108 protein-coding genes and 2 tRNA genes (2 of these 110 only partly in view) are annotated in these 115,343 nt (G+C 36.6%); 51 read left to right on the top strand and 59 right to left on the bottom strand.

Annotated elements, in window-relative coordinates; all coding sequences use genetic code 11:
- Positions 1-1,109: the 5' portion of a molecular chaperone HtpG gene (gene htpG / locus PQG54_RS03540; protein WP_271788852.1), read on the bottom strand. The gene continues 742 nt to the left of window position 1, outside the view; the window shows 1,109 of its 1,851 coding nt (coding positions 1-1,109); it begins with the start codon at positions 1,107-1,109; its stop codon lies beyond the left edge, outside the window.
- Between the two features lie 101 nt (positions 1,110-1,210).
- Here htpG and PQG54_RS03545 point away from each other — a divergent pair, with 101 nt between their 5' ends.
- Positions 1,211-1,636 (top strand): CoA-binding protein, encoded by a 426-nt coding sequence (locus tag PQG54_RS03545; protein ID WP_271788851.1) that lies wholly within the window; start codon positions 1,211-1,213, stop codon positions 1,634-1,636.
- A 109-nt stretch (positions 1,637-1,745) separates the two neighbouring features.
- The gene (locus PQG54_RS03550; protein WP_271788850.1) at positions 1,746-2,351 is read left to right on the top strand and encodes a hypothetical protein; all 606 of its coding nucleotides are present in this window, start codon (positions 1,746-1,748) and stop codon (positions 2,349-2,351) included.
- A 7-nt stretch (positions 2,352-2,358) separates the two neighbouring features.
- On the opposite strand, the gene PQG54_RS03555 is transcribed toward PQG54_RS03550, so the two are convergent.
- A complete protein-coding gene (locus PQG54_RS03555) occupies positions 2,359-3,243 on the bottom strand; it encodes an N-formylglutamate amidohydrolase (RefSeq protein ID WP_271788849.1) in 885 nt (294 codons plus the stop codon).
- A gap of 116 nt (positions 3,244-3,359) precedes the next feature.
- Here PQG54_RS03555 and PQG54_RS03560 point away from each other — a divergent pair.
- A tRNA-Val gene (locus tag PQG54_RS03560) sits at positions 3,360-3,434 on the top strand.
- Positions 3,435-3,463: 29 nt separating this feature from the next.
- Here PQG54_RS03560 and PQG54_RS03565 read toward each other — a convergent pair.
- The gene (locus tag PQG54_RS03565) at positions 3,464-4,000 is read right to left on the bottom strand and encodes a cytochrome b (RefSeq protein ID WP_271788848.1); all 537 of its coding nucleotides are present in this window, start codon (positions 3,998-4,000) and stop codon (positions 3,464-3,466) included.
- A 97-nt stretch (positions 4,001-4,097) separates the two neighbouring features.
- Between PQG54_RS03565 and PQG54_RS03570 the strand changes: the two genes are divergently transcribed.
- From PQG54_RS03570 to PQG54_RS03630, 13 genes are all read left to right on the top strand, one after another.
- Positions 4,098-4,706: a fumarylacetoacetate hydrolase family protein gene (locus PQG54_RS03570; protein ID WP_271788847.1), complete on the top strand. Its 609-nt coding sequence runs from the start codon at positions 4,098-4,100 to the stop codon at positions 4,704-4,706.
- A 372-nt stretch (positions 4,707-5,078) separates the two neighbouring features.
- On the top strand, positions 5,079-6,074 hold the full coding sequence (locus PQG54_RS03575) for a lytic murein transglycosylase (RefSeq protein ID WP_271788846.1): 996 nt from the start codon (positions 5,079-5,081) through the stop codon (positions 6,072-6,074).
- An 87-nt stretch (positions 6,075-6,161) separates the two neighbouring features.
- Positions 6,162-7,040 (top strand): SPOR domain-containing protein, encoded by an 879-nt coding sequence (locus PQG54_RS03580; protein ID WP_271788845.1) that lies wholly within the window; start codon positions 6,162-6,164, stop codon positions 7,038-7,040.
- A 13-nt stretch (positions 7,041-7,053) separates the two neighbouring features.
- Positions 7,054-8,280 (top strand): D-alanyl-D-alanine carboxypeptidase family protein, encoded by a 1,227-nt coding sequence (locus tag PQG54_RS03585; RefSeq protein ID WP_271788844.1) that lies wholly within the window; start codon positions 7,054-7,056, stop codon positions 8,278-8,280.
- Between the two features lie 87 nt (positions 8,281-8,367).
- Entirely contained in the window at positions 8,368-9,006 is a 639-nt protein-coding gene (gene tmk / locus PQG54_RS03590) for a dTMP kinase (protein WP_271788843.1), read from the top strand.
- A 23-nt stretch (positions 9,007-9,029) separates the two neighbouring features.
- A complete protein-coding gene (locus tag PQG54_RS03595) occupies positions 9,030-9,956 on the top strand; it encodes an AAA family ATPase (protein ID WP_271788842.1) in 927 nt (308 codons plus the stop codon).
- Positions 9,953-11,488 carry a methionine--tRNA ligase gene (gene metG / locus PQG54_RS03600; RefSeq protein WP_271788841.1) on the top strand — a complete coding sequence of 512 codons (1,536 nt, stop codon included), beginning with the start codon at positions 9,953-9,955 and terminating at the stop codon, positions 11,486-11,488. The genes PQG54_RS03595 and metG overlap by 4 nt, the downstream gene beginning before the upstream one ends.
- Before the next feature lie 5 nt (positions 11,489-11,493).
- Positions 11,494-12,282 carry a TatD family hydrolase gene (locus PQG54_RS03605; RefSeq protein WP_271788840.1) on the top strand — a complete coding sequence of 263 codons (789 nt, stop codon included), beginning with the start codon at positions 11,494-11,496 and terminating at the stop codon, positions 12,280-12,282.
- A 2-nt stretch (positions 12,283-12,284) separates the two neighbouring features.
- Positions 12,285-13,076, top strand: a complete 792-nt coding sequence (locus PQG54_RS03610; RefSeq protein ID WP_271788839.1) for an MBL fold metallo-hydrolase — start codon at positions 12,285-12,287, stop codon at positions 13,074-13,076.
- A gap of 235 nt (positions 13,077-13,311) precedes the next feature.
- Positions 13,312-15,516, top strand: a complete 2,205-nt coding sequence (gene parC / locus PQG54_RS03615; protein ID WP_271788838.1) for a DNA topoisomerase IV subunit A — start codon at positions 13,312-13,314, stop codon at positions 15,514-15,516.
- 93 nt (positions 15,517-15,609) lie between these two features.
- Positions 15,610-16,443: an SDR family NAD(P)-dependent oxidoreductase gene (locus PQG54_RS03620; protein ID WP_271788837.1), complete on the top strand. Its 834-nt coding sequence runs from the start codon at positions 15,610-15,612 to the stop codon at positions 16,441-16,443.
- Positions 16,437-17,954 (top strand): class I adenylate-forming enzyme family protein, encoded by a 1,518-nt coding sequence (locus PQG54_RS03625; RefSeq protein WP_271788836.1) that lies wholly within the window; start codon positions 16,437-16,439, stop codon positions 17,952-17,954. Before PQG54_RS03620 ends, PQG54_RS03625 begins: the two co-directional genes overlap by 7 nt.
- Before the next feature lie 141 nt (positions 17,955-18,095).
- Positions 18,096-18,821 carry a pirin family protein gene (locus PQG54_RS03630; RefSeq protein WP_271788835.1) on the top strand — a complete coding sequence of 242 codons (726 nt, stop codon included), beginning with the start codon at positions 18,096-18,098 and terminating at the stop codon, positions 18,819-18,821.
- Positions 18,822-18,964: 143 nt separating this feature from the next.
- Here PQG54_RS03630 and PQG54_RS03635 read toward each other — a convergent pair whose 3' ends face one another.
- The 3 genes from PQG54_RS03635 to PQG54_RS03645 are packed head-to-tail and all read right to left on the bottom strand — an operon-like array spanning position 18,965 to position 21,778.
- Complete coding sequence (locus PQG54_RS03635) at positions 18,965-19,264, bottom strand: hypothetical protein (protein WP_271788834.1); 300 nt, start codon at positions 19,262-19,264, stop codon at positions 18,965-18,967.
- Positions 19,265-19,319: 55 nt separating this feature from the next.
- Positions 19,320-20,309 carry a porphobilinogen synthase gene (gene hemB, locus PQG54_RS03640; protein ID WP_271788833.1) on the bottom strand — a complete coding sequence of 330 codons (990 nt, stop codon included), beginning with the start codon at positions 20,307-20,309 and terminating at the stop codon, positions 19,320-19,322.
- Positions 20,306-21,778 carry an amino acid permease gene (locus tag PQG54_RS03645; protein WP_271788832.1) on the bottom strand — a complete coding sequence of 491 codons (1,473 nt, stop codon included), beginning with the start codon at positions 21,776-21,778 and terminating at the stop codon, positions 20,306-20,308. Before PQG54_RS03645 ends, hemB begins: the two co-directional genes overlap by 4 nt.
- 181 nt (positions 21,779-21,959) lie before the next feature.
- On the opposite strand from PQG54_RS03645, the gene glyA reads away from it, so the two are divergent.
- From glyA to PQG54_RS03675, 6 genes are all read left to right on the top strand, one after another.
- The gene (gene glyA / locus PQG54_RS03650; protein ID WP_271788831.1) at positions 21,960-23,249 is read left to right on the top strand and encodes a serine hydroxymethyltransferase; all 1,290 of its coding nucleotides are present in this window, start codon (positions 21,960-21,962) and stop codon (positions 23,247-23,249) included.
- 24 nt (positions 23,250-23,273) lie between these two features.
- The gene (locus PQG54_RS03655; protein ID WP_271788830.1) at positions 23,274-24,509 is read left to right on the top strand and encodes a glycosyltransferase family 4 protein; all 1,236 of its coding nucleotides are present in this window, start codon (positions 23,274-23,276) and stop codon (positions 24,507-24,509) included.
- Positions 24,506-25,603, top strand: a complete 1,098-nt coding sequence (locus PQG54_RS03660) for a glycosyltransferase family 4 protein (protein ID WP_271788829.1) — start codon at positions 24,506-24,508, stop codon at positions 25,601-25,603. Before PQG54_RS03655 ends, PQG54_RS03660 begins: the two co-directional genes overlap by 4 nt.
- A gap of 16 nt (positions 25,604-25,619) precedes the next feature.
- Positions 25,620-26,546: a mitochondrial fission ELM1 family protein gene (locus PQG54_RS03665; RefSeq protein WP_271788828.1), complete on the top strand. Its 927-nt coding sequence runs from the start codon at positions 25,620-25,622 to the stop codon at positions 26,544-26,546.
- Positions 26,547-26,710: 164 nt separating this feature from the next.
- On the top strand, positions 26,711-27,907 hold the full coding sequence (hmpA, locus tag PQG54_RS03670) for an NO-inducible flavohemoprotein (protein ID WP_271788827.1): 1,197 nt from the start codon (positions 26,711-26,713) through the stop codon (positions 27,905-27,907).
- 143 nt (positions 27,908-28,050) lie between these two features.
- Entirely contained in the window at positions 28,051-28,881 is an 831-nt protein-coding gene (locus PQG54_RS03675; protein WP_271788826.1) for a DUF3108 domain-containing protein, read from the top strand.
- Here the strand turns inward: PQG54_RS03675 and PQG54_RS03680 are convergent, their stop codons facing one another.
- The 4 genes from PQG54_RS03680 to PQG54_RS03695 all read right to left on the bottom strand — a co-directional run bounded on the left by PQG54_RS03680 (position 28,882) and on the right by PQG54_RS03695 (position 32,214).
- Positions 28,882-30,129, bottom strand: a complete 1,248-nt coding sequence (locus tag PQG54_RS03680; protein WP_271788825.1) for a chloride channel protein — start codon at positions 30,127-30,129, stop codon at positions 28,882-28,884. It abuts the gene before it with no gap.
- 64 nt (positions 30,130-30,193) lie between these two features.
- On the bottom strand, positions 30,194-30,571 hold the full coding sequence (locus PQG54_RS03685) for a hypothetical protein (RefSeq protein WP_271788824.1): 378 nt from the start codon (positions 30,569-30,571) through the stop codon (positions 30,194-30,196).
- A gap of 172 nt (positions 30,572-30,743) precedes the next feature.
- Positions 30,744-31,499, bottom strand: coding sequence for a hypothetical protein (locus tag PQG54_RS03690; protein ID WP_271788823.1), 756 nt, complete (start codon positions 31,497-31,499; stop codon positions 30,744-30,746).
- Between the two features lie 34 nt (positions 31,500-31,533).
- Positions 31,534-32,214 carry an HAD family hydrolase gene (locus PQG54_RS03695; protein WP_271788822.1) on the bottom strand — a complete coding sequence of 227 codons (681 nt, stop codon included), beginning with the start codon at positions 32,212-32,214 and terminating at the stop codon, positions 31,534-31,536.
- A 78-nt stretch (positions 32,215-32,292) separates the two neighbouring features.
- Between PQG54_RS03695 and glmU the strand changes: the two genes are divergently transcribed.
- The 4 genes from glmU to cynS all read left to right on the top strand — a co-directional run bounded on the left by glmU (position 32,293) and on the right by cynS (position 37,545).
- On the top strand, positions 32,293-33,603 hold the full coding sequence (gene glmU, locus PQG54_RS03700) for a bifunctional UDP-N-acetylglucosamine diphosphorylase/glucosamine-1-phosphate N-acetyltransferase GlmU (protein ID WP_271788821.1): 1,311 nt from the start codon (positions 32,293-32,295) through the stop codon (positions 33,601-33,603).
- 29 nt (positions 33,604-33,632) lie between these two features.
- The gene (glmS, locus tag PQG54_RS03705; protein ID WP_271788820.1) at positions 33,633-35,456 is read left to right on the top strand and encodes a glutamine--fructose-6-phosphate transaminase (isomerizing); all 1,824 of its coding nucleotides are present in this window, start codon (positions 33,633-33,635) and stop codon (positions 35,454-35,456) included.
- Positions 35,457-35,647: 191 nt separating this feature from the next.
- The gene (locus PQG54_RS03710) at positions 35,648-36,925 is read left to right on the top strand and encodes a serine/threonine transporter (RefSeq protein ID WP_271788819.1); all 1,278 of its coding nucleotides are present in this window, start codon (positions 35,648-35,650) and stop codon (positions 36,923-36,925) included.
- Between the two features lie 176 nt (positions 36,926-37,101).
- Positions 37,102-37,545, top strand: coding sequence for a cyanase (gene cynS / locus PQG54_RS03715; RefSeq protein WP_271788818.1), 444 nt, complete (start codon positions 37,102-37,104; stop codon positions 37,543-37,545).
- 79 nt (positions 37,546-37,624) lie between these two features.
- Here cynS and PQG54_RS03720 read toward each other — a convergent pair whose 3' ends face one another.
- Positions 37,625-38,614 (bottom strand): aldo/keto reductase, encoded by a 990-nt coding sequence (locus PQG54_RS03720; protein WP_271788817.1) that lies wholly within the window; start codon positions 38,612-38,614, stop codon positions 37,625-37,627.
- A gap of 214 nt (positions 38,615-38,828) precedes the next feature.
- On the opposite strand from PQG54_RS03720, the gene PQG54_RS03725 reads away from it, so the two are divergent.
- From PQG54_RS03725 to PQG54_RS03750, 6 genes are all read left to right on the top strand, one after another.
- Positions 38,829-40,745, top strand: a complete 1,917-nt coding sequence (locus tag PQG54_RS03725; protein WP_271788816.1) for an NACHT domain-containing protein — start codon at positions 38,829-38,831, stop codon at positions 40,743-40,745.
- Positions 40,746-40,849: 104 nt separating this feature from the next.
- Positions 40,850-41,881 (top strand): hemin-degrading factor, encoded by a 1,032-nt coding sequence (locus PQG54_RS03730; RefSeq protein WP_271788815.1) that lies wholly within the window; start codon positions 40,850-40,852, stop codon positions 41,879-41,881.
- Positions 41,878-42,714 (top strand): heme/hemin ABC transporter substrate-binding protein, encoded by an 837-nt coding sequence (locus PQG54_RS03735; protein ID WP_271788814.1) that lies wholly within the window; start codon positions 41,878-41,880, stop codon positions 42,712-42,714. Before PQG54_RS03730 ends, PQG54_RS03735 begins: the two co-directional genes overlap by 4 nt.
- On the top strand, positions 42,707-43,705 hold the full coding sequence (locus tag PQG54_RS03740; RefSeq protein ID WP_271788813.1) for a FecCD family ABC transporter permease: 999 nt from the start codon (positions 42,707-42,709) through the stop codon (positions 43,703-43,705). The genes PQG54_RS03735 and PQG54_RS03740 overlap by 8 nt, the downstream gene beginning before the upstream one ends.
- The gene (locus PQG54_RS03745) at positions 43,702-44,493 is read left to right on the top strand and encodes a heme ABC transporter ATP-binding protein (protein ID WP_271788812.1); all 792 of its coding nucleotides are present in this window, start codon (positions 43,702-43,704) and stop codon (positions 44,491-44,493) included. Before PQG54_RS03740 ends, PQG54_RS03745 begins: the two co-directional genes overlap by 4 nt.
- A gap of 139 nt (positions 44,494-44,632) precedes the next feature.
- Positions 44,633-45,907 (top strand): aromatic amino acid transport family protein, encoded by a 1,275-nt coding sequence (locus PQG54_RS03750; RefSeq protein WP_271788811.1) that lies wholly within the window; start codon positions 44,633-44,635, stop codon positions 45,905-45,907.
- A 56-nt stretch (positions 45,908-45,963) separates the two neighbouring features.
- On the opposite strand, the gene PQG54_RS03755 is transcribed toward PQG54_RS03750, so the two are convergent.
- The 4 genes from PQG54_RS03755 to PQG54_RS03770 form a co-directional block, all read right to left on the bottom strand.
- Positions 45,964-47,115: a phytanoyl-CoA dioxygenase family protein gene (locus PQG54_RS03755; RefSeq protein WP_271788810.1), complete on the bottom strand. Its 1,152-nt coding sequence runs from the start codon at positions 47,113-47,115 to the stop codon at positions 45,964-45,966.
- 22 nt (positions 47,116-47,137) lie between these two features.
- Complete coding sequence (locus tag PQG54_RS03760) at positions 47,138-47,971, bottom strand: SDR family oxidoreductase (protein WP_271788809.1); 834 nt, start codon at positions 47,969-47,971, stop codon at positions 47,138-47,140.
- A gap of 320 nt (positions 47,972-48,291) precedes the next feature.
- A complete protein-coding gene (locus PQG54_RS03765; protein ID WP_271788808.1) occupies positions 48,292-49,695 on the bottom strand; it encodes a sugar porter family MFS transporter in 1,404 nt (467 codons plus the stop codon).
- A gap of 139 nt (positions 49,696-49,834) precedes the next feature.
- Positions 49,835-50,677: an undecaprenyl-diphosphate phosphatase gene (locus tag PQG54_RS03770; RefSeq protein WP_271788807.1), complete on the bottom strand. Its 843-nt coding sequence runs from the start codon at positions 50,675-50,677 to the stop codon at positions 49,835-49,837.
- 160 nt (positions 50,678-50,837) lie between these two features.
- Here PQG54_RS03770 and PQG54_RS03775 point away from each other — a divergent pair, with 160 nt between their 5' ends.
- Complete coding sequence (locus PQG54_RS03775) at positions 50,838-51,296, top strand: MlaD family protein (RefSeq protein WP_271788806.1); 459 nt, start codon at positions 50,838-50,840, stop codon at positions 51,294-51,296.
- Complete coding sequence (locus tag PQG54_RS03780) at positions 51,296-51,673, top strand: hypothetical protein (protein ID WP_271788805.1); 378 nt, start codon at positions 51,296-51,298, stop codon at positions 51,671-51,673. The genes PQG54_RS03775 and PQG54_RS03780 overlap by 1 nt, the downstream gene beginning before the upstream one ends.
- A 44-nt stretch (positions 51,674-51,717) precedes the next feature.
- Here PQG54_RS03780 and surE read toward each other — a convergent pair whose 3' ends face one another.
- From surE to mutM, 10 genes are all read right to left on the bottom strand, one after another.
- Positions 51,718-52,479, bottom strand: coding sequence for a 5'/3'-nucleotidase SurE (surE, locus tag PQG54_RS03785; protein WP_271788804.1), 762 nt, complete (start codon positions 52,477-52,479; stop codon positions 51,718-51,720).
- A gap of 161 nt (positions 52,480-52,640) precedes the next feature.
- Complete coding sequence (thiL, locus tag PQG54_RS03790) at positions 52,641-53,600, bottom strand: thiamine-phosphate kinase (RefSeq protein WP_271788803.1); 960 nt, start codon at positions 53,598-53,600, stop codon at positions 52,641-52,643.
- Between the two features lie 15 nt (positions 53,601-53,615).
- Positions 53,616-54,110, bottom strand: a complete 495-nt coding sequence (gene nusB / locus PQG54_RS03795; protein WP_271788802.1) for a transcription antitermination factor NusB — start codon at positions 54,108-54,110, stop codon at positions 53,616-53,618.
- Between the two features lie 44 nt (positions 54,111-54,154).
- Positions 54,155-54,613 carry a transcriptional regulator NrdR gene (gene nrdR / locus PQG54_RS03800; protein ID WP_271788801.1) on the bottom strand — a complete coding sequence of 153 codons (459 nt, stop codon included), beginning with the start codon at positions 54,611-54,613 and terminating at the stop codon, positions 54,155-54,157.
- A gap of 416 nt (positions 54,614-55,029) precedes the next feature.
- Positions 55,030-57,483, bottom strand: a complete 2,454-nt coding sequence (gyrB, locus tag PQG54_RS03805) for a DNA topoisomerase (ATP-hydrolyzing) subunit B (RefSeq protein ID WP_271788800.1) — start codon at positions 57,481-57,483, stop codon at positions 55,030-55,032.
- Between the two features lie 107 nt (positions 57,484-57,590).
- Positions 57,591-58,697 carry a DNA replication/repair protein RecF gene (gene recF / locus PQG54_RS03810; RefSeq protein WP_271788799.1) on the bottom strand — a complete coding sequence of 369 codons (1,107 nt, stop codon included), beginning with the start codon at positions 58,695-58,697 and terminating at the stop codon, positions 57,591-57,593.
- A 34-nt stretch (positions 58,698-58,731) separates the two neighbouring features.
- Positions 58,732-59,859, bottom strand: coding sequence for a DNA polymerase III subunit beta (gene dnaN / locus PQG54_RS03815; protein WP_271788798.1), 1,128 nt, complete (start codon positions 59,857-59,859; stop codon positions 58,732-58,734).
- 96 nt (positions 59,860-59,955) lie between these two features.
- The gene (dnaA, locus tag PQG54_RS03820) at positions 59,956-61,473 is read right to left on the bottom strand and encodes a chromosomal replication initiator protein DnaA (RefSeq protein ID WP_271788797.1); all 1,518 of its coding nucleotides are present in this window, start codon (positions 61,471-61,473) and stop codon (positions 59,956-59,958) included.
- 237 nt (positions 61,474-61,710) lie between these two features.
- Positions 61,711-61,980 carry a 30S ribosomal protein S20 gene (gene rpsT / locus PQG54_RS03825; RefSeq protein ID WP_271788796.1) on the bottom strand — a complete coding sequence of 90 codons (270 nt, stop codon included), beginning with the start codon at positions 61,978-61,980 and terminating at the stop codon, positions 61,711-61,713.
- Between the two features lie 114 nt (positions 61,981-62,094).
- Positions 62,095-62,943 (bottom strand): bifunctional DNA-formamidopyrimidine glycosylase/DNA-(apurinic or apyrimidinic site) lyase, encoded by an 849-nt coding sequence (gene mutM / locus PQG54_RS03830; RefSeq protein WP_271788795.1) that lies wholly within the window; start codon positions 62,941-62,943, stop codon positions 62,095-62,097.
- 29 nt (positions 62,944-62,972) lie between these two features.
- On the opposite strand from mutM, the gene PQG54_RS03835 reads away from it, so the two are divergent.
- The 5 genes from PQG54_RS03835 to PQG54_RS03855 all read left to right on the top strand — a co-directional run bounded on the left by PQG54_RS03835 (position 62,973) and on the right by PQG54_RS03855 (position 69,021).
- A complete protein-coding gene (locus tag PQG54_RS03835; RefSeq protein WP_271788794.1) occupies positions 62,973-63,743 on the top strand; it encodes a class I SAM-dependent methyltransferase in 771 nt (256 codons plus the stop codon).
- Between the two features lie 407 nt (positions 63,744-64,150).
- A complete protein-coding gene (gene coaBC, locus PQG54_RS03840; RefSeq protein WP_271788793.1) occupies positions 64,151-65,353 on the top strand; it encodes a bifunctional phosphopantothenoylcysteine decarboxylase/phosphopantothenate--cysteine ligase CoaBC in 1,203 nt (400 codons plus the stop codon).
- A gap of 18 nt (positions 65,354-65,371) precedes the next feature.
- Positions 65,372-65,830 (top strand): dUTP diphosphatase, encoded by a 459-nt coding sequence (gene dut / locus PQG54_RS03845; RefSeq protein WP_271788792.1) that lies wholly within the window; start codon positions 65,372-65,374, stop codon positions 65,828-65,830.
- A gap of 109 nt (positions 65,831-65,939) precedes the next feature.
- A complete protein-coding gene (locus tag PQG54_RS03850; protein WP_271788791.1) occupies positions 65,940-67,673 on the top strand; it encodes an ABC transporter permease in 1,734 nt (577 codons plus the stop codon).
- Positions 67,674-67,686: 13 nt separating this feature from the next.
- Positions 67,687-69,021, top strand: coding sequence for an ABC transporter ATP-binding protein (locus PQG54_RS03855; protein ID WP_271788790.1), 1,335 nt, complete (start codon positions 67,687-67,689; stop codon positions 69,019-69,021).
- A 4-nt stretch (positions 69,022-69,025) separates the two neighbouring features.
- Here the strand turns inward: PQG54_RS03855 and msrA are convergent, their stop codons facing one another.
- The 4 genes from msrA to PQG54_RS03875 form a co-directional block, all read right to left on the bottom strand.
- Positions 69,026-69,577: a peptide-methionine (S)-S-oxide reductase MsrA gene (gene msrA / locus PQG54_RS03860; protein WP_271788789.1), complete on the bottom strand. Its 552-nt coding sequence runs from the start codon at positions 69,575-69,577 to the stop codon at positions 69,026-69,028.
- Positions 69,578-69,678: 101 nt separating this feature from the next.
- On the bottom strand, positions 69,679-72,357 hold the full coding sequence (locus PQG54_RS03865) for a valine--tRNA ligase (protein ID WP_271788788.1): 2,679 nt from the start codon (positions 72,355-72,357) through the stop codon (positions 69,679-69,681).
- 41 nt (positions 72,358-72,398) lie between these two features.
- Positions 72,399-73,859: a TolC family outer membrane protein gene (locus PQG54_RS03870; protein WP_271788787.1), complete on the bottom strand. Its 1,461-nt coding sequence runs from the start codon at positions 73,857-73,859 to the stop codon at positions 72,399-72,401.
- A 32-nt stretch (positions 73,860-73,891) separates the two neighbouring features.
- Positions 73,892-74,539, bottom strand: coding sequence for a protein-L-isoaspartate O-methyltransferase family protein (locus PQG54_RS03875; protein ID WP_271788786.1), 648 nt, complete (start codon positions 74,537-74,539; stop codon positions 73,892-73,894).
- 135 nt (positions 74,540-74,674) lie between these two features.
- Here PQG54_RS03875 and PQG54_RS03880 point away from each other — a divergent pair.
- Positions 74,675-74,749: transfer RNA gene (locus PQG54_RS03880), tRNA-Cys, on the top strand.
- Positions 74,750-74,763: 14 nt separating this feature from the next.
- Here the strand turns inward: PQG54_RS03880 and PQG54_RS03885 are convergent.
- Positions 74,764-75,540 (bottom strand): SDR family NAD(P)-dependent oxidoreductase, encoded by a 777-nt coding sequence (locus PQG54_RS03885; protein WP_271788785.1) that lies wholly within the window; start codon positions 75,538-75,540, stop codon positions 74,764-74,766.
- A gap of 166 nt (positions 75,541-75,706) precedes the next feature.
- Between PQG54_RS03885 and PQG54_RS03890 the strand changes: the two genes are divergently transcribed.
- Positions 75,707-76,879, top strand: coding sequence for a hypothetical protein (locus PQG54_RS03890; protein ID WP_271788784.1), 1,173 nt, complete (start codon positions 75,707-75,709; stop codon positions 76,877-76,879).
- On the opposite strand, the gene hflX is transcribed toward PQG54_RS03890, so the two are convergent.
- From hflX to dusB, 8 genes are all read right to left on the bottom strand, one after another.
- Positions 76,876-78,168, bottom strand: coding sequence for a GTPase HflX (hflX, locus tag PQG54_RS03895; protein ID WP_271788783.1), 1,293 nt, complete (start codon positions 78,166-78,168; stop codon positions 76,876-76,878). The genes PQG54_RS03890 and hflX overlap by 4 nt on opposite strands.
- Positions 78,169-78,182: 14 nt before the next feature.
- Positions 78,183-78,428: an RNA chaperone Hfq gene (gene hfq / locus PQG54_RS03900; RefSeq protein WP_271788782.1), complete on the bottom strand. Its 246-nt coding sequence runs from the start codon at positions 78,426-78,428 to the stop codon at positions 78,183-78,185.
- 16 nt (positions 78,429-78,444) lie between these two features.
- Positions 78,445-79,866 carry a nitrogen assimilation response regulator NtrX gene (gene ntrX / locus PQG54_RS03905; RefSeq protein WP_271788781.1) on the bottom strand — a complete coding sequence of 474 codons (1,422 nt, stop codon included), beginning with the start codon at positions 79,864-79,866 and terminating at the stop codon, positions 78,445-78,447.
- Positions 79,867-79,873: 7 nt separating this feature from the next.
- Positions 79,874-82,087: a sensor histidine kinase NtrY-like gene (locus PQG54_RS03910; protein ID WP_271788780.1), complete on the bottom strand. Its 2,214-nt coding sequence runs from the start codon at positions 82,085-82,087 to the stop codon at positions 79,874-79,876.
- Positions 82,088-82,103: 16 nt separating this feature from the next.
- The gene (locus tag PQG54_RS03915) at positions 82,104-83,483 is read right to left on the bottom strand and encodes a sigma 54-interacting transcriptional regulator (RefSeq protein ID WP_306421357.1); all 1,380 of its coding nucleotides are present in this window, start codon (positions 83,481-83,483) and stop codon (positions 82,104-82,106) included.
- A 20-nt stretch (positions 83,484-83,503) separates the two neighbouring features.
- Positions 83,504-84,592 carry a two-component system sensor histidine kinase NtrB gene (locus tag PQG54_RS03920; RefSeq protein ID WP_271788779.1) on the bottom strand — a complete coding sequence of 363 codons (1,089 nt, stop codon included), beginning with the start codon at positions 84,590-84,592 and terminating at the stop codon, positions 83,504-83,506.
- Positions 84,593-84,709: 117 nt separating this feature from the next.
- The gene (gene imm9 / locus PQG54_RS03925) at positions 84,710-85,090 is read right to left on the bottom strand and encodes an Imm9 family immunity protein (protein ID WP_271788778.1); all 381 of its coding nucleotides are present in this window, start codon (positions 85,088-85,090) and stop codon (positions 84,710-84,712) included.
- Positions 85,091-85,202: 112 nt separating this feature from the next.
- Positions 85,203-86,237, bottom strand: a complete 1,035-nt coding sequence (dusB, locus tag PQG54_RS03930; RefSeq protein WP_271788777.1) for a tRNA dihydrouridine synthase DusB — start codon at positions 86,235-86,237, stop codon at positions 85,203-85,205.
- 131 nt (positions 86,238-86,368) lie between these two features.
- Here dusB and PQG54_RS03935 point away from each other — a divergent pair, with 131 nt between their 5' ends.
- Complete coding sequence (locus PQG54_RS03935) at positions 86,369-87,529, top strand: bifunctional 2-C-methyl-D-erythritol 4-phosphate cytidylyltransferase/2-C-methyl-D-erythritol 2,4-cyclodiphosphate synthase (protein WP_271788776.1); 1,161 nt, start codon at positions 86,369-86,371, stop codon at positions 87,527-87,529.
- A 55-nt stretch (positions 87,530-87,584) separates the two neighbouring features.
- Here PQG54_RS03935 and PQG54_RS03940 read toward each other — a convergent pair whose 3' ends face one another.
- The 6 genes from PQG54_RS03940 to PQG54_RS03965 all read right to left on the bottom strand — a co-directional run bounded on the left by PQG54_RS03940 (position 87,585) and on the right by PQG54_RS03965 (position 94,006).
- Entirely contained in the window at positions 87,585-88,373 is a 789-nt protein-coding gene (locus PQG54_RS03940) for a DUF3050 domain-containing protein (protein ID WP_340163379.1), read from the bottom strand.
- An 88-nt stretch (positions 88,374-88,461) separates the two neighbouring features.
- Positions 88,462-89,190: an ATP12 family protein gene (locus PQG54_RS03945; RefSeq protein ID WP_271788774.1), complete on the bottom strand. Its 729-nt coding sequence runs from the start codon at positions 89,188-89,190 to the stop codon at positions 88,462-88,464.
- A gap of 23 nt (positions 89,191-89,213) precedes the next feature.
- Positions 89,214-91,388, bottom strand: coding sequence for an AsmA family protein (locus PQG54_RS03950; RefSeq protein ID WP_271788773.1), 2,175 nt, complete (start codon positions 91,386-91,388; stop codon positions 89,214-89,216).
- On the bottom strand, positions 91,385-92,362 hold the full coding sequence (locus PQG54_RS03955) for an RluA family pseudouridine synthase (protein WP_271788772.1): 978 nt from the start codon (positions 92,360-92,362) through the stop codon (positions 91,385-91,387). Before PQG54_RS03955 ends, PQG54_RS03950 begins: the two co-directional genes overlap by 4 nt.
- Positions 92,359-93,693 (bottom strand): replication-associated recombination protein A, encoded by a 1,335-nt coding sequence (locus PQG54_RS03960; RefSeq protein ID WP_271789523.1) that lies wholly within the window; start codon positions 93,691-93,693, stop codon positions 92,359-92,361. The genes PQG54_RS03955 and PQG54_RS03960 overlap by 4 nt, the downstream gene beginning before the upstream one ends.
- 58 nt (positions 93,694-93,751) lie before the next feature.
- Positions 93,752-94,006 (bottom strand): hypothetical protein, encoded by a 255-nt coding sequence (locus PQG54_RS03965; RefSeq protein WP_271788771.1) that lies wholly within the window; start codon positions 94,004-94,006, stop codon positions 93,752-93,754.
- A gap of 344 nt (positions 94,007-94,350) precedes the next feature.
- Between PQG54_RS03965 and PQG54_RS03970 the strand changes: the two genes are divergently transcribed.
- Positions 94,351-94,728, top strand: coding sequence for a hypothetical protein (locus PQG54_RS03970; protein WP_271788770.1), 378 nt, complete (start codon positions 94,351-94,353; stop codon positions 94,726-94,728).
- 255 nt (positions 94,729-94,983) lie between these two features.
- On the opposite strand, the gene PQG54_RS03975 is transcribed toward PQG54_RS03970, so the two are convergent.
- The 5 genes from PQG54_RS03975 to PQG54_RS03995 all read right to left on the bottom strand — a co-directional run bounded on the left by PQG54_RS03975 (position 94,984) and on the right by PQG54_RS03995 (position 99,396).
- A complete protein-coding gene (locus PQG54_RS03975) occupies positions 94,984-96,195 on the bottom strand; it encodes an acetate/propionate family kinase (protein ID WP_271788769.1) in 1,212 nt (403 codons plus the stop codon).
- A 187-nt stretch (positions 96,196-96,382) separates the two neighbouring features.
- Positions 96,383-96,865, bottom strand: coding sequence for an SsrA-binding protein SmpB (smpB, locus tag PQG54_RS03980; RefSeq protein ID WP_271788768.1), 483 nt, complete (start codon positions 96,863-96,865; stop codon positions 96,383-96,385).
- A gap of 4 nt (positions 96,866-96,869) precedes the next feature.
- Entirely contained in the window at positions 96,870-97,760 is an 891-nt protein-coding gene (dapA, locus tag PQG54_RS03985; protein ID WP_271788767.1) for a 4-hydroxy-tetrahydrodipicolinate synthase, read from the bottom strand.
- Positions 97,761-97,808: 48 nt separating this feature from the next.
- Positions 97,809-98,657, bottom strand: a complete 849-nt coding sequence (locus tag PQG54_RS03990) for a prephenate dehydratase (RefSeq protein WP_271788766.1) — start codon at positions 98,655-98,657, stop codon at positions 97,809-97,811.
- Positions 98,658-98,664: 7 nt separating this feature from the next.
- On the bottom strand, positions 98,665-99,396 hold the full coding sequence (locus tag PQG54_RS03995; RefSeq protein ID WP_271788765.1) for a 3-deoxy-manno-octulosonate cytidylyltransferase: 732 nt from the start codon (positions 99,394-99,396) through the stop codon (positions 98,665-98,667).
- Positions 99,397-99,531: 135 nt separating this feature from the next.
- Between PQG54_RS03995 and PQG54_RS04000 the strand changes: the two genes are divergently transcribed.
- The 5 genes from PQG54_RS04000 (at position 99,532) to PQG54_RS04020 (ending at position 105,137) form a co-directional block, all read left to right on the top strand.
- Complete coding sequence (locus PQG54_RS04000) at positions 99,532-100,410, top strand: c-type cytochrome (protein WP_271788764.1); 879 nt, start codon at positions 99,532-99,534, stop codon at positions 100,408-100,410.
- A 4-nt stretch (positions 100,411-100,414) separates the two neighbouring features.
- On the top strand, positions 100,415-101,209 hold the full coding sequence (hisN, locus tag PQG54_RS04005) for a histidinol-phosphatase (RefSeq protein ID WP_271788763.1): 795 nt from the start codon (positions 100,415-100,417) through the stop codon (positions 101,207-101,209).
- Between the two features lie 34 nt (positions 101,210-101,243).
- Complete coding sequence (gene serA / locus PQG54_RS04010; RefSeq protein ID WP_271788762.1) at positions 101,244-102,503, top strand: phosphoglycerate dehydrogenase; 1,260 nt, start codon at positions 101,244-101,246, stop codon at positions 102,501-102,503.
- A gap of 82 nt (positions 102,504-102,585) precedes the next feature.
- Positions 102,586-103,215: a hypothetical protein gene (locus PQG54_RS04015; protein WP_271788761.1), complete on the top strand. Its 630-nt coding sequence runs from the start codon at positions 102,586-102,588 to the stop codon at positions 103,213-103,215.
- 446 nt (positions 103,216-103,661) lie between these two features.
- Positions 103,662-105,137 carry a YifB family Mg chelatase-like AAA ATPase gene (locus PQG54_RS04020; protein WP_271788760.1) on the top strand — a complete coding sequence of 492 codons (1,476 nt, stop codon included), beginning with the start codon at positions 103,662-103,664 and terminating at the stop codon, positions 105,135-105,137.
- A 5-nt stretch (positions 105,138-105,142) separates the two neighbouring features.
- On the opposite strand, the gene metC is transcribed toward PQG54_RS04020, so the two are convergent.
- Positions 105,143-106,363 (bottom strand): cystathionine beta-lyase, encoded by a 1,221-nt coding sequence (metC, locus tag PQG54_RS04025; protein ID WP_271788759.1) that lies wholly within the window; start codon positions 106,361-106,363, stop codon positions 105,143-105,145.
- Positions 106,364-106,526: 163 nt separating this feature from the next.
- On the opposite strand from metC, the gene PQG54_RS04030 reads away from it, so the two are divergent.
- Positions 106,527-107,561: an AI-2E family transporter gene (locus tag PQG54_RS04030; RefSeq protein WP_271788758.1), complete on the top strand. Its 1,035-nt coding sequence runs from the start codon at positions 106,527-106,529 to the stop codon at positions 107,559-107,561.
- 71 nt (positions 107,562-107,632) lie between these two features.
- Positions 107,633-108,289, top strand: coding sequence for an endonuclease/exonuclease/phosphatase family protein (locus PQG54_RS04035; RefSeq protein ID WP_271788757.1), 657 nt, complete (start codon positions 107,633-107,635; stop codon positions 108,287-108,289).
- A gap of 2 nt (positions 108,290-108,291) precedes the next feature.
- Here PQG54_RS04035 and cls read toward each other — a convergent pair whose 3' ends face one another.
- A complete protein-coding gene (gene cls, locus PQG54_RS04040; protein ID WP_271788756.1) occupies positions 108,292-109,728 on the bottom strand; it encodes a cardiolipin synthase in 1,437 nt (478 codons plus the stop codon).
- 99 nt (positions 109,729-109,827) lie between these two features.
- On the opposite strand from cls, the gene PQG54_RS04045 reads away from it, so the two are divergent.
- Complete coding sequence (locus PQG54_RS04045) at positions 109,828-110,202, top strand: YraN family protein (protein WP_271788755.1); 375 nt, start codon at positions 109,828-109,830, stop codon at positions 110,200-110,202.
- 5 nt (positions 110,203-110,207) lie between these two features.
- On the opposite strand, the gene PQG54_RS04050 is transcribed toward PQG54_RS04045, so the two are convergent.
- The 8 genes from PQG54_RS04050 to purC all read right to left on the bottom strand — a co-directional run.
- Positions 110,208-110,531, bottom strand: a complete 324-nt coding sequence (locus PQG54_RS04050) for a hypothetical protein (protein ID WP_271788754.1) — start codon at positions 110,529-110,531, stop codon at positions 110,208-110,210.
- Positions 110,532-110,686: 155 nt separating this feature from the next.
- Complete coding sequence (grxD, locus tag PQG54_RS04055; RefSeq protein ID WP_271788753.1) at positions 110,687-111,016, bottom strand: Grx4 family monothiol glutaredoxin; 330 nt, start codon at positions 111,014-111,016, stop codon at positions 110,687-110,689.
- A gap of 16 nt (positions 111,017-111,032) precedes the next feature.
- Positions 111,033-111,263 (bottom strand): BolA/IbaG family iron-sulfur metabolism protein, encoded by a 231-nt coding sequence (locus PQG54_RS04060; protein ID WP_271788752.1) that lies wholly within the window; start codon positions 111,261-111,263, stop codon positions 111,033-111,035.
- Positions 111,264-111,267: 4 nt separating this feature from the next.
- Positions 111,268-113,475: a phosphoribosylformylglycinamidine synthase subunit PurL gene (purL, locus tag PQG54_RS04065; protein WP_271788751.1), complete on the bottom strand. Its 2,208-nt coding sequence runs from the start codon at positions 113,473-113,475 to the stop codon at positions 111,268-111,270.
- Positions 113,472-114,173, bottom strand: a complete 702-nt coding sequence (gene purQ / locus PQG54_RS04070) for a phosphoribosylformylglycinamidine synthase subunit PurQ (protein WP_271788750.1) — start codon at positions 114,171-114,173, stop codon at positions 113,472-113,474. The genes purL and purQ overlap by 4 nt, the downstream gene beginning before the upstream one ends.
- A gap of 3 nt (positions 114,174-114,176) precedes the next feature.
- Positions 114,177-114,569: a Rap1a/Tai family immunity protein gene (locus PQG54_RS04075; protein WP_271788749.1), complete on the bottom strand. Its 393-nt coding sequence runs from the start codon at positions 114,567-114,569 to the stop codon at positions 114,177-114,179.
- Complete coding sequence (purS, locus tag PQG54_RS04080) at positions 114,566-114,808, bottom strand: phosphoribosylformylglycinamidine synthase subunit PurS (RefSeq protein ID WP_271788748.1); 243 nt, start codon at positions 114,806-114,808, stop codon at positions 114,566-114,568. Before purS ends, PQG54_RS04075 begins: the two co-directional genes overlap by 4 nt.
- Positions 114,809-115,343: the 3' portion of a phosphoribosylaminoimidazolesuccinocarboxamide synthase gene (gene purC, locus PQG54_RS04085; RefSeq protein WP_271788747.1), read on the bottom strand. 236 nt of this gene lie beyond the right edge of the window; only the last 535 of its 771 coding nucleotides appear in the window; its start codon lies off the right edge, out of view; the stop codon is at positions 114,809-114,811.

Consider the following 115,343-nt stretch of genomic DNA (forward strand, 5'->3'; position numbering starts at 1 on the left):
AATGTTTTGTATTTTTCATCGTCTTCTGAAAGCTTAGTCAATTCTGATATCACACGATTGGTTAATGCTTTGCGGATACGTGCCAATACAGGCGTATTTTGTAACATTTCCCGAGAAACGTTTAATGGTAAATCTTCCGTATCAACGATCCCTTGGATAAAGCGTAACCAAGCAGGAAGCATTTCAGCTTCATCCGTAATGAACATACGACGAACATGCAGGCGAACTTTACTTTTTCTTTCTTGATCCACAGGTTCAAAAGGAGAAATCATCCCTGGGATAAAGAGTAAAGAAGTGAACTCAAAGACACCCTCGGCATGCCATAATAAAGTTGCCAAAGGTTTATCAAATAAATGCGTAATATGGCGATAGAAGTCTTCAAGTTGTTCATCTGTAATTTCACTGCGAGGTTTGCGCCATAAAGCGGTACCTTCATTCGCGTTTCGTTCTTCTTCATCGCCTTGCTTAATCGCAATCGGCCATGCAATATGATCCGCCCATTTACGAATAATATTTCCAAGACGCATGCTTTCTAAATATTCATCAGCATCGCTTTTGATATGAAGAATAATGGTTGTGCCTGCGGTTTCACGCGTTGCTTCAGTAAGCGTATATTGACCTTTGCCTTCAGAAGTCCAGCTCCAAGCTTCATTTGTTCCTGCACGGCGAGAGATCACTTCAACTTTGTCTGCCACCATAAATGCAGAGTAAAAGCCAACGCCAAATTGACCAATTAAGTTGGGACGATCTTCTGGTTTGGTGTCTTTTAATTGTTTTTCAAACGCTCTGGTTCCAGAACGCGCAATCGTTCCTAAATTTTGAATAATTTCTTCTTTGCTCATTCCAACACCATCATCGCTGATGGTCAAAAGATGAGCCTCTTTATCAACGCTTAGGCGAATTTGAGGGGTTACAGGAAGTGCACAAGCTTCGTTTGTTAATGCCTCAAACCGTCTTCTGTCCATTGCGTCGGCAGAGTTAGCGATCAATTCTCTTAAAAATATTTCTCGTTCTGAATAAAGGGCGTGAACCACTAAATCCATTAGACGTTCGACTTCGGCACTAAATTGATGTTGTTCTTCTTTTGGTGCAGATGTTTCTGTACTCATAAAAATAAGTTTCCTTAATGTTGTTAAATAAAAATAGTTTTTTAAATTTTCGAGTAATATTATACAATAAATAGGGGTAAAAAATAAAGAGGGTAAACGTAATGGCAAAGATTTTAACCAGTCGCTTTGATATTCTTAGTGCTTTATCGCAAGTGAAAACAATCGCATTGATCGGCGCGTCCAACAAACCAGATCGTCCAAGCTATGGTGTGATGAAAAGCCTATTGGGCTATGGATTTAACGTTATTCCTGTTAATCCAATCTTAGCTGGAAAAATGATTTTAGGGCAAACAGTATATGCAACTTTATCTGATATTGATGCGTCAATTGATATGGTAGAGATTTTCCGTAATGCAGAAGCCGTGCCTGCGATTGTTGATGAAATATTGGGACTAAAAATGACGCATAAATTAATATGGATGCAATTAAATATCATTCACGAGGTTGCTGCAAAACGTGCTGTGGATGCAGGAATTGACGTGGTGATGGATCGATGTCCTGTGATTGAGTTGGGGTTGCATGGATAATATGTTAAGTTGATATCAATTTAATTACTGATCTAGATATTAACCATAATTTCATAATTTACTTTTAAAAAGATCTTCAATAATGCTTTTACTAATCATGGTCTTGGTGATGGTTGCTATACCAGTGGTTATTATCTTTTTTGTTGCTCGAAAGAAATTTAGAAATTCGGATATTTTGCTTGCTTTTATATTTTTTATAGCTTGCCTTTACCTTGGATTTTCAAGAGACTTTGCTATTTTTATATTGAGCCTTTTTATTTTTATTGGTTTATTCTTATTAGCTTTCGCTGTTACTATTTATAAATACAAGCAAAATAAATCTATTCGAAATCTGTTAACATCCATGGTTCTAATCGTTTTAGCTCCCATAGCTGCAGTAATCTCAACCCAATTTTATCTATACAAAGCGTTTTATCAATGGATTTTGTTTCATCCAGTGCAATTTATGGATGCCAAAGCACAAGAGGGTTTTTTACAAGAGATTGATTCATGGAGTTTTGAAGATATGTATACTCCGCTTATGCTCGCATCTAGTCAGCATTATAATCTGACCGTATTAGATGATCTTAAATTATGGAAAGCAGAGAATGGAATTGTTTGTGATATAGCCCAAGTATATAAAATATATCCAAAATTATATTTGATACAGCCATTTGAGATGATGCCAGCATATACCAATGAAGATTGTTATAAAAAATCAGATCTTAACAAATAGAGATGGGTTATTTTGTTTCTAATTTCAGAATACTTGATTGTTCAGCACAAACCCATTGAACATATTCGTCTAATACAGATTGTAATTTAGAAAAGCTGTTATGTAATTCAAAACTTTCCTCGTCCATATAAAGACTTTTATTAATTTCGATTTGCATAACATGAACATTTTGATGAGGGTTACCGTAATGTCGAGTAATATATCCACCAGCATAAGGAATATTTTTGCTCACTTTGAATCCTTTGTCAGTGAAAAATTTTTGACTATTGTTAATAAGAGTCGGAGAGCATGTTTGTGCAAAGCCATCTCCTAATACAATATCTGCATAATAAGGATTTCGTTTAGGCATAGAAGGCATTGAATGAATATCTAGGATAATACACCCACCGTTTTCCTCACAATTTTTCTGAATAAAATCTTGTATTTGTTGATGATACGAAAACCAATAGGTTTCAATACGTTGTTTAATTTTCGGAAAAGATAAATAATATTTATAAATTTGTTTGCCGTTATTACTGATTTTATGCACAGTCCCCAGTCCTCTTTTAACTTGAGGGCTATTGGTATGGCACCATTCTGGTAATGGTTCTTTGAATAAATCTGGATCGAGTTCCCATGCGTCTCTATTTAAATCACAGAAAATCCTAGGAAGACATGTCTGTAAAAAGGTTACGCCATATTGAGAGACATGTTCCAACAAGAGATTCACATAACTATCTTCGCTTTTACGTAATTCATCTAAAGAAAGTCTGCACAATGAGAGTAAATGAGAATCATATTCCATACCAGAATGTGGCGAACTGACCAAAATAGGATAAGAGGGTGTAGTGTGGGGACGTTGGATAAGAAAAGGTTCAGAAAACGGCGGATTTATCAGGTCAAAAAGAGACATTAAACATTCTCATTAAATAAATAAATAAAATTATCGGATAAAATATTTCATTTTTTTCACTTTGGCTACTTGCACTTTTAAAAGAACATCGCTATTAAACATCTATCAGCTAAGATGGGTGTATAGCTCAGCGGGAGAGCACTACCTTGACATGGTAGGGGTCACAGGTTCAATCCCTGTTACACCCACCATCTAAGCTTTGAATATTTCCCCTTTAAAATTATTTAAACATCATACTTTTAAAGACATTATCCTTGTCGATAAAGTGGTGCTTTAATGCTGCGGCAATATGTCCAACAACCATAATTCCTACAATCCAGGATAAATAAATGTGAGTTGGCTTGATGATTGCTTTTAACTCTGGATTGGTGTGGATTAAAGTGGGTAGGTCAAAAATATATAGAACAGGTGCGGTATAACCAACGCTCCAACTGAGCAAGCATCCTGTAACTGGCATCATAATAAGTACGATATATAAACAGATATGCATGAAATGAGTTAGTTTTTTTAAATGTGGAGACATAGTATCAGGCAGGTCAGGGACTGGATGTGTATAACGCCAAAATAATCGAATACAAAAAAGAAATATAATTGTTGTTGCTATGTTTTTATGTAATCCGATAAGAGTGTGTCTTAGTGTGTCTGTATTGGAAAGGATAAAATGATCGCTATAAAATCCTACACACCAAACAAAAATAAAAAGTGCAGCCATTAGCCAATGTAGTATTTTGGCAGTTAACGTATATGAAGTATTCATTAAATTCTAATCTCGATAAATTGTATGGTTTTCAATTTTATTTGTATAATAAAATGTAAACATATCGACAACAATTTAATATAGTCAGGATTTAATAATGATTAATAATATCTATTGTATTGGCAGAAACTATTCTGAACATGCCAAAGAATTGGGAAATAATGTTGAAGCTGAACCTATTATTTTCAGCAAACCTAATTCTTCATTGATTACAAATGATGTAATTACGTTGCCTATTTTTTCAAATGACGTTCATTATGAAACCGAATTAGTAATTAAAATTGCCAAAGAAGGGTTTCAAATTCAACTTAATGAAGCTGAAACTTACTATAACGAGGTTGCTGTAGGGTTGGATCTAACTGCCAGAGATTTGCAAACAAAGTTAAAAGACAAGAAGCTCCCTTGGTTTTTGTCAAAAGGATTTAAAGATTCTTGTTACGTATCCTCTTTTATTTCTAAAGGCAAATTTGGAAAAGATGTTCGCTTTTCAATGAGTTTAAATGGTGAGAAACGACAGGAAGGAAATACCAAGGATATGATTTTTAATATTCCAGGAATTATTAAGTATCTTAGTCAATACATCGTGTTGAAGCCAAATGATTTGATTTACACAGGTACTCCCAAAGGTGTTGGACAATTAAAGCATGGGGACCAACTTTCTCTTTTTATAGAAAATCAAAAAATGGCTGATTTGCAAGTGAAGTGAGTTTAGATTCCAGTTTTTTATATTGAAGAAATACTGACTTGATTGATGGATTATAAAGTGGGAGTGAGGGCAAATGGTTGGCACTCAACGGGCGATGCAGAGTTTAAATCTACAACAGTTTTTATAAAGAATTTTTTGATAAACGTAATGAGCGTTTCAGCTGTTAAGAAGGAAATACATGCCGTCAATTCATACTTTTTTATCTGATGAAGATTGGGAAAGGAGTTGTTTGTTGTTATCAAGCGATTTGATATATACCAAATAAAATATTTAAATAACGATCTGTTTTTGTTTCTGACCTTGCTATGAATAAGAGATATGATTAATGTTAAATATATAACAATTTAAAGTATCATAATATAAGGATAAAACATGATAGAGCGTCGTAAATTTTTAATTGGGGCAGGAACAGCAGTTACAACTTCTGTAATGTTTTCTGACTCTGTATTAACCAAAGCGGCTGCTCAAAGCATAGCAGGATATCAAGCTTTCCTAAAACAGATTCAACAACAAGCTATTGGTCAAGGGTTCAATGCCTCTATTATGAAGCGTGCATTGGATTGGTCGGTTCCAAATGCAAAAGTTATTCAGTTGGATCGTAAACAACCTGAATTTACGATGACTTGGGCACAATATTACGAAAAAGTCATCTCCCCAACGAAAGTTAGTCAAGGAAAAGCCTCTTATCGTTCCTTATCTGGCATATTATCGAAAATTTGGAAGCAATATCAAGTTGATCCAAGGATTGTATTAGGGATTTGGGGTATTGAATCTGCGTATGGAAAACATACAGGTAAATTCAATGTTATTGATTCTTTGGCAACGCTTGCTTATGAAGGCAGAAGAGCAAAATTCTTTAAATCTGAGCTTATGAAAGCATTAAAGATTTTAGATAACCGCGATATTGCGCCTGAAAAGATGTTAGGCAGCTATGCTGGTGCAATGGGGCAGCCTCAATTTATGCCGAGTGCATATTTGCAATATGCAGTGGATTTTTCAGGCACAGGGCAACGTAATATTTGGACGGACGTGCCTGATGTATTGGCTTCAATTGCGAATTATTTGGCAAAATGTGGTTGGCGTGGTTCCGAGCCTTGGGGTCAAGAGATCACAATTGAAGGTAATTTATTCCAAGGGCAAATCGGACGTAAAAACATCAAAACCCTAGGCCAATGGCAAGCTTTGGGAGTCCGACGTAAAAACGGAACAAAATTTTCAAATGGCTCTGTTCAAGGTGCCGTTATTAGACCCGATGGTGAGGGTGGGCAGGCGTTTATGGTTTATCATAATTTCAACGTTATTCGTCGTTATAATCCATCAGATTACTATGCTTTGGCAGTTGGATTGCTTGGTGATGCAGTTGGTTAATAAATAAAGTTGTTTTTTTAGAAAGAGAAGCGTAAAGCTGAGGATAATTTTATTTTTTGAATGGCTGTAATGACCATGAAATACCCAATGATAAAAACATACAGTTTTGCGTTTGCAGCTTTGTTGCTGGCATCTTGTTCTAAACAAGATGCTTCCACTTTACCTCAAGTAAAACTTCATTATGAGACAGGTCAACCATATCAATTAGGGGAACGGTGGCTATACCCCGAAGAAAATTTTGCATATAGAGGATCAGGTCTTGCTATTGTTTCCTCTAAAAAAGCCAAACAAGCCACAGCTGACGGTGAAATCTATTCCCCTCAGTCTATGACTGGTGCTCATCCTACGTTACAATTACCCGCTATTGTAAATGTCCGTAATTTAGAGAATGGTCGGGAAATTACGATCCGATTAAATGATCGTCCAACCTCTACTTCGGATAGAATATTAGAGCTGACCCCAAAAGCAGCTGAGTTATTGGGGATTGCTAAAAATTCCACTGCTAAAGTTGAAATCATCGAAGATGAAAAACGCAGTCAAGATCTGGCTTTTAAAATGCCGAATGGTCCTCAGACGCAAATGCAGGTCAGCACAGCACCATTGGATACGATCAAGGTTGAAAATTTGGACGGATCTCAATCTTCAAATTCCAATGCACATCCTATTGAACAACCTGCGGAAAACAGTATAAAAGGATTATTGTCTTTAGATGAGCTTCCTGTTGAATACCGTCAAGGTGCTGCAACGGGTGGTCAATTATGGATTGATGGTGGATCTTTTACTTCGAGTGTTTATGCTAATCGTTTAGCCGCAAGAATGGGTGGTCGTTTAGTTAATACTTATACTGGGGGGCGACGTGTTATCAGGGTTCGCTCTGGACCATATAATACTGTCGAACAAGCAGATCAAAACTTGGATTCTTTATTAAAATCTGGCATAAAAGGTGCCAAAATTATTGTTGAATAGGGATAGAATAAGCGTGCAAACTCGTAGATCATTATTAACTGGTGCTAGTGGCCTTGCTTTTTCTTTGGCCGTAATGAGTTCTTCTCCAGCTGAAGCAAAAAAAAACAATCGTAAACAAGCTGCTGCTCCTGCACAGCCACTAGCCCCCAGTGGCCCCCCAGCTAATACGCCTATTGGGCCATTTGCGACTAGTGCACAATATGCATTTATTATGGACTATAACACAGGTGCTGTTTTGTTGGATAAACTGGCAGATCAGCCGATGCATCCATCCTCTTTGACAAAAATCATGACATGTTATGTCGTGTTTGCTATGTTGCGCACGGGACGTATTAAACTGGATCAACTTTTACCCGTCAGTGAAAATGCGTGGAGAATGCAGGGTTCAAAAATGTTTGTGCCCTTGAATGGACAAATCTCTGTACAAGACCTTATCCAAGGTGTGATTATCCAATCTGGGAATGATGCATGTATTGTTTTGGCAGAGGGGATAGCAGGGTCAGAACAACAATTTGTTGCGATTATGAATGATTGGGCACCTAAGTTAGGTTTGAAAAATACGCATTTCTTGAACTGTACAGGCTGGCCTAATGATAATCATTTAATGTCTGCACACGATATTGCATTGATTGCATATCATCTTATTCATGATTACCCTGAATATTATCATTTCTTTTCCGAAAAAGAATTTACATTTAATAATATTACCCAAGGCAACCGCAATGTCTTGGTTGATAAAGGATTAGCGGATGGTTTGAAAACAGGCCATACGGCCGCGGGCGGATATGGACTCTGTGCCAGTTCTGAACGAAATGGTCGTCGTGTGATTATGGTTGCTAATGGCATGTCTTCTATGAATGAACGTGCGCATGAATGTGAACGTTTATTGCAATGGGCATTTAATCAGTTCGAGAATGTTAAATTATTCAACAAAGGTGAGGTTATTGAAACTGCACCTGTATGGATGGGAACTTCTCCAACTGTGCCTTTGGTTGCTGGTGAAGATTTAGTGATGACGTTACCCGTTGGTTGGCGTAATAAAATGCAAGTTACCTTGGATTATAACGCTCCAATTGCAGCGCCTATTACCAAAGGGCAAGCCGTTCAAGCCTCTTTATCTGTTCAAAATGGTGGGCAAGCTATACAGATTCCTGTTATTGCAGGTGAAACTGTTCCAAAGTCTGGCATGATTTCCAGAACCTTTAAAAATATTGGTTATCATTTCGGAAAAAAAATATAGTGCTTTTGTGAATGAAGAATAGAAAATGTAATTGATTACTTCTCTATTTTTCATTTTATAAAATAAGAAGGAGAGTATGATACAGCAATGGCAGGTTATTTGATTACTTTCGAAGGTGGAGAAGGTGCTGGAAAATCAACGCAATCTAAGCGTTTGTATGAAGCATTTGAAAGAGATGGTCGAAAAGTTTTATTGACCAGAGAGCCTGGTGGCACAAAGGGTGCTGAAGCTATTCGAGAGTTGTTGCTGTTTGGTGGTTATTCTTTTTCTTTACGTTCTGAAATCATGGCGCATTTTACGGCACGTTGCGATCATGTAGACCAAATTATTAGACCGGCATTGAGCCAAGGCTATATTGTTATTTGTGATCGTTATATTGATTCTACGTTGGCCTATCAGGGGTATGGTCTAGGTAAAGGGGATCAAGACCTCATTCAATATATTAAACAGCTTTCTCATTTAATTGCTTTACAACCAGATCTGACCTTAGTTTTTGAAGCCCCTTATGACGTTATGAGAGAGCGGTGTCATGCCCGTCAAGGCAGAGTGGATCGTTACGAACAACTCGATGAGAATTTTCATTATCGTGTGTTAAATGGGTTCAAACAAATTATGATTGACCATCCCAATCGGTGCGTCAGAGTAGATGCATATAGAGATGTGGAAATGATTCATCAAGATGTGTATGATATTGTATCTCGTCAACTGTTTGAATCGAAACAATGATACCAAGGCAAAATGATCATTTATTGGGACATAAAAAGGAATATGCTTATTTTCAACAAGCAATTGCGAAAAATAAGTTGCATCATGCTTGGCTGATTAGTGGTGATGAAGGAATAGGAAAGGCAACCTTTGTTTATCATTTAGTTCGATTAATCTTGGGACAAAGTCCAGCGGCAATTAGTCGTATTAAAGCAGGAAGCCATGCTGATTTATTAGTAGTTGGTCGTCGTATCGATGAAAAAAAGAATCGATTACGTTCTGAAATTTTGATGGATGATATCAAAGCCGTTGGAGAATTTTTACGCCTAACCCCAGCAGAGGGTGGGTGGCGTATTGTCGTGATCGAAGATGCGGATTTGATGAATCGTAATGCGGCCAATAGTTTATTAAAATTGTTGGAAGAGCCACCCAAAGGGGCTTTATTATTTTTAATTACAACTCATCCCAGTCGGTTACTCCCAACAATCTTAAGTCGATGCCGGAAAATGATTTTGCATGGATTATCTGTTGAAGAGATGGAGCAGGGCTTATCTGTTTTAAATCCTCAATTATCTAAAATAGATCAAAGTAAAGCGATCCAAATGGCTGATGGTTCTTTGGGCAAAGCGTTACAATTGTTGGAGAGTGGACATTTAAATATAAAGGACATTGTCGAAACACTTTTCAACCAGCCACTCAAGGGTAAAGAAATCTATAAGCAAGCAGATTTGATATTACAAAAAGAAAATGGCTTTTCTATTTTTCTTGATTTAATAACAGAAGCTATTACTGCACGTATTCGCAAAGCCGTGCAAGAACATAAAAATGAATTTGGATATCCTATGCGATCTATTTCACAATGGATAGAAATATGGCAAACACTTTTAAAGTGGCATAAAGAAGCCGAATCTTTTAACCTAGACAAAAAACAAACACTCATTTCTGAATTAAACCTTGTAAGTGAACTATGAAACCTCATTATATGATTACTACCCCGATTTACTATGTGAATGGGGCCCCACATGTTGGTCATGCTTATACGTCGATTGCTGCTGATGTTTTAGCGCGTTTTAAACGCCTAGACGGCTATGATGTGTTTTTTTTAACGGGCACCGATGAGCACGGTCAAAAAGTAGAGCAAGCAGCTCAGGATAAAGGTCAATCAGCGCAAAATTTTGCAACGATGGTATCTGCGCAATTCCGCAATATGGCAGATCAACTGAACATTTCTTATAATGATTTTATCCGCACCACTGAAGAACGACATGTCAAAAGTTGCCAAGCATTATGGCAAAAAATTGCAGATGCAGGTCATATTTATCTTGGAGCTTACGAAGGTTGGTATTCATTGCGTGATGAGTGCTATTATGGTGAAGATGAGCTGACGACCGCTGAAGACGGAAGTAAAATTGCACCAACAGGGGCTGAAGTAAAGTGGTTAAAAGAGCCTTCTTATTTCTTTAAACTTTCTGCATGGCAAGACAAGTTATTAGAATTTTATGAGCAACATCCTCATTTTATTGGCCCAGAAAGTCGTCGTAATGAGCTGCTGAGCTTTATTAAATCTGGATTACGAGATTTATCTGTCAGCCGAACCAGCTTTAAATGGGGCATTCCAGTTCCTGGTGACGATGACCATGTGATGTATGTATGGTTTGATGCGCTGACGAATTATATTTCAGCTCTGGGTTATCCGAATATAGAAAACTCTGACCTATGGCGGTTTTGGCCTGCTGATTTGCATTTAGTTGGTAAAGAAATCTCTCGTTTCCACGCGCTTTATTGGCCAGCATTTCTAATGGCTGCTGGTTTAGAAGTTCCAAAACGTATTTATTCTCATGGCTGGTGGACGGTCGAAGGTGAGAAAATGAGTAAATCAGTTGGGAATGTGATTGAACCGTTGAAACTCGTTGAAGAATTCGGGCTTGATCCTGTTCGCTTCTTTTTACTGCGTGAAGTTCCATTTGGTGGAGATGGGGACTATAGCCGGCAAGCCTTAATCAATCGTATGAATAACGAATTAGCCAATGATTTAGGGAATTTGGCTCAAAGAACTCTTTCTCAAGTCATGCGAAACTGTGAAGGAAAACTGCCTGAAATTGGGCAACGTAACCAGGACGATGAGGCTTTACTTTCCAAAGCAATCTTATTGCCAATTTTGTTGCGTGAACAAATGGATCGTCAAGCGTTGCATGAATCTTTGGAAACGATTTGGAAAATTATTCGTGCTTCCAACGCTTATATCGATCATCAAGCCCCTTGGACATTGAAAAAGACGGATTTGGAACGAATGAATGTTGTGTTAAGGGTTTTGGTTGATACGCTGCGTATTATTGCAACATGTTTACAACCCTTTATGCCAGGGGCAATGGATAAATTATTGACGCAATTGGGTGTTACAGAATCTGAACGTCAGTTATCAGATCTTGAAACTCTTATTCCTGCGGGTCGAGAGCTTCCTGCACCTTCTGGTATTTTCCCAAGATTTATAGAGGCTGAATAATTCTGATGCGTTTAGTTGATTCCCACTGTCACCTTGATTTTTTTTCAGACGAAGAACTTGTAACTCTGTTAGATCATGCAGAAGAAGCAAAGCTAGGAGAGGTCGTAACGATTGGCACACGCATATCCAAAGCGGATATGCAAAAGCGTATTACGACGTTCACCCGACCTGATTTAAAAGTATGGTGTACGGTTGGAACGCATCCTGAATATGTTCAAGATGAAGCCTTTGCGACTGCGGATGAAATAGCTGCCTTAACCGATCATCCGCAGGTGATTGGTATTGGGGAAACGGGGCTTGATTATTTTTATGGTGAGCCGCATGTGTTCATCAAACAGCAAGAATTTTTTAGAGCCCATCTTCAGGCAGCTCAGAAAACACAATTACCCGTTTGCATCCATGCTCGTGAAGCTGATGAAGATATTGCGCGAATTTTACAAGAAGAAACACAGAACGGGGGCAGTTTTCCTTTTTTAATTCATTGTTTCACGTCCAGTCTTGCTTTGGCTCAAGCAGCTATTGATCTTGGGGGATATATCAGTATTTCTGGAATTGCGACCTTTAAGAAAGCACAAGAATTACGGGATGTCATTGTTCAACTGCCAAGAGATCGTTTATTAGTAGAAACAGATTCGCCTTATCTGGCACCTGTTCCTTACAGAGGGAAGCGCAATGAGCCTGCCTTTGTTGCACATACGGCGAAATATGTTGCAGCGTTATTGGATATGGCTGAATCAGAATTTATCGATCAAACGACAAGTAATTTTCATCGTTTATTTACGAAAGCAAAATAAGAATGAAAATAACCTTTTTGGGATGCAGCGGTTCAGGTGGTGTGCCAATGGTTGGTGGTGAAGATGGTAAAGGAGAGTGGGGGGCTTGCGATCCTTTGGAACCTAAAAATCGTCGCACTCGTTCTTCTGTTGTGATTGAAACAAATCTTGGTAAGCGGATTATTATTGATACAGGTCCTGATATTCGCGAACAATTATTACGTGAACAAATTAGCAAGCTCGATGCAGTTATCTATACACATGCACATGCAGATCATATTGCGGGTTTGGATGAATTACGTTCTATTAATCGTATGATTGGGAAACCTATTCCAATTTATGCGACCTCTGAAACACTGCAAGAGCTAGAAAATCGTTTTTCGTATGCGTTTAAACCTTGGACAACTGCGCCTCACTTTTTCCGTCCTGCTTTAGATGTGAATATCGTTGGATATGGTGATGTATTTACTGTTGCAGAAGAAACCATTCAGACGTTTGAACAATGTCATGGGTTTGGTAAAACGCTTGGGATCCGCTGTGGGTCGGTTGCATATTGCACAGATGTGATGGATATTTACCAAGATGGATTGGATATTTTGCAAGGTGTAGAAACTTGGATTATAGGATGTTTTCAACGAGAACCCCATCCTGCCCATGCTTGGGTTGATAAAGTCTTGGAATGGCGTGAAAAGATTATGCCTAGAAGAACGATTTTAACCCATATGGGACCTGATATGGATTGGGAATGGTTAAAAAGTAATCTGCCTGATGGTATAGAGGTTGCTTATGATGGGTTAAAGGCTTATTCTTTGTAATTGTTCTAGAATATATTTTTGTTTTTATAAATAACAGAATGAAAATAAATCGGGAAAGCTAAAAGAGATTTTATTTAACTTTGACGCTACTAAGTGTATTGTTGCTTATTTATATCATAACTTACTATCAAAAATATAAAAATTATAATAAACACATAATTAACTTAAAACCTAATGGTTAAATCCCTAACTATAAATAAAATATATTGTAATTTAAGAATTAAGAGCTTGAAGAATGACGATTGAAAACGAAGGCTTAATCAAAGAAACCCCACTGGCAACTGCATTAAGCGAGCGTTATCTAGCTTATGCATTGTCAACGATTATGTCTCGGTCTTTACCAGATGTGCGGGACGGATTAAAGCCAGTTCATCGTCGTTTAGTATTTGCTATGCGCCAATTAAAGTTAGATCCAAAGTCTGGGTTTAAAAAATGTGCACGGATTGTGGGGGATGTGATTGGTAAATACCATCCTCATGGGGATGCGTCTGTTTATGAGGCATTGGTTCGTTTGGCACAAACCTTTGCGGTTCGGTATCCTTTGGTTGAAGGTCAGGGCAATTTTGGTTCTATTGACGGCGATAACGCAGCAGCGATGCGATATACGGAATCTCGTATGACTATGATTGCTCAGGCTTTGCTCGAAGGAATTGACGAGAATGCAGTCGACTTCCGTGATACGTATGACGGTGAAGAAGAAGAACCGATTGTTCTGCCTGGGGCATTTCCTAATCTATTAGCAAATGGTGCCAGTGGAATTGCGGTGGGGATGGCAACCAATATTCCCCCTCATAATGCAGGTGAGCTTTATGCCGCTGCAATGCACTTAATTAAAAAGCCTGATGCATCAACAAAAGACTTACTACAATTTGTTCAAGGTCCAGACTTTCCCACAGGTGGAGAGATTGTTGAAGATCAGGAGATTATACTAAACACCTACGAAACAGGCCGCGGTTCTTTGCGCCTTAGAGCGCGGTGGGAAGTAGAACAAGGGCGATTTGGTACGTGGCAAGTTGTAATTACTGAAATCCCATATCAAGTTCAAAAATCTAAATTGATTGAGCAAATTGCTTCGTTGATGGAGCAAAAAAAACTTAATTTACTGGCTGATATTCGTGATGAAAGTACTGATGTTGTCAGACTGGTTCTGGAACCTAAAAATCGTACGATTGAGCCTGAAGTCTTAATGGAATCGCTTTTTAAAGCCACTGCTTTAGAGGGACGTTTTTCCTATAATATGAATGTTTTAGATTCCAAAGCTGTTCCTAAAGTAATGGGATTAAAGGAAATTTTACGTGCTTGGTTGGACCATCGATATGATGTATTGGTTCGTCGTAGCCAACACCGCCTTAGCGCTTTGGAACGTCGTTTAGAGATTTTACAAGGACTACTGGCGGTTTATCTCAACCTAGATGAAGTTATACGAATTATACGTGAGGAAGATGAAGTTAAAACCGTTTTAATGCAGACTTTTAAACTGACAGATTTACAGGCTGAGTCAATTTTAAATATGCGTTTGCGTAGCTTACGTCGTTTGGAAGAAGATGCTATTCGTCATGAATATGATGAGCTTTCTGCTGAAAAAGAAGCATTAAACGCGTTGTTAAATGATGAATCCTTATGTTGGAAAAAAATCTCTCAAGAATTAAAAGAGGGTAATAAACAATTCGGTTCAGGTGTTTTGGGACAACGTCGCACGTTGATTTCTGGTGCACCGAAGGCAGTTGACGTGGTTGAAGTGCTGGAAGAAGTTGAAAGAGAACCGTTAACCATTATTTTGTCTCAAAAAGGATGGATTAAAGCGTTAAAAGGGCATGCTCTGGACTTGACTTCACAAAAATTCAAAGAAGGCGATCAGTTCGAAACGTCCTTAGAATGCCAAAGCAATGATCGCATTTGTGTCTTCGGCAGTGATGGGAAAAGCTTTAATATCAAAGCCTCTGATTTGCCACGTGGTCGCGGGGACGGGCAACCTATTCGTTTACTGGTTGAACTTTCTAATGATGCGACTATTCTGGCTTTGTTTGTGCTAGATGAGAATGGTAAATACTTACTGGTATCGGATAGTGGACGTGGGTTTATTACCGAAGGAAATAATCTATCAACCGATCGTAAAATAGGTAAACAACTTTTAAATCTTAAAGAGGATGAAAAAGCAATTTATTGTTTGCCGATCAATGGCGATTATGTGGCCATTGCAAATACTGCGAGCAAGTTCTTAATTTTCCCAATAGAGCAAATTCCTGAGTTGAAAAAAGGTGCTGGGGTCATTTTACAAAAATTAGGCAAAGGAAAACCAAAACTTGTTGCGATTTTCTCCTCTGAAGAAGGGTTAGTCATTTCTGACAAAAGCCGAAAAAGAAGTTTAGAGGACTTAAAAGACTTTGTAGGTAATCGTGCGGGTGTAGGGAAAAAATCACCCAACTGGTTAAGAGGATAATTTTACTAATGAATAAACATGGAAAATGGATATTATTTTCCATGTTTAAATTTGATTATGTCGTTTTCAATTGCTTGAATAATGGAAAATGAGTTGAAGCGCATTATCAAAAATATCTTATTTCCCAAGGTTAAAATCAACCAAGCTTTATTAGCTGAGAAATTACACAAGAAAACTATTGTGATTACAGGAGGGAGCTTCGGAATTGGGGAGCAGCTCTGTCGTCAATTGTCAGAGATAAATTGTCAGCTTGTCATTGTGGCAAGGACAAAAGAAAAACTCCAACAAATTCAACAAGAGTTACAGAATAAACCAGCAACAATTTATATATTTTCTGCTGATCTATCGGATGAAGTACAACTCGATCAGTTTATACAATATTTACAACAATATTCGGTCGATATTGTGATTAATAATGCTGGGAAATCTATTTGTCGTCCTATTATGCAATCATTAGATCGTTTCCATGATTTCCAACGAACGATGCAATTAAACTATTTTGCGCCTGTGAAATTATGTTTAGCGCTTATCCCGCAATTAGAAAAAAATAAAGGTCATATTATTAATATTTCGGCGATTAATGTATTGTTGGCTCCAACAGCATATTGGGCGGCGTATCAGGCCTCAAAAACGGCTTTTGATCAATGGTTGCGGTGTGCAGAGGCAGAGTTATTGATTGAAGGCATTAAAATCTCTACTGCTTATTTACCTTTGGTTAAAACACGGATGATAGAACCAACAGCAGCATATCAGCATGCGCCAACCATGTCTCGCCAACAAGCAGTGGATCATATTTGCCAGTTAATTATTGAGCAACGCGCTTATTATAAACCTTGGTGGACTTTATTAGGACAAGTATCCTCTGTGTTTTTTGCCAGGAATTGGGTAAAGTTGATGCAATTTTATTTAAAGAAAAAGAAATGTTAAAGGGCATTAAAGCACTTTATCAGATCAAATTACTGAGCTTTAATGGGCTTTGGTATTTAATAAACGCTATTCATGCTGTTGGCATGAATTTAATGGCACTGTTGTACGTGGCACAAAAATTATATCCCAACAGAATAGCTTTTCAGGATGATACCGATCAGATTACATATCGTGATTTATATTTACAATCTCAGCGATTAGCAGATCAACTTTATCAACATTACGATATCCAACCTCGCCAAAAAATAGCAGTTATTGCCTATAATCATTTATCGTTGGTGCATAGTTTATTTGCGCTCTCTGTGTTAGGTGCAGATATTTACCTAATCAATGCAGAAATATCACCCACACAATTTCAGCGTTTAAACGAAAAACATCAATTTAAGTGGATTATTCATGATCCAGAGATCCAATATGTGTCTTTAGATCAAAGCATCTTTATGGATCATCATTTGTCCATATCGATTAATTCTTTATTGAAAGAAAAGAATTACCTGCTACATCAGAAAAGAAAAGTTCGGCATTTCTCTAAAATCATAGTGTTGACGAGCGGTTCAACTGGAAATTTTAAAAGTGCGGAACGATCTTCTAAAGTTGGCAACTTCCTTATTCCATTTTATCAATTACTAGCTCAGCTAAATTTATATCGTTATCAATCAATTTATATCGCCACGCCGATTTATCATGGATTTGGTATGGCAACGTTATGTATGGCGGTCATATTAGGGGCAACAAGTTATCTTCAAAAGAAATTTATCGCTCAAGATGCTTGTGATTTATTGGAAAAGCACCAAATCGAAGTCGTTACTTTGGTTCCCTTAATGTTAAGCAGGATGTTGAGGTGCGACGAACGCAAGTTACGTTCTTTACAATGTATTATTACAGGCGGTGCAGCCATAGCAGAGCCTTTGGTTAATGAAACATTGTCCAAATTGGGAAATATCCTATTTAATTTATATGGTACATCAGAGGCTGGGGTCTGTATGATTGCTACACCGAATGATTTACAAAAATCTCCTAAAACAATAGGAAAACCAATTCCTGGATTACAAGCTAAAATTGTAGAAAATGGTCAAACAATGACTGATGGTGTGGGAGAGTTATATATAAAATGCGCGTGGTCTATCCAGAGTAAAATATGGATAAAAACAGGAGATTTAGCTTTTAAAGATTTGAATGGATATTATTATTTGCAAGGACGAGCAGATGATATGATTGTCTCTGGTGGTGAAAATGTTTATCCATACAGTTTGGAGCAGACTTTGATAAATCATCCTATGGTTGCAGAGGCTTTTGTTCTGGTTATTTTCGATAGTGAATTTGGTCAAAGATTGGTTGCTTTTATTGTCGTGGAAAAGAATCAAAGCATATCAGAAGAGGAATTGTATGCTTGGTTGAAAACTAAAATTGCACGTTATCAAATGCCCAAAAGAATCCTATTGATTGACGAAATTCCAATCACGATCATCGGCAAGCCAGATAAGAAAAAATTATTACAATTATTGACTTAAACAAGTCCTTTAAACATCTGTATGCCTAATTATCGTTCTGTGAGTTAAAACTGTTTTGACCAATTGCTCTCTATTTTGATGTGTTTTCTGTCGATATATATAAGTTATTAAAATGATAATAACGATATGAAAGATAATATCATGATTGAACAAAGATTTGCTAATCAACGTGGGTTTTCAGATCACGGTTGGTTAAAGGCAAGATTCACTTTTTCTTTTGCCAATTATTGGGATCCAAAACAAATTGGCTTTTCTGACCTGTTAGTCATTAATGATGATCAAATCGCGTCAGGCAGGGGGTTTGGCACGCATCCTCATAAAAATATGGAAATCTTTTCTTATGTTCTGGAGGGTGCCTTAGAACACAGAGATTCTATGGGGAATGGGTCGATTATCAAAGCTGGTGACATTCAATTAATGAGTGCTGGCTCTGGGGTAACCCATAGTGAATTTAATCCATCTTCGACTCAAAAAACACATTCTTTGCAAATATGGATTGTTCCGAATGAAGAAAATACCAAGCCAACATACCAACAACATCATATTCCAAATGAATTAAAAAGAGGCAAGTTACAGCTGATTATATCCCCTGATGGAGAAAATAATTCCCTTTATATCCGTCAAGATATCAAAATATATTCAGGTTTATTTGATGGTGAAGAGCAGGAAATATTTAATATCCCTGAAAATCGTTATGTGTATCTTCATGTTGCGAGAGGTAGTTTAAAAATCAATGATTTAATATTTAATGCAGGTGATGGGGCTCGTATCCGTCACGAGCAGCAATTGCACTTCAATCATGGTCAAAATGCCGAAGTTTTATTATTCGATATGCGTCCTATAGAAACAAATTGTCCCTATATGTAATTAATGGGAATGTAAATAATATCGAGCTTGATATTTCTCTAAGAAATCGATCATGATGTCGGCGAATTGTTTGGCGGTTAATGTCGGTCTAGGATCTTCATATTTTATTGTTGGTTGTTTTAATAAACGTAGAATTATATTTTTCAGAATCCTATGAATAGAAACGATGATAAAGGCGAATAAAAAAATGGAACTAGCGGGATTAATAAAGCATTCATTTCAGATTTAAAGTATTTACCATATGGAAAATATTCTGCAAAATAGTCTACGGGCAAACCAATAGCGTTAGCACTATAAGTAATGAGAAACTCTGCATCTATACCATAGAACTCATATTCTCCTTTATTAATAATGAGGTCTGGGGAAAATTCTTTATAGGAAATACCGCCTTCTTTTCGAATAACTCTGTAAATTTTCAAGTAAAGTAGGTCTTGTTCATTCATTATATTTGTATCGTTTATTTATGCTCCTTTGTATACAAAGGAGCATTGCTCGAGTTTATTCTTTTAACAACCTGGCTGCTTCCAACGCAAAATACGTCATAATGGCATTGGCGCCAGCACGTTTGAAACAAAGTAATGTTTCCAAAATAGTTCCTTCTTTTTGTAAGAAGCCGTTTTGGATTGCACCCATCAACATGGCATATTCACCAGAAACTTGATAACTGACGATTGGAATATCGAATTTATCACGCACAGAGCGGATAATATCAAGATAAGGCATTCCTGGTTTAATGATAATAGAATCTGCACCTTCCTTGATGTCTAATTCGACTTCTGCCAATGCCTCACCACGATTGGCAGGATCCATTTGATAGGTCTTTTTATCACCTTTTAATAATCCCCCAGATTCTAACGCATCACGAAATGGTCCATAATAGACACTGGCATATTTAGCAGCATAAGACATTAATTGAGTATCAATAAACCCTGATTGATCCAATCCTTGGCGAATAGAACCGATACGACCATCCATCATATCAGATGGGGCAATAATATCGATACCAGCATTGGCTTGATTAATGGATTGTTTAATCAAAACTTCGACGGTTTCGTCATTCACGACATATCCGTCTTTTATAATTCCATCATGCCCGTGGCTGGTGTATGGGTCTAAAGCAACATCTCCAATCAATAGCATTTCTGGGAATTGTTTCTTTAGTTCTTTGGCTGCACGGCAAATTAAATTGTCAGGATTGTAAGACTCTGTTCCTGTTGGATCACGTTTTTCTTTTGAAGTAACAGGAAATAACGCCAATGCTGGAATATCTAATTTAGCGGCAGGTTCAATATATGCACCAAGACGATCTACAGAAACACGCTTTGCACCAGGCATTGATGCAACTTCTGTTTCTATATTTTGTCCATCTACGATAAAAATTGGCCAGATTAAATCATCAATGCTGAGTTTATTTTCAGCAACCAGTCGACGTGTTGTTTGATTAAGGCGGTTACGACGCATACGTGTCAGTGGAAAATTACCAATCATTTTATAACCTTTAGTTTAGTATTTTGATTTAATTTACTATGTGAATAGCCATAACCGAAATAAATGATTAAACCAAGAGCCATCCAACATAGCATTATAATCCATGTCAAATTATTCAAAGAGTACATTAAAACAAGTGCGGTAGCAGATCCAATTATAGGAATAATCGGGCCGCCTGGAATTTTAAACGTGCGAGGATAATCTGGATAGGTTTTGCGTAATATGACAACAGCCAAACAAACAAAAACAAACGCAAACAAAGCCCCAATAGCACACATATTTCCCAAAACCCCAATAGGGAAAAACGCTGATAATATACATACAAATACCATAAAGAACGTATGTGAATAATGAGGGGTTTTGAATTTGGGATGTGTTTTTGCGAAGAATTTTGGAATTAAACCATCCTTGGCAAGCGAGAAGAAAATACGAGTTTGCCCAATTAATAATAAGAATAAAATGGGAATATATCCAAATAGAATACTAATTTTTACAATCGGTTGTAGCCATTTAAAAGGGGTGTGATCTATGGCTGTTGCAACGGGTGCTGCATCATTTAATAAATCAGTATAATAAACAAGACCAACAATAACAAAAGCGAAACAAAAATAAATAACTGCACAAGTAGAGATAATAATTAAAATTGCTTTTGGAATATTTTTAGAGGGATTTTTTACTTCTTGGGCTGTTGATGAAACACTGTCAAATCCGATATAAGCAAATATAATCATTCCTGCGGCTTGCATAATCCCTGAAAATCCAAAGTGACCGAAAGTACCTGTTGTGTTTTCTGGGATAAAAGGAACGAAGTTAGCGGCTTTGATATAAGGTAAACCAAAAGCGATTAAGGTTAAAATAACACAAATCTTAATCACGACGACGATATTGTTTAAGGTTAATGATTCTTTTAACCCTTTGATTAACAGTAACGATAATATCACAACAATGACAGTAGAAGGAAGATTGATAATTCCATCTACCTTTGACCCGTCAAGTAAAGTCACCGTTTCAAAAGGGGATGCGATGTAACGCGGATCGATGTGAATATGAAACCCTTCTAAGAACGACATCATATATTTAGACCAACTGACTGCGACAGCCCCAGCACCAACAGCATATTCCAGAACAAGGTTCCAACCCACCATCCAAGCAATTATTTCGCCATACGCAATATACGTATAGCTGTAAGAACTGCCTGCAACTGTAATCATTCCAGCCAGCTCACTGTAACATAACCCGATAAATGCGCAGGCAATCGCGCCAATGAAAAAGGAGATGATAACAGCAGGGCCAGCATGTTCAGATGCAGCAACACCCGTGATTGAAAATAAACCCGTTCCGACAATCCCACCGACACCAAAGAAAATAAGAGAGGGCATACCAATAACACGCGCCAAATCTTCTTTATCTGAGGGAGGGGTTTCTATATTTTTTTTTCTTAGTAAAGAAGAAAAGGTGATGTTTCCCATATGTGTATTTTCCTTTAATAAAAAGGCCATGCAAATTTATTGCTTAATTAGAATAAAATGAGTCACTATTAAAATAACTTTTTTACAAAATTAATGTTTAAAAAAACAAGAATATATTTTATTTATATAGATACAAGAAATTTAATTAAAACCCTCAATCTTTAATAGCAGGAATTTGTGAATGTCTGATAATAAAAATTATGATCAGTTTTTCAACTCTGATTTATCTAGTACGGACCCAGAAGTCAGTCAATATATTCATGGCGAACTGGTTCGCCAACAAGATGGCATTGAGCTTATTGCAAGTGAGAACCTTGTTTCTCAAGCTGTTTTAGAAGCACAAGGTAGTGTCTTGACGAATAAATATGCCGAAGGATATTCTGGGCGTCGTTATTATGGTGGCTGTGCCGAAGTTGATAAAGTTGAAACACTTGCTATTGAACGTCTTAAGAAAATTTTTGGTGCTGAATACGCCAACGTGCAGCCTCACTCTGGTGCGAATGCGAATTTGGCAGCCTATATGGCAACCGTGAAGCCTGGTGATAAAGTATTGGGGATGAATTTGGCTTCTGGTGGGCATTTAACTCATGGTGCTGCCCCCAATTTTTCTGGCAAATGGTTTCATGCATTACAATATGGTATTCGTCGTCAAGATGGATATCTAGATTATGATGAAATGGAATCTATTGCACGCGCTGAAAAACCAAAATTGATTATTGCAGGGGGATCAGCCTACCCACGTATCATTGATTTCGAACGTTTTCGTAAGATTGCTGATGAAGTTGGTGCCTATTTAATGGTGGATATGGCTCATTTTGCTGGATTAGTTGCAGCAGGTCTATTCCCTAATCCAGTTCCTTATGCTGACATTGTCACCAGCACAACGCACAAAACATTACGTGGACCACGTGGAGGTTTTCTTTTAACCAATAATCCTGATCTTGCTAAGAAGATTAATTCAGCTGTATTTCCTGGATTACAAGGCGGCCCATTAATGCACGTGATTGCGGCAAAATCTGTTGCTTTTGGTGAGGCTCTACGCCCAGAGTTTAAAGAATATCAAAAATCTGTTGCCAAAAATGCCAAAGTTCTTGCTGAAACTTTAATTGAATGTGGTTTTGATATTGTTACTGAAGGGACAGACTGTCACTTACTATTAGTCGATTTGCGTCCAAAGAAAGTAACAGGAAAACAAGCAGAAGAAAGTTTGGAAAGAGCAGGGATCACGACGAACAAAAATGCTATTCCTTTTGATCCAGAGAAACCAGCAATTACATCTGGTATCCGTTTAGGTAGCCCCGCAGGAACATCTCGTGGATTTGGAGAAGTAGAATTCCGTGAAATTGGATTATTAATTAATGAAGTTCTGACTGCTTTGGCTGATGCTCCTGATGGTGATAACAGCAAAGCAGAACAAGAAGTACATCAAAAGGTAGTTGCACTCTGCAAACGTTTTCCGATATATAAATAGTTTCTATAAATTGACGGAGTAAAATTGCTGATTAAACCGTTACATCGGTTATGGCGTTTGTTTCCCCCTTCAAGCCGACGATATTTTTTGGCTCGATTGGGGGCTTATCTTGCTCCGTCAATAACAATTGATCCACCCACCGATTCAACGGTTATTATTGGGGGTGAAGTCTCACGCGCATCTGGACTTGGTGAAGGTGCCCGCGTAATGCATCAAGCATTGCAAAAAAATAATATTCCTGTTCAGCTGTTGGATATTGTACCTTATTCTTTTTCATGGGACAGATATAAAAAAGCCACCCATCTTTTATCTCAGTATATTCATGCACCTTTGATTCTGCATATAAATTCACCTCAGTTGCCCTTTGCACTTTTAGCTTTGCCAAGAAAACTTGTTAAAAATCGTAAAATTATTGGTTATTGGGCTTGGGAATTAGAAATTTTACCGAAAGACTGGATGGTTGGTTTTCAATTTGTTCATGAAATTTGGGTACCTTCGGAATTTGTTGCTAATGCTATAAAGAAATGGGCGACACAATATAATAAAATCGTAAGGGTTATACCTCATCCTATTGCTGATAGGGTCGCTTATCCTGTGCAACATATCAGCCGTGAATCTTTGGGATTACCTAAAGATAAAATAATTGTTCTTGTTTCGTTTAGTTTATCTTCTAGTTTTGCAAGAAAAAACCCCCTGGGTGCAATTTTAGCATTTCTTAAAGCGAACAAGCATGATAGGGGTGTATGCTTGGTGCTAAAAATTTCTTATACGGAATATTATCGTGTCGATATGGATAAAATTATGAATATTATTCAAGGTCATGACGCGATTATTGTTATTAATAACATTTTATCGTCCGCAGAAAACCAAGCATTATTACATCATGCGGACATTATATTATCTTTGCATCGTAGTGAAGGGTTTGGGTTGGTTCCAGCAGAGGCGATGTTATGTGGCAAACCCGTCATATCGACAAACTGGTCTGCTACTTCTGAATTTATTGACGAAACATGTGGAGTTCCTGTTTCCTATCAGTTAATCCCTGTTAAGGATCCCCGGGCGGTTTATGAGTTTTCGAATACTTATTGGGCTGATCCAGATTGTGATATTGCTGCACAAGCGATTAATAAATTAGCTTCTGATCCAGATTATCGGTTTGCTTTGGGGAGTGCCGCATGTAAAAGAGCTTACAAACAATTTGGTTCACAATCTTTAATAAAGGGATTATCCGCGAACGGCGTGGTAACGGATATGGAATGAAAAAGCCTCTTAATATGTTGATATGGCAATGGGGACGTCGAGGAGCAGGACCTAAAACTGCTGTTGAATTCTCTAAAGCAGTTGTATCAATACCAAATGTTAAGGCGTTTTTATCTTTGTCTTGCCAAGCTGAGATTTTACAAAAAGACCATAATGTTTCTGCTGATTTTCAAATTCAAACTTATACCTCCGTTCTGGGATATTTGTATCGTGTTTTACAAGCACCATTGATGATTTACAAATTACATCAATTTATCAAACATAATAAGATTGATGTTGCTATTTGTACAATGCCCGGTCCGATGGACTTAGTCATGGCCGCAGCACTTAAATTGCGTAAAATTCCGTATATTGTTGTTGTGCACGATGTGCATCCTCATCCAGGGGATGGTTATATTTTTCAGCATTTTTTACAAAAATTACTTATTAAGCGATCAAGATTAACAGTAACATTTTCAAAATATGTTTATAAACAATTGATTGCAGTTAATTATGTTCCAAGTTCTCAAATTATACAAGGGTGGCATCCTCCTTTTTCTTATTGGTCTAAGAACGAACAGCTACAATCTGTTAATCAAGAGATTAAGTTATTAAACTTCGGTCGGCTTTTATTGTATAAAGGGTTCGATTTGCTAGAGGAAGCATTAGATCAAATATCCATACAACAGCCTTATACATTGCGTATTGTGGGACAGGGACCTAAGAGTGCAGTTTTGGATCGCTTGAACAAAAGACAAAATGTTATCGTCGAAAATCGTTGGGTACCCGAGGAAGAAATTGGTGAATTAATGCAATGGGCCGATGTTGTTATTCTCCCTTATAGGGAAGCTAGTCAAAGTGGAATTGCAGCGACGGCTTTAGCTTTTGGAAAACCTATTTTAATCACAAACGTAGGTGGTTTATCAGAGCAATTTGGAGAAGACGATTTAGCATTTATTTGTGAACCTACTGTGGCAGATATTGCTAAAGGGTTGGATGAAATCTTACAATTAAACTTTCCCCTATCACATCGAAAGCATGACGCCGACAAAGAATGGCAAGATCTGGCTGAATACTTAATTAAAGAAATTACTAATAAGCTTCACCTATCGTAATGAGGTTTTCCTAACAATGGTCAAAGCAGTTATATTAACAGAAGATTTTGCTGGAATGAAATCGCAAGCTTTTGGTCTAGCAGAACGGGCAGGATATCAAAAAGAGCTTTGCAACTTGATTCCTAAAAAACCATGGAGCTTTATTTCAGCCCCATATTGGCCTTTCCCACTAAAGGCAGTCGAGGCATTCAACATTGGTGAAAGCCCAATTGTAATTAGTGTTGGAAGTGTAGGTGGGGTGATTAACTCAGCTATTCGAAAATCGGGTCGGGCGGCTATTCATATTCAAAATCCTCGTATATCTCTTGATAAATTTGATTTGGTTATTGTTAATCCTCATGACCAGCTGGGGGGTAGAAACGTGATTGTTTCACGAACGGCCCTTCACCATATTTCCGCACAAATTTTATTAGAAAATCAAAAAAAATGGATATCTTTTTTACGACCCAATTCAAAACCATTGGTTGCAGTACTTATTGGGGGGAATAATGGTCGTTTTACATTGGGGAAAGTAGAAGCTGAGAGCATCGCTTATCAATTAGCAAATTTAATGAAGACAGATAATGTCAGCATTGCACTTACGCCGTCACGCCGGACGGGAAAAGAAGCTATCGCTGTTTTCAAACAAATATTAATACCTTTAGGTGCCTATATCTGGGATGGAGAGGGAGAAAATCCTTATTTAGGATTGTTGGCATGTGCAGATTTTATTCTTGTTACAACCGATAGTGTTTCAATGATCTCAGAGGCGGTGGCAACTTCGGCACCAGTTATGATTTTATCTTTACCTGGAAAATCAAAGCGAATTTCATTTTTTATTCATTCAATGCAGCAAGAAAAACGAGTCAAATTATTTCGTGGTCGTTTAGAAAGTTGGAATGTCTGTCCCCTAGATGATACAGAAGATGTTGTTTTTAAAGTAAAAAATACTTTGGGAATATAAAGCATAAATTAAAGATGTACTGAATAGTTTACTTTTAAATAAAAAGATATATAATTAATATATCTTTAAGATTAAGAAATGCTTCGAAGCTTTCACATTCATAATGTTATCTAAATATATTGAAAAAATATATTGACTTTACAGTTTGTTGAAGGGCTATTTCAATGCTTACGGAAAATCAAAAATCTATAATAAAAGCTACTGTTCCAGTATTAAGTGAGCACGGTGTTGATCTTACGTCTCATTTTTATAAAAGAATGCTTTCGGAAAATCCGGAGTTAAAACAAGTATTTAATCGTGGGCATCAAGAGGCGGGTAAGCAACAACACGCATTGGCAGGTGCAGTCCTTGCGTATGCACAAAATATTGATGATCCAACTATTTTAAAAGATGCTTTAGTTCATATTGCACATAAACATGTCAGCCTTGGTATTCGTGCCGAACATTATCCCATTGTTGGTAAACACTTATTGGCGTCTATTAAAGAAGTTTTGGGAGAGGCTGCAACAGATCAGTTGATTGAGGCATGGGGATTGGCATACCAACAACTTGCTGATTTATTAATTGGTATGGAAACTAAATTATATGGAGATTTGGTAAAAGAGGGTGCTTGGACGGGTTGGAGAAGTTTCAAAATTGTTAAAAAAATTGCTGAAACGGATCAAATTACCTCTTTTTACTTCAAACCAATTGATAATGGTAAATTACCAGCTTTTCATCCAGGTCAATATATATCAGTCAGAGTTTACGTACCAGAATGGGATCTAATACAACCTCGACAATATACATTATCAGATGCTCCTGGCAAAGATACGTACCGTATTTCTGTAAAACGTGAAGACGGAACTGCAAAAACACCCGCTGGACATGTTTCTAATGTATTGCATAAGAATTTTAACGTAGGGGATGTCATTGATATAGCACCACCAAGTGGAGAATTCTGTTTGAATGAACAAAGTGATAAGCCTGTATATTTAATCAGTGCTGGTGTTGGTATTACACCGATGATATCAATGTTGACTCATTTGGCTCAGCAACAAACAAAAAGACCAGTTTCATTTATTCATGGTACGCGTAATATACAAACATATGCTATGCACAGCCAAGTTAATAATATCGTTGAAAAAAACAATAATTTTGAGAAAATTATATTTTATTCTAATCCAGAAGACCAAGATAACCAACTTGATTATCTTGGTAGAGTTAATCTCTTGGCACTTAAAGATAAAATTACGCCTAATGGTGAATATTATTTATGTGGTCCAGTAGATTTTATGCAAGAGCGTATTAAAGATTTAAAGAATCTTGGTGTTCCAGCTGAAAATATTCATGCAGAAGCCTTTGATACAGGTAGTATTTAAGTAACCATATTCTAATAGCTTGATTATAAAGATGTGATATGATCATTAATGATCGAGTTATTAGAATAAAATAATTGTAAATCTATTTAATGCCATAATTGTCTATTATAGTCCCATTATTCGATTAATAACAAAAGATAGTTATGATGAAAAAAAATTTCTTTAGATTAATGGGTATAGCCTGTGGATTGAGTTTCGGGTTTTTAGATATTGTGCATGCACAATCAACTGGTGGTATGCAAACCCAGGAAAATCAATCTATTAAATTGGTTTATGATATTTATAATAAAGGAATGCATGTTATTACAGTCAATGCGAACTACTCGTTGACGCCAACAACTTATAAAGTAAAAGCGAATTTTGCTTCTGCGGGGATGGCAAGTCTTGTATTCAGTTTAAACACTAATGCCACTGTGGATGGTGTTTTTAAAAATGGACATGCTTTGCCAGGAACATATCAATCAATTGGTAAAGATAAAAATGGCAAATTTAAACTGGTTATGAATTCTAACTATGGATCAAAAACTGATATTACAACATTGGAACCAGCACCTGGAAATGATCGTGATGTCTTGACCCCAGACCAAAAAACAAACAGTCTAGATGTATTGAGCGCTATGGCTGATTTGATTTATAAAGTTCGTACAACAGGGAAATGCGATTCTCAGTTTAAATTATCAGACGGATTAAGATCTTTTTCTTTCCAAAGTGAAACCGCAGGGGAAAGTGAAATGCCGTCAACATGGACCAGCCCTTATAAAGGCAAAGCGATATTATGCAAAGCAGTTGCTCAGCAAATTGGTGGATTTAAAACACATTCTCATAATAGAGCTTTATTATCGCAACCACAACCTGGCTCGATATGGTTTAAAAATATCGACGGCATTGGATATCTACCTGCCAGATTTGATTTTAAAAATCCTAAAATGGGTGTCGTGACTGGTGTTTTGAGACAAATTCCCGTTGGTGAGTAATTATAGTGATGGCTTCATCATTTGATTTTGTACAATATAATAAGTGGGCATTGCTGTAGCAAAACATAGGCAGATTGGATAAAAATATGCGGGCGAATAACGAGAAAGTTCCAGCATAAAAATAGCAGACGTTAATGGCATTTTTTGTGCGATTCCTAAAAAAACAGCAGCAGCAATAATGGCTGCGCTGGATAAAGGAATTATTGGAAACATCATATTCCAAAAGCAAGCTGTTATAAATCCCAATGCGCCGCCCAACATCATGCTTGGGGTGATTCGCCCGCCATAAGCTCCTGCAACCATGGCGAATAAAACAGCGCCCCATTTGCTGATGAATAATCCTATAGCATAATTTAAATTGATTTCTGAGGTAAAGGTGAGTTGATTGGCAGCTTTACCATTTCCTAAGATTTCTGGATATTTTATTGATAAAATACCAATGATTCCAAAAGCCAATGTTGAAATTAAAATCATTATTGGTTTGGATTTGGGTAATTTTGGTAAGCGTTGAATGCTTTTATCAAAAAGCCAGACTATGATTCCAATGATTGGTCCAGCGACCATCGCCCAAATAATCAAAACATTATTAAATTTCAAATGTTCTAATGGATATTGAACCAGATCTCCTAATCCTAAACGCATAACAAATACGGCTGTACTGCAACAAATAAAGGCGGCGATTATGGAGGTTATACTCCAGCTGAGTAATAAGGTTTCCAAGATAAAGATCATTGCAGCCAATGGCACGTTATAAACAGCAGCTAAACCAGCACCAGAGGCGCAGGCTAAGAGTATTTTTCGTTCTTCCTCTGAAAAATGACAGAAATTGATCCATTTATTGGCAAAGGCTGCGGTCATTTCTCTGGGAGCGACCTCACGCCCAAGGGGGGAGCCCATCGCAACGGTGATGATTTGTAATAAAGAATGAAAAAAAGTGGTGAGGAAAGGGAGGTTCTTATCTTTATTTTGAACGGCGGTTTTAATATCGACCAGCGGCTTGCCATAACGATGAATACAGAACCAGCCTACACCTCCAATTAAACCACAAATCAGCAATGCTAATACGCGTCTGAAAGGAGAAGCATCCTCGACCATGACTCGGAATGGCATGATTGTATCAAGTGGAGCATTAAAGGTAAGGTGCTGTAAAAAATGCATTAACAACGTTAATCCAACCCCAACACATCCTCCAATAATGCCAATCAGGAGTAAAGAAAAAAGCGTTTTGAGGTTTAAATTATATGCCATGTATATAGGATATGATGCAGAAGACGTTTCGGATAATGATATTTATATAGAATTTTAAAGTCTATTATAAGGGGGTAGATGAGTAAATAATGACTTGTTCAGCAACCAGTTTAATTAATGGGATTTCTTTGCTGAGTTCCTGACTATCTTGATAAGGTTTATAACGTTCGACATTACCTTCTTTACTATGAACCAAGGCGTTACGTGTTCGATAGATACGCTGTGCTAGATGATGATAAAAACCTTCTGTATCTTTAAAAGAAACTGTTGGGGCATGGCTAAAACTAATTTTATTTTTCAAGAAATATTCAATTTGTTCGGAACTTAATCTTTTTTGTAACTCATCTCTATCGATAAATTTCTTTAAAACAAGTTTCAAAGATTCTAATTCATTGCCTTGACCATTTTCTTTGCAATTCCTTGTTTTTTTTAATAAAGTCAATCACTTCATCCAGCTCGTTATTATTTTTATAAGAAAAGTTGGGATGAGTAATTTTGTTTTGAAATTCTTTTCGTAAATTTTCATTAAAAACTTCATCAAAAAAATATTCTAGAACATGATAGTAAGAGAGGTATTGTGCAAAAGGTTCATTTGAAGATAACGCTAGAGAGTACTAGTCTATAATATGATTTCTATAAATACGGTGGGGAGCAGAGGAAAATTTATTTAAATTTTGTCTTTCGTCTTCTACAAAAGTATTTTGCTTGAGAACATCAAACATACTTAGATAATATGCGCAAGATGTATTATTATTTATCATAACCTGGAAAATAAAAGTTTCCGTAAGTTTTTGTAAATCTTGAAGAGACATACTGTCTATAGTGGTTATTTTTATGGTTAAAGTTTGAAAAAGTTGCCTTAACATATAAAAATTAAATTGAAAAAAATCATTTATTTCATACTCATTAAAATATTCACCTAGCATACTATGAATACTTTGCTCGTCTAACTCCATTTGTTTATTATCATATAATATTTTAAAATGATTGAGTGTTAATAAACTATATTCTGTTGATTGAGAGCTAATCTCATATCGAATATTATTGATTTTATCATTTATATAATAGTCATTACCTAAAGAGAAAAATAACTTATTGGGGAAATAAACAGGTATTTCTATATGATGATTAGAAAATAAAACAATTTCTTTTGAAATAGATAAAGTTTTTAATTTATTATAAATTATAGATAAATTTTTAGACAAATTTTTAACTTTGTCTTTATGCTGGTACAGAAAAGCCTCTTCGAAATCTATAATGTTTTTATTATCATACTCTTCGAAAGTTTCTTCAAAATGTTCTTCGAATTGTTCTTTTATAATTCCTTGTATTATAAAGTCTATTAATTCTTTTAATGAATATAATTCCATCACTCCCTCCCACAATCACCCTTGAATAACAAAATTACTTAGTGACTACTTTTTCTGCCAAGTTAGATAGTTCCAATAGTGTATTCGCAACAAGTGTCGCTTGCTCACCAACTTCAGGCTTACTATATCCCCATGCTGCAAAAACACTCCCTGCAACTTTAGCATTCTTGGCAACGAGGATATCGTTAATATGATCCCCAACCATCACGGTTTTCGTTGGATCAGCATTCAGCATTTTCATAATGCCTTCTAAATGGCATGCATGTGGTTTCTTATCTTCAAACAAATCCCCACCGCCAACAGCATCAAAAAAATGATCGATTTTAAGTTGCTCTAAGATTTGTTGCGCAGCACTGGTAATTTTATTCGTGCAAAGCGCTATCTTCCAACCAAGTGTTTGGAACTCTTCCATTACTTGCACGGCACCGTCAAAAGGTTTGGAATAATCAGTGGAGTGCTCAACATAATAGGTAATGAACCGATCGGTAGCTTCTTGAACATTAATTGTATCACCAGAACTTCCTGCATGGGATAATAATCGTTCAACTAAAACTTTGATACCATCTCCAATCATTAGGCGGACATCTTGGTCGGTGACGGTCGGCAATTGGTAAGATTGCATTAAATAACGCGCACTATTGGACAGATCAGGTAAACTATCAATTAATGTTCCATCCATATCAAACACAATCACAGGATTGGCACTATAATTCATCGTTTTTCCCTTTCTAAAGTTACAAAATTGGTTATAAATGGAAATAAGAATATTCCTAATTTATTATTATGGCGAGTTATGAGTAAATCCACAAACACTTTACCAGAATCTGTTGCAGTTATTTTAGCCGCAGGGATGGGAACCCGTATGAGATCAGCCAAACCAAAGGCAATGCATCCTTTGGCTGGAAAACCAATGTTACGTTATCTGTTGGATAATGTTGAAAAAGTCTTTGACAAAGTTGTGGTTGTAGTAGGGCCGAATATGGATGAGGTCGCACAGCTGGCAGCTCCTCATCAAGTTGTGGTTCAAGAACATCGCCTTGGGACTGCTCATGCAGCTATACAGGCAGAAGAGTATTTTGGAAACGGAACCGTTACCATTCTTTATGCTGATAATCCATTAGTAAGCAAAAAAACGTTAAAAAAGATTCTTGAATGCCAGCAACAACGTGATGTTGATATGGTATTAATGGCAATGGAATGCGAAGATCCTAAGTCTTATGGTCGCATCATCGAGAAAAAAGGGTGGGTGCGTCGTATTGTTGAAACTGCAGATGCAACCGAAGAAGAAAAGCAAATCCATCTTTGTAATGCAGGCGTAATTTGTGCCAAGGTCAGTTCGTTTAAATATTGGTTGCGTCAGATAGAAAATAAAAATAGTAAAAAAGAATATTATCTTGTTGATGCGGTTGCTATTGCAGTGAACGAAGGTAAACATATCAAAGCCCTTCGTGCATCAGAGGCTGAGTTAAGTGGGATTAACTCTAAATCAGAATTAGCCGTTGCCGAACAGATTGTTCAACAAAAACTTCGTAAAAAAGCGATGGATAATGGGGTAACAATGCTTGCTCCTGAAACTGTTTTTTTATCTGCTGATACAATATTGGGCGAGGATGTTTTAATTTATCCTCATGTTGTTTTTGGTCCAAAGGTTCATGTTCATGCTGGTGCAGAAATCCGATCTTTCAGCCATCTAGAAGGCTGTGAGGTTAAAGAAGATGCCGTCGTTGGTCCTTATGCACGCTTACGTCCCAATGCAGTTATTGGCAAAGATGCTCATGTTGGAAATTTTGTTGAATTAAAAGCAACGACATTGGGGGAAGGTGCCAAAGTTAATCATCTTACCTATTTAGGAGATGCCGTTGTTGGTCGAAAGACAAATGTGGGTGCGGGAACGATTACGTGCAATTATGATGGTGTCAATAAACATCAAACTATTATCGGAGAAGAAGCCTTTATTGGGTCAGATGCTATTTTAGTGGCTCCTGTAGAAATTGGTAATAAAAGTTTAATTGCAGCAGGCAGTGTTATCACTGAGAATGTTCCCGAGAATGCTTTGGCTTTTGGCAGAGCACGACAAGTAAACAAAAAGAAAACAACGAAATAGAGCGTCAAGAAAATAGGAGATACAAACTTATGTGTGGAATTGTTGGGATTTTAGGAAAGCAATCTGCTGTACCCATTATTATTGAAGCTCTGCGTCGTTTAGAATATCGTGGATATGATTCCGCAGGCGTGGCAACGATTAATAATCACCATATTGATAAAAGACGTGCTTCGGGCAAGTTGGATAACCTTGCCAAAGTGTTAGAGAATAATGCTTTATCAGGAAATACAGGGATTGGTCATACACGGTGGGCAACCCATGGTGCACCAACAGAACATAATGCGCATCCGCATGCAACTGATCGTGTCGCTGTGGTGCATAATGGCATTATTGAAAATCACGAAGAGTTAAAAAAAGAACTGATCGAGCTTGGTCAGGTTTTCAATAGTGAAACAGATAGTGAAACCATCGTTCAGCTTGTTGATTATCATTTAAAGCAAGGAAAAACACCCAAAGAAGCTGCACATGCTACTTTGAAAAGATTAGAGGGTGCTTATGCTATTGCTATGATTTTCGCATGTGATGAAAATATGATGATTGGTGCCAGACATGGTGCCCCTTTGGTTGTCGGATTTGGCGAGGATGAAATGTATCTGGGTTCAGATAGCCTGGCTGTTGCACCAATGACCCGTAAGATTGCTTACATGCCTGATGGGGTTTGGACTGTTCTATCCAGAAAAGGTGCAGAGTTTTTTGATATGGATGGTCAAACAGTTGAATGTCCTGTGCAAACAACTGCGTTAATGGCAGGTGCGATTGGCAAAGATGGATATCGCCATTATATGGAAAAAGAGCTTCATGAACATCCTGTCGTGATTGGGCAAACTTTGCGTCGTTTTGTTAACCCAGTGACGCATAAAATTGAATTGCCTGATATGCCGTTTGATATGAAATCATTAAAGCGCGGCATTATCACAGCTTGTGGCTCTGCATTCTATGCTGGGGTTATTGGGCGTTATTGGTTAGAGGAAATTGCACGCTTACCTATCGACTTGGATGTTGCGAGTGAAATGCGTTATCGCAATCCTCCTTTTGATGAAGGTGGGATGGGATTGTTGGTTTCTCAATCGGGGGAAACAGCGGATACGCTTGCAGCATTACGTTCTTTGAGAAATGCAGGGCAAAATATCATTTCTGTATTAAACAATGAACATAGTTCCATGGCACGGGAAAGCGATGTCGTTCTTGGGATGGATGCTGGAGTTGAAATTGCGGTGGCATCGACGAAAGCATTTACGGCTCAGTTGACTGTATTGGCGTGTTTAACCTTGGTAATGGGACAGGAAAGAGGAACCATTACTTCTGAATATATCGATGAGTGTCTGACAGCGTTAATTGATTTGCCAAGCCGTGTTGCCGAGATTTTGCAAATGCAAGAGCAAATACAAAAAATGGCGCATATCATTTCTCAAGTTCAAAGTGTCATTTATCTAGGACGCGGCATTATGTTCCCTGTGGCAATGGAAGGGGCTTTGAAACTCAAGGAAATTTCTTATATTCACGCCGATGCATATGCTGCTGGGGAAATGAAGCATGGTCCGATTGCCTTAATTGACAACACAGTGCCTGTGATTTCTTTGTTACCTTCTGGACCTTTATTTGAAAAAACTTTGTCAAATTTGCAAGAGGCCAAAGCCAGAGGTGGTCGTATCTTGGTCTTTACAGATGTTAAGGGTGCAGAGCGCGTCAAGGGAATTGCTGAACAAATTGTTGTTCTTCCTACGGTGCATTCTTTTGTAACGCCACCGCTTTATACGGTTCCTGTACAAATGCTGGCTTATGAAGCTGCTTTACTTAAGGGAACAGATGTCGATCAACCGAGAAACTTAGCAAAATCTGTGACAGTTGAGTAATTTTTTAATCAAAGAAGACTTGTTATTTTTATTTAATATATGAATAACAAGTTTTTTTAGTAACGCTTCATAAATTAAATAATATCTAAAGAATATCAATAGATTTTATTTAAATTTTGATTTTTTTTACATAATATCAGTGATAGTAAAGAAAACTCTTAATTTATTTTATCAATGAAGCGATTATAGCGATGGTGCAAAAAGAAATTTCCAATGATATGCCTCAATGGCGTTCTTCTGATACCGTTTGGATGCTCAGCCTTTATGGCACTGCAATTGGAGCAGGAGTATTATTCCTACCGATTAATGCTGCTGCGGGTGGATTAATCCCTTTACTTGTTTTGGCAATTCTTGCTTTTCCGATGACTTTTTTTGCACATCGAGCATTATGTCGATTTGTTCTTTCAGGCAATTCAGCCAATAATGATATTACCGAAGTTGTCGAAGAAAAATTCGGCAAGCAGATGGGATATTTAATTACGTTATTATATTTTTTTGCAATCTATCCAATTTTACTTGTTTATAGTGTCAGCATTACCAATACAGTCATTAGTTTTATTCAAAATCAACTACACATGACTCCACCGTCTAGGATACTTGTTTCTTTTTTATTAATAAGTTTCTTGATTATAATTGTTCAATTTGGGGAGTATTTGATTGTCCGTGTGATGTCAACGTTGGTTTATCCCTTTGTTGCTGTATTGATGCTGATTGCTTTATATTTAATTCCGCATTGGACGGGGGATATATTCCAACATATTGACTTATCTGGCGCCACAAAAAGTGGAGGCAGTGGATTATTAGTAACGTTATGGTTGATTATTCCTGTAGCTGTTTTTTCGTTTAATCATTCTCCGATTATTTCTTCTTTGGCGGTTGCTAAACGTAAAGAATATGGAGAGTGTGCAGAGCAAAAATGCTCAAAAATCATTCAGTATAGTAATATCATGATGGTTATTACTGTGTTATTCTTTGTGTTCAGCTGTGCATTATGTTTAAGCCCTGCTAATTTACAAGAAGCAAAAGCAGAGAATATTTCTATTCTTTCCTATTTGGCTAATCATTTTAAAACACCATTTTTAGATTGGGTTGCGCCTATTGTTGCCTTTATCGCCATTTCAAAATCTTTCTTGGGGCATTACCTTGGGGCAAGAGAAGGATTCAATGGTGTCGTTTTGAAATCAATGCATTATTTTGGGAAGACTGCCGAAGAAAAAACACTGAATAAATGTGCTTTGCTTTTCATGTTTATTACAGCATGGATTGTTGCAGCGTTAAATCCAAGTGTTTTAGGAATGATTGAATCTATTGGCGGTCCGATATTAGCAATGATTTTATTTCTTATGCCGATGTATGCCATCCATACTGTTCCTTCTTTAGAACGCTACAGAGGGAAAATAAGTAATATCTTTATTGTTGTGATGGGATGTATTGCGATATCAGCAGCGGTTTATAAACTATTTATATAGAAATATTTTGTAAAAAGAATGAAATTCTTAATGATATAATATTATGTGATTATTTCATCCTTTTTATGTATATATACCTGTTCTTTATACTTAATTGTAACATGGATTACTGTTTGATAAACTAGCCATATCAACGACCAAGAAATTATTCATTCTTTAAGACTAAGGAAATAACAATGAGCCGTTTAGAAGTAACTGAAAAAATTATTACTGCAAAAGTAACTCAAGGTCTGAAATGGGCAGATGTTGCTAAAAAAGTTGGGCGCAGCAAAGAGTGGGTAACGGCAGCATGTTTAGGGCAAATGACTTGCAACGAAAAACAAGCTTCTGTAATTGCTGAGATTTTTAATTTAACAGAAAATGAAAAAAAATGGCTGATGGTAACGCCTTACAGAGGCAGCTTACCAACAGTTGTTCCCACAGATCCAACAATTTATCGCTTTTATGAATTGGTAAATGTTTATGGCACGACATTCAAAGAGCTTATTCACGAAGAGTTTGGTGATGGCATTATGAGTGCAATTGATTTTAAAATGGATTTAAAACGTGAAAATGATCCCAATGGAGATCGCGTTAATATTGTGATGAGTGGTAAATTTTTACCTTATAAAGAATACTAAATAATTAGCAGCTTTGAATTATTTTATTAAAGTAAAGTTGGCAGTATAAGCCAACTTTATTATGAGATATAAAATATATTTATTTGCCAACCAGTTTCATAAATGGTTCTGGGTATCTTTCTCCCTCAATGGCAACTTCTTTAAGAGCTTTTGCAATTAAGTCCAAATCTTGTTGATTAAGTTCGACTGCATCAGCCCCAATATTTTCTTCAAAACGATGGAGTTTCGTTGTTCCGGGAATTGGAACGATCCATGATTTTTGAGCTAAAATCCAAGCGATTGCAAGCTGTGCAGGGGTAATATGTTTTTCTGAAGCCATTTTTTGCAATAATTGAACAAGCTCAAGATTTTTTTCAAACACATTTTCTTGGAAACGAGGCAATATGCTTCGAAAATCTTTTACATCTAATTTTGTATCTTTCCCCATTGCTCCTGTCAAAAACCCTTTTCCCAAAGGACTGTAGGCAACAAATCCAATCCCAAGTTCTTCACATGCTTCAAAAATTCCATTGGTTTCTGGGTCTCTGACCCACATTGAATATTCGTTTTGTATAGCAGTCACAGGTTGAACGGCGTGGGCACGACGAAGGGTTTTTGCGCTGGGTTCAGAAAGACCGAAATATTTAACTTTCCCTTCTTGGATCAGGTCTTTGACGGTACCAGCTACATCCTCTATGGGAACATCAGGATCAACACGATGTTGGTAAAATAAATCAATTACATCAATGCCTAGTCTTTTTAAAGATGCTTCTGCAACTTGTTTAATATGTTCTGGTCGGCTGTTAAGGCCTTGCATTTGTCCATTAACAATATTGAAACCAAATTTGGTGGCAATGACAACATTATCCCGAACAGGACGCAAAGCCTCACCGACAACTTCTTCGTTAATATAAGGGCCATAAACCTCAGCTGTATCGAAAAAATTTTCTCCACGATCATAGATCTGACGAATTAAAGTAATGGCTTCTTGCTTTCCCATTGAGGTGCCATAACCAAAGTTAATTCCCATACATCCAAAACCAATCCTTGATACTTCTGGACCATGTTGACCAAGGCGAGTTTTTTTCATTTTTAACTTCCTTTATAATGAAATTATTTTAGTATAGAAATACTTATAGCATGCGGTAGTGGGTAGGATTAGTCAGATTATTTTACATATTATAATGAATATATTTCATGAATAAAACTTTGAGTGGTGCGTATATTTATTCAATTTAGATATATAAATATCGTTAACAATTTAATATAATTACCTAATGGATTATAGGTAAAGGGTTTTATGAATGGATATTACGCCAAGTATAGTTGCTGGCTGGGCAGTGCAAGCTGGTATCAGAAAAGTTGTTGATACATCAATAGATAAAGCTATTAAAACAAAGTGGAAAAGTATTTTTTCCAAAGGGAAAACAATTGTAGAACAATTATCTCAACAAGAAACCTATGACATTTACTTAGAAAAACATCTTTATTCTACGATGAAAATGAGGACTATTCATAGTGCTGATAAAGATGTTTTGTTAAATGAAATTTATCACCCATTAGCAATAAAAGATCGAGAGAATAGTCTATTAATTGAAGATGGGTTTGTTTATGAAAATAATGAAATTATCAATATTATTGGATATGCAGGGCAGGGTAAAAGCACAATTTTAAGAAAGATCTTTTTAGAAGCACTGACATACGGCAAGAAAATTCCATTTTTTATGGAGTTACGAAGGATTGAAAGTGATGATATTATTAAGAGTTTAAATTTAATTTTAAATCAATTACGAGTTGAAGCTAAACAAGAAGATATAGAGAATTTATTAGAAAGTGGTAATATATTATTGCTTCTTGATGGTTTTGACGAGGTTAAGACAGAGTATAGAAATCAATTACTAAAAGAAATATTCTATCTGAATAAAAAATATAATACTCAAATTATTATAACCAGCCGACATGACACAGAAATATGTCGAGAGGCGGGAGTTTGTAATTTTTATGTAGAACCTATCAAGAAAACCGATATTATTGCCATTATTGAAAAATTAGATCATTATCAAAATACAGATGTAAAAGACTATTTCAATATATCAGAGATATTAGAAAACAACCAAAGTTTGGTTGAAACGATTAATACACCGTTACTAGCAACATTATTTTATATTTGTTATCCTCATTTAGATAGTATCCCTGAAAATACGATTGATTTTTACGATCGTTTGTTCGTTACTTTATATTTACATCATGATAAATCTAAAAATTATACGAGGGAGAAAAAAGCCAATTTAGATAAAAATCAAGCATATCAATGCTTTTGTGCCTTATGTTTTTTGTCTATTTATGAAAACCAATATGATTTCACGGAAACTTCAATCCTTGAATATATGAAAAACGCTGTTAAATTAATAAATATTTATGATGTTTCTGCTGAAGCAATTATTGAGGATTTTATCGGTATAACTAGTATTATTCAACGGGACGGATATAATTATATTATTTTCTTACATAAATCTGTTCAAGAATATCATGCAGCTCAATTTATAAAATTTTTATCTATAGATATAAAAAAAACCATCTATATTCAAATTCAACGGCATATAAGAAAAAGTAGAACTTTGTATCCTGTAATAAAATATTTATATAATTTTGATAAAAATGATACTTTGAATATGATTTTTATACCTTTATTTAAAAGGGTTGAATTATATAATTATAGAGAAAATAAAAAACAAATTATTGATAAATTTTATACTAATATAATAGGAAATTTATATACTGGTATTGATAGTATTTATATAGAAGATAAAAAAAATATGAATAATGTTTATGGTCTTGATGATTATATGTTTTTTCCAGAAATCTATAAGGAATATAATACATACAATTGTTTATTTAGTTTATTTATATATATTAAAGAAAAAACTAATTTTCATTTTAATTTTTTTATTCTTAATCTAGGAAAATATAATTTTTCAGCTGATGTTATTGAGTTATGTGATGATTTTACAAATGATGTTAATGACATTTTAATACGAGGTACATGTAAAATTATATCTATCAAAGAATTGCTTTACCATCTAGGACAAGATAATTCTTGTAAAGAACAAATAGGTTTAATTATTGATGAAATGTATGCTTTTTACATATCAGGTTTACAAAATTTGAAAAGAAATAATGACAATATTATGAGTGTGTTTAAATTAGAGAATAAAATGTGATATTAAGAATCAATTTCATTTGATATTGATAATCGTTCTTAATTATGCTTATATACCGTTCATTGAATATCAAACTTTAAAAGATAACCTATGGATGGTTTATAATGAACGCATATTATCAACGTTATTTAACCCTTAAATCCGAACATACGGGTAAATTTGCACGTGATTTGGCTGGGATGATTGGCATCAGCGAAGCAGAGCTGTGCCATGCTCGTATTGGAGCCGATGCAAAAGCATTTACCACGGATTTTTCTACTTTGTTAAAAGAACTTCACAAAGTTGGAGAAACCATGAATATTGTTCGTAATGAATATGCTGTTCATGAGCAAGCTGGGCAATATGATAACGTGAAACTGGGCAATCATGGTGGGCTTGTTTTAAACCCTCGTGCGTTGGATCAACGTCTTTTTGTGGGTAAATGGGTAAGCTCTTTTTATATCAAAGAAATGACCAGACGCGGGGAAAAAGAAAGCATTCAGATTTTTGATGCTTATGGCGATGCAATCCTAAAAATCTATATGACTGATGATACCAACCGTCAAGAATGGGATGCTTTGGTCGAAAAGTTCACAGTTGAAGCCAAAGAAGAATTTATTGTTTCTCAGCTTGAACGTGTATCGGAAAATGCATTTTTCGATGCGAAGAAGATCGAAGAAGAATGGCGTGCAATGACAGACGTACATCAATTCTTTAGCCTATTGACACGTCATAATGTAACACGCCAACAAGCATTCTCTTCTGTCAGTGATAATTTGGCATGCAAAGTCGATAATAGCGCGCTTTCGCAAGTTCTAGATATGGCATTCAATGATCAAAATGAAATTATGATTTTCATTGGTAATCGTGGTTGCGTGCAAATCTTTACAGGCGTGGTTGAAAAATTGATGCCTAAAGATAATTGGTTAAATATCTTCAACTCAAAATTCACCATGCATTTAATGGAAGACCACATTGCTGAAACATGGGTTACCCGTAAACCAACCAAAGAAGGATATGTGACCAGCCTTGAACTCTTTGCCAAAGATGGCACGCAAATTGCTCAATTATATGGTCAAAGAACCGAAGGTGACTTGGAACAAGAGGTTTGGCGCAATCAAATTAATGCGATTGCTGTGAAAGAAAAAGTAGCATGAAACTAGCTCATCTTTGTTTTGCCACGTTATCCCTATTGGTTACGACTGTTTCTGCACAAGCCAAAGAAAGAATTATCTCTATTGGTGGGGATGTGACTGAAATCATCTTTGCTTTGGGTGCTCAAGACGAGTTGGTAGGTCGTGATACGACCAGCAATCAACCTGCTGCGGTCAACAAAGTCAAAGATATTGGCTATATGCGTCAATTAAATACCGAGGGTATTTTATCATTAAAACCCACAATGGTCATTACCAGCGATCTTGCTCAACCTTCTGCGGTGCTAGAGCAAATTAAAAAAGTGGGTATTCCAGTTGTGTATGTTTCTGGCAAACATTCTTTACAAGTAATTCCTCAAAAAGTAGAAACGATTGCTAAGGCTTTACATCGTGAAAAAGAAGCAAAGCCTTTACAAGATAAAATGAATAAAACTATTGCTGCTTTATCTTCAAAACAACTGCCTGTTAAGGTGATCTATATTATGGCACATGGTGGCATGAGCAATCTTGTTGCTGGGCGGGATACAGCTGCTGATTCTGCCATCCATGATGCGGGTTTACAAAATGGAATGGGAACTTCGCTTCATTATCAGCCAATGTCTCAAGAAGGGATTATTGCCGCTGCACCAGATATTATCATGACGGACAGCGATGCCATCAAAACCATTGGTGGTGCGGATAATTTATGGAAGTTACCTGGTGTTTCAATGACTCCAGCAGGCAAAAAGCATAATCTAATTGTGATCGATCAAATGGCATTATTAGGGTTCGGAATCAGAACACCTGATGCGATCAAAGATTTACGTGCAAAGGCTGAAGCATTACCTCATGGATAAACGATATCAAGTTTATCTGGCTATCCTATTATTGGTTCTGATCGGATCAATAATAGGGGCTGCTAATATTGGTCCAGTGCATTTACCATGGTCTGCCTTATTGAACGCCGATCCACAAGACATGGATTTTCAAATTTGGACTAATATTCGATTGCCGCGCATTTTGTTGGCTGTCATTATTGGGATTGCTTTGTCAGTATCTGGAACTGTGATGCAGGGGCTTTTTCGTAATCCATTGGCTGATCCTGGCTTATTGGGGATCAGCAGTGGTGCGGGATTAGCTGTGGCAATTGCATTGGTCATTCCTTTGGGGTTACCTGCTTTTTTGTCATTATGGGTGCCTGTTATTGCTGCGTTTATAGGTAGTCTGTTGGTAACGCTTTTGATTTATCAATTAAGTGGTTTAACCAAAGGGAATCTTTCTAGTTTATTACTGATTGGGATTGCGATTAATGCGCTTGGGGGCGCTGCGGTTGGGATTTTGTCTTGGGTTAGTAACGATCAACAATTAAGACAATTATCTTTATGGGGTATGGGGAGTTTAGGTCAGACTCAATGGCCATTAATTATCATCTCTATGTGCTTAATTATTCCAACAATCGTTTTGATACAATGTTATGCAAAACAACTCAATTTGCTGCAATTGGGTGAAGAAGATGCGCATTATCTGGGGATTAATGTGCATAAGACGCAAAGACAATTACTCATCTTGAGTGCTTTACTTGTTGGAACAGCAGTCTCGATCAGTGGGATAATTGGCTTTTTAGGATTGGTTATTCCAAATGCGATGCGCCTAATATTTGGCAATAATCATAAGGTCTTGTTGCCAGCTTCAGCATTGAGCGGAGCAATCTTACTTTTGGTTGCAGATACGATAGCAAGAACAATGGTTCAACCTGCGGAAATGCCTGTTGGATTATTAACCAGCTTGCTGGGTGGACCTTGGTTTTTTTGGTTGATTTTAAAAGAGCAATGGAAGCGTAGATCATGAATAATCAATTGAATAATCGTCTTGAAGGCAAAAATATTCACTTGATTAAAAATAATCAATCCATTTTGTCAGATGTATCCATCACGTTAAATCAAGGTGAGTTTATTACATTAATTGGCCCGAATGGTGCTGGAAAATCGTCTTTGTTTAAAGTGCTGACAGGGTTTTATCATCCAACAAACGGTGAGTGTTATTTAAAAGGTGTAAAATTACAAGATTGGCGAAAAAAGGAGCTTGCAAAAGAACGAGCTGTGATGAAACAGCAAAGTCAGATTACTTTTTCATTGTCTGCGATTGATATTATTAAATTAGGACGTTCTCCTTGGGCAGAGCCAATTAACAAAGCGATGATCGACGAAGTCACAGAAATGACCGAGTGCCAAGAATTAGTCAATAAAGACTATGCTTTCTTATCTGGTGGGGAACAACAGCGAATACAGTTGGCTCGAGTATTGGTACAATTATGGAGAGAGCAGGGGCCATCAGGCTGGTTATTTCTTGATGAGCCGACTTCGGCTTTGGATTTATATCATCAGCAACAAATGCTACGGTTGTTAAAAAAGCTAGTCCAAAATTTTCCTTTGTCAGTCTGTATGGTCTTGCATGATCTAAACCTTGCCTCTTTATGGTCAGATCAAATTTATTTATTAAATAAAGGATCAATTGTTGCCAAAGGAAATGTTCAAGAAGTCTTAACTGAAGAAATTTTAAAAACTTGGTATGGTGCTGACTTGCAAATTATACAGCATCAAGAATATCAAAAACCTTATGTAATGCTTTCATTATAGAATTAAGTTAGTCACAGTGAATATACTTTTTACTATTCTCTTGAGATAAATAGTTTTCATTCTTGTTTATTTGAAATAATATTATCGCGCTTTTAAGAAAAGTATAATTTTATTACAATGAACAAAGTGATTATTTCTGATGGAAAAAAATAGTTCTAGCGTCATTCATAAATGGGGCTCTTCTGATACAATTTGGATGCTAAGTTTGTATGGAACTGCGATTGGTGCAGGGGTTCTGTTTTTGCCAATTAATGCAGCATCAGGTGGATTAATTCCTTTGCTAGTTATGTCTGTATTAGCTTTCCCAATGACCTTTTTTTCCCATAGAGCTTTGTGTCGATTTGTTCTGAGTGGTAAAGGAAATGATATTACCATTGTGGTAGAGCAACAATTTGGTCAATTCCTAGGATATTTAATTACCTTACTTTACAGTTTTGCACTTTATCCGATTTTGCTGATGTATAGTGTCAGTTTAACCAATACAATCGAAAGTTTTATTCAGTATCAACTTCATCTTCTCCCTCCATCAAGGGCTTTAATCGCATTTATACTCGTGGCTTTTTTAATGTTGATTGTTCAATGTGGTAAAATGTTAATTGTCAATATTATGTCTGCATTGGTTTATCCTTTTATTGCGATTTTGATGATTATTTCGTTGTCACTTATTCCTCAGTGGACAGGGGATATTTTCAAAAATGTTAGTCTTTCAGGGGCTGTGCATCAAGGGGGGAATGGGTTATTATTAACGTTATGGTTGTTAATTCCTGTTACTGTTTATGCCTTTAATCATTTTCCAATTATATCCTCTTTGGCTGTGGCAAAAACTGAAGAATACGGCGAGGAGCTTGCTGAACAAAAATGCTCTCAAATCATCAAATATAGTAATATTTTAATGGTTGTAACTGTCTTGTTTTTTGTATTTAGTTGCTCATTATGCTTAACACCAGAAAATTTACACGAAGCAAAAATCCAAAATGTGTCGATACTTTCTTATCTAGCCAATCATTTTCAAACCCCTTTCCTTAGCTGGGTTGCACCTATTGTTGCTTTTGTTGCTATGTGTAAATCTTTCTTAGGGCATTATTTGGGCGCAAAAGAAGGTATTCATGGCGTCGTTATTAAGACAGGTAAATTTGCAAATATCGATATTCAAGAAGGTAAAATATTACATATTTGCACGATTATTTTTATTTTTATCACTGCATGGTTGGTTTCAATCTATAACCCCAATGTTTTGACATTAATTGAATCAATCAGCGGTCCAGTATTTGCAGTTTTTTTATTTTTAATGCCTATGTATGCTGTTCACACAGTGCCAGCATTGGCAAAATATAAAGGGAAACCAAGCAATATATTTGTAACGATTATGGGGCTTATTGCGGTTTCCGTTGCAGTTTATGAAATTTTTGCCTAGGCTTGAATTATACAAATATAGGATATATCTGTAATTCTATATTTGTATAAGTTTCTTTAAGCTTGTCTTTTATGATTAATCTCATTTAGTTTTTGAGTAAAGCGTTGTGCATCCCAACCTTCTGTTAATGCCGTTTTGACTAATTGATGTTGCGTCATTGGAGCCAGTCCATAAACTGGTGGATCCGTATCAAGATTAGTTGGAAAAGAATAACTATCCGCAGCAGCGGTAATAATTTCTTCTAAATGAACAAGTTGATTATTTTGATATTTTTTTAATAAAGATGGATAAATATTACTCAGGATTTTAGTGTGATTAACAGTTTCCATAGGTTTGCAAAAAACTGATGAAATTTGTAGTAGATTGGCAATACGATTAAAATTTTCTAAATGATTATTTCCAGCACCGTGGAACAGGGCAGGGCTAAAGAATAAACCATCTCCTTTTTCAAGCGGAACTTGTATGGCATGTTCATTAAAATATTCAATAAATTCCTTTTTGCGCCATGCAAGATAGCCTTCCTTATATTGTTGAGAAAAAGGTAATAACAAAGTTGGACCTGACTGAATAGGCATATCGGAATGTGCTACAGCACCTTGTAAAGTCATAAATTGTGTCATGACTTGTAGAGGTAGCGGAAATAGAGCGACATCATCTTCTTGTTGGAATCCCAGATGATAATCTCGATGAGGTTGTTGGGCTTTCCCACCTGGTCGAACAATATTAACTTGAGCCGTTACTTGATAATATGGCCCTAACCATGATTGGCAGACTAGAGATAATAAAGGATTACTATAGTAATCAATAAAAGAATCTGCGTCCTTTAATGCAACCTTTTGAAATGAATTCCAAATACGCCCGTTGGCTCCAGCTTTTGCAAAATGATCTGCTGCAATGCCGCTTACCGTTTCTTCTTGAAGAATTTGATTAAATATTTCATTATGTTGGTTTAGTAATTGATGGTCAGACCACATGTTTTTAATTGCAATTATCCCAGAACCGCTTGCCAAAGCTTTATAGATTTCACTTTGTATAGCTTGTTTATGTTCTTTTGACTGCTGGTGTAAATGATCGCCATCATAAATAATTACATTATTAATGATGTCGTGAGCAAAAGGATATTCTTGTTTATTTATATGCTGTTCACATAATTTTTTAAATTGTGAAATATTCGAATTGTTTGCTGTCGAAAAAACTGAATAAGTCATATAATTGGCTCCTTATAGAATATTAAGATAGGGATAATGGATGCAAGGGTTGAGGGGCACCTTGATCTCCACAACCAATAACACCTTGTGCAAAATCAATGACAGATCCAGTCATCATCCCAGATTCTTTCGAAAGCAAAAAAGAAACTGCTCTGGCGACTTCTTGAGGTTTTAATAATCTTCCAAAAGGTTGTTTTTTTTCGATCTCTTCTAACCAATTATCAGAAACATTATGGTATTGTTTTTGGATTTCATGTTCATGTGGGGTATCCATCCAACCAATATTTAGCCCATTTACTCGAATACGATTGCGCATTGCGCTATAGGCTACGTTGTGTGTCAAAGTTGCCAACGCACCCTTGGATGCAGCGTACGGGGCTAGGAAAGATTCACCACCGTGAGAGGTAATGGTAATAATATTAACAATTGATCCTTCTACTTTTTTACGAATCATCAGTTTAATGGCATGTTGAATCAGAAAAAAAGGAGCTCTTATGTTAACCGCAAATATTTTGTCAAAAAGCTCTGGGCTTGTATCCACAATAGTACCACGATCAGACATGCCGGCACAATTAACCAAACCATTTAAGGTTCCAAAATGTTTTTCTGCATAATCAATAACGTGCTTACAACTTTCAACATCGAGAAAATTAGCTTCTACAAAATGAGCATCGCACCCTAATTTTCTTAATTGTTCTTCTTGTTTTTTACCTTTTTCAACAGAGCGCCCACAAATAACAATGCCTTTTGCGCCACGTTCTGCGATTAGGTTTGAAACGCAAGCGCCAAGTCCTTGATTCCCACCAGTCACAACGAAATATTGATTTTTGAAAGTATCTTGATAGTTAGCAGTCATTTTTCTTCTCCTTTTGAAAAAAAGTGCATATCTAACTATATTTACAAATAGAAAAATTATTCTATTCAATCTTTTGTTATAATTATTATAATTTCGTATATTATTAACTATAATTATTATAAATATTGTGATCACTGACGGATTGCTTTAATATTTTAGAATTATTTTTCTATATTTATTAAGCAATGATAATTATAATGAATTTAATGTGATAATATTTTTCTAATGCAAATTTGAAAAATATTTCTAAAATAGGTAGATCTTACTTGATCTAAATCTGAAAAAAAACTAATCTAAAATCTTTAGATTAGCTTTTTTTATTAACGTCCTATTTGACGTAAAGGTTTACCTTCCATCAAGTTTTCTTCAATTTTTTCTAAACTAACTTTAGAAGTTTCTGGAACAAACCAGAAGGTTATACCAATAAAGATAATATTCAATATTGTGTAAAGAAGAAAAGTTTTAGAAGAACCAAGGTTATTATTAAGGGTTAAGAAAGTATAACCTACTACAAAATTGGCTAGCCAATTTGTAACAGTAGAAGCGGAAACCCCAAAATCTCTGCCTTGCAAAGGTTGGATTTCTGAACATAATGTCCAAATTAATGGGCCCGCAGACATTGCAAAACCAACAATAAAGAAAAGAAGCATCGCAACACAGAAAAGTTGCATTGTTGGATCAACAATGTGACCATTTCTCATTAAAAAACTAATAACGCCAAGACCTATCGCCATGACCCCAAAACCTGCATATAATGTTGGCTTACGTCCATATTTATCAACAGTTCCAATAGCAATAAATGTTGCAGCAACATTAACTAAACCAACAAGTGCTGTAAACCACAATGTTGCGCTGCCTGTATACCCCATATCTTGGAAAATACGTGGTGCATAATACATTACGACATTCATACCTGTAAATTGTTGGACAATTTGAAGAGTAACTCCCAAAGCAACAGAACGTCTAAAATTTCGATTTGATAAGAATAAACTAAAGCCTTTTTTAGGACTTTTAATTTGTTCCTCAATTTCTTGAACTTCATTGTGAACGGCTTGCTTATCACCATCTCGTAAGCTTAATAAGATGTTATATGCTTCTTGTTTTCTGTTGCGCATGATTAGCCATCTTGGGCTGTCTGGCAAAGAGAATAATCCAATTAAGAAAAGGATTGCAGGAAATGCAATGATCCCAAGCATCCACCGCCAAGCACCATAATATCCTAGTATAGTATCTGAAATAAAAGCAAGAAAGATCCCCACCGTAACCATTAATTGATACGTTGAAATCATTGACCCTCTTTTTTCTTCGGGTGCAATTTCAGCAATATAAAGAGGAGCCGTAGTACTAGCAATACCAATCGCAATCCCCAAGATAAAACGCCAAGCAACTAAGTCAATAATACCTCTTGCTAGGGAGCAACCAATAGCAGAAATAATAAAGATTAACGCACTGAGAATTAAACAACGGTTTCTTCCGAATTTTGCTGATGCCCAACCACATCCTAATGCACCCAAAGCAGCACCAAACATCATGCTGCTGACTATGGTTTCAATATTACGATCTGTTGCTGAAAATTCTTTCTTAATAAATTCATTGGCTCCCGACATAACACCAATATCAAGACCAAACATTAATCCAGCCAAAGATGCTAGGAAGCCTACCATGATGATGTTATAAGAAGACGATAAATTATTTTGTATATTGTTGGTGGTACTATTTTGCATAATATATTTACCTAAATTGTTACGTAGATAAGTATATTAAAAAATAATAATTGAAGGTTAAAAAAAAAGTATTTTTTTTATTTAGATTTAAAGCGTTGCTTAAGAGCTTCTTTTTGTTTCAAAGAAGCGCTTAATTTAATTAAAAAATTGAAACTATAAGGCTGATACAACCCAGAGCAATACAATAAAAGCTAAAAGGTGTCAGAGCCATCGTTTCATGATTTCGAAAATATTTCATTAAGATCCCAGTACTGATTAAAGCAGTCAGTCCACCAACAATTGTTGCAATAAATATCGTGCCCATATTTTCAATAGCGATATTATGGTGGTATATTTTCCAAGTTTGATGAATAGTTGCTGCAAAAATAACAGGCAATGCAAGTAAGAAAGAGAAGCGAGCTGAATTTTCATAAGATAATCTGCGCATTACTCCGCCAACCATTGTGGCACCAGAACGAGATAAACCAGGGAAAAACGCTAAACATTGAAAGCAACCAATAATCAAAGCATCTTTTGGGGTTAGATCTGCGATTGAATTACTCGATTCTGGTGTTGATCTATTTCTTAGTTTCTCAGTTGAAAAGAGCATAACGCCATTTAAAATCAGAAAAATTGAGACCATTCCTGGGGTGGAAAAAAGCTGACGAATAAAGCTTTCTAATAATGCACCAATAAGAATAGCAGGCAACGTCGCAATAACAAGTAACATTACTATATAAACGCTCTGTTCACGAATAGCTTGTCCGTCTTTTCCTAGGACTCCACGCCCCAAAGCATACCAATCTTTCCAAAAGAATATTAATAATGCGAACATTGTACCAAAATGTAACATGACAATAAAAGGTAAAAATGTAGGATCTTGTGGACTGATAACCCATCCCAAAAGGGCAGGGACAATAACGGCATGACCAAGGCTGCTGACAGGAAACAGCTCTGTAGCACCTTGTAAAATTGCAATAAAAATAGCCTGAAGGAATGACATGGATACCTATTGTTGCTGTATAATTTTTATTTTTGTAATTTAGATATAAATATTCTAAAAGATAAACTAAGGGAACAAATAATTAATCGACTATATCTTATTTGATGAAATATGAATATAATATTAACTATAAAATTGATAGCAAGATAGGAATAATCGAGTGAAAAACAAGGCAATAAGCGCATATATAGCAAGTGGTTTTGTGTTGGTCGTTGCGATTGGGTTTTACTCTTATTCAAGAATGACGATGTTCGGCGTCAAAGGAGACAAATATCCTGTGACGGCACAATTTTATTCTGCAAATACTCTTGAGCCTGGCAGCACTGTTATTCTTTCAGGGGTTCCAGTTGGCGTTGTGCGTTCTATCTCCTTGAATAATAAAACTTTTATGGCTGATGTTAGGCTTGAAATCAACAAAGCTATTCATTTGCCAGAAGATAGTATTTTCAGCGTTGGATCAGTAGGGATGACCGATAGCGGCTCTATTATGGTTCGTCCTGGTAAGTCAAAGGAATATTTAAAACCTAATGCTTTTGTCAGTAATACTCGACCTTATACTAGTATTGAACAACAAATTAGTAATTATATTTTTGGTAGTGGCAATTTATCAACGAAATAATGACCAATCCAATCAGAAGATTATGTAAAGATTTAAATTTACCTTCAGGAGATGCTCATACTCAAGATTGGGCTTATGAGTTACCCAACGAATATCGCACGCAAGAATGGTTAGATCAGTATATAAGCGCTTACTCAGCTATTAAATGTTTTGATATGCGCAGAGATATATTAATGGATCTGATGTTGGATATTGTTAATAACTATTTATTAGAAGGTTTAGATTCAGATATATATATTATTCAACAAGTTTTAGAGTTATTACGTGCCAATAAAATAGAGCATCAAGATACGATTGCATATTGGTCAGTTGTAGGTGAAGATGATCCTGAGGCTTATTTTGAAGTAACCCCATTTGTTCGTGAAATTGCAAAATAAAACCATAAAGTTAAAGGGAATAGAATATTCCCTTTAATAACGTACTATAATTTTAATTTTTGTAAAAGATCTGTATGAGTGCGATCAAAGGAAAGGGGCGTGATAGAAATGGATTTATTATTAATCGCTTGAGTTTCAGTATGTTCTGTATCTTCTTTAATGGGACGATCGAAGTTTAGCCAATAATAAGGTGCTTGACGCATATCTTTTTTAGCAACAATATTGATATCTTCAACGTATCCAATGCCTTGTGTTGTAAACTCGATTGATTTTACCTCGTCATAAGGGCAGTCTGGAAAGTTAATATTTAAACAAGTTCTTGGATGTTGCCAAGATGATTGAGATAACTTTTGAAAAATTTCTGGCCCGTGATGATAAGCTGTTTCCCAATAGATTTCATGACCATCTCTGAAATTTTGACTAAATGCAATGGATGGAATGTTTAATAAACATCCCGTCATTGCAGCACCAACGGTACCAGAAAAAATAGTTTCTAAACCAAGATTGCTACCACGATTTACACCAGACAAGACAAGATCAGGTTTTTGTGGCATAAGCTGCCGTAATCCCATCACTACACAATCTCCTGGTGTACCAGTAACGGCAAAATGACGTTCGCTTTTTTCAATTGCTCGAAGAGGGTGGTGGATCGATATAGATTGAGAGGTTCCACTTTGATCTCTTTCTGGTGCAACAATCCAGACTTCTTTGGCAATTTTTGATGCTATATTTTCAAGGATTTTTAATCCTGGAGCTTCGAAGCCATCATCATTGGTTAAAAGTACACGATCATATAGATAAGTCATAAATTATCCTTTGGAAATAAAATAGTATCAATGTTAAAATAGTAACATAGATTTATAGAAAATGTCATCGAACAAGGCTCATAATTTAACGGCCATAAAAAACGTATAATATATATTATGCCAACTGAACTTAATCAAAAAATGTTAGGAATATATTTCTATCAAATATGGCTCCATCCATTTTGTTTGAAATTCATAATATTTTTATCCTTGTCATAACAAATCAACGAATTACGTTTGTCAGTACAATAACCAATTTTAGTTAATGGAATATTTGTTCTTTGACTTTCGATTAATGCTTGATCTTCTTTTTCCTTTGGGATCGTCAGCATTAATTCATAATCGTCGCCACCAGTTAAACAAGTTTCTAAATATTCAGATCCAAGTTGTTTAGCTTGATTGGATAATGGAACTTGGTTTGCAAATATAATTGCACCCAGTTGGCTTTCTCTTGTAAGATGACCCAGGTCTTGAATTAATCCATCAGAAATATCCATTCCAGCGTTGGCAATATCAGTTAATTGCAATCCCAATCTTGGTTGAGGCAAATGATATCTTTGTGTCAGAAAATCATCAACATCATTGATTTCATTTTGTAAAGCCAACAAACCCAAAGCCGCATCGCCAATCGTTCCGGTAACCCAAATGCCATCACCAACTTTGGCATTATTCCGTCTTAATGCTTTGTTTTTCTTTACTTTTCCAAGTGCTGTGAGTGAAAATACCATATTATGAGGATTATAAGTGGTATCCCCTCCCAATAATGAAATATTAAACATTTTTTGATCTTTTGCCAAACCGTTAGTAAATTGTTCGAACCACTTTGGGTTAAAGCAATGTTTTGGTAAAGATACGGTTAATAGATAACCAACTGGTTCTGCCCCCATTCCTGCAAGATCAGATAAGTTGCAACGAAGTAATTTTTGAGCAATAAAATCAACAGGATCACTGGTGAAGAAATGAACATTCTCTACCATTGCATCAGCCGTTAATACCAATTCATATGCTGGGTCGACGGATAATAATGCAGCATCATCCGTTAAGTCTAATGCCCCCTTTCCTGCTAATCTTTTTATATAGTTACGAATAAATTGGAATTCGGGAGCAAGAGAATTTTCCATATGATTTATATAAGACTATAATGATGATGTCGCGGTTAAAGGACGGACTTGGCGGCTAATATTATCCAAGATACCATTGATTAATGAGGCTTCTTCACCGTCACAAAAAGCACGGGTAACGTCAATATATTCGTTGATAATAACCTTAGTTGGCGGATCATTAACATCATTCAATAATTCTGTGATTGCAGCTCTTGATATAGCTCTGATAATTGGATCTAGACGATGTAATGGCCAATCTTTCGGAAGCGATTTTGTTAAGATAATATCAATTTCAGAGGATTGATGAATAAATTGTTCAATGATATTTTTAAATAAATTAATATTAGGGATATAAGCTTTGCCGTCATTGTAAATTTCTTCGTTACATTGTGGATCAATGCGATAGAGTAAAAATTGTTCAATAATTAAATTAGCAGCCTTGACTGTACCTTGTTCCCACTGAAATAGTGCTTGTACTGCAGCAATTCGGGTTAAAGTTCTAGGGCGTTTTACAGTTTGAGTATTCATTATTAACCTAGTATATAATTTGTTTTATTTCTATATGTAGCATATTATTTGTCGTGATGTTCCATTGTTTGCAAAATTTCAGCAAAATCTTTCACATTTTTAAAGTCCGAATAGACGCTAGCAAACCTTACATAAGCCACTTTATCGATATCCTTAAGAAGTTCCATTGTTGTTTTACCAATGCTTTCTGATGTAATCACATTTTCACCGGAATCAACAAATTGCTTTTCTAATTTATTTGCGATTTGATCAATTTGTTCAGCAGATATGGGACGTTTACGTGTGGCGAGATCAATTGATCTAATTAATTTTTCTTTTTCAAAGGGTACTCTCTGCCCACTGCGTTTTAATACCAATAACTCGCGTGTTTGTACGCGTTCAAGGGTCGTAAATCTTTCATTACATTTTGTACAAACACGTCTTCTGCGGATAGCGGTTCCATCTTCTGTAGAACGGCTATCTTTTACCATGGTATCTTCATTTCCACAAAAGGGACAAAACATTAATAAACCTTTTTTTATTTTGTATGAAATTAAATAATTAATGAATTAAGAAATGAATAATTACAAGCCCTATAACATTTTTTTGTATAATTAAGTTAAAAATAAATAGGATTATATCAGTTTATAAATATGTTTGATTAATGCGCTTCGTAATAACGAATATCTAACACTAGATTGAAATTTACACAAACAGCTCATTTTTTTAAGCAGATTTGAATCTATCTAGGAAAATATTTAATCACTATTTTCCAAAAAAATTAATTTTAAGTAAATTTTACATATTTATCGGTAACATAACTTTATTTTATTATTTGAGGTTGTGTTATAAGGATCAAGCTCTTCGTATATAATTGAGTTTGATCCTTTCTGATTAATACATAAATCGCAGACTGAATTTTATATAGTGATACACAAGTTTATATATCCAAATTAGCAACTTTTAAGGCATTATTGACAATAAACTCTTTCCTAGGTTCAACAACATCACCCATTAAAGTAGTAAAGACTTGATCGGCTTCTTCGCTTTCTCCAACTTTAACCTGTAATAAAGTTCTTGTTGCTGGGTCTAGTGTAGTGCTCCATAACTGGTCATCATTCATCTCACCAAGACCTTTAAAGCGATTGATTGCTAAGCCTTTTTTACCGTAATTGAATAATTTTTCGTAAACACCACTTGGTCCACTAATTTTTTCTTCTTTATTGTCAATGGTCAGAATGGCACTATCATGGAAGTCTCTTGACATTGCATCTTGATGCATATTAATCCATTGAATATTTCTACCTTTTAAGACAGAGGCTGGAATAAAGTAATTTTCACCCACTCCTCTGACTGAACGACTAATTCCAATCCCTGTTTCGTCGTTGGTAATCTTCCAGCCTTGTTCATTAGGTAATGAAAGAGCATTTAATCTATTTTGGAAATCTTCTAAATGAGGTTGGGCCTCAGCAGGATCAGCATGTAAAAATTTGCTGATAACTGCTTGTTCTAAAATCCATAAAGGCGCATGTTTTTCCAAGGATTGTAATTTTTGAGTGATCTTTGCATATTCTAAAACTTCAGCCGTTAAAGTGTCGCCAGAAACACTATTGCCATTCGAAAATGTCAAAGACGCATTTTGAATCGCTTTACTTAATAAATATTCTTCTAACGCAGCATCATTTTTAAGGTAACGTTCATCATTGCCTCTTTTTGCACGATACAAAGGAGGTTGAGCAATATAAACATACCCTTTTTCAATTAATTCTGGCATTTGGCGAAAGAAGAATGTCAAAAGCAATGTTCGAATATGGGATCCATCAACATCAGCATCAGTCATGATAACAATTTTATGATATCGTAATTTATCAATTGAAAATCCACCTTGATCGATTTCCCCGCGACCAATTCCTGTGCCAAGAGCCGTAATTAACGTACCAATTTCAGCAGAGTTAAGCATACGATCAAAGCGCGCACGTTCTACGTTAAGGATTTTACCTTTCAAAGGTAAAATAGCTTGGAAACGACGATCCCTACCCTGTTTGGCAGTTCCTCCAGCAGAATCTCCCTCAACAATAAAGATTTCTGATCTTGATGGATCTCTTTCTTGGCAATCTGCAAGTTTGCCAGGTAAAGAGGATATATCCAATACTCCCTTACGGCGTGTCAGTTCCCTTGCTTTACGTGCTGCTTCACGTGCAGAAGCTGCATCCATTGCTTTTGAAACAATGATTTTCGCTTCTTTGGGATGTGTTTCAAACCAATGCCCCAATGAATCGGCAATACATCCTTGTACTACAGGCTGAACTTCAGAAGATACTAATTTATCTTTGGTTTGAGAGGAAAATTTGGGATCGGGAACTTTAACTGAAAGAATAGCGGTTAACCCTTCCCTCATATCGTCACCAGTCAATGCCAATGTTTCTTTTTTGCTAATCATTCCCTCAGCATATTTGGTAACAACACGTGTTAAAGCCTGTCTGAATCCTGCAAGATGTGTTCCACCATCTTTTTGAGGAATATTATTGGTAAAGCAAACTACATGTTCATTATAGCTGTCATTCCATACCAAAGAACATTCTACTTTGATATTGCTTTTTTCATGGTAAACGTCGCCATTGATTGGTTCAATTAAATTATTTTTTGAACGTGTAAGCCATTTAACGAATTCTTCTAGTCCACCATCGTAGTGAAAATGCTCGGTTGAAGTTTCGTCTTCTCGTGCGTCAGTGACTGTAATTTTCAATCCAGAATTTAGAAACGCAAGCTCACGAAGACGGCGTGTTAATATTCCTAGTTCAAAAGTAACATGTGTAAAAATCTCTTGGCTTGCTTTAAAAGTGACCTCGGTACCTGTGGCCTCATCACTTGGCCCTATTTCTTTTAACGGACAAACAGTATCACCATTTTCAAAGCGGATAAAATGCTCTTTGCCATTCCGCCAAATACGAACCTCCATCCATTCTGATAGTGCATTTACAACAGCAGCACCAACCCCGTGCAACCCACCAGAAACTTTGTATGAATTCTGGTTAAATTTACCCCCTGCATGAAGTTTTGTTAAAACAACTTCAGCAGCACTGATACCTTCTTCTTGGTGAATATCCGTTGGGATACCACGGCCATTATCTCTGACCGTAATACTTCCATCAGCATTCAACGTTAACGTGCATGTATCGGCAAATCCTGCTTGAGCCTCGTCAACAGCATTATCAACAATTTCGAAAACCATGTGATGTAGGCCAGACCCATCATCTGTATCCCCAATATACATACCAGGTCTTTTTCTAACAGCTTCCAAGCCTTTTAAAACAGAAATAGAAGATGCACCATAGTCTTCATTATTGGTTGTATTGTTGGGTAAATCTTGTGAAAAATTTTGAGGGGTGACCATAATCGATAAGGCTCCGATGATAACGCTATAGCTATCTTTACTAAATAAAATAGATAAACTGAAAATTTATAAAAATCATAGCAGATTTTCAATAAAAAAGGAAATATTCACATGATATTTCCATGATTAATTTCTAAGAATTCAGCCTGTCTGGCACATTGTTCAAAAGACGCACGATCTGTGCCCGTTAATATCGTAAAACTATCAAGATTCATTAAAGTGGCAAGCAAAGTTTTACGATGGTTTTCATCTAAATGAACCAAAGGCTCATCAAGTAATAAAATGGGTAAATTAATATTTTGGCTTTTAATTAACTCTGTTAATTTGAGGATAATTCCCACGAGTAATGCTTTTTGTTGGCCTGTACTGGCTAAATTGGCTGGGGTTTGCGTTTTTTTTTCAATGAATAATACATCAGTACGATGCACTCCAAAATTTGTAGATTTATTTTCCGCATCAGACAGGCGATCTTTTTTCCATTTCTGGCGCAAAAAATCCTCGACGGATAAAGCAGGTTCTTTGGATAAATGATCAGCGATCGGACATTGTAGTTTTAATAATGCTTCTGGGAAATTACCCTCAACAATCGTCGTCTCGTTCATTTGTTGTATAAAGAAAATTCGGGTTGCAGTAATCGCTACAGCATGTCTCGCCATTGATTCTTCAATAGCATTCAGCCAGTCAGGATCAAAATTGTTGAGTGCCAATAGTTTATTTCGTTGGCTCATAGATTTTTCATAAGCAAATACTTCTTTGGTATGAAAATGTTCAATCGTGATAATTAAGCGATCTAGAAAGCGCCGACGTCCCCCTGCACTTTCTGAAAATAATCGATCCATTTGTGGGGTTAACCAAACAGCAGATAAATATTGAGATATTTCATGCTGGTTACGTACAGGCATTTCATTTAAACGAAATTGTTTTTTATTGGTATTTGGGGTACATCCAGTAGCAATTTCAAAATCATCCATTACAGGATGAGTAAATTGTCCAACGATCCCCCATCCTTGATGCTGATGACCTATCATGCCAAGATCTTCAACACGGCTTTTCCTTAACCCACGACCTGGAACCAATAAGGATAATGCTTCTAAAAGATTGGTTTTGCCGCTCCCATTCGCTCCGTAAACAATTGTTTTTTGAGCTTTTGGCGACCAAACCAATCGATTATAATTCCGAAAGTTGGTTAAGGTAAGACGAAGAAGAGATGTCATCCTTAACGTTATCTAGCAATAAAAATATTAAACATTAAACTCGCATAGGCATTAAAACGTATAAAGCAGATAGATCATCAACATCTCTAACGATAGTTGGTGCTGAGTTGTCTGCCAACACGAATTCTACTTGACTGTCAATTTGATCGGTAATGTCATTCAGATAGCGTGCTTGAAACCCGATTTCAAGAGGCCCACCATCATATTGAACTTGAGTTTCATCAAGTTCTTCTTTGGCATTTCCTTGATCAACACTGCTGGCGGATAAAATTAATGAATTATTATCCAAAGAAAGTTTGACAGGTTTAGAACGCTCCATACTGATAGCAGCTACACGAGCCACAGCTGTTGCAAAATCTTGTTTACCAACACGTAAAATCTTGGTGTTGTTTTTAGGAATTACACGTTCATATTCTGGGAAAGTACCATCAATTAATTTAGATGTTAATGTAATATCGCCGAATTTAAATTGAATACGTGTGTCAGAAACTGACAATTCAATGATGTCGTTGGCTTCTTCAAGAAGTTTATAGACTTCATAAACTGTTTTGCGAGGAATAATTATGCCTGGGATATTTTCTGATCCTTCTGGCATCATGCTTTCAACTCTTGCTAAACGATGACCATCGGTTGCAACGGCACAAAGTTTCCCCCCCCCCTCGTCTGCTTCCATAATATGTAAATAAATACCATTAAGGTAGTAACGTGTTTCTTCGGTTGAAATAGCAAAGCGAGTTTGTTCAATAAGCTTTTTAAGTGTTTCTGTCGGGATATTAAATTGATGAGGGAAATCGCCAGAAGTCATAGATGGAAATTCATCAACATTTAATACATTCAGACTGGTAGCATATTTACCTGCACGTAAGGACAAAGGCATATCATCATTCGTATGCGTCAATTCAATTTGTGCTGTGTCAGGAAGTTTTCGGACAATTTCATAAAGCACAGATGCTGGCGCGGTAACAGAACCATTTTCTAAAGCTTCCGCAGGAATGCTTTCAACGATTGCAATTTCCATATCAGTTGCGGTTAATGTCATCAGTCCATTTTGTGCTTCGATTAAGACATTGGCAAGAATGGGGATCGTATTGCGTTTTTCTGCAACACTTTGAATATGTGCCAGTGCTTTAAGTAAAATAGTACGCTCAACCTTCAGCTTCATCGACTATGACCTATCTGTAATATGTAAACATTTATAAATATGCTATGAATCTTTACTTAATATCAGGAATTTAGTCAAATTTCTACTAAAAAATGACTAACTTTCTAACATTCGACGTAATAATTCTACATCTTCAGCAAAGGCACTATCTTTTTCAATTAACTCAGAAATTCTGCTGATTGCGTGCATGACGGTCGTATGATCTCTGTTTCCAAATTTGCGACCAATTTCAGGCAAAGAGCGGCTGGTTAATTGCTTGGCCAAATACATAGCAATTTGTCTTGGTCTAGCAACTGCTCTTGCTCTACGTGCAGAAGTCATGTCTGTTTGGCGAATATTACAATGTTCTGCAACTTTTCTTTGTATTTCCTCAATCGTGACACGGCGTTCATGGGATTTCAAGATGTCGTGTAAAACTTCTTGGGTTGCTTCCAGCGTAATTGGACGCCCGAAAAGATTAGCATGGGCAATCAAGCGGTTCAAAGCCCCCTCTAGCTCACGAACATTAGTTGTGATTTTATGAGCTAGAAACTCCATCACTTTGGGGGAGATAACCACATTGGCAGAGGCTGCTTTTGCTTCTAAAATGGAAATACGCAATTCATACGTCGTTGCATGAATATCTGCCACCATCCCACATCCAAGGCGTGTGCGAAGACGATCTTCTAGTCCAGATAGATCAGAGGGTGATTTATCCGCGGAGACAATGATTTGCCTACCTGCGTCAATCAGTGCGTTGAATGTATGAAAGAATTCCTCTTGTGTATTATCTTTACCGATAAGAAATTGCAGATCATCGATCATCAATACATCAACAGACCTCAGTTCCTCTTTGAATTCAATGGTCGACTGAGAACGAATAGACGCAATGAACCGATACATAAATTTTTCCGCAGACATATAGGAAACAGAAATATTTCCAGCTTTTGCGAGTTCAAATCCAATGGCATGCATTAAATGCGTTTTACCTAATCCAACCCCACCATATAAAAATAATGGATTAAATCCTGGGCTGGATGGACGTTCTGCAACGCGTCTTGAACATGCATAGGCAAATTCATTTGGCTTACCAACAATAAAATTATCAAAGGTAAAACGTGGATCTAGCTGCGTTTGTAAAGGAAGTTTACCATCGTCTTCCTTTGCCTCGGCAGTGGGAGATGTAGGTGTAGTAGTCTGTACGGAGGGTTTAACTTGTGCTGGCTTAAGTGTGGTATTACCTTCCGTTTGTGGTTGAGAAGATGTTGTTGTATCCACGCCTATATTCGTTGAAGAATCTGGACTGGTGATATCTGTTTGTGGTGTTAGCGCCAACTCAACGCGACGGATTTGTGACAGTTCACTATTCCAAAGTTGATTAAGTTTACTATTATATTGTGAACGAACCCAGTCCCGTAAAAAACGTGTTGGCAAGTATAATGTTAATTCGTCTTCTTCAATACCACCCAACGTAATCTGTTGCAACCATGTGCGATATTCGACCTCGCCTACTTCTATTTTTAAACGACTACAGATACGCTCCCAATGAATTTCTAAAATAGATTTCAAGGTTGCTGGATCTGCATCTTTTAAAGATAAAGTAAATTCGTTGGAGTCTTCGGTTAAATCAGACATGGGCTACGATGGCTCGGTTCATGGGTTTAAAGTCAGGTGATGAATGAAGTGTATAAGATACACCCGTTCATTTTATTTATAAAGATTCAATTCTTTATTTATTTTTTATTGTGTCATTAGGCAAAAAAAATCCGAAGAATGTTTGACATTCGTCGGCTTCTTTATAAGTTTTATAAACAGATAAATAAAAAGGAAAAACGCTTTTTCTTTATCTGTTATTTTACTTGTAACACAAGATTAAGCGGTTGCGATGCTTTTAATTCTGTGAGATAGGCGAGAAATTTTGCGTGCAACAGTATTTCTGTGTGCAACACCTTTTCCGCATGCTCTTTGCATTTCTGGTTGAGCATTACGAAGAGCAATGACTGCTTCTTCTTTATTACCAGCAGAAATTGCTTGTTCTACTTTTTTAACAAACGTACGAACTCGTGAAATGCGAGCTTTGTTTCTTTCGGTACGTTTTAAAGTTTGACGTATACGCTTACGCGCAGATGCGATATTCGCCATGGATTTCCTGTTTAACTTTTTTCTATAAATACAAACATAACATCAACAAGATGTTATACCAATTAACACCAGATTTTTAATCTCTTATTAGAACTTCGTCAAGGAAAATATCATTTATTTTTGACATAAATCGCAATAAAAACTAGATCTTCCTGTCTGAACCACTCGTTTTATTACGCTTTTCTTTTGTTTTGTCAAACAATTTGAACAGTAACCCCCTTCTTTTCCATAAACCTTCCACTGCATTTGAAAGTATCCTTTTTTACCATTGGCATGAACGTAGTCCCTGATACTAGATCCGCCAGCTTCGATCGCTTGAGTTAAAATAGTTTGGATTGAACCAACAATTTTTTTAATTTCATCCTTATCGAGCGTTTTTGATTCTCTGAGCGGGGAAATCCCAGCAAGAAATAAAGCTTCACAGACATAAATATTACCAAGACCAGCAATGATATGTTGATCGAGCAATGCTACTTTGATTGATTGTTTTTTATGTTGTAAGTGTTTCTGCAAATGGAGAATAAGAAATTCTTGGTGAACTTCATCCCCTAAGGGTTCTGGTCCCATTTTACTTAATAAACGATGCGTTTGTTCACTTTTAAATAGATCAATCATCCCAAATCGTCGAGGATCAATGTAGCTTAGTCTTTGCCCCTCTTTGGTAATCAGGGTCAAATGTTCATGTTTCACGATTGGTTCGCCATCAATATTGGGGCGAACAATCATTTTTCCTGACATTCCCAAATGAATTAAAATAGTTTGTTGGTTATTTAGCCCGATTAAGATATATTTACCTCGTCTGGCGAAATGTATCATTTTTTTACACGTAATCTGTGTGTCTAGTTTTTTAGGAATTGGATGACGCAACGTATCACGATGACATTGCACAGATGATATCGTCTGATTGATTAGATTATTTTCTAATCCACGTTTAATTGTTTCGACTTCGGGTAATTCTGGCATAGGTTTTTCTAAAAAGTAGTTTTATGGATATGAACAATAATAACACTCATTCTTCTGATGAAGAAGATCAAGTCACAGATTTTGGATTTCGTAAAGTTAATGAGAACGAAAAATCATCAATGGTAAAGGCTGTTTTTGACAGCGTTGCTTCCAAATATGATATAATGAACGATCTTATGTCTTTGGGAATTCATCGTGTATGGAAACAAATTTTCATTCAAGAATTAGCTCCAAGACCGAATCTAACCCTGTTAGACTTAGCGGGCGGAACAGGTGATATTACCTTTGGCTGGTTAAAACGTGGGGGTGGTCCAGCTTATTTAACAGATGTTAATTACAGCATGTTAAGCGTTGGCCAAAGTCGTGCTTTTGATAAGGGTTATGTCAAGAACGTTAATCTATTCTGTGTGAATGGCGAAGAAATTTGTTTACCAGATCGTTCAGTGGATCGCGTGACGATTTCTTTTGGCTTAAGAAACTGCACACATAAAGATAGAGTTTTGTCTGAGGCACGCCGCGTTTTAAAACCTGGTGGACGCTTTTTGTGCTTAGAATTCTCAAAATTGATTATTCCAATGCTACGTCCTCTATATGATGCATGGTCTTTTCAAGCGTTGCCTCGTATTGGTGAGATTATTGCCAAGGATGGTGACAGTTATCAATATTTAGCTGAGAGTATTCGCATGTTCCCCGATCAAGAAACGTTAAAGGGAATGATGGAAGATGCTGGATTGGAACGTGTAACTTATCAAAATCTTTCTGGTGGTATTGCTGCAATTCATTCTGGATGGCGTATTTAATCATTAAAGATTAAAGGTGAATGCGTTTAAATTAATGGAATATGATTTTCCAGTTTAAAGAGAATAAAGATACTTGATCTATAAGAGACAGAAAGTATCTTTATGCATTTTTGAAATGATGCAAATATTGCCGTAATTATATGATTGTTTTTAATGGTTTAAAAGTCATTTTAACGCATGAATTATATTTTTTACTGGCAATGTGGTTCAAGTTTATAAAATTAATTTGTTAGATCTGATCGAAAGATTTATAAGAAATCACAATTTAATTATTGCTTTATTTATTGCGCCTGAAAAACCATCCTTATTATGTTGTGGCTATACAAGGTATGACTATGACTGTTTGTCGTGATGACCAAAAATAAATCAGCAGAATGATATAGAGTGGATTGAAAGAGAATTATGGAATGAAGAAAAATATTCTTTTGATTATCAGCGGTGGCATTGCTGCCTATAAAGCTCTTGAACTTATTCGATTGTTTCGCACCAAAGGAATGAATGTAAAATGCGTTTTGACCAAGGGTGGAGAGCAATTCATTACCCCTCTTTCTGTGCAAACGCTTAGCGGGCAAGAAGTCTATCAAGATCTATTTGAACTAACGAAGACTAATGAAATTGAACATATCACGCTTACACGGCAAGCGGATATGGTGGTTCTTTACCCTGCCAGTGCAGATTTAATTGCCAAGATGACAGTTGGGTTGGCTGATGATTTAGCAAGTGCATTGTTGCTTGCAATGCCGCCTTCTATACCAATTTTGGTTGCTCCTGCAATGAATGTTCAAATGTGGGAAAATCCTGCTACAAAAGAAAATATTGAGAAATTAAAGCAGCGAGGGATCATTTTCGTGGGACCAGATCAAGGGGATATGGCTTGTAGGGAATATGGATATGGTCGACTGGTTTCTCCAGAAACGATGCTGCAACAGATAGAAGACCAGTTAAATCCTTATCGACCTTTATTAGGGAAAACAGCACTCGTAACCGCAGGGCCTACTTACGAACCCATTGATCCTGTGCGTTTTTTAGGGAATTATTCTTCTGGCCGTCAAGGATATGCCATTGCAGAGAGTTTACGGGACGCTGGGGCTGATGTGACGCTAGTATCGGGACCCGTTTCTATGATGCCTCCTGAGAATATCCGTGTAATTCATATCCAAACAGCTCAGGAAATGTTGGATACTTGTTTAAAAATCATTCCTGTTGATATCGCTGTGATGGCAGCTGCAGTTGCTGATTGGCGAGCAAAAGAGGTCTCTGATAAAAAAATTAAAAAAACAAGTGATGCAAAAACACCATCTTTTGAATTGACAACCAATCCAGACATTTTAGCAACGATTTCTCAAGAAAATTCTTGTCGCCCCAGGCTTGTCGTTGGCTTTGCAGCGGAAACAAATGATTTGCTAGACAATGCTGATGCTAAAAGAAAGCGTAAAAACTGTGATTGGATTGTTGTGAACGACGTCAACCCAGATACAAAAATTATGGGAGGAGTCGAAAATGAGGTGACAATCTTGTCATCCTCTGGTAAGCAACATTTTAAACGTGCTGACAAAAGAGAGATCGGTCGTTTATTAACTAAAGAAATCATTAAGTTTTTTAATCATTAAATTAAAAGGGGTAACGTTATGACATTACCACCCTTCCCTATTATTTTGGTAAAACGATTGGCTCATGCCAAAGATTTACCATTACCCTCTTATGCAACTGCTGGTGCAGCAGGCATGGATTTATTGGCAGCGGTTGATGAATCTTTAGAGCTTTTGCCTCAAGCAAGATTACTGATCCCAACAGGATTACAAATTGCCTTACCTGCAGGGTATGAATTACAAATTCGTCCTCGTTCAGGATTGGCATTAAAACACGGTATTATGGTTCCTAATTCACCTGGAACGATTGACGAAGATTATCGTGGAGAAGTTAAAGTTATCCTAATTAACACGGATAAAGAATCTTTTGTAATTGAGCGCGGAATGCGTATTGCTCAGGCTGTATTGACCCCCGTTGTGCGCGGCGTATGGCAAGAAACCGACAGTTTGGATGAAACCGAACGATCGAGTGGTGGTTTTGGCAGCACAGGCCATTAAACTGTCATTAAAAATTCATAAGTTTTTGATGATAGAAACCTTGTTTTAAAAAAAAATCATCATTACTTTATTACAAATCAATAATTATATAAGGATAAAGGCGGGTTCAATGGCAAGAGACAATATCCCCGCCAGCGTTGCTGCTCGGGCAAAACCGAATTTATTTGATGTTATTACAATCCTGTGTGTGATCGCACTTGGGGTTGCCATTGCATCAGCAACGCGGCATGTACTACAACCTTTAAATATGCCTAGTGCACAGGCAATTAATCTAGATCCCTCATATCTTCCTGGATATGCGATGCGGACAACATTACGCATGTTTGCTGCATTATTCGCTTCTTTGGTGTTTACGTTTACTTATGCTGTTGTTGCAGCAAAAAGTCGTAGAGCCGAAATGGTGTTGGTTCCTATTCTTGATATTTTACAATCTGTTCCAATCCTTGGGTTCTTAACCTTTACGGTTGTGTTCTTTATGGGATTGTTTCCAGGACAAATTCTTGGGGTTGAATTAGCAGCCATCTTCACGATTTTTACTAGTCAAGCGTGGAATATGGCGTTCAGTATGTATCAATCGCTTAAAACCATTCCAGAAGATATGAATGAAGCTGCTAAATGCTTTGGGTTAACCTCTTGGCAACGTTTTTGGAAACTTGAAGTTCCAGCTGCGATGCCTGGATTGATCTGGAACATGATGATGTCTATGTCTGGCGGTTGGTTTATGATTGTTTATTCAGAAACCATCTCAGTTGGTAATACTGAAATCACGCTTCCTGGTATTGGTTCTTATGTAGGAACAGCAATTGTACATAAAGATTTAGCAGCTATTTTCTATGCAATTGGTGCAATGCTATTTGTTATCTTAGCTTATGATCAGTTATTATTTCGCCCCCTTGTGGCATGGTCTGCTAAATTCAGATTTGAAACAACGAACAGCGACACAGATACAACCCCTTGGTTACTACGTCTTATGCACCGCACCAGTTTTATTCGTTGGATTTCTGATTATATCGAGGGATTTGCGCATAAGATTGCAATTTTACCCATTGGTAAGCGCCCATTTAGACAATCATATTTATCAAAAAATAAGATATCATCTAAAGCAATTGATATGATTTATATCGTAGTCCTATGTTTACTTGGAATTGCAGCAGCTTACTATATTTATCAAGCAGTATACGGACATATCTCTTTCGATGAAGTGTTATATGTGGTTGGGCTTGGCTTTATTACATTATTACGCGTTATTGTGATGATTATCATTGCGACGATTATTTGGGTACCAGCAGGGATTTGGTTGGGTTTGCGTCCAGAGTGGGCGAAAAGAACCCAAGTCGTCGCACAATTTATGGCAGCTTTCCCGGCAAACTTGTTCTTTCCATTCTTTGTTGTTGGAATTGTTCATTATGGTCTCAACAAGGAAATTTGGCTAACGCCTTTGATGATTTTGGGAACCCAATGGTATATTCTTTTCAACGTGGTCGGTGGTGCGTCTACATTTCCTGGTGATCTTAGAGAAGCATCCAAGAGTTTTCATATTAAAGGATGGCTTTGGTGGTCTAAAGTTATGTTACCTGCAATTTTCCCATACTACATTACGGGGGCTTTGACTGCATGTGGTGGCGCATGGAACGCATCGATTGCAGCAGAAGTCGCAAGTTGGGGAGATAAAACTTTAAAAGCTACAGGTCTTGGAGCTTATATTGCCGAGGCTACAAATAATGGAAATGTTTTCCAAGTCGGTCTGGGCATGGTGGTTATGTCTGCTTTTGTTATTTTATTTAATCGTTTAGTTTGGCATCCTCTTTATGATTTTGCTCGACGTCGTCTATCCTTTTCTTAAGAGGAATTAAAGTATGAATATGCTGAATACTCAAGAAACCTTAATCGAGGTCAAGAATTGTAAACAATCTTATCCTAAAGAGAACCATTCTGAATTGGTCGTGTTGGATGATGTTAATGTTACGCTTAAAAGTGGAGAAATCGTTGGACTTTTAGGACGCTCTGGTTCTGGAAAATCGACATTATTGCGTATTGTTGCAGGATTATTAGCACCAACAAAAGGTGAAGTCCGATGGAAGGATCAATTATTGTCTGGCCCCGCTGAGGGGATTGCAATGGTCTTTCAATCCTTTGCGCTTTTCCCTTGGTTAACGGTGCAAGATAATGTGCAGCTTGGTCTAGAAGCCAAAGGTGTTCAAAAGAAAGAACGCGAACAATTAGCAGAAGAAGCTATTGATTTGATCGGATTAGGTGGTTACGAAAAGGCCTATCCGAAAGAATTATCTGGTGGTATGCGCCAACGCGTTGGTTTAGCCAGAGCACTTGTTGTGCATCCTGATTTACTATTAATGGATGAGCCTTTTTCGGCTTTGGATGTGTTGACTGCTGAAAATTTACGTACAGATTTAATCGAGCTATGGGTCGAAAAGAAACTTCCTGTTAAGTCAATTTTAATTGTCACACATAGTATCGAAGAAGCAGTTTTAATGTGTGATCGGTTATTGATCTTTTCTTCAAATCCAGGCAGCGTTGCGCATGAGCTGGAGATTACGTTCCCTCACCCTCGTAATCGTGAAGATCTTGCTTTCCGTCAATTGGTTGATAAGATTTATACTTTAATGACGCACCGTGAGCCTGCGAAGATTAATCCAAATGAGATTGATGTCAAACAAGCGAATAGCACACAATTTGTTGCTATTCCGCCAATGTCCATGAACCTCATGATCGGGATGGTCGAAGCTTTATTTGCGGAACCATATAAAGGACGTGCTGATTTACCTAAACTTGCTCAAAGTTTACAGATGGAATTAGACGATCTATTGCCGATTGGCGAAACGCTTCAAATGCTTGGTTTTGCTGACATGGCAGAGGGTGATATTATTCTGACCGAGCTTGGCAAAGAGTTGGTTCATTCCGAAATCGAAGAACGTAAAGATATTTTCAGACGCAGTGTTGTGAAAAATGTTACTCTTATTCGTGCTATTCGCAGCGTGTTGGATGAGCGTTCTAATCATAAAGCCAGCGCAGAGCGATTTAGAGATGAATTAAAGGACACAATGTCTCCAGAATATGCAAGGCAAACGCTCTCCACCATTATTGGGTGGGCACGTTATGCCGAGATATTCGATTTTGATGAAGAATCAGATCAATTCTTTCTTGATGAAGACGATAAAAACGTAAAAGAATAAGTTGTTATTTTTTTAAATAATCAGTAAATTCTTTACGAACTTTAAGCACCTTGGGGGCAATGACTGCTTGGCAATAAGCAGCCTCGGGGTGCAATTCAAAATAATTTTTATGTTCGATTTCTGCTGGATAAAAATGCTCTAATTTAGTAATTTCAGTAACGATTGGTTTATCCCAAATAGCAGCTTTCTCAATTTCATTCTTAATTAAAATTGCTGCTTTTTCCTGCTCATCATCTGCAGGAAGAATAATTGAACGGTATCGTGTGCCAACATCTGCGCCTTGGGCATTTAGTGTCGTTGGATCATGTGTTAAAAAGAAAACACGAAAAATATCTTCAAGCATGATTAAACGAGTATCAAATGTAATTTTGACCACTTCAGCATGTCCTGTTTGGTCGGTGTATACTTGTTTATAGGTTGGGTTTTCTGTATATCCACCCGCATAACCAGGTAAGATTTCTTTAATTCCCTTAAATTGGCTCAACATTGCTTCAACGCACCAAAAGCATCCTCCGCCAACAACAACAGTTTCTAGATTCTCATCTTTCTGATTCATTGTTCATTCCTTAATCTGAGTAATAAATTGCTTCTTATTAAAAAAATAGCTGTTGAATGATATTTTTCAACAGCTATTTTCAATTATTCAGTTATTTCTTCTTATTTGAAGTGTTTTAATGCTAACTCAACACGTTCTTTATCATGGGTGAGTTGAGTTAACCGTTCCCGACTCTCTTCTATAATTTCAGGTCGGGCTTTCTGTATGAAATTTTCATTTGATAGTTTAGTATTCAATTTTGTCAGCTCATCAGCGATTTTGTCTAATTCTTTATTCAAACGTACCTTTTCAGCATCGATGTCAATAATACCAGCCAAAGGTAAAATAACTGTTGCTTCATTTACGATGGTTTGTGCGGAATCTTTAGGTAAATCACCTTGCAACGGTTCTATTGAATCTACTCGAGCCATCCGTTTTATCGCATCACCCCAAATAGTTGCATAATGTAAGGTATTAATATTTGCATCTTTTAGATAGGCAGAAATAAATTTAGCAGGCGGAACATTCATTTCAGCTCTTAACGTTCTAATGTCGCTAATAAACCGAACCACCCAATCTATTTCTTCTGAAGATTCCTTTGTTTTAACTGTTGCAAATGGGGTTGCATCTGGCCATGAGGACACCATCAATGTTCCTTTTTGACCGAAATTAAATTCATGCCATAATGTTTCTGTAACAAATGGAACCACAGGATGTAAGATTTGTAAAAGAGTTTTTAATACTAGTGCGGCAACGGCTCTAGTTTCTTTAACAATGGTTTGGTCTTCGTTTTGAAAAGCAGCTTTTGCAAATTCCAAGAACCAGTCACAGAATTTATCCCAAGTGAAATGATAACAAACAGAAGCATATTCATCATAACGGAATGCTTCTAAAGCTGAAGTCGCATCCGTAATGGCTTGAGATAACTCACCCAAAATCCAACGGTTTAAAGAAAGTTTAACATCGTTTGTTGAGAAACTAGGATCGTATTTAACCTCATTCATTTCACAGAAACGCGCAGCATTCCATATTTTGGTAATGAATGAACGATATTCTTCAATACGTTTTTTACCAAGTTTAATATCACGTCCTGGACCTGTTAATGCACAGACAGTAAAGCGCATCGCATCGGCACCGAACTCGTCAATAACTTCCAAAGGATCAATACCGTTACCTTTGGTTTTGGACATTTTTTGTCCTTTTTCGTCGCGAACAAGACCATGAAGATATACCGTCTCGAACGGAATATCTTTCATAAAATGTGTGCCCATCATCATCATTCTGGCAACCCAGAAGAAAATAATATCAAATCCAGTTATAAGCACGTTTCCAGGATAATATCTGCTTAATTCAGCGGTGTCATTTGGCCAACCCAAGGTTGAAAAAGGCCATAATGCAGATGAGAACCAAGTATCTAATACATCTTCATCACGGCGTAAAATTTCTTCTTTGCCATAATGTTTGAAGGCTTGCTCTTTGGCTTCATTTTCATCATATGCAACAAAGACATGATTATCAGGACCATACCATGCTGGGATTTGGTGACCCCACCATAATTGACGACTGATACACCAAGGCTGCAAATCGCGCATCCAAGCGAAATACGTATTTTCCCATTGTTTAGGAACAAATTTAATTTTGCCCGTTTGTACGGCTTCTATTGCAGGTTTTGCTAAAGTCGGAGCATCACAATACCATTGTGTTGTTAAGCGTGGCTCAATAATTGCACCACCTCTTTCTGCATGTGGCACTTGATTGCGATGCAGTTCAGCTTTTTCGAGAATCTCTAGTCTCTCAAGCTCTGCAATAATTTGTTTTCTTGCTTTATCCCTTGGTAAGCCTGCCAATGAAAGAACAAACTCTGTTTTCTCGTTTTCCGATAATTCGCTAATATCAATCGCTGCACTTTCATCTAAAATCGTGATCAATTTAAGATCGTGCCTACGTCCAACTTCAAAATCGTTAAAATCATGAGCTGGTGTAATTTTAACTGCACCTGTTCCTTTTTCTGGATCAGAATATTCATCTGCAATGATCGGAATTAAACGCCCCGTTAGTGGTAAAACAATATTTTTACCCACAAGATGTTTGTATTTTGCGTTTTCAGGATGAACAGCAACAGCGACGTCCCCTAACATTGTTTCGGGGCGAGTGGTTGCAATGGTAATAATCTGATCACTATTTTCTATCGGATAATGAATATACCAAAGGTGACCATTAACTTCTTTGCTCTCAACTTCGAGATCAGATACAGCAGAACGAAATACAGGATCCCAATTGACAAGACGTTTGTCTTGGTAAATTAACCCTTCACGATAAAGGGTTACAAAAACTTTCTTAACAGCTTCTGATAAGCCTTCATCCATTGTGAAGCGTTCTCTTTTCCAATCAAGAGATGCCCCTAACCTACGTAATTGTTTGGTTATTTCCCCACCCGATTCGGCCTTCCATTCCCAAACATGCTTGATAAATTTGTCACGTCCTATCGATTTACGATCAATGCCTTTTTCGCTTAGCTTACGATCAACAACAAGTTGCGTAGAAATCCCAGCATGATCGGTGCCTGGTTGCCACAATACATCATAACCTTGCATACGCCGCCAACGGATTAAGGTATCTTGTAAGGTCATGGTCAATGCATGTCCCATATGCAATGTTCCCGTCACGTTAGGTGGTGGAATCATAATTGCAAATGGTTTTTTATCTTTTTGTTCAGGATTAGCCGAGAAAAAACCAGACTCCTCCCAAAGGTGATAAAGATCGTTTTCAACAGCGGAAGGATTAAATTTTTTCTCTAACATTGGATAATATGATGCACTAAAATGAGGTGAAAATTAAGATATTAACGGCCAGGTTGATCTTGGGCATAATCATTCATACCCCACCATCTGTTTTTCACAGCGTTATAATACGCAGTATAATCATAATGGGGAACATTCAATTTCAAGTCTTGAGCTGTTAATCGTCCCATGGCAGCAGCAACGTCATAAGAGGCTGTGACCATCGTGCCAAGATTTTGAATAAGTGTTGTTTGTGAGTTTAATAACGTTTGTTGTTGTTGCAGCATTTCCAAAGTCGTACTTGTTCCAACGACGGCTTGTTTTTCAACGCCAGCCAGCGCGACAATATTGGCTGCAATTGCAGAACGATTACTGCCAATTGAAGCTTTTGCGGCAAGGAATTTTTGCCAATTACTGGAAGCTAATTGCGTAGCCAATCGTCTTTGAGTGCTAACTTGTCTATGTGCAGCTTGTACTTGTTGCTTTGCTTGGCGAATGGCAGAATATTCAGAACCACTTTGATAGATAGGCATGGTCATTTGTAATGTGCCCATTTTGCTATCCATTTGGTTCCGACCTACACCTTGGTCTTTCATCCTTTGATATTGTAAATTCGCGTTAACTTTTGGCATAATCTCGGAAATAGCGACATTTACGGCTGCTTTTTGTGAAGCTTCTGTAAACAAAGCTGTAATAACATCTGGATTATTTGAAGCTGCAATAGCGATTGCTTCTTGTTCTGTTTTGACAGGTAGGATTAAAGGTTGTGGTGGCTTCAAATTTGGAGGGGGTGCAATTCCAACAACTTGAGTATACGTTGCTTCGGCGTCTCTTAGATTACCATCGGCTGTTTGACGTCTAGCGCGCGCATCAGCAAGAGCAGCCTCTGCTTGGGCTGTGTCTGTACGTGTAATCTCGCCTAGGTTGAAGCGTTGTTGTGTCGCTTTGGCCTGTTCAGCAAGTATTTTTTCGTTGTTGATATTAATTTGTAATAATTGTTGAGCTTGAATAACGCCAACATAAGCCTTAACAACCCTTTGAAAAACTTTCTGTTCAGTTGAAAGAAGTTTAGCACGTTCTGACATAACTGCATTAACAGCCTGATGCGTTTTAGCTGTAGTTTTACCGCCTTGATAAATAGGTTGTGATATAGAAACTTGAGCTTGATACCCTAGTTGTCCATCTGCAGATTGAATCGAGTCTGCGCCTTGAACTATTTGTCCATTTTGATTGTAATCAGATGACCCGACCGAGGATCCTTTTGTTATAGATCCACCAAGAGATGTCTGAATTGTAGGTCGCCACCCGGCATGGGCTTGGGAAACCCCTTCATCTGTTGCCCTTAATACTGCACGTTCTTGTTGTAACTCTGGATTGGTTAGATAAGCTGTTGATAATGCCTCTTCCAAGGTATGAGGAACAAAATTTGGAGCGCCAGAACCATCATAATTTTGTGCCCAAGCCGCTGTTGTGCTTAACAAAAAACTGAATAAGCTTATACCAAGATATCGACATTTAATCATCACAGCAACTTTCTATCAAATTCTTTATAATTTTAGTCTTTTAGTTCTTGTAATAAAGGTAGACTTGCATAAAAACAAGAAATTGTTGCAAGACCATTCGTTGTTTTTTCGATTTTCACTGCTTGGCTAGCTTGTTCTTCTTTTCTAAGAACAGTGACAATTCGACCATTTTGTGCGAGTTGATCAACGAGTTTGCTTGGAATTTCAGACACAGCACCATCAATAATAATAATATCAAATGGTTTTGATTCTGGGTATCCTTCGGATAATTTACCTGTATGCCAATGCACACGATCAGCATATTTTTTGCAAAAATCTTGTCCTTGCAAGGAAAGCTCTTCATTTTCTTCAACTGCAAAAATATCAGCTTCTAATAATTGAACAATTGCTGATAGATATCCAGTTGATGCGCCAACAATTAATACTTTTTCATTAGGACGAATATCAGCTAGTTGAACTAAACGTGCAATGACTCTGGGTTCACTTAGAAAGCGATTATGAGACAGGGGTAAGTTGATATCTGCATATGCCATCTCACGTTGTGATGGTTTAACACATTCTTCGCGGGGTAAAGCGCGCATAATTTCGGTAAGTTGTGTATGGTTTACCTCAGCAGGACGAAGTTGATTTTCAACCATATTCTGTCGTGCTTGAGCAAAATCAAAATGAGAGTGATTCATTGTTTCCTAAAATCTTTAATAACGTGCTGCGTTTAAATACCATGAAACCCTTGTGAATGAAAAGTAAAGTTTCATACATTTTTTACTTGACCTTTTTAGTATAGTAGATGATATATGCTGTTATCAAGCGTTCATGGTCCGGTGGCAGAGTGGCTCATGCAGCGGATTGCAAATCCGTTTACGGGGGTTCAATTCCCTCCCGGACCTCCATTAACGCTTGATGATTAATCTTGTTTGACTTTGATCCGAGATAAAATAAAATCCCTTAGAAAACTTGGTGCTATTAGATCGATCCATTTTAAGAGTTTGAAAATTTTTGGAAGAATTAATTCTTTTTTACCTTTGGAAATAGCCTCGGTTATGTGCTGAACAGCTTTGTCAAGAGGCATTAAAAACGGTTTATCACATTCAAGTCGTTGGCTCATTGGAGTATCAATAAATCCTGGAACAACCAACGTAACTTGGATTTTCCACTTTTTTACGGCAAGCCTCAACGAATCGCTGAATCGAGTTAATCCTGCCTTAGAGCTGCTATAAGCAGTTGCGAAAGGTAAAGAGTGAAAACCAGCGACAGAGCTTATAAATATGATTTTACCTTTGATGTTCTTTTGTATCATATGTTGAGCTAACAAATTTCCCATTAAACTTGGGGTAACATAGTTAAGCTGAGCTAAACCATAGAGTGTTTTTTGAGATTCTAATATATCTTGATCTGCTTTAATATCACCTGACCCTGCGGCGAGGATAGCCATATTAATGGTGAATTTTTGTATTACCTCGTGGAGTAATGTTACCGCGGAAACAGGATTCGTTAAATCGATCGGGTAAGTAAGAACAATAGCTCCTTTATCTTTACATCGTTGTGCAGTTTCTTGTAATTTTGTATCAGAACGCCCCCATAAAAAAAGTTTAGTTCCCGGTTTGGCGTAAAAAAGCGCGAGCGCTTGACCAATACCGCTTGTAGCACCTGTTATTAGAATTGAATCTGATGATTGAGGCAATAGAGTTTCCTTTAATTTATGGTTTTTAATTTTTTTTTATAAAATTATATCTATAAGAATAAAAAACCTTTATATAACATGTAACGAGTAATTTTATAATTTTCCTTTTTTCAAATTTAAAAAATATAAAATTCATTTTTGACTTAATTAAAATAATGGTTTTCTAATGTCTGTAATTTCCGTTGAATCGAATAATATTGAAGTTTTTCCTGTGCGTAATGCAAAACAACTGGACATTTTTATTCGTTTACCACGTTTAATATATAGCCATTTTCCAGATTATATTCCACCTTTGGATTTTGAAGAAACCAGTTTATTGCACCCAAAAAAATCAGCCTTTTTCAGATATGGCACAGCACAATATTTCCTTGCATATAAAGACAATAAACCAGTTGGACGTATTTCCGCACAAGTAGATCCTAATGCTTTGCGTCAGTGGAAAGAACCGATCGGTTTATTTGGTGCTTTGGATGCAATCGATGACGCAGAAGTGGTGCAACAATTAATTAATGCTGCTAGCCAATGGCTTAGAAAACATGGGATGGAAAAAATCAGAGGCCCCTATACTTTGAATGTCAATTCAGAGGCAGGAACAATGGTCAAAGGGCAAAAAGATCCTCCGATGATTGCAATGCCATGGCATCCAGAATATTTGGGAAAACATATAGAATCTTCTGGTCTATCAAAAGTGATGGATTTGGTATCTTATCAAATGATTATGGGTGATAAAGCCCGAAAAGCACATAAGATTCCTTCAGGGTTAAAAATGGGTTCTGGTCGCCTAGGTAATATTACGACTCGCAAATTAAATATGAAAGAAATCTCTCGAGATGGTGAAATCCTACGCCAGCTTTATAATGACGCATGGAATAATACTTGGGGCTTTGTTCCTCTGACTCCAACAGAAATGTCAGTCTTAATCAGAGATTTGAAATCAATGCTACGACCTGAAAACTATGTATTGGTCGAGCAAAATAAAATGCCTGTTGCTGTTGCTTTGGTTATTCCTAATATTTACGATTTGTCAAAAAATATTGGTCCGACCCCTTCACTATTAGGCTGGGCAAAAATCGGTTATAGAGTATTACGTCATCAAATTCAGTCTGCACGCGTGATATTATTAGGTATCAGTCATTCAATTCGTGATACAGCTATGGGTGCTTTGATGCCATCACTTGTAATTGATGAATTATTTAATCGTGGTGAATTATTATCTTATAAAATGATCGAATTAGGATGGATTTTAGAAGATAATAAAGGAATGCGTAATTTAATTGAACGTATTGTGCCAGAGCCTTGCAAAGTTCATCGAATTTTTGAGGCTAAATTACATTATTAATAAGAGTATATTTGTTCAAAACGTGCTTTGTTTGCTGGGGATAATCTGACAAACAAAGTAATGGTGTCTTCGTCATCGTTACGCTCTAAAATCTCACCATGATTATAAAGCCATGATAATGCAGCACCGTCTTTGATTGAAATTGTATAATTTACTTTTTCCATCAATTTAGCTAGCCGATTATCAATCAGTTGGATCAAAGCAGGCAGATTTTCGCCTGTTAATGCTGAAATGCCAATATAGTCAGAAGGCTTATCAACTACTGTATTAATATCGGTCAAGTCAATTTTATTTAAAACTTCAATGGTATTTTTGCGCCAATCAGCTTCTAAAATTTGATCTTTGACCATCGTATCTAAAACAGAAAACACATCTTGGCGTTGTTCTGTTGTTTCAGGATGTGAAATATCTCTGACATGCAAGATAATATCAGCTTCCGCAGTTTCTTCAAGCGTTGCTCTAAAAGCTGCAATCAATTCTGTTGGCAGATCACTAATGAAACCAACGGTATCTGATAAAATAATTGTTTTACCAGAAGGAAGCTGCAGCTTTCTCATGGTGGGATCAAGTGTTGCAAATAACTGATCCTGAGCATGGACATCAGCCCCGGTTAAATTGTTAAATAAAGTTGACTTTCCAGCGTTCGTATACCCAATTAGCGCTACAATTGGAAAGGGTACTTTTTGTCTTGATTTACGATGTAACCCTCGGGTACGTCGAACTTGCTCTAAATCTTTTTTTAGGCGAATAATTCTTTCATCGATAAGTCGTCTATCTGCTTCGATCTGCGTTTCGCCTGGTCCACCCATAAAACCAAAGCCACCACGTTGACGTTCTAAATGTGTCCATGATCTTACCAAACGACTTCGCTGATATTGTAGATGAGCCAGTTCAACTTGTAATGTCCCCTCTTTCGTTTGAGCACGTTCACCAAATATATCAAGAATTAAAGCTGTACGATCGATGACTTTGCAGTCCAACGCTTTTTCTAAGTTACGTTGTTGGATTGGGCTTAATCTAGTATCAAAAATAGCAATTTCGATATCGTTAGATATAATAGAATCTTTGAGTTGTTCTATATGCCCCTGCCCTATTAACGTTGCAGAACGATAAGAGCGTAGATTTATAATTTCAGTATGCGAAATATCTAAATGAATAGAAGAAGCCAAACCGATTGCCTCTTCAAGTCTAGATTGGGAATTTCGATTACTTGATTGACGATTTGAAACATCCCAAGGAACAATAACTGCTGCACGAGCATTTTGATGAGTTGAATCAGAATTTGTCATTCAGTAATCTCTTTCTATTTTTCTTCTGGGGTATTAAAAGGGAGTTGTATAGGGGTTGCAGGCATAATGGTGCTGACTGCATGTTTATATACCAGTTGAGCATGGCTATCTCTTCTTAGTAAAATAGAGAAATTATCAAATCCTGATACTATCCCTTGTAATTTAACCCCATTGACCAAGAAAACAGTCACGGACACTTTAGATTTTCTTAACTGATTTAAAAAAACGTCTTGAATATTTTGATAATTATCTTTTGACACAGTTCGACCTTATAAATTAATTGTTATTATTATTCATGTTAGTATTATTATTTTTTTCCTCTGAAGAGGTTACCCCAAGTTGTTTTAGCTTACGATGTAGGGCGCTTCGTTCCATACCAACAAACCCTGCAGTACGGCTGATATTCCCACCAAATCGCATGAGCTGTGCTTGTAAATATTGCGTTTCAAATAAGTCTCTAGCCTCTCTTAAAGGAAGGCTGATAATGTCGGTTTGTGTATCAATTTTTAATAGGCTGGGGGCATTTTGCCCAATATTATTGGGTAGCATATCTGTGCGTATAGCTTCGTTTACATTACCAGGCATCATAATTAGTAGCCGCTCCATTAAATTGCGCAATTCTCGAACGTTGCCAGGCCATTCATAAGTCTGTAATGTTGTCAAAGCGTCAGCTGACAAATCAATTTGGGGAAGACCTGTCAATTCTGCACAATTTTGTAAAAATAACTTTGCAAGTTCGGGAATGTCTTCGCGTCTATCTTTTAAACTTGGCAGTTTCAAAGGAACGACTGCGAGGCGGTAATATAAATCTTCTCTAAAATTACCAGCTCCAATTTCAACGTTTAGATCTCTGTTCGTGGTTGCGATGACCCTTACATCGACTTTAACTCTTGCTGATCCACCAACTCGTTGGAATGTTTGGTCTTGCAAGGCTCTGACGATTTTCCCTTGAGTTTCAAGAGGCATATCCGCCACTTCATCCAGTACTAGTGTACCGCCATGCGCTCTTTCCAAAACACCTGTTCTACGTTGTTGCGTACCATCAGGTGTTCCCTCAATACCAAACAGCTCTTCTTCGAAGCGGTTGGGAGACAAAGTCGCACAATTTAAAACAAGAAAAGGACCATCTGCACGTTTAGATAAATTATGAATGGATCGTGCTGCAATTTCTTTACCTGTGCCTGGCGCACCAGTAATCAGAACTCTTGAACCTGTTGGGGCTACTTTATCAATTTGGCTTTTGAGAACGCTAATAGCTTGGCTTTGTCCATCCAGTTGCATTGCAACGCCACTGCGAACTCGTAATTCAGCATTTTCTTGTGCAAGCCTTGCGCTCTCTAATGCCCGACGCACAACGACAAGTAAATGATCTGATGTGAATGGCTTTTCAATAAAATCATACGCACCAAATTGTAGTGCAGAAACTGCAGTTTCAATTGTTCCGTGACCTGAGATCATGATCGTTGGGACGGCGGGTTTCTCATTTTGGATTAATTTGAGAATCTCTAAACCATCCATTCTGGAACCTTGTAACCAAATATCCAAAATGACTAAAGACGGTCTTCGTGCATGAAAAGCACTTATTGCAGCATCAGCATCCCCTGCAAGACGTGTAGAGTATCCTTCATCTTGTAAAATTCCTTCGATAAGCAACCTGATATCAGGTTCATCATCAACGATTAGAATTTCATGCGCCATATTATCCTCATCTTTGAAAAGCCAAAATTGATGTTGTACCTTTTCCTTCGGCACGGTCTCTTAGTTGTAAGGTTCCTTTATGATCTTCCATAATTTTCTTTACAATAGCAAGACCTAATCCTGTTCCCTTAGGTTTATGGGTGACATAAGGTTCTGTCAAACGTAATCTATCTTCTTGTGGCAAACCAATCCCGTCATCTGTTACAAATATGCATATCTCTCTTTCAGTCTCTTTTACCTGAACCCATATGTTTCCTGCAATAGCTGTTTCAATATTATCACATTTATTTAACATACTAATAGCATCTGCGGCGTTTTGAAACAAGTTCGTTAATGCTTGTCCGATTAATCTTTGATCGCAATCCAAATAAGGTCCTTGATTTGGCAGTTCGATATGATATTTGATTTCCGAATGTGCATTTTGCTGCAGTATTAACGTATCTCTCACAATAGTTGATAGATTGTTTTTGCTCATGACAGGTTGTGGCATCCGTGCAAAAGACGAAAATTCATCAACCATCCTGCCAATATCGCCAACATGGCGAACAATTGTATCGATACATTGACTAAATATTTGACTATCAGATTGAATTTCTTTGAGAAAGCGTCTTTTTAAACGCTCTGCTGCTAATTGTATAGGCGTCAGAGGGTTTTTAATTTCATGGGCAATTCTTCTGGCAATATCTGCCCAAGCTGCTTTTCTTTGGGCTGATTGTAATTCTGTAATATCATCAAATGTAATAACAAATCCTTCAATCTCTGACCCTCCGATTTCAGGACCGATTTGTACTAATAAAACTCGACTACCAGATGGCGTTTGAATTTGTATTTCTTCTTGTTTGGATTGCTGTGCTCTGTCGGCATTCTTAAGCAAAAATTCTGTAAACTCTGGAACAATATCTGTAATTTTTTGACCGATATGGTTGAATAAATCAACATTTAATAGTTGATTTGCTGATCGATTCGGTAATTCAATAGTCATTTGTTTATCCAGACCAATCACACCACTAGACACACCAAATAATACGGCCTCGGTAAAACGTCTGCGATCATCAATTTGCTTGTTGGCCTCAATAAGTTCTGTACGTTGAACAGATAATTGGTTAGTCATCTTGTTAAATGTGCGTGATAGATCGGTAAGTTCATCATCTTTGTCACGTTCAGGGACACTGACATTCAGATCACCTTCACTAACTTTTTTCGCTGCAAGGGTTAATAATCCTACAGGGCGCGCAATTTGATTGGCTAAATATAATCCTAGTAATACCGCAGCAGCTAAAACCAACAATGCAACTAATCCAAAAATAATAACAAACATAATTTGTATTTGTGATTGTTTGGAATTTAAGACGTTGTATTGGTCGACAACTTTTTCCGTTTTATACATATGATTTAAAATGGTTGGGTCAACAGGTCTGATGATTAATAACATTAAAGATGGCGTGTCGCTTATGGAAATCGCCGCCCTTACTGTTTCCTTATCTGATGAATCAAGGATGGCAACATCATTATGCGACATAAAGCTGGTGGTTGTACGAGGTAGGTTTTTGATATAAGATACATTGTTTAATAATCCACCCGAAGCGACAATTTTTTGAGTTGCAGGATTATAAACAATTGCAGCGTTCAATCCTCTCAAGGTTGCTTGTGAGTCGAGGATTTGATCCAAAACATTGCTGTCCTCAAACAGGTTTTGACCTTCTTGGGCAAGGTTATTTTGCATTCCTTGAATATAATTTGCCAAAGAAAAAGCCTCTGTACGGATGTTTGCATTATGTTCTTGCAAATATCCTCTTGAAGCTTGTAGAGCCTCATTTAAGGCAGTGCTGACACGATTACTAAACCAGATTTGAATGCCATAATGAAACAAAACAGTTGCAAAAACACCGACTAAGATCGTGGGAATAATAGAAATAATGCCAAATAGAACAACCAACTTCACATGAATCTTAGACCCTGCCATGCCCTTGCGGCGCTCGACTATTAAACGCATGATGCGTATAAATAAAGCGGTCACTAGTAATAACAGAACAGATAGATTTAATAGGGTGATAATAAGTTGTATGTGATGTTTATGTGAAGTGACAATACCGCCTGATAAGATAACAAATGTAACTATGCCAAAAAGCAAAGCCAAGGCAACTAAAATAATTGTTGCTTTTCGACCGGAAAGTTTTTCAATAATGCGTAAAACCGACGCATAATTAGTTTTTTTTGACACATTCAACCTTTTGTTTCTATTTATGAATAATATTGAAATCTTTTATTTTTTTTCGCAATGTATTTCTGTTGATTCCTAAGATAGCAGCTGCCTTAATTTGATTACCTTCTGTTTCTATCAAAGTTTGCTCTATTAATGGTTTTTCAACCTCTGCTAGCATTTGAGCATATAATTTATTAATTGGTAACCCTTTGTTCTCGGAAAAATATCGACGAATATGATTTTTTATTAAAGTTGATAAAGGCAAGCAACCAATTTCTTGATGTTGATAAGGTTTCTTTTCCAGATTTGGTAAAATAAGATCTTCTTGGACAATTTGATTGGGATAAAAAGTCACTAATCTTAGAATTAGATTTTGTAATTCACGGACATTGCCTGGCCAATGATAATCTTTTAAAAGTGCAATTGCTTGTTCTGATAATGTTGTAGAACTCGAATTTTCATGAAGGAAATGTTCTATTAACAAAGGAATATCTTCTGTCCTCTCTTTTAAAGGAGGGATGTGCACAGAGATAACATTTAAACGATGATATAATTCCTCTCTAAATTGTTGTTTTTTTACTAATTCGAATAAATTAAGACGCGTTGCAGCAATAATACGCATCGAATTATTTTGTATAGAATGCATAGTATCCGTATTATTTTCTAAGATATTCAATAAACGCGTTTGAATATCTAAAGGCATCTCATTGATTTCATCAATAAATATAGTTCCTTTGTTGTCTTGTTCCAAATATCCTGGCTGCCACTGTCCTTTCTTTTCGTGTCCAAATAATTTATTTTCAATTTCAGCTGCGCTCATTGCGGACATATTCAAAGTGATGAATGGGAAATTACGCCTATTGCCGTAGTTATGTAAAGTTTTCGCAACAGATTCTTTTCCTGTACCGCTCTCACCTGAAAGAATGACACTCAAGTTTGAATTAATTAGTCTAGCAATCATGCGATAAATATTTTGCATCGCGATTGATTTTCCAACTAAAGGAAGTTTTTCTTCAAGTTCATGATTTTTTATATTGTTTTTTACATGGTTCAAAGCATGTTGCACTGTATTTAATAATTTATCTAAATCAAAAGGCTTGGGTAAATAGTCAAACACTTCCTCTTGTTCAGCTTGAAGGGCTGTTGACAAAGTGGATAAGGCACTAATAACAATAATAGGAAGGTTGGGCTTAGTTTCTTTAATTTTAGGAATAATCTCGAAGATATTTTTGTCAGGCATTGACACGTCAGTAATCACAACGTCCCCTTTTCCAGCGCAGATCCATTTCCATAATTCGGTTGCATTATCTGTTATTTCAACATGATATTTTGCACGTATTAACGCTTGTTTTAATACGGTACGAATAGAACGATCGTCATCAGCAACTAAAATTGTTGGGGTGTTGTGCAGCATTAATAAATAATATCCAAGGATTAACAGCTAGTAAGAGGAAGATATATTTTTATATCAGTTTTTCCTTTTTGGCTATGAATATCAATAATACCACCATGGTCGTTGATAATTTTACCACACAGAGCCAATCCAAGTCCTGTTCCATTTGGCCTACCGCTGACGAATGGCTCAAATAAACGATGTTTAATGGATTCAGGAATACCAGGTCCATTATCTCGAATAACGATCATCAACGGTGATGTGACTCTTTTCTTCGTTTTTACGATATTCATAATAAGATTAGGTTCATATCCAATAATCAAAGTAATTTCACCATCTGTACGGTTGTTACCTATAGCTTGTGCCGCGTTTTTAATAAGGTTAATAAAGACTTGGATCAATAGATCTTTGTCTGCTTTAATTAATGGTAAGGATGGATCGTATATAGTCTTAATTTGAACAAAAGATGCAAATCCATTTTCGGCAATTTTCTTGACATGGGCTAATACGGAATAAATATTTACATCGCTGATCTGAAGTTTTTGATTGTAAAAAATTGCCGTGCGGTCAACTAGATTTTTAATTCTTTCAACTTCGTCACAAATCAATGTTGTGAGCTCTTGATCCTCTATATATAAAGATTTTTCAAGTAACTGTGCTGCTCCTTTGATTCCAGATAATGGGTTTTTTATTTCATGCGCCAGCAAGGCAGCCATATTGGCAACGCTTCTTGAGACTTTATGAAAACTAGCTTTTTCTTCTATGGTTTTTACAATAGAGTAATCATGAATTGTTAACGTGATGAATTTTTTATTTTTTATAAATGGTGCAATATATAACGTTATTTCTTTGATGGCTTGGTTATATGTGAAAATTTCTACTTCATACTCAACAATCCCTCTTTTTTTCGATTGAACTTTTTTAATCAGTTCTGAAACAGCATGCGCATTGGGAAAGAAAGAGTATAAAGAGCTTTGTTGAATACTTTTCTTAGATACCATCAAAAAATCTTCGGTGGCACCATTGATATAAACGATATTAAATGAATCATCTATGACAATCAAAGGTGTCGGCAAAGATTCGATAATGTCATAGCCATTTAAATTTTTAGGATGATATTCGATGTTCATTTTGATTAGATGCCAAGTTATTCATAATTATTCTTGTAGTTTGATTTTCTTTCCACCACATGTAACTCATTTTACAAGCAATAGATTAATAGCTCTCTTTGCAGATTCTGTCGTATATTAGTCTAAACGATCATAATCCTTAAAATTAGGTTCTAAAATATAGAATTTATCATTTAAGGCGTTAAAAAAACCTATACTAGCTTTGTGAGAACCATAGGATGCCTGTTGTTCGTCTGGGATTGGAATAGAAATAGACATTTCATACGTATGATCTGACGGGTATCGTCTTGATCGTTTGAAGATACCAATCGCATCTGTATTACGAATCACAATTAAAATTAAAACTCGCCAATTATTTAAGTCTTGACTATTAATTTTGGGTATAAGCCTTTTTATATAGCTATTCAATTTTTGTTCAATAGAATTTAGATCTGCACATAAATGAAAATTAGTTATTTCATTTCTTAGTGAAACTCTGATTTTTTCAGATAGCATCATTACTTCATACCCTTAATCAATAATGATCTGTTGTGTTATTTATTGGTCATTTTATTTTCATAACAAATTAATTTCGAAACCTTGATTTTATATCTGTAAACTTTTAATTTTTTTATTGCAGCAATGATTCTTGTTGATGTTGAATATTTTGGTCATAAAAACTTTTAATAGCAGCGATGACATCAGCAGCATTATCCATTTGATTAATAGAGGCTCTGAATCCTGCAGAACCATGTAATCCGGCTGAATACCAAGAAATATGCTTACGAGATAATCTGATTCCAGAACGCTCACCATAGTAATCCAACATACTTTGATAGTGTTTTAATAAAATCTCTTTTTGTTCAATTAATGGTGGATCGTCTAAAAGAGTATGATGTGTAAAATAATGCTTTAATTGTGCGAGGAACCAAGGCTTTCCATAGCATCCCCTGCCCACCATTAATCCATCAGCACCAGAGAGCTGTAAAGCTGTGGTTGCGGTTTCAATATCAATAATATCCCCATTAACAATGACGGGAATAGAAACAGCATCTTTAACTTGACGAATAAATGCCCAATCCGCTGATCCACGATAAAGTTGTTGACGGGTGCGACCATGAATGGTCACCATCTTAATTCCACAGTTCTCAGCAGTCTTTGCAAGATCCGGTGCATTTAATGAATATTGATCCCATCCCATACGCATTTTTAACGTTACAGGAACATTAACGGCTTTAACGACAGCTTCCAGAATTGCAGCGGCTTTTTCTTCATCTTGCATTAATGCAGAACCCGCTTGTTGACCAACTGCAACTTTTTTAACTGGGCAACCAAAATTGATATCGATCACATTGGCTCCATGCCCAACGGCTATTCTGGCGGCTTCTGCCATCGCAACGGGATCAGACCCTGCCAATTGGGTTGAATTGAGCCCTTCGGTAAGTGGTTCAGCCATTTGTAAAGTTGTTTTATTTTCTCGAATCATTGCCCAAGAGGCGATCATTTCAGATACAACCAGCCCTGCCCCAAATTCTTTGACCAATTTTCGAAAAGGATAATCCGTTACCCCAGCCATTGGGGCAAGAATAATAGGTACATCGATAACTTTATCTTTATCAAGATAAATTGGCTTTAATATTGGAATAGTATCAGATAAAATGGTCACGTTCTTTTGCTTTCTTCACAATCTTTCAGCAACATTATCATAAAGCTTTTATTATTCAATCTTGAATAAAAGCGTATTATTAAATAATAACATTTAATGAAACCCTCAATAAGTTGGATTTTTAAATAATTATGCGTATTGCTCTTATTATCCCTGCTGCTGGTGTCGGAAAACGTTTCAGTAAAGATGGAGTTGTTCCAAAACAATATATACAATTATTGGGGCATCCTGTTATTTATCACGCTGTTAAAGCATTCTTGCCGCATGTAGACTATATTCAACCTGTTGGTGATCCTGATACATTAAATTTTATTTTACTTCCTCTGGACAGTAAAAAAATATTATCGCCTATACATGGTGGTAAAGAACGCCAAGATAGCGTCAGGGCAGGATTAGAAGCATTATCCTCTTTACCAGAAGATCAACAGCCTGATATTGTTTTGGTTCATGATGGTGCAAGACCGAATATCTCTGCTGAAATTATCCATCGCGTTGTTGACGCATTAAAAGACTATCCAGCGGCTATTCCTGCTATTCCTGTTGCGGAAACGCTGAAGCGTAATAAAGATAATATTATTGAAGAAACAGTTTCTAGAGACGGTTTATTCAGAGCACAAACGCCTCAAGGATTTCATTTTAAACCATTTTTAGAGGTTCATAGAAAAGCTGCTGGTTCAAGTGCAACCGATGATGCTGCTTTATTTGAAGATGTTGGTTTAAAAGTTGCTTTGGTTCAAGGGGATGAGAATAATATCAAGCTTACCTATCAAGAAGATTTAAAAAGATTGGAATGTTTAATGAGCAATGTGATGCTGCCTAGAATAGGTTCTGGGTTCGATGTTCATGCTTTTGAAAAAGATCGTCCTCTCTATTTATGTGGTATTGAAGTGCCGCATGAATTGGGGTTAGCAGGTCATTCTGATGCAGATGTTGGGCTGCATGCTTTATGTGATGCGATTTATGGCGCATTGGCAGAGGGTGATATTGGTGCGCATTTTCCGCCTTCTGATAATCAATGGAAAAACGCAGATAGCAAGCAATTCCTGATCCATGCAGGGGAACGGGTTCGTCGACGCGGCGGCAAGATCATTAATATTGACCTTACATTGATTTGTGAGCGGCCAAAGATGCGACCTCATATTGAACAGATGCGTGAGAAAATTGCAGGACTCTTGCAAATTGATGTTGCTCGTGTTTCTGTTAAAGCAACGACAACAGAAAAACTAGGCTTTACAGGGCGTGAAGAAGGGATTGCTTGCCAAGCAATGACAAGTATTTTATTGCCCGAATAAAATAGTATAAAGCTAGTAAGATTTATAATTTTACTAGCTCTTTGGAAAAAACTCGTTAATTTTTAGAAATACCTGAACTGATATCTCTGTGGATTCCATCCCATAATTTAATTCTATGCTCTACCGCCGCGATGGCACTTTTAAGTAAAGCAATATATTTATCGGGACTGTCTTTTAAATTTGAGATGATACTGTGAACAGCTGGACCATGTGAATCACCATCAAGCTCAATATGTCTAACTAAATAATAAACAAATTTAGGATAGTCGGATTCTTGTAATCCCCATTCTTTTAAAAGATTACTAAACATTTCAGGGATAGCATCTTCCCTACCATAGAAAAAAGAACCTAATACTTCGTGCAGACTGCCATTAATTGCTGTATCGAGGTTATGAATGACAAAGTCTTTAACATAAGTCGGAATATTTTGTTTATTAACAACCTCTTTGAATTCGATATTGGTGTTATGTTCGAATTCCTTGACCATAGTTTGGATTGGTAGTGGATCGCTGTTGACATCTTCCATGGCGTTTAGATACATTTCATAATGAGATGCATGTGACCCATCAAGATTAACATCAGTTTCTTCGCCAAGAATGATGTCATTCATTGCTCTTGCTGCTTTGTTATTACGTCTGGGGATCCAAGGAAGTGTGGTACATGTAAATTCTTGTTGTAGTCGTTTTGCTAGGCTCATAAAATCCCAAACTGCAAAAACATGATATTTCATAAAATAGCGAAGATCTTCAATTGTTTTAATACTGCTAAATAATATATGATTTCTCATTTTTTGATTAGCTTGTTGCAGTTCAGATTCATATTGTTGAGTATTATTTGATAACATTTTGTTTCTTTTCTTTTTTAATTTTCTTTCCAAAATATCGGAAATACAATTATTATATAAAAAAAACAAACTTAGTTAAATATTTTTATTATACGTTATGAGCAAAACAATAAAAATTATATGCATCCTGAATATCTATTTGAATCTTATCCAGTTTTGCTTGTTGTTCTGTATCATGCCCCCATATTTCTGCTTGAATGATTTCATCTAAATAAGCCAAATTGAATGCTTCTTGAACTGTAATTCTTTCATTTTTAAGAGCAATGCTTAAAATCATACTTCCTAGCAAAGGAACAATAATTGCAAAATAAGTTAATTCTACTGAATCTAAATTGGATAAGTAACTTTCGAACAAGTTTGTTACTTTTGGTTCTTGAACAATAGGCATGATGCCTTGGGTCGTTTTGAGCTTTGTTTGAAAAGTTTTTTCAATCCAATGAATTAGTGGAATCCATTTTTCTTGTTGTTGGATAACTAATTTTTTAGGTTGGTCAGCAAAATAACACAATAGATCACCATTCACATAAGGAAGTAAAGCATCAATGTAAATATCATGTGTAGGTGATATTTTTTCGATCATTGTTGCTGTAATTTGTGTCATAGGCAAATCATTAAAAGAAAAATAATCTTCTTTTTGACTGCTAATATTTTTCCACTCGTCAGCTATTTTCTCTGCTAACAAAGGGCTTTGGACGTAGAGCTCTGTTTTCTGAGGGAGCTTTACAGGACGCTCATCCAACAAGATTTGATAGCCTTTATCATTACGAATAATATTCACAGACTTCCAAAAGCGACGTAGTTTCGAAACCGCAGCCATAATTCTTTACGATCCTTTTTTTATTATTTCTTTTGCAAAACACCCAAAGGGTTTTTGGCCTTCTCAATGGCACCTTGACAATAATTGGTTGCTGGTTGTGATTGATTAAGAGCATTGATGTTCAAAGAGAAAACTCTCTTTTTATTCATATCAAAAGTCGTATAAGGTTTTAATAATGTTCCACCAATGCGTATCGGTGCAGAGGCACTAATTGCGCCTAACCTTATATCGGGAATAAAATGAAGATTCATTTTTTGTTCAGGGATATCAAATGTCCCCTGTCCATTAAGTGCAAACTGATTAGTTTGTACTGTTATGGTATCAAAAAATAAATCATTAGGATTAATTTGAGCTCTTAAGGCGATACATTGCGTTGATAAAGACTTTTTTAATGGCAATGTTGCCGCAGCTTGACCAATATAATGTTTAAGCCCTTCTGCTTCTAATATACCGTCAGTTCCAAATAAACCAATTTTCCCAGTGAGTGTTTTTTCCCATTCCTGCCAATTATTACCTGTGGCTGTTAAACTTCCTAAGACTGTTATTTGCCCTGTATAAATATTCGCAACGGAAAAATAATCTTCTATCCATTTCATTGGAAAGGATGAAGAAACTATTCTAACATCTAACTCTGGCGTTACTTGTTTTAGGGAATAATGAACGTCCCCTTTAAAATTGCTTTGCTTATTTGCTAATTGTAATTGAGTAAGAGAAAGTTCTCTATTTTTCCAGTCTAAATTACTTGAAAAATTATTAAAAATATTTTGATCTATTTTTATATTATTACTGAATAATTTACCGTTTATAATAATATTATTAAGTATAAAATTTTTGTTAATATTTTCAAGAGATGCCAAAGTTAAAGGGAAAGAAGCAATTAACTTCCCAGAATATAGAATATTTTGAGCATTCAGATTTCCGAAATTATTAAAATATTTATTATAGTTTAATAAGCTCAATTCGGTAGACAAAGAAGGATCTTTCCCCCCTATTGTACCGTCTAGTTTTAGATTGTAATTAGCTGAAGATAATTTTCCGGAAATAGGAAGATTTCCATCTGTTTTAAACAAGATATTATCTTGTAGAGTTTTTAATTGGCCAATATTTCCAGACCAGCGAAACATTTTTCCATATAATTGCCCAACAATCTGGGTATTTACATCGGCGTTCAAATCATTCGCAACGATCTCTGTACTAATTAACTGAAAATCATCAGGAAAAATTGCCGCATTAACCTTACCCGTGTGAAGCTGTAAAAGATCAATTTGGGGTTTACCTTGAGGATCATTCGCATTCGAGATGTCTCTAAACGAAGTGTTTAATGTAATATTCTCAATCGAAGGAAGATGCGCATGAGGGAAAAGATGGTTTAAATCATTAAGATTCAAAATCGTTCCACGAACAATAATATCGTACCCTTTGGCTTTAACGAGGCTTTTTAAAGTTCCGCTAATACGTAAATTTCCAATATTCTGATTACGAACATATTCGGTTAAGTTGACTTGGAATTTAGCAGGGGGTGTGATCGTGTCATCATTTTCAAGTAATTCAGTTAAATGGCTAATCCGACCTGCAATTGTGAATTTTGCACGATGATGAGAACCGTTGATATTAAACCTAACTTTATCTGTTTCAAGTTGATTTAATTCAGCTTGTTCGAAGAATAGATGCGCATTTTTTTTATTAAGCGCGTCATCATACCAACATTCTACATTCTCTAGTTTAACATTATTAAATTGCCATCCCCATTTACGATGAGTGAAATGTTGTGCCGCAGGTTGATCTGTTTTTTTTATTGTTTCGTTGGGTTGAAGATCCCAATTCTTTTGACCTTGAGCATTACGCTCTAAATGGATTTGGACGTTGGATAGTTTAATTGATTTGAAATGGATCGTTCTTTGCCATAATGACCATAAATTCAAATCTGCTTCGAGATTTTCTGCTGTGATAAAATGAGGGTTTTTACCCCCAGGCATATTTGATAACGTAATATTAGAAGCATGAATTTCAGGCCAAGGAAAAAAATGGATATCTAGGTTTTGTAGTGCTAACTTTCGGCCTGTTTGTTTTTCTATATTACTGTAAAGCTGATCTAAAATCATCTTACGATCAACAAAATGATTCACAGCAAATAGACTTCCCCCAACAAGGCAAGCTAACACACCAAAACTACCTAGAATAACCTTTTTTTTACTCATTTTTTAGTCCGTACCGCCGATTTTTCACTTGGAACAACAAAACCTAGATGTTCAAAAGTTTCTTTCATATGTTGAGGCAAAGGGGCCTCTACCAGTAACCGTCCTCCTGATGGATGAGGCATATCAAGTTGACGAGCATGAAGATGTAATTTTTGGGAAAAACCATCCATATAAGGCATTTCTTTGTTATATTTTTTGTCACCTAAGATAGGCGCCTTCATTTCAGCACAATGGACGCGAAGCTGATGCATACGTCCTGTTAAAGGATATAATTCAACCAAAGCAAGTTTTCTGGCCGCGAAATCTTTAACTTCATATTCTGTAATTGCACGCTGAGCCTCTTTATTCTTGGCATCAGCTGCCTCGATATGAGAGCCATTCTGATATTCGACTTTCAACAATGGTAAATCGATCCGTCCGCTCAGGGGTGACGGACGACGGGTCGTAATCGCCCAATAGACTTTTTTCATATCCCTGCTTCTGAACGCAGCAGCAAGTTTGGCCGCAGCAGCAGGATGACGTGCAATTAATAATAATCCAGATGTGTCTTTATCAAGACGATGCACTAATGACGGACGATATTTACTATCAAATTGTAAGGCTTCTAATATCCCATCAATGTGATTTGTGACATTACTGCCCCCTTGTACTGCAATACCAGAGGGTTTATTAATAACGAATAAATCATCATCTTGATAAATGATCCATTCTTTTAATTGTTTGGCTAGTTTAGGATCAATTTGTTGAGGTTGCTTTGCTTTCTCATGGTCGATTTCTACCATAGGGAAGCGAACAATCTCACCTTCCTTTAAATGTGTTGCGGCTTGAACTCTTTTCCCATCGACACGAATTTGTCCTGTACGACACAATTTTTGGATTATGCCTTGGGTAATATTAGGATTTTGTCGTTTAATCCAACGATCCAGTCTAACATCGCCGTCTTCTTTTAAAATTGAAATATGTAAAATTTTCATACAGAACGCTTTTTTCTTAGTTGATTCCAATGGGATAGTCGTTGGGCAATAGTTTCTTCTACGCCACGATTGGTCGGTGTGTAAAATTGTTGAGTTTGCATTTCGTCGGGAAAGTAATTTTGACCAGAAAAACCTTCCTCTGTGTTATGATCGTATTCATATCCTTTGCCATACCCCAGATCTTTCATCATTGCTGTCGGAGCATTTAGGATATGTGCTGGCGGCATGAAACTCCCTGTTTTTTTTGCAACTGCTCTTGCCTCATTATAAGCCTTGTATACGGCATTGGATTTTGGTGCTGTGGCTAAATATACAACAAGTTCAGCCAAAGCAACCTCTCCTTCTGGTGATCCAAGCCGTTCATAAGTTTCCCATGCCGCAATTGCAAGGGTTAACGCGTTTGGTGATGCCAGACCAACATCTTCAGCTGCAAAACGGGTTAATCGGCGGGCAATATATCTTGGGTCTTCACCGCCTTCAAGCATACGTGCAAACCAATATAGAGCAGCGTCAGGATCAGAACCTCGTAAAGACTTATGCAATGCTGAAATTAAATTGTAATGCCCATCACGATTGCGGTCATATAAACTGGCTCTGCGGCTTAAAATGCGTGTCAGGTCTTTACTATCTAAAATGGAATTCGTGGCGTGTAAAGTAATTTGTTCAACCATATTTAATAAATATCGTCCATCACCATCAGCCATAGAGATCAAATCTGTACGTGCATTTTCAGACAATGGAAGTGTTTGGTGTAATTGTTGTTCTGCCCGTGTCAATAATAGGTTTAATGCAATTTCATTTAAACGCTTTAAAACGAGAACCTGACATCTTGATAAAAGCGCACTATTAAGTGTAAATGATGGATTTTCAGTAGTTGCGCCAATCAAGATAATGCTGCCATCTTCGACAACAGGTAAAAAACCATCCTGTTGAGCCCGATTAAAACGATGAATTTCATCAACGAATAATAAAGTGCTGCGCCCTGAGTGATTACGAAATCTTAACGCCTCGTCGAATGCCTTTTTAAGATCGCTTACGCCTGAAAAAATAGCAGAAATTTGAATAAAATGTAGGTTTGTTTCTTGGGCTAGGATTCGTGCAATTGTCGTTTTTCCAGTTCCAGGATTTCCCCACAAAATTAAACTGGACAAGGACCGATGGGTTAACATGTTCGTTAAAATCCCATCTGCTCCTATTAAATGATCTTGTCCAATAACTTCTTCAAGTGTTTTTGGTCGCAGAACATCAGCTAAGGGGGAATGATCCTTGGCTGAGGTTGTAACGGATGACGGCTTTTTATCAAAAGCATTTTCAGAGCCAAATAAATCCATAGGCAATTTATTGTGCTCTGATTATAAAACGAAGTAAATTATTCATAAATCCAATAGATTATTTTGCGTGAACATTGCCATAAGAAGCTGCACCAAGACCAGGGCAGCTGCAAGGTGAACCCAACGGCACAGGATAAGGCGTATTACAAGAATAAGTTCCCGCTTTACAAGCACTTCCATACCCTGCTTTTGATTCTGTGCCGGGAGGCACAGGGGTTCCTGCTGTCCCTGTGCATGCAGCAAGCAAAAACAGTGAACCAAGTAATGAGGTTTTAATTCCTAAAAGAACAGTTTTTTTATTATTCATAGACATTTTATACTCCACTACAAATCAAAATTTGATAACAAGTTAAGATAGCATATAATTCTTTTTTCAATAAAATTTTTTTTGTTCATTTATATTTTTTATAAATAATGAGTGTTAATAAAAGTTATCCACATATTGGGGGATAAGCTTGAGGAATAACCTGTGTATGACGAAAGGATAATAATAGAATGAATTGTATAAAAACAAAAAAAATGGTTTAAGTTAATATAAAATAACAATTATTTATTGATATCAAAAATTGGATAATTAACATTTTATAATATCCAATTTTAATTCTTATATCGAAATCAATAAAATAATAAATTAATAATATAATAAGGATACGAATAATGAGAAAAAGAATTTGGTTTAATCTGTTTTTATGTTCTTTTATTGTAACAAGCCCTGTTTTTGCTCAAACGAACGATAAAAAAGCAGTTTTTCTTTTGGATAGTCATTTGCAAATCTTGTTCAAAGTTCTAAATTCTAAACCAGATATAATCAGTAAAACATGTATGGATAGTTTAAAAAAATTACGAGCTTTGAAAGAACAAATTAAAAGAACACCAAGTGACTCAGATACACAACAAGATATTAATATTGCAATGTTAAAAGATCTATATACGAATTCTATACAATTTTGCACTACAGATGTTCAGAATATTTGTAGTCATAGAGTGGAACCTAATATAAGAATTGAATGTAAAAATCTATCATTTCAAAATTAGAAAGAAAAGAAATCCTCTTTTTTCTAATTCAAATTTAAATTGAACTTCAACCATACTCATAAATGGTCTTAAAATGATAACCACAATGCCGATCAGTGGATCGATATAAGTTCTAATTTTAACGTTCTTCTCAACCGAGGATTTTTCATTACATTAATTTATTTATCAAATAAATAAGCAGCAGCATGCCACCTATTTACTTAATGTTTTTAATTCTTTTGGAAATAGTGAGATATAATTACTGAATAAAAATTTCTATTTATTAGTAAATTTTAAAACCTCTTTCAACATTATATATTCTTCGTTTGTTGGAATTGTTTGTATTAAAATCTTACTTTCTGGCTTGCTGATAGTTACAGCACCAGATTGGTTAGCTTCGTCATCGATGCTTACGCCCAACCAATTCAAAGTTTTACAAACTTCGTATCGTAAAGAAGGTGAATGTTCACCAATACCAGCTGTGAAAATAATCCCATCGACCCCTTTTAAAGAAGCAATTAGTCGACCGATTTCGCCAACTAGTCGATAAGTGAATAAATCTAGAGCTTGTTGGGCATATTCTGATTTAGCACCGTTTGTTTTAATTTCATGAATGATATCACGCATGTCGCTGGAAAGCTCTGAAACACCTAATAAACCTGACTTTTTCCAAATTAAATCTTGGATTTCATCAGGAGAAAGTTTTTCTTCTTGCAACATATATAAAATAATCGCCGCATCCATTTTTCCGCAGCGCGTTCCCATCACCAAGCCATCAAGAGGTGTAAAACTCATAGAGGTGTCGACACATTTACCATTTTTAATAGCTGTGACGCTGGCACCATTTCCTAAATGGGCAACAATGACTTTACCAGTTGCCAAAGGTGAATTTGTTTCCTGTAAATAATGAACGATATATTGATACGATAGCCCATGAAAACCGTAACGCCTTACCCCATCATCAAAATATTTCCTTGGTAATGCAAAGCGCTTTGCATAATCAGGCATTGTGGCATGAAAGGCAGTATCGAAACAAGCAACCTGGGGTATCTCAGGGTTTTTGTTCAACATGACACGTAATGGAGATAGGCTTCCAGGTTGATGCAGTGGAACAAAAGGAGTTAACGCTTTTAAATCTTCATACACGCTGTCATTTGCTAAAGCGGGTGCAGAATATTTTGCTCCGCCATGCACAAAGCGATGGCCGATGCCAATAATTGTATCATCACCAAGATGATGAAATAACCATTCAATTGTTTCATCAAAAAGTTTATCTCTGGCAGAAGGTTTAAATAATTCAGGATCTGTCCAATTCTTTTCAAAGATGATCTCTTTGTTATCATTTTTTATTATAAGATGGGGTTTGGTTCCTATTCCTTCTAATAACCCATTAGCACTACTTACAAATTCTTTATCTGTATTTTCACGATACAGAGAGAATTTAAGACTAGATGAACCTGCATTAATAATTAATACTGAATCTGCCATTCACAAAAACCTTACTAGAAAAATCTATAATATCTAGAGTATGCTTAATTACAGAAAATTATTGAAGAGTCTAAACTTGTTTTATATATGTATAATAATTAAGCTAAACTCTCAATTTTCTCTTCATTATGATCTCTGATTTATGATGAAACTTTATTTGATTTTTGTCAAAATTTTCTTAGAGAAATTAGTTTTTATTTCTCAATAGTCTTGCTTTATCTCTTTTCCAATCACGATCGGCAATGGCTTGGCGTTTATCTGTTTTCTTTTTACCTTGACCCAGACCCAAAGATACTTTTGCAATTCCTCTGGAATTAAAAAAAATATCTAATGGAACCAATGTCATCCCTTCTCTGGTAATACTACCTAGTAATTTATTAATTTGCTTTTGATGCAATAATAATTTTCGAGGAGCTCTGGGATCAAACTTTGAAAAAACGCCCCCTTGATATTCAGGGATATAGCTGTTGAACAGCCATATCTCACCATCTCTCTCACCCGCAAAGGATTCGTTAATGGTTGCTCTGCCATGTCGTAAGCTTTTAACTTCTGGCCCTTTAAGCATAATGCCCGCTTCAATTTTTTCGATAATCGAATAATTGAACGTAGCTTTGCGGTTTTTAGCGACATTTCCAAAAGAAATTAAGTTATTCTTTTTCTTCTCAGCCATTCATTTAACCTATTAATCCAACGGTCTTCAAAGCTTTGTTTACTTTTTCCCGAGAAGCTTCTGTAATAGGAGCTAATGGAAGACGACAAGTTTCGTTTGTTAATCCCAAGACTGAGGCTGCATATTTTACAGGTGCAGGATTGCTTTCACAGAACATTGCATCATGAAGAACAGATAAAAGATCTTGCAGTGCAATTGCTTCACTCACATTACCATTTTTCCATGCTTTGTGCATTTCTGCGCAAAGTTTAGGTGCTACGTTTGCAGTGACACTAATACATCCATTACCACCTGCAGCTAAATAAGAAACAGCTGTTCCATCTTCACCAGAAAGCAAGTTAAAACGTTTTTTAATGGCTCTGCGTTCTTGAATAGGACGAACTAAATTTGCTGTTGCATCTTTTACACCCACAATATAAGGATTTTCGGCTAAACGAGCCATTGTTTCAACGGACATATCAATGACCGAACGTCCAGGAATATTATAAATATAAATTGGAAATTCAGCTTCGTTCGCAATGGCAGTATAGTGTAAGAACAACCCTTCTTGAGTTGGTTTATTATAATAAGGGGTTACCACCAACGCCGCATTTGCTCCGATTTCTTTAGCGAACTTAGCCATTTCTATGGCTTCATCGGTACAATTTGATCCAGCACCAGCCAAGACTGGAACGCGTCCTCCGGAAACCTTAACTGCTATTTCAACAATTTTTTTATGTTCTTCATGAGATAATGTCGGGCTTTCCCCTGTTGTGCCAACGGGTACTAATGCAGAGGTGCCTTCTTGAATTTGCCAATCAACAAATTTCTCAAATGCTTTCACATCCAGTGAACCATCAAGATTCATAGGGGTAATTAATGCTGTTAATGAGCCCTCTAGCCAAATATTCGTCATGGAAGCAATCCTTTATATATTCACTTTGTAATTTATATCATAAAAAAATTAATGTTTTGATTGACGGTAAGGTGACGCTGGATACACGCCAAGAATAACGCATTCTTCGGCATAAAAACGCAACTCATTGATTGCACGTTTTAAACTAGCTTCTTCGATATGTCCATCAACATCAACTAAAAATTTCGTGGCTATAAAATTACCATCAGCCATACAGCTTTCTAATCGTGTCATATTGATGTTATTTGTCGCAAATCCACCCAAGGTTTTATATAAAGCAGAGGGAATATTTTTTGTTTTGAATAACAATGTTGTGAGTATGTTAGGCTCTTCAATGGCAGGTATTTCTTTTTCCTGTGCAACAATATAAAAACGGGTCGTATTATAAGATTTGTCTTCAACATTATGTCGCAAGATTTTCAATCCATTTAACTCTGCGGCTAAAGAAGAAGCAATTGCAGCGTCTTCTTTGTTATTTAATTTCGCAATAATTTCAGTCGAACCCGCCGTATCAAATTCAATAATTGGTTCAATATGTAAAGATTGTATTAATTCCGAGACTTGCCCCATTGCCACGGGATGTGTATGAAGCCGCTTTATGTCTGATATTTTAGCCCCTTTGATACCAATTAAACAATGTTCTACACGTTGAAAATGTTCGCCAACAATAAATAAATCCGATGAAGGTAATAAAGTATGAATATCAGGAACGCGTCCTACAAGGTTATTTTCACAGGGCAACATTGCTTGGTTTGCTTTGCCTGTTTGAACGGCTTTAATTGTTGAGTGAAAATCTTCACAAGGTAACGTTTCCCAACCAGGTCTTGCTTGACGACATGCAAGGTCAGAATAAGCACCAGGTCTTCCTTGGAAGGCTATAATTTTTGTCTTTGTCATTGATTGTTTAACCTTTTACTATTCTTCTGACATTATCCAAGTCTTCTGGCGTATCGACCCCGAACGGAGCGGCTTCAATGGTTGCACAGCCAATGGTCATTCCAGCTTCTAATGCTCTTAATTGTTCTAATTTTTCTCTATTTTCCAAAGAGGACGTCGGCATAGATATAAATTGTTTAAGGGCAGCTTTGCGATAGGCATAGATACCAACATGATGCCATAAAGGGCCATCCCCATAAGGAATAGGACATCTTGAGAAATAAAGTGCTTTTGCAATTTTTGCATTTTCATCAAAGCTACAGGCAACTTTGACAACTGAGGGTGCATTGCGTTCAGCTTCTGTTTTTACAGGTGCAATAAGTGTCGCAATGTTAACAGATTGATCGGATAGAGGCAGCGTTGATTGACGAATATCTTTTGGATCAATAAGCGGCAAGTCACCTTGTAGATTAATAATAACATCAAAATCCTGATGATTCTTAACTTGCAAAAATGCTTGATAAACGCGATCAGAACCAGAAGGAAGATTTGGGTCTGTTTCAATGACCGCTCCGCCTGCTTTTTTTATGGTTTCTGTAATTTCTCTATCACCCGAAGCCACAATGACGGGGCCAATGTCGGCTTTTTGTGCTTGTTCCATTACACGCACAATCATTGGTTTTCCATGAATATCAGCCAAAGGCTTATTGGGTAACCGTGTGGCGGCCAGACGTGCTGGAATGATAATTAACGCATTCATTTAACTGTGGTTCTCAATTTAAAATCATTTTGATCGTTTTTTTTCTTTTCTTTTATAGCTGATAACGTATCTTTATTCTATAAACAAATAATGATTATCTAGTTCATTTTAAGTTGCGAAGAAAAATATTCACAAATGGATAGTTTTGATTGGAATAGATTAGCAGTGGCAGGCTTGTTCTCGGTCTGTGTTTTAGCCGCGTCTTGGGGAATAGGATCGGTGGTTATTCAAAATCAAACCCAAATAAAATCTGTTTTTTCAAATGATAGCGATCAAAATGAATCAATTGATTTAGCATCTGCTAACCCAGCCAAAGGTAGAGAGCTGGCAACGCAACAATGTAGCCTATGTCATACATTTAATGAAAACGGTGCCAATAAAATAGGACCGAATTTATATGGTGTTATGGGTCATAAAATTGCATCTAAACCTAATTTCAACTACTCTGACAGTCTTAAAAAACATCAAAAGGAATCTTGGGATGTACAAAATTTAAATTTGTGGCTTGCTCATCCAACGAATTTTGCGCCTGATACCATTATGGCATATCCTGGCATTTCTGTTCAACAAGATCGAATTGATGTTATTGCTTACTTGAAAACAATATCTCCTTCTGCACCTTCTTCAGCCTCTGCTATTGAAAAGAAAGATAATTCTGATCCACGCGAGAAATCCAATCCTGAAATTAAATCTAATCTTTCACAAGGAAAAGAGGAATTTCAACAACATTGCGCTGTTTGTCATACAGATACAGTTGAAGGAAATACAAGACTGGGACCGAATTTATATAACATTGTAAATAAACCAATTGCCTCGCAATCAAATTATACTTATTCTGGCTCCTTAAAATTAAAAAAAATGAATTGGACAGAAAGTAATTTAGATCAATGGATAGAGAATCCTCAACAATGGGCGCCTGGAAATAAAATGAATTACAAAGGTATCAGTTCTGCTGATATAAGAAAAAACATTATTCTGTATCTTCATTCTCTTTCACCACAGGATAAAAATTAATTCCATGACAAAACTCCAATTAGATTCTTATTTACAAATTGCTCAAGAAGCCGTAACGGCTGCTGGTAAAGTTGTAAGACCTTATTTTAGGCAAGCTTCGTTACATGCTGATATCAAATCAGATGAATCGCCAGTTACCCAAGCTGATCGCGAAGCAGAGCAAACCATTCGATCTATTTTACAAAAAGAAACACCTGAATTTGGTATTATTGGTGAAGAATATGGGGTCAATCGTACAGATTCTAAATTTCAATGGGTAATTGATCCTATTGATGGTACTCGTGCTTTTATTACGGGCCGCCCTCTTTTTGGGATTTTAATTTCGTTGTTATACGAAGGAAAACCTGTCTTAGGTATTATTGACCAACCCATTACCAATGAACGCTGGATTGGAGTGCAAGGACAATCATCGCAATTTATCTCCCAACTGGGCGGAGAAATTGGGACGAGGTCTTGTTCTGAGCTTCGTTTTGCAGAAGCCTCTTGCACTGCGCCTGAAATTTTGGAAAGTGCTTCTACAACTAATTGGAAGCAAGTTTATAATAAAGTTAAACGCGTCAGCTGGGGCGGAGATTGTTACGCTTATGGGCTTCTAGCATTGGGGCAAATAGATTTAATCATTGAATGTGGAAATAAAATATGGGACTGGGCGGCTTTAGTTCCCATTATTGAAGGTGCTGGTGGCTGTATTACAGATTGGCAAGGGAATGCTTTGAATTTACACAGTAAAGAGACAGTTTTAGCGCTGGGCGATCCAAGATTAAAGCAGCAAGTGGTTGATTTACTGAATAATTGTTAAAATTTAATATCATCATTATATATAGGAAAAGAAAATGGCTTCAAACTTATCTTTACCCAAAGATAAAATTCGTATCTTGTTACTTGAAGGTGTGCATGAGAGTGCTGTCGAGCTGTTAAAGCAAAACGGATATAGCAATATCACCCTTTTAAAAACTGCTTTAGATGAAGATGCTTTGAAGGAAGCAATCAAAGGCGTTCATTTAATTGGTATTCGCTCTCGCACACATTTAACGGAAGCAGTCTTAGATGCTGCTGATAAGTTGATTGCGATTGGTTGTTTTTGTATTGGAACCAACCAAGTTGATCTAAATGCTGCCAGAAATCGTGGTATTCCTGTATTTAACGCACCGTTTAGTAATACACGTTCTGTGGCTGAATTGGTGATGGGTGAAATTGTGATGTTATTACGTCGTATTTTCACTCGTTCAGAAGAATGCCACAAAGGATTATGGGATAAAAGCAGCACCAACAGCTGGGAAGTCAGAGGGAAGACCCTTGGGATTGTTGGATATGGATCTATTGGTTCTCAGCTTTCTATTCTAGCAGAAGCATTTGGATTACATGTGATTTATTATGATCCAATCGATAAATTAATGCATGGTAATGCACGTCCAGTTGACTCTTTGGCTGCATTATTAAAAGAAAGTGATATTGTTAGCTTGCATGTGCCTCATCAAGAAAGCACCATTAATCTCATTGGTGAAAAAGAAATTGCCATGATGAAGCCAGGTTCTTTCTTAATCAATAATGCCCGTGGGCAAGTGGTTGATATTGATGCATTAGCAGCTGCATTAAAAAGCAAGCATTTATTAGGCGCTGCAATTGATGTGTTTCCAAAAGAACCCAAAGAAAAAGGTGAAGAATTCTCTTCTCCATTACGTGGATTGGATAATGTAATTTTATCCCCTCATATTGGTGGTTCTACGATTGAAGCTCAAGAGCGTATTGGTCGAGAAGTTGCCAATAAATTTATTGAATATTCTGATGTTGGGTCAACATTAAGCTCTGTCAACTTCCCCGAAGTTCAATTGCCCATTCGCCTCAAAGGCACAAGATATATGCATGTGCATAAAAATGTTCCTGGTATTATGCAAAAAATCAACAATATCTTTACCGAAGCCAATGCGAACATCTCTGCACAATATCTTCAAACAGATGGTGAAGTGGGTTATGTCGTTATTGAAGCAACGACCGAAGGCGAAAAAGACATTGATATTGAAATCCTACGTTCTTTACGTGCGTTAGAGGGTACGGTTCGCGCACGTATCTTATATCGTCCAACTGATAAGTAAGTTTTAATATATTATATCGTATTATGGATGTTTTGTTGCATCTATAATATGATATTTAATACAAAATCTTGATCTAAACTTAATGAATTATGTAAATACATTTATTTCACAATCAAACATTTTGGATTTTCTTAATTTTCTTCATGGTTACTTCCATAAAGAAACTCAGAAACATTTCTTATTTGAGTTAGTGTTTTCAACAGATCAATATTCTGAATATTTTTTCAATAAATATCAAAATAAAATACAAAAACATCAAGTAATTGATGAAGAAAATATGTTTTTTAATGATGATGCATTGAAAGATATTGAATTCATAAAAGATATTCAAAATGACCTTATCAATAATGGATATTTAATTATTCATATATTTTATGATATCATAGATTTAATTTATATCTATGAACATGGTTTTGAAAATACACTAAATAATGAAGTATTAAGATTTGAAATCTCTAAATTAAATTGGGAAATCATTCAATTACCTAATCCATATTTATATGCAGATCAATTATCTGAGGATGTATATCAGCAAATTGCCGATAATTACGACTTATTTAACTTGGGTCAGTCAACTATTTCATTAAGAAAACCTTGGCATATTACTTTAAATTACATGTCAAATAAAATTTATTCTGATAAAGTAATATTTGATAAGAAAAATGAGGATTTTGCACAATTCAATCAAATTATATCTGATATCAGTAAGTAACTTTGTGGTTATGAACCATAGCAAAGTAAAAAAACTTTAGAGCTTCTTTTCCCATAAAAAAAAGTCTAAATTATTTAATTTATAATTTATAAAAGTCAGGTAGTCTTATGGTTTATGCGTATTGCTAAGTTGCCTATTAATATTTTGTATGAATTTGATACGGTATATTTGCTAAATGATAATTTGGCATATGTCGTTCGATTTTAAATCATCAATTATATTATAAATAAGATCTTCTGTTTCATATAATTTGTCTATGTAATAACAAATACAATTTTTAGATCCCTATTAAATCAATCTAAATTAACTATACTTTTTTTCTATAATTTGATTTTGTTATACTTTCTCAATTATATCTTGTATATTATTATAAAAAATTTATTAATTTCATAGAATTATATATTGTAATTTCTTAATGTAGTATTATTTCCACAGGGTGATAGAAGATGAGCATTACTAGAGTTTTAACATTCTCCTTTTCTGGTATTGATCCCGTCCCTGTAGAAGTTCAAGTTCAAATAACCCGTGGTCTTCCAGCCTTTGTTATTGTTGGTCTAGCAGATAAAGCAGTCACAGAATCGAGAGAGCGTGTGCGTGCGGCTTTAGTTTCTATGGGAATAGCTCTGCCCCCAAAGCGTATTTTGGTCAATTTAGCCCCAGCAGATATTTTAAAAGAAGGCACACATTACGATCTCCCTATTGCATTGGGCATTTTATGTGCAATGGATATTATCCCTGAAGAAGAATTAATGCATTATGCAGCACTGGGAGAGTTGTCTTTGGATGGGGCAATTGGTTCAGTAAATGGAGTGATTTCAGCAGCGATTGGTGCAGCCACAGAAGAAAGAGGGTTAATCTGCCCAAACGATCAAGGAAGTGAAGCTCTTTTGGGTGGAGATATTGATATCTTGGCGCCCTCTTCTTTATCTGTCTTATTACAACATTTTACAGGTAAACAAATTTTATCCAAACCTGAATTTATGCCTTTGCCTTCTTTTGTGAAAGATCCAGATTTATCAGAGGTTAAAGGAATGGAAGGTGCAAAAAGAGCATTGGAAATTGCTGCAGCAGGTGGTCATTCTATGTTGATGATTGGTCCTCCTGGGGCTGGAAAGTCAATGTTAGCTGCACGTTTACCAAGCTTACTACCTGATTTAACATCACAACAATCTTTGGCTGTAACTCGTATCTATAGTTCTGCAGGATTATTACCGAACTCAGCCCCAATTATACGCCCACCTTTTCGCAGCCCGCATCATTCCGCCAGCCAAGTTGCGATAACAGGTGGAGGGGCAAAAGTCAAACCTGGCGAAATCAGTTTGGCTCATCATGGTATTTTATTCTTGGATGAATTTCCTGAATTTGCCAGAAATGCTTTGGAATCTTTACGACAGCCTTTGGAAACAGGTAATATTTCTATTGCCAGAGCAACGTCTCATATTACCTATCCAGCACATTTTCAGTTAATTGCAGCAATGAATCCTTGTCGTTGTGGGTATCTAGGAGATACTGAGCGTGAATGCCATCGTGTGCCTAAATGTAAAGAAGAATATACGCGTAAAATCTCTGGACCTTTACTAGATCGCATTGATTTAATTACCAATATAGAACCTATTCATCCCAAAGATATTGTCAATGTTGCATCAGGAGAAAAAAGTGAAATTGTTGCAAGGCGTGTAAAAGCAGCTAGAGGTAAGCAATTAACACGACAAAATATGTTAAATAATGAAATCAATATTAATCATATTCATTTGGATCAAGATGTCGCTCAGATGGTTGAAAAAGCATCATTGCAATTAAAGTTGTCCGCCAGAGGAATTACAAGATTACTCAGAGTAGCTAGAACAATTTCAGATTTAGCATTAAAGGATGATATTGATATTCCCAGTGTTGCCGAAGCTTTGACCTTTCGGCAACGGTAATTATTTTATGAGCGCCAAGTTGCGATAAAACTATAGTTTAAATCTGTAATAAGATCTTCTGTGTTTTCCAAACCAATATGTAAACGACAAGCAGACCCTGAGATTAATTTATTTGGAAAATTTCTGTATATTTCCCCATCAGTTAACAGAACTAAACTCTCATATCCTCCCCATGAAGCACCAATAGAGAAAAATTTGAGTTTTTCAATCATGTCGATGACCTGTTGTGTTGTAATGGGCTGTTTGAAAACGATTGTGAAGACGCTGCTTGCTCCTGTAAAATCTCTTTTCCAAATTTCATGTCCATGGCAACTTGGCAGTGCTGGGTGGAGAACGCGTTCTATTTCTGGTTGTTCTTGACACCATTGTGCAATTTTCAACGCAGAAATAGATTGTTTTTCTAGCCGAGCCCCAAGCGTTCTTAATCCTCTCAACGTAAGCCAGCAGGCGTCGGGTCCAGCTACCTCGCCCAAAGCAATTGATGTATCTCTTAATATGTGCCAGTCTGCATCATTATTGACCGTAATCGCACCTAATACTAGGTCTGAATGTCCATTACCATATTTAGTGAGTGCTTGGACAGAGACATCAACCCCATGGTCAAATGGTTTAAAGACCCCTATTCCCCAAGTATTATCTAAAAAAAGTTTAATATCATGTTGATGGGCTAGTTTCGATAATGCGGAGATATCTTGGATTTCAAATGTATGACTACCTGGGCTTTCAGTAAAAATAACTTTGGTATTGGGTTGAATATAGTTTTTAATCTCATCAACAGAAATATCAGCTGGATAGTAACTGATCTCTACACCAAATTTTTTCATTACTTTTTCAGAAAAACGCTTTGTCGGACCATAGATACTATCAATTAATAGACAATGATCTCCAGCAGACAAAAAAGCCAATAACGGAACCGTACACGCTGTTAGTCCAGAAGAAACAATTTGGCTGTGACTGCCCCCTTCAATCAAAGCAATGACTTTTTCAAGCTCATGTTGGTTCGGAGATCCCATTGCACCATATAAAGTTTGGTGTTCATATTGTTGACCAGCAGTATTTCTCATTGCAGCAACAGAGGGATATATGACTGTTGATCCTCTATGTAAAGGATCATTTACAAAAGAGCCTTTTTCAGAAACAGATTCTGTATGTCTGCCTGAAGTGACAAGTAATGTTGATAATGCTTTCCAACCAATTGAAACTGTTTCTTCAGGGGTTAAATTCATTATATTTTATCCTTATTTACGATGATAATTTTATATATCTGAATTTTATATTGTATAATTTTGCACTATTTTGACAGTTTTTTATTAAAATTTTGTAAAATTACGAAAATTAATCTTTTTTTCTCTTAACAATATTTTATAGTCATGTCTTAAGGAGAAAAAGATGAATAAACGCGTTATATTATATATTCTTTTAGCAGCAATCGCATATGGATGTTGGTTGATCTTAAACCCTCTTTTTTCTTCTATTTTATGGGCTGGTATTATCAGCTTTGCCACATGGCCAATCTATGTTTTTTTCAGGAAATATATAGGGAAAGTGTGTGCTGCATTATTGATGACTATATTTTGTGGATTATGTATGGTCATGCCCGTCGTCATTTTATCTGCAGCGATTATTGATGATGTTCCAAGGGTCGTTCAAACCATTTCATCTGCAACTTCATCGATTAATTTTGTGTCCCCTCCTCATTGGATGCAACATATACCTATTATTAATAAGTATTTAGCAAAAACTTGGGAAAATGGGGCTGAGCACTTATTAAGTATTGGGGATACGCTTCGTCCTTATTTATATGATATCACGCGTGCTTCTTTTTCTGTATTTCTCCAAACTATTGGTGGATTTATTCAGTTTGCTTTTGCGTTATTTATTTCTTTTTTCTTTTGGTTAGGTGGCGATTATGTCGGAGAAATCATTCTAGCACTTATTTACAAAGTTGCTGGGCCTTCCTCTAAACATTTGGTCGAAATGACTAATAAAACAATTTTGGGAACAGTATATGGCATTATCGGAACCGCCTTATTACAAGGTATACTAACAGGTTGTGGTTTGGCCTTATTTGATATTCCGGAACCTGTTTTATTGGGAGGTATTGCAGCTTTTTTATCCCTTTTCCCAATCGGTGCACCTGTTGTTTGGATCCCAGCTGTTATTTGGTTGGGGTTCTATCATCATCAGATTGTCTCAGCATTATTATTACTAATATATGGAATTGTTATTATTTCAGGCGTTGAACATATCATACGGCCGATGTTTATTTCTTCTGGCAATAAACTTCCTTACTTATTAAGTGTCTTAGGAATTTTAGGTGGTGTATTGGCTTTTGGTGGTTTGGGTATCTTCTTGGGGCCCGTTTTGCTAGGATTAGGATATACTCTGACAATAGAATTTTCAAAAGAAAGCATTGAAAAATAATATTTTAGCTCTGAAAGTAAAATTTCATGATATATATAACGTTTTAATAAAAAAGATAAGTCATAAGATTAATGCTTTATTCATCTAAAATATATCCGCATTTTTACGTAGATACTCAACCTGATTTACGATATTTTAAAATTATTAGTTGGAATTTGCTACGAAAAGTTGGGGCTTCTCCTTATGAAGTTGCGTATTTGGTCAACACGCATCAGCCTGAATTATTATTAATGCAAGAAGCGACAGAGGATATGAATATCCTGCCTCAATTAATTGGAGGATATTACAGTCGATTTCCGTTGCCAGGGCGTATTCATGGCGTTGCTTGTTGGAGTCCTTATCCATTCAATACACCGCCGTCAACTTGTGTGTTACCCAAAGGAGCATTAATTAAAAGAGTTGCTCAGTTAATTGATTACGGTAAGTTTTGGATTGCAAATGTGCATTTGTCCCATGGACAAATTTTGAATAGAAGACAATTACAAGTCCTTTCTGATTTTCTTCCTGAAAAAGCTGCTGTATTGGGTGATTATAATTTAATTGGGCCTACGCTGATACCAGGTTTTAAAGACGTTGGACCACGTGAGCCCACCCATAAAATGATTAATTTATTTCCTATTCGTCTGGATCGTTGTCTGGTCAGAGGGATGGAATGTATCGATAAGCAAGTTTTATCTCGTTCTTCATCCGACCATCGCCCAATTATGGTAACGCTAAGACCAAAATAATTTTATAGATAGGGTAATAACAGTCTAGTGGTTGAGTCTCTAAATTTAGCAAGAGATGATCTATTCTTTAACTCTTCCAAGGTTAATAAACGATGTCGGTGTGATCCAATAAAATCATCGATTTGTTGCGCGAATTCTTTATGATATATTTCCATATTAATTTCGAAATTTAACCGTAAGCTTCGCATATCAACATTAGAACTACCTACAAAAGACCAAATTCGGTCAATAACCATTAATTTTGAATGGTTAAATGGTGCTTTTACTAGCCAAATTTTACACCCGAATTGTAAAGGCAAAATATTATTTATGTTTCGTGCCCAATCGACTAAGATCTGATTACTTTGTTCAGGAATGACGATCTCAACATTAACTCCTCTGACAGCTGCCAAACATAAAAGAGATAAAAAGCGATCATCGGGTAAAAAATAAGGGGTCATAATACGAATAGATTCTCTTGCCAAGCTAATCGCTTGCATCATCGTATATTTTATTTTTTCCATATCTGTATCAGGGCCTGCCGTTATAATACGACAAATCATGTTTCCCTTGGTTTCGACAGGTGGGTAGAAGCTTTTCTTGTTCAAATCTTCAGCCGTAATGAAAAACCAATCCTGTAAAAAAGCTTCTGTAAGCTCATGTACAATAGTTCCCGTAATTTTGAAATGGGTATCTGAAACTGGGTTCTTTGGATGGTCTGCAAGAATGTTTTCACCAGCTATATTTAATCCACCTAGAAAACCTATTTTTCCATCAACAACTAAGATCTTTTTATGTGTCCTGAGATTAATAAAAGGCATTTTCCAAGGTAAAAAAGAGTGCATAAAACGATCAATTCTGATCCCATTTTTTTTTAGATATTTGGCTATTGGGCAATAAAAATAACCACTTCCTATTCCATCAACTAAAACTCGAACAATCGCCCCTCTTTGTTGTGCTGCAATTAAGGCATCTGCGAAAATTTTACCTGTTTCGTCACTTCTTAAAATATAAGAGGAAAGGAATACACATACTTTGGCCGAATGAATAGATTCTAGCATCACGGGATAGGCTTGATCGCCATTGAACAAAGGTTCAACGTCATTACCCATCAATAAAGGACGTTGCGTAAATCCTTCTACTACTTTAGCCAAAGGATAAAAATGACCTTTAATATAATAACGCGTCATATTATTTAATAATTTATTATGCCAAGGACGATTATTCACCAGTTTTTGGGCTCGACGAACAACACGGTTAACACCAAACATTACATATAAAATAAAACCTATGATCGGCATTATTAAAGAAAAGCCGATCCATCCAATAGCGGCTCTGGTATCACGAACATGTCTCAATACATGAAATATAACAAATAATATTAAAATAAACCGCAAAATTGCTAGGAACCAATCTTGTTTAAAATCTGTTAAAAATAAATATGTGTAAAACACATGCATTTCATTGAGCTTTCGATTTAAAAGATAGTCATTCGTATTATTAAAATAAATAAGTACTATTTTTCTATAAAAAATGTGGTTTTATGATAAAATATCAAGATGAAAAATAGCAATCAAAATTTAGGGGTTCTAGCATACAATAAAGGTTTGTCTGCAGAAAATCTGGCAGAAAATTATTTAATTAATCTTCAATGGAATATTCTACAAAAACGATTTCGTAGCCCAGTTGGGGAAATCGACCTAATTGCAAAAAAAACTAATTGGTTGCTTTTTGTTGAAGTAAAAGCACGAAAAAAAATGAGCGATGCCTTAATGTCAATTTCAGCCAAGCAAAGGCAAAGATTAATAAATGCTGCGAACTACTATTTAGAATATTATTATCCTGAAATAGAAAATGTTCGGTTTGACCTGATTACAATCAATCAGTCAGGTCAAATCGAACATTTCGAAAATATTATTCTAAGCGACTTCTAGAAAAGTTAACTGCGATGGCGATGTTTTACAGCAGTTTTTTTATGTGAAGAAGATTTATAAACGGCATTTTTTACAGATAGTTTGCCTTTTTGTTTATAGGAAACATTTCTTACGAGTTTCGAGTGGTTTTTACTTGAACTTGTTTTATATGAAACTTTTCTGGCTTTATAATGACGAACAGCAGGAGCAGCAGTTAAAGATTCTAGTGTTAATTTACCAGCTTCTGTTTCTGTAACAATATGTTGTGCTTTTGCAGAAGAAGGAGATAAGGAAACAAGTGCGGCGGCACCAAAAAGGAAACAAATTGTTTTTTTGAAATGTCTGACCATTTATTGACTCTCTAACGATATATATACTAACTGCTGACGGATTACATAATTACGCTAAAAGCTAACTTATAAATTCATTTTTGGATACATACGAATAAAGAGAAAAATTATTTTTTTATAATTTTTCTCTTTATGTTGCATTTATGATACTAAAATCAGTTGCAAGCGATTGATTTTTCTTTTAAGAGTTGAGCTAGCTCTCCAGAAGCATACATTTCTCTGACGATATCACATCCACCAACCAACTCTCCTTTAACATAAAGTTGAGGAAAAGTTGGCCAATTTGAAAATTCTTTGAGACCTTGACGTAAAGAATCGTCTTCTAAGATATTAATATCTTTAAAAGAAACGCCTAGATCTGAAAGAATATGTGCGACTTTCGCTGAAAATCCACAACCTGGAAAATCTGCTGTGCCTTTCATAAACAATACAACATTATTTGAATCGATTTCTTTTTGGATTTGTTCAAAAACAGGGTTACTCATTATATGTCTCCTATATTTAGTTTGATAGAGCTGAGGTTTCTAAAGCTAAGGCATGAAGATCACCATCAAGATAATCTTCCAGTGCTTTATAAACCAATTGATGTTGCTTGACTTTATTCAAGCCCTCGAATTCTTTTGCTGCAATTTTACAATAAAAATGCCTACCGTCTTTTTTCAAAGCACCGACGTCAATATTTGCGTCAGGAAAAGCGTTACGCAGGCGTTCATCGATTTCAGATACATCCATGTGACTATACTTTCATTAATTTTTCAAAAAAGCTTTTGGAAGCAGCTTTCATTCGAGCAATCGTTGTGACCGCACCAGATGGCATGACGAGGCTATCACCTCCTGTACAACCAATGAATCTGACTGGAATGTCTTGCGCTTTGGCTGCTTGTAACAGCGCATCTTTTTGAGAGGTCATTACCAAATAACGTGCTTGATCTTCACCAAACCAATAGGCCTCTGGACGCATTCCAACTTCTGGCACATCCAAAGTACATCCCACGTTTCCTGCCATTGCCATTTCAGCAGCTGCAACTAATAACCCGCCATCTGAAACATCGTGACAAGCTTCGATCACACCATTTGCTATTTGCTCTCTGACAAAATCACCATTACGGCGTTCTGCTTGCAAATCCACTTGGGGAGGATTTCCTGTTTCTTTACCTAAGATTTCTCTTAACCACAATGTCTGTCCTAATTCGCCCTTGGTTGCACCAATGACAACAAGGTCATAATCTGCTTTGAACACATTTCCGATGGTTTTAGAAACATCATCAATAACACCCAAAGCACCAATGGCAGGTGTTGGTAATACAGAAACATTCTCGCCATTTGCATCACGAGTTTCATTATATAATGAAACGTTACCACTGACGACAGGGAAATCAAGTGCATTACAAGCATCTTTCATGCCTTCAATCGCTGCAACAATCTGCCCCATCACTTCTGGTTTTTCTGGATTACCAAAGTTCAGATTATCAGTCACTGCCAAAGGTTTCGCGCCTGTTGCCGTAATATTACGCCATGCTTCTGCAACAGCTTGAGCACCACCTTGGTAAGCATCAGCAGCACAATAACGTGGGGTACAATCTGTGGTTAATGCAAGACCAATATTAGTACCATCAACACGAATAATCGCTGCATCTGCTTGGCCGGGACGATAAACTGTTTGCCCACCAATGGTGCTGTCATATTGATCCCAAATCCAAGAACGAGATGCAAGATCAGCACAACCTAGCAATTTGATTAAGGATTGTTCAATACTGACATCAACGTCTATTGCCCCTAAAGGTTCAGGCTTTGGTGAAGGTGCAGTCGGACGATGATATAAAGGCGCTTCATCAGCCAAAGGTTCTAATGGAATATCAGCTTCGGTTTGACCATGATGTTTAATGACAATGTGACCCGTGTCTGTCAAATGACCAATGATTGCAAAATCCAATTCCCATTTTTCAAAGATTTCTTTTGCAAGGTCAGTACGATCAGGACGTAAAACCATCAACATGCGTTCTTGGCTTTCTGACAACATCATTTCATAGGCTGTCATGTGTTCTTCACGTTGAGGAACATGGTCAAGATTAAGTTCAATACCAACACCGCCCTTGCCGGCCATTTCCACAGCAGAAGAGGTCAAGCCGGCAGCACCCATATCTTGAATAGCAACAATCGCATCGGTTGCCATTAATTCTAAGCACGCTTCGATTAATAGTTTTTCAACAAATGGATCACCCACTTGAACTGTTGGACGTTTTGAAGCTGCGTCCTTATCAAATTCAGCAGAAGCCATCGTTGCGCCATGAATACCATCACGACCTGTTTTAGAACCCACGTAAATCACTGGATTTCCAATACCAGCAGCAGCAGAAAGGAAAATACGATCTTGTCTGGCAACACCGACATTCATGGCATTAACCAATGGATTTCCATTATAGCTGGCATGGAAATTAACTTCTCCACCAACTGTCGGAACGCCAACGCAGTTACCATAACCACCAATTCCACGAACAACACCATCCACAATATGACGAGTTGCTGGATGATCGGGGCTACCAAAACGCAATGCATTTAAATTCGCTACAGGACGTGCACCCATGGTAAAGACATCGCGTAAAATACCACCAACACCAGTTGCAGCACCTTGATAAGGTTCGATAAATGACGGATGGTTATGACTTTCCATTTTGAAAATCGCAGCCAAACCCTGACCAATATCGACTACGCCAGCATTTTCACCTGGGCCGTGAATAACCCACGGAGCTTTGGTAGGAAGATTACGCAACCAAGCACGAGAAGATTTATAAGAACAATGCTCTGACCACATGACGGAGAAGATACCAAGTTCTGTTAAACTTGGAGTTCTGCCCATAATGGTTAATACTTTGGCATATTCATCGCTTGATAATCCAAATTCTTTGCCAAGTTCTTCATTTACAATAAGTTGAGCTTTACTCATCGTGTTAATGTCTCCATGATTCCTTGGAAAAGGGGTTTTCCATCTTCGCTGCCCATTAAGGGATCGACCATATCTTCGGGATGAGGCATCATACCACAAATACGGCCAGTTTGATCGACAATGCCAGCAATCGCATTAATGCTGCCATTTGGATTAAAATCGGAATTCGATGGATCAATCTCACCATTAGGAGAAGCATAACGGAATACAACTTGCCCCTCGCCTTCAAGACGTTTTAATCCTTCAGCATCACAAAAATAATTACCATCACCGTGTGCTGTTGCTGTTCTGAATATATCTCCTTGCTTCCATCCTTGGGTAAAAGCAGTGTCATTGCGTTCAATACGTAAATGACAATCTCTGGAAAGAAATCTCAAGCTAGCATTCGGTAGTAACGCGCCAGGCAACAGATTTGCTTCAGTTAAGATTTGGAAACCATTACAAACGCCCATGATATATCCACCCTTTTGTGCAAAGGCTTGGATTTCACGCATGATTGGGGAATGTGCAGCCATTGCGCCACAACGTAAATAATCCCCGTAACTGAAACCACCAGGCAAAACAACCATATCGAGTTGTGGTAATGCCGTCTCACGATGCCAAATAATTTGGGGGGTAAACCCTGTCACACGTTCAAAAGCGATAACCATATCTCGTTCACGGTTGGTACCTGGAAATACAACGATACCTATTTTCATGATCTATTTTCCATTTTTCGTAGAAGGACATGGATAAGCATCATGCAATGCCGTAAATACAGATGCTCCAGCAGGTTGAGATAATTGGTCTGAATGAGCAGTCATCCAAGCAATCACTTTGCTTCTCATTTCTTTACCAGAAACATTGGTTGCAATACAAAAACCAGCAGGCGCACTAGCATCTCCTTGATTCTTTGCAAACATTTTGGAGTATGCTACAGAATCTGCGATCCCACTGATATAAGCATCACAGGCTTGCAAAGATTTTGTATTTTTACAAATTTGCAAAAATTTCCCAGATTGCAATGGTGTTACTCTTTGAGCCAACGCAGATTGAGCGCCAGATACAGCCATCAATCCAAAGCCAGCCAAAAGAAAGGCTATTTTTGTATTCATGCCAAAACCTCAACTTGGAAGTCCTCAATCACGCCATTCGCCAAAAGTTGCTGAGCCATTTCAGTAGCTCTTGCTTTCGCTTTTTCTGGGGATGTTTCTGTAACTTCTAAATCAATAACGCGACCGACGCGAACGTCTTGAACTTCCTGAAAAGACAAATTATGTAGAGCATGATTAATTGCTTTGCCTTGAGGATCTAAAACCCCTTGCTTTAGCATAATAATTAAACGAACTTTCATTTAGATACTCTCCAAGCCTTCTTTACCTTTAAGGGATTCAATATTTGATTCTGGTATAATTTTTAAACGACGTGCCACTTCTTGATAGGCTTCTTCAACTTTACCTAAATCTCGACGGAAACGATCTTTGTCCAGTTTTTCGCCGCTTTCAATATCCCAAAAGCGACAATTATCGGGGGAAATTTCGTCAGCCAAAACGATGTGAGATTCATCATCTTTCCAAAATCTGCCAAATTCCAGTTTGAAATCAATCAATTTGATACCAACACCAAGAAGTAACCCACTTAAGAAATCATTAATTCTGAGTGTATAAGTAACGATTTCATCCATTTCTTGAACGGTTGCCCAATTAAATGCCGTGATGTAATCTTCTAATACCAACGGATCATTAAGATCGTCATTTTTAAGGTAATATTCTACCAAAGGACGTGGTAAACGTAGCCCCTCTTCTAATCCCAAACGTTTAACAATACTGCCAGCAGCAACGTTCCGAACAACGATTTCCAGAGGAATAATCTCAACCGCTTTGACCAAC

Source organism: Commensalibacter communis (assembly GCF_947179015.1).
In the GTDB taxonomy this organism is placed as follows: Bacteria; Pseudomonadota; Alphaproteobacteria; order Acetobacterales; family Acetobacteraceae; genus Commensalibacter; species Commensalibacter communis.

Bases quoted from the DNA above. Each gene is read 5' to 3' on its own strand.
- PQG54_RS03545 (WP_271788851.1), top strand. From the start codon at position 1,211: ATGGCAAAGATTTTAACCAGTCGCTTTGATATTCTTAGTGCTTTATCG.
- PQG54_RS03550 (WP_271788850.1), top strand. From the start codon at position 1,746: ATGGTTGCTATACCAGTGGTTATTATCTTTTTTGTTGCTCGAAAGAAA.
- PQG54_RS03555 (WP_271788849.1), bottom strand. From the start codon at position 3,243: ATGTCTCTTTTTGACCTGATAAATCCGCCGTTTTCTGAACCTTTTCTT.
- PQG54_RS03565 (WP_271788848.1), bottom strand. From the start codon at position 4,000: ATGAATACTTCATATACGTTAACTGCCAAAATACTACATTGGCTAATG.
- PQG54_RS03570 (WP_271788847.1), top strand. From the start codon at position 4,098: ATGATTAATAATATCTATTGTATTGGCAGAAACTATTCTGAACATGCC.
- PQG54_RS03575 (WP_271788846.1), top strand. From the start codon at position 5,079: ATGATAGAGCGTCGTAAATTTTTAATTGGGGCAGGAACAGCAGTTACA.
- PQG54_RS03580 (WP_271788845.1), top strand. From the start codon at position 6,162: ATGATAAAAACATACAGTTTTGCGTTTGCAGCTTTGTTGCTGGCATCT.
- tmk (WP_271788843.1), top strand. From the start codon at position 8,368: ATGGCAGGTTATTTGATTACTTTCGAAGGTGGAGAAGGTGCTGGAAAA.
- metG (WP_271788841.1), top strand. From the start codon at position 9,953: ATGAAACCTCATTATATGATTACTACCCCGATTTACTATGTGAATGGG.
- PQG54_RS03605 (WP_271788840.1), top strand. From the start codon at position 11,494: ATGCGTTTAGTTGATTCCCACTGTCACCTTGATTTTTTTTCAGACGAA.
- PQG54_RS03610 (WP_271788839.1), top strand. From the start codon at position 12,285: ATGAAAATAACCTTTTTGGGATGCAGCGGTTCAGGTGGTGTGCCAATG.
- parC (WP_271788838.1), top strand. From the start codon at position 13,312: ATGACGATTGAAAACGAAGGCTTAATCAAAGAAACCCCACTGGCAACT.
- PQG54_RS03625 (WP_271788836.1), top strand. From the start codon at position 16,437: ATGTTAAAGGGCATTAAAGCACTTTATCAGATCAAATTACTGAGCTTT.
- PQG54_RS03630 (WP_271788835.1), top strand. From the start codon at position 18,096: ATGATTGAACAAAGATTTGCTAATCAACGTGGGTTTTCAGATCACGGT.
- PQG54_RS03635 (WP_271788834.1), bottom strand. From the start codon at position 19,264: ATGAATGAACAAGACCTACTTTACTTGAAAATTTACAGAGTTATTCGA.
- hemB (WP_271788833.1), bottom strand. From the start codon at position 20,309: ATGATTGGTAATTTTCCACTGACACGTATGCGTCGTAACCGCCTTAAT.
- PQG54_RS03645 (WP_271788832.1), bottom strand. From the start codon at position 21,778: ATGGGAAACATCACCTTTTCTTCTTTACTAAGAAAAAAAAATATAGAA.
- glyA (WP_271788831.1), top strand. From the start codon at position 21,960: ATGTCTGATAATAAAAATTATGATCAGTTTTTCAACTCTGATTTATCT.
- PQG54_RS03660 (WP_271788829.1), top strand. From the start codon at position 24,506: ATGAAAAAGCCTCTTAATATGTTGATATGGCAATGGGGACGTCGAGGA.
- PQG54_RS03665 (WP_271788828.1), top strand. From the start codon at position 25,620: ATGGTCAAAGCAGTTATATTAACAGAAGATTTTGCTGGAATGAAATCG.
- hmpA (WP_271788827.1), top strand. From the start codon at position 26,711: ATGCTTACGGAAAATCAAAAATCTATAATAAAAGCTACTGTTCCAGTA.
- PQG54_RS03675 (WP_271788826.1), top strand. From the start codon at position 28,051: ATGATGAAAAAAAATTTCTTTAGATTAATGGGTATAGCCTGTGGATTG.
- PQG54_RS03680 (WP_271788825.1), bottom strand. From the start codon at position 30,129: ATGGCATATAATTTAAACCTCAAAACGCTTTTTTCTTTACTCCTGATT.
- PQG54_RS03690 (WP_271788823.1), bottom strand. From the start codon at position 31,499: ATGGAATTATATTCATTAAAAGAATTAATAGACTTTATAATACAAGGA.
- PQG54_RS03695 (WP_271788822.1), bottom strand. From the start codon at position 32,214: ATGAATTATAGTGCCAATCCTGTGATTGTGTTTGATATGGATGGAACA.
- glmU (WP_271788821.1), top strand. From the start codon at position 32,293: ATGAGTAAATCCACAAACACTTTACCAGAATCTGTTGCAGTTATTTTA.
- glmS (WP_271788820.1), top strand. From the start codon at position 33,633: ATGTGTGGAATTGTTGGGATTTTAGGAAAGCAATCTGCTGTACCCATT.
- PQG54_RS03710 (WP_271788819.1), top strand. From the start codon at position 35,648: ATGGTGCAAAAAGAAATTTCCAATGATATGCCTCAATGGCGTTCTTCT.
- cynS (WP_271788818.1), top strand. From the start codon at position 37,102: ATGAGCCGTTTAGAAGTAACTGAAAAAATTATTACTGCAAAAGTAACT.
- PQG54_RS03720 (WP_271788817.1), bottom strand. From the start codon at position 38,614: ATGAAAAAAACTCGCCTTGGTCAACATGGTCCAGAAGTATCAAGGATT.
- PQG54_RS03725 (WP_271788816.1), top strand. From the start codon at position 38,829: ATGGATATTACGCCAAGTATAGTTGCTGGCTGGGCAGTGCAAGCTGGT.
- PQG54_RS03730 (WP_271788815.1), top strand. From the start codon at position 40,850: ATGAACGCATATTATCAACGTTATTTAACCCTTAAATCCGAACATACG.
- PQG54_RS03735 (WP_271788814.1), top strand. From the start codon at position 41,878: ATGAAACTAGCTCATCTTTGTTTTGCCACGTTATCCCTATTGGTTACG.
- PQG54_RS03740 (WP_271788813.1), top strand. From the start codon at position 42,707: ATGGATAAACGATATCAAGTTTATCTGGCTATCCTATTATTGGTTCTG.
- PQG54_RS03745 (WP_271788812.1), top strand. From the start codon at position 43,702: ATGAATAATCAATTGAATAATCGTCTTGAAGGCAAAAATATTCACTTG.
- PQG54_RS03750 (WP_271788811.1), top strand. From the start codon at position 44,633: ATGGAAAAAAATAGTTCTAGCGTCATTCATAAATGGGGCTCTTCTGAT.
- PQG54_RS03755 (WP_271788810.1), bottom strand. From the start codon at position 47,115: ATGACTTATTCAGTTTTTTCGACAGCAAACAATTCGAATATTTCACAA.
- PQG54_RS03760 (WP_271788809.1), bottom strand. From the start codon at position 47,971: ATGACTGCTAACTATCAAGATACTTTCAAAAATCAATATTTCGTTGTG.
- PQG54_RS03765 (WP_271788808.1), bottom strand. From the start codon at position 49,695: ATGCAAAATAGTACCACCAACAATATACAAAATAATTTATCGTCTTCT.
- PQG54_RS03770 (WP_271788807.1), bottom strand. From the start codon at position 50,677: ATGTCATTCCTTCAGGCTATTTTTATTGCAATTTTACAAGGTGCTACA.
- PQG54_RS03780 (WP_271788805.1), top strand. From the start codon at position 51,296: ATGACCAATCCAATCAGAAGATTATGTAAAGATTTAAATTTACCTTCA.
- surE (WP_271788804.1), bottom strand. From the start codon at position 52,479: ATGACTTATCTATATGATCGTGTACTTTTAACCAATGATGATGGCTTC.
- thiL (WP_271788803.1), bottom strand. From the start codon at position 53,600: ATGGAAAATTCTCTTGCTCCCGAATTCCAATTTATTCGTAACTATATA.
- nusB (WP_271788802.1), bottom strand. From the start codon at position 54,110: ATGAATACTCAAACTGTAAAACGCCCTAGAACTTTAACCCGAATTGCT.
- nrdR (WP_271788801.1), bottom strand. From the start codon at position 54,613: ATGTTTTGTCCCTTTTGTGGAAATGAAGATACCATGGTAAAAGATAGC.
- gyrB (WP_271788800.1), bottom strand. From the start codon at position 57,483: ATGGTCACCCCTCAAAATTTTTCACAAGATTTACCCAACAATACAACC.
- recF (WP_271788799.1), bottom strand. From the start codon at position 58,697: ATGACATCTCTTCTTCGTCTTACCTTAACCAACTTTCGGAATTATAAT.
- dnaN (WP_271788798.1), bottom strand. From the start codon at position 59,859: ATGAAGCTGAAGGTTGAGCGTACTATTTTACTTAAAGCACTGGCACAT.
- dnaA (WP_271788797.1), bottom strand. From the start codon at position 61,473: ATGTCTGATTTAACCGAAGACTCCAACGAATTTACTTTATCTTTAAAA.
- rpsT (WP_271788796.1), bottom strand. From the start codon at position 61,980: ATGGCGAATATCGCATCTGCGCGTAAGCGTATACGTCAAACTTTAAAA.
- mutM (WP_271788795.1), bottom strand. From the start codon at position 62,943: ATGCCAGAATTACCCGAAGTCGAAACAATTAAACGTGGATTAGAAAAT.
- PQG54_RS03835 (WP_271788794.1), top strand. From the start codon at position 62,973: ATGAACAATAATAACACTCATTCTTCTGATGAAGAAGATCAAGTCACA.
- coaBC (WP_271788793.1), top strand. From the start codon at position 64,151: ATGAAGAAAAATATTCTTTTGATTATCAGCGGTGGCATTGCTGCCTAT.
- dut (WP_271788792.1), top strand. From the start codon at position 65,372: ATGACATTACCACCCTTCCCTATTATTTTGGTAAAACGATTGGCTCAT.
- PQG54_RS03850 (WP_271788791.1), top strand. From the start codon at position 65,940: ATGGCAAGAGACAATATCCCCGCCAGCGTTGCTGCTCGGGCAAAACCG.
- PQG54_RS03855 (WP_271788790.1), top strand. From the start codon at position 67,687: ATGAATATGCTGAATACTCAAGAAACCTTAATCGAGGTCAAGAATTGT.
- msrA (WP_271788789.1), bottom strand. From the start codon at position 69,577: ATGAATCAGAAAGATGAGAATCTAGAAACTGTTGTTGTTGGCGGAGGA.
- PQG54_RS03865 (WP_271788788.1), bottom strand. From the start codon at position 72,357: ATGTTAGAGAAAAAATTTAATCCTTCCGCTGTTGAAAACGATCTTTAT.
- PQG54_RS03870 (WP_271788787.1), bottom strand. From the start codon at position 73,859: ATGATTAAATGTCGATATCTTGGTATAAGCTTATTCAGTTTTTTGTTA.
- PQG54_RS03875 (WP_271788786.1), bottom strand. From the start codon at position 74,539: ATGAATCACTCTCATTTTGATTTTGCTCAAGCACGACAGAATATGGTT.
- PQG54_RS03890 (WP_271788784.1), top strand. From the start codon at position 75,707: ATGTCTGTAATTTCCGTTGAATCGAATAATATTGAAGTTTTTCCTGTG.
- hflX (WP_271788783.1), bottom strand. From the start codon at position 78,168: ATGACAAATTCTGATTCAACTCATCAAAATGCTCGTGCAGCAGTTATT.
- ntrX (WP_271788781.1), bottom strand. From the start codon at position 79,866: ATGGCGCATGAAATTCTAATCGTTGATGATGAACCTGATATCAGGTTG.
- PQG54_RS03915 (WP_306421357.1), bottom strand. From the start codon at position 83,483: ATGCTGCACAACACCCCAACAATTTTAGTTGCTGATGACGATCGTTCT.
- PQG54_RS03920 (WP_271788779.1), bottom strand. From the start codon at position 84,592: ATGAACATCGAATATCATCCTAAAAATTTAAATGGCTATGACATTATC.
- imm9 (WP_271788778.1), bottom strand. From the start codon at position 85,090: ATGATGCTATCTGAAAAAATCAGAGTTTCACTAAGAAATGAAATAACT.
- PQG54_RS03935 (WP_271788776.1), top strand. From the start codon at position 86,369: ATGCGTATTGCTCTTATTATCCCTGCTGCTGGTGTCGGAAAACGTTTC.
- PQG54_RS03940 (WP_340163379.1), bottom strand. From the start codon at position 88,373: ATGTTATCAAATAATACTCAACAATATGAATCTGAACTGCAACAAGCT.
- PQG54_RS03945 (WP_271788774.1), bottom strand. From the start codon at position 89,190: ATGGCTGCGGTTTCGAAACTACGTCGCTTTTGGAAGTCTGTGAATATT.
- PQG54_RS03950 (WP_271788773.1), bottom strand. From the start codon at position 91,388: ATGAGTAAAAAAAAGGTTATTCTAGGTAGTTTTGGTGTGTTAGCTTGC.
- PQG54_RS03955 (WP_271788772.1), bottom strand. From the start codon at position 92,362: ATGAAAATTTTACATATTTCAATTTTAAAAGAAGACGGCGATGTTAGA.
- PQG54_RS03960 (WP_271789523.1), bottom strand. From the start codon at position 93,693: ATGGATTTATTTGGCTCTGAAAATGCTTTTGATAAAAAGCCGTCATCC.
- PQG54_RS03965 (WP_271788771.1), bottom strand. From the start codon at position 94,006: ATGTCTATGAATAATAAAAAAACTGTTCTTTTAGGAATTAAAACCTCA.
- PQG54_RS03970 (WP_271788770.1), top strand. From the start codon at position 94,351: ATGAGAAAAAGAATTTGGTTTAATCTGTTTTTATGTTCTTTTATTGTA.
- PQG54_RS03975 (WP_271788769.1), bottom strand. From the start codon at position 96,195: ATGGCAGATTCAGTATTAATTATTAATGCAGGTTCATCTAGTCTTAAA.
- smpB (WP_271788768.1), bottom strand. From the start codon at position 96,865: ATGGCTGAGAAGAAAAAGAATAACTTAATTTCTTTTGGAAATGTCGCT.
- dapA (WP_271788767.1), bottom strand. From the start codon at position 97,760: ATGACGAATATTTGGCTAGAGGGCTCATTAACAGCATTAATTACCCCT.
- PQG54_RS03990 (WP_271788766.1), bottom strand. From the start codon at position 98,657: ATGACAAAGACAAAAATTATAGCCTTCCAAGGAAGACCTGGTGCTTAT.
- PQG54_RS03995 (WP_271788765.1), bottom strand. From the start codon at position 99,396: ATGAATGCGTTAATTATCATTCCAGCACGTCTGGCCGCCACACGGTTA.
- PQG54_RS04000 (WP_271788764.1), top strand. From the start codon at position 99,532: ATGGATAGTTTTGATTGGAATAGATTAGCAGTGGCAGGCTTGTTCTCG.
- hisN (WP_271788763.1), top strand. From the start codon at position 100,415: ATGACAAAACTCCAATTAGATTCTTATTTACAAATTGCTCAAGAAGCC.
- serA (WP_271788762.1), top strand. From the start codon at position 101,244: ATGGCTTCAAACTTATCTTTACCCAAAGATAAAATTCGTATCTTGTTA.
- PQG54_RS04015 (WP_271788761.1), top strand. From the start codon at position 102,586: ATGAATTATGTAAATACATTTATTTCACAATCAAACATTTTGGATTTT.
- PQG54_RS04020 (WP_271788760.1), top strand. From the start codon at position 103,662: ATGAGCATTACTAGAGTTTTAACATTCTCCTTTTCTGGTATTGATCCC.
- metC (WP_271788759.1), bottom strand. From the start codon at position 106,363: ATGAATTTAACCCCTGAAGAAACAGTTTCAATTGGTTGGAAAGCATTA.
- PQG54_RS04030 (WP_271788758.1), top strand. From the start codon at position 106,527: ATGAATAAACGCGTTATATTATATATTCTTTTAGCAGCAATCGCATAT.
- PQG54_RS04035 (WP_271788757.1), top strand. From the start codon at position 107,633: ATGCTTTATTCATCTAAAATATATCCGCATTTTTACGTAGATACTCAA.
- cls (WP_271788756.1), bottom strand. From the start codon at position 109,728: ATGCATGTGTTTTACACATATTTATTTTTAACAGATTTTAAACAAGAT.
- PQG54_RS04045 (WP_271788755.1), top strand. From the start codon at position 109,828: ATGAAAAATAGCAATCAAAATTTAGGGGTTCTAGCATACAATAAAGGT.
- PQG54_RS04050 (WP_271788754.1), bottom strand. From the start codon at position 110,531: ATGGTCAGACATTTCAAAAAAACAATTTGTTTCCTTTTTGGTGCCGCC.
- grxD (WP_271788753.1), bottom strand. From the start codon at position 111,016: ATGAGTAACCCTGTTTTTGAACAAATCCAAAAAGAAATCGATTCAAAT.
- PQG54_RS04060 (WP_271788752.1), bottom strand. From the start codon at position 111,263: ATGGATGTATCTGAAATCGATGAACGCCTGCGTAACGCTTTTCCTGAC.
- purL (WP_271788751.1), bottom strand. From the start codon at position 113,475: ATGAGTAAAGCTCAACTTATTGTAAATGAAGAACTTGGCAAAGAATTT.
- purQ (WP_271788750.1), bottom strand. From the start codon at position 114,173: ATGAAAATAGGTATCGTTGTATTTCCAGGTACCAACCGTGAACGAGAT.
- PQG54_RS04075 (WP_271788749.1), bottom strand. From the start codon at position 114,569: ATGAATACAAAAATAGCCTTTCTTTTGGCTGGCTTTGGATTGATGGCT.
- purS (WP_271788748.1), bottom strand. From the start codon at position 114,808: ATGAAAGTTCGTTTAATTATTATGCTAAAGCAAGGGGTTTTAGATCCT.